Genomic DNA, 113267 nt, shown 5'->3' with positions numbered 1-113267 from the left:
TCGGTGAGGGCGAGGGCGGTGGAGGCGTGCGCGAGCCACGCATCCCACGGCCGCCGACGGGCGGGCTGCAACGGGAGCTGGACCAGCCCGGTGACACCTTCGAGGTGATCGGCGGGTGACGCGCGGGACGGGGCTCGGGCCTCCCCCAAGGGGGCTCAGGCCGCCTTGAAGCCCCGGTGCAGGGCGACGACCCCTCCGGTGAGGTTGCGCCAGGCCACCTTCGACCAGCCCGCCTCGCGCAGCCGTCCGGCCAGCGCGGGCTGGTCGGGCCAGGCACGGATGGACTCGGCGAGATAGACGTAGGCGTCAGGATTGGAGGAGACCGCGCGGGCGACGGGCGGCAGCGCGCGCATCAGGTACTCGGTGTAGACGGTCCGGAACGGCGCCCAGGTGGGGTGCGAGAACTCGCAGATCACCACCCTCCCGCCGGGGCGCGTGACACGGTGCATCTCGCGCAGGGCCGCGTCGGTGTCCTGGACGTTGCGCAGGCCGAAGGAGATCGTCACGGCGTCGAAGGTGTCGTCCTTGAACGGCAGCCTGGTGGCGTCCCCGGCGGTGAAGGGCATCCAGGCGGTACGCCGCTTGCCGACCTGGAGCATCCCGAGGGAGAAGTCGCAGGGCACCACGTAGGCGCCGGCCCGGACGAACGGCTGGGACGAGGTGCCCGTGCCGGCCGCCAGGTCGAGGACCTTCTGCGCGGGCCGCGCGTCGACCGCCCGGGCGACCTCCTTCCGCCAGTGCCGGTCCTGGCCGAGCGACAGCACGTCGTTGGTCAGGTCGTACCGTTCCGCCACGTCGTCGAACATCGAGGCGACTTCGTGCGGCTGCTTGTTCAGGGAGGCGCGGGTCACCTCGCCATTCTTGCAGCCCGCCGTCACGGCAGGAGCCGGGGCTTCTTCTTCGCCGCCACGTCCTCCACCCCGCCGCACAGCAGGACGAACACCGCGATCAGGATCCAGCCGACGCCGAACATGAACCACTGGCTCTCCAGCGGGAGTCACTTCTCGAACGCCGGGACGTTCCACATCCGGTCGATCAGCGGGACCGCCAGGATCAGCGCGTTCTCGGGCCAGAGGCAGATCGTCACCGCGCGGGCGTTGAAGACGGTGACCGTCCGGTCCAGCCGCCGGAAGCGGGTCAGCCACGCGAAGTCGATCCTGAAGTACGCCTTCGCCCACATCAGCAGCAGCACGGACCCGGCCGACCAGAAGTCCTGCGCGAGGGGGTTCCCGTCCAGGTCGTAGCTGCCGAAGTCGGCCTGGTGCGAGAAGGCGTACCAGCCGCCGTAGCCCCGTGCGGCGGGCGCGGCGAGGACCACCAGGGCCGGGTTCGTCCGCCGGAGCACGCCGTCGCGGTGGGCAAAGCCGAGGATCCAGCAGAAGAGGTGCGTCGACAGGTCCCACACGGCGCTGCCGAGCCGGTCGTCCGGCCCGGACCAGACGAAGTTCAGGATCAGGGTCGGGACGAGGGGCAGGACGAGGACCGGGACGGGCGCCTTGCGGAAGATCCACAGCAGGGCCGGCGGGAGGAGGACGAACCAGAGGTAGGTCCGCAGGTACCAGAGGATCTCCCAGGCCTGCTCCCCCCACGCGTTGCCCGGCGGGTCACCGAGCGGCACGACCCGGTAGACGATCTGCCAGCCCGGCATCCAGTCGTGGATCAGCATCGCCGGCACGACGAAGACGTGCGGGCGTGCCGGCCGGGGCGGGGCACCCTACTTTCGTCTGTGGACGAGGCGCCCGGCGCACACCGTCGCGAGACACTCCCCCGCCTCGTCGAACACGGCCAGGTCGGCCCTGGCCGTCTCGGTGAGCCGTGCGGGACGGGCCGCGGGGACCACCAGGACGTCGTTGCGGTCGGCCGCCGCCCGGAGTCCGGGTGAGTCGGCGTACGCCGTCAGGACCACCACCGCGCCCCGCTTCAGCACCGCGTGCACGCGCTCGCGCGGACTGGGCGCCTCCGGAAGGGGACCGTCGTGGATCCGGGCGGGGCCGAGGGACCCCCGCCACCGGCGTACCCGCGCCCGCGGAAACCGCCCGCGCAGTTCCTCGTACGGGCCCACGGCACCGATCCGGTCCTGTACGACCACCACGGCGCCGTTCTCGACCGGCTCGGCGTCCCAGGCCGCGAAGACCAGGTCCGCCGCGTGAATCGTCTCCACGGTCAGGTCAGTTGGAGGTGAGGAGCTTCAACTCCGGGTGCGCGGTCCCGCCCTCGATCGCCGTCGAGGAGATGTGGGACATCACCCGCTCGTCCACCGGGTCGTTCGCCGGGTCGTCGTGCACGACGAGGTGCTCGTACGTCGTCGCACGCTGCGCAGGGACCCGGCCCGCCTTGCGGATCAGGTCGATGATCTCCAGGCGGTTGGAGCGGTGCTTGGCACCGGCCGACGAGACGACGTTCTCCTCCAGCATGATCGAGCCGAGGTCGTCGGCGCCGTAGTGCAGCGAGAGCTGGCCGACCTCCTTGCCGGTGGTCAGCCAGGAGCCCTGGATGTGGGCGACGTTGTCCATGAAGATGCGCGCGATCGCGATCATCCGCAGGTACTCGAAGAGGGTCGCCTGCGTGCGGCCCTTCAGGTGGTTGTTCTCGGGCTGGTAGGTGTACGGGATGAAGGCCCGGAAGCCGCCCGTGCGGTCCTGGACGTCCCGGATCATCCGCAGGTGCTCGATGCGCTCGGCGTTGGTCTCACCGGTGCCCATGAGCATGGTGGAGGTGGACTCCACGCCCAGCCGGTGCGCCGCCTCCATGATCTCCAGCCAGCGCTCGCCGCTCTCCTTGAGGGGCGCGATGGCCTTGCGGGGGCGTGCGGGGAGGAGTTCCGCGCCGGCACCGGCGAAGGAGTCGAGGCCGGCCTCGTGGATGCGGGTGATGGCCTCTTCGACCGGGACGCCGGAGATCCGGGCCATGTGCTCGACCTCGGACGCCCCCAGGCTGTGGATCACCAGCTGCGGGAACGCGTCCTTGATGGCCTTGAAGTTCTGCTCGTAGTACTCGACACCGAAGTCGGGGTGGTGGCCGCCCTGGAACATGATCTGGGTGCCGCCCAGCTCGATCGTCTCCGCGCACCGGCGCAGGATGTCGTCGAGGTCGCGGGTCCAGCCCTTGGCCTTGTCCTTGGGGGCCGCGTAGAAGGCGCAGAACTTGCACGCCGTGACGCACACGTTGGTGTAGTTGATGTTCCGCTCGATGATGTACGTCGCGATGTGCTCGGTACCCGCGTACCTGCGGCGGCGTACGGCGTCGGCGGCGGCGCCCAGCGCGTGCAGCGGCGCGTCGCGGTAGAGGTCGAGCGCCTCTTCCGGGGTGATCCGCCCACCGGCGGCGGCACGGTCGAGGACAGACTGGAGGTCGGCCTTCTCGGTCACCTGGGCGTCCCTTTCGTCAAGGGTTGTGGACAGACTCCGCCAGCCTACGCCAGGCCCCCGGACGGCCCGACCTCAGGCCGTGTAGGCGCCGACCAGCAGCGCCGCGAAGGCGCCCGCGATCAGGAACGGGCCGAACGCGATCGCCGTCCTGCGCCCGGCCCGGCGTACGACGACGAGCGCGCCGCCGTACAGCGCGCCGAACAGGAAGCCGGCGAAGGTGCCGAGCAGCACGGTGGGCCAGCCGTACCAGCCGAGGACGGCGCCCGTCCCGAGCGCGAGCTTCACGTCGCCGAAGCCCATCCCGCCGGGGTTGACGAGGAAGAGGACGAAGTAGGCGGCGCCGAGGGCGAGGGACGCGCAGAGCGCGGTGAGCCAGTGGCCGGCGTGCTCGGGGAGCAGCGCGGCCCCGCCGAGGAGGGCGAGGGCCGCGGCCGCGAGGGGGAGGGTGAGGGGGTCGGGGAGGCGCTGCACCCGGAAGTCGACGGTCGCGAGCAGCACGCCCACCGGCGCGAGCACCAGCCAGACGCCCAGCTCGGGCCGGATACCGGTGGCGAGCGCCAGCGCCGTACAGACCAGCGCGGTGGCGACGGCGAGGGGGGTGGTGCGGGGGCCGTAGGCAGCGCGCGCGGGGATGGGCGCCGTGCGCCGTTCGCCGGACGCGGGCGTGGACCCTTCACCGGACGCGGAGACGGAACCGCCGCCAGGCGCGGTGCCGTTCCCATCGGACGCGGGCACGGACCCGTCGTCCGGCGCGGACCGGACGGGGTGGTCCCCGGTCGGGGGCCCCTCGTCGGAGACCCGGGCGGGCTCGTTCGGCCGTGCCGGGGGGAAGGGGGAGCCCTCGGCTTCCCCGGCCGTCGCGCACGCGGCGCAGTGTGCCCGGCCCAGCCAGCCCGTGAGCGGGTGACCGCCGGGGCAGGTGGTGCGCCAGTCCTCCCCCGCCGGTGCCGAGAAGCGGTACGCGGCGCGGGGCAGCAGGGCGCCGGCCGCCGCGCCCCAGAGGGCGGCGGCGGCCGGCAGGGCGAGGTCCAGGGCGGTCATCCCGTCGCGGCGGCGCCCTCGCGCCAGGTCGGCAGGAGTTCGTCGAGGAGGGCCTCGGTGCGCGGGGGCAGGCCGCGTGCCCCGCTGCGGGTGACCAGGTCGGCGGCGAGGGCGCGCAGGCGGTCCGGGTCGCCGGTGGCGTGGGTGGCGCGCAGCAGCTCGTTCCACAGACGCTCGTCGGCCGGAGCGGTCTTCAGCGCCGCGCCGAGCGCCTCGATCGCCTTCTCCGCACGGTCCTTCTCCAGGTGGAACGCGGACAGGGCGAGGCCGATGTCGGCGACCAGCAGGGGGAGCTGGGCGTCGATGATCTCGTGGGTGAGCCAGCGGTAACGGCCCTCCGCGCGGTCGGCGAGCAGCGGACCGCGGACGAGTACGAGCGCGTCGGTGAGGAGACGGCCGCGGACGGCCCGGCTGTCGGCGCCCTTGCCCTGGGTGGCCTCGTGGTAGAGGGAGCGCAGGACGTCCAGGTCGGAGACGACCGACTTGGCGAGCACGAGGCGGCCGGTGGCGTCGGCGCGCAGTCGCGGGCTGCCGTCCGGGTCGGTGCCCAGCCAGGCACGCAGCCGGTCCAGCAACGCGTCGCGGACGTCCTCCGTCACCCCGCGCGGCCACAGCGCGGACGACAGCACGCGCGGATGCACACCTTCGCGGTGCAGCAGGAGCAGCGCCAGCGCCTCGTGGAGCAGCGCGCTGCGTTCGCCGTCCGGGGTGTCCAGGCCGATGATCTCGTACGGGCCGACCAGCCGCGCGTACACAGCGGGGCGGCCCTGTTCGCTGATGTCGACGAGGAACGGCGGCGCGTTGGTCGGCCCGTCCGGGTCGCGTTCGGGGTCCGCCTCGACGAACAGCTCGACGACCGCGCGCTGCTGCACGGCCGGCAGCAGCTGGGCTTCCAGTTCGAGGCCGAGCAGCGGGGCGAGGAGCTTGCCGTCCGGGGTGATCTCCATCGCCCAGGCGGCGCCGGGCAGGTCGGTGCTCTCGGTGCCGACCAGATAGCCGATGCCCAGCCGGGCGGCGTCGGCGGCGAGTTCGGCGAGTCGCAGCGCGTCCTCGGCGGACGGCTGGGCGGCGAGCAGCACCAGGTTCGGCGCCCAGCGGGTGTGCTGGGCCGGGCCGGTGCGGCCGGTGAGGACCGAGTCGTGCCCGGCGGCGCCGAGCGCGCCGCGGCGCTGCCGGGTCTCGGCCTCCATGGTCTCGAACAGCGCCTCCACGTCCTCGAGATGACGCAGCCGGTTGGGGGCGAGCGGGGTGAGGTCGGCACCGAATCCGACGAGCGTGATGGTCATGCGGTCCGACCAGCCGTTGGTGGCGAGTTCGGCGGCGACGGAGGAGAACACGGCGGCCCGGTCGGCCTCCCGGCCGCTCAGCGAGACCATGCCGGGCACGGCCTCCAGGTTGAGCAGCAGCCGTGAGTCGTCCATGGTGCCGAGACTGACCAGGCCGGGGTACGGCGCCGCGGTGTCGGTGTCCTCGTAGCGGCCGGCGTCCGCGCGGGACAGCGTCCAGAACGTCTGGTCCTGGCCGAGCTGCCAGGGCGCCGGGGGCTTGCCGGCCGGCTGGGCGAGCTGCAGATGCAGATCGCCGTGGCTGAGCCAGGCCGCGTAGACGACGGGCAGGGAACGGGATTCGGCGGTGAGGGCGGCGGCGAGTCCGCGCAGGGACCGGTCGAGCAGCCGTACGCCCTCCGGGTCCGCGCCGACCAGGAGCGCGTCCTGCACGTCCTGGGCGTCGCCGTGCGGGGTCGGCGGCTCCATGCCGCGCCGGCCGCCGACGGCGCCGAGCGCCGACTGCCACAGGGCCTGCCGACGGCGGCGGCCGAGGGCGGCGAGCAGGCCGGCGGCGAGGAACGGGGCGCCGAGCAGCGCCTCCGGCAGTCCGAAGGCGGACCCGTCGGACGACCTGGCCGCGGAGTCTCCGGCGTTCTGCCGGGCGTGCGAGCCGGCGTCGCCGGCCTGGCGCTGCGCGGGCACCGTGATCTGCGCGGTCGCCCCGTCCTCACCCGCGTGCTGCCCGCCCTGCCGCTGATGCTGCTGATGCTGGGCGTGGTCGCCGGTCCTGGCGTAGTCGCCGATCTGCTGCCGGACGTCCGCCGAGACATGCGCGTCAGGGTTCTCGACGAGTTCGCCGCCGTGGGCGTCGCCGGGCATCTCCATGATCCAGCCGGGCCGGATGAGGCTGGCCTCGGAGAGCCGGGAGCCGTCCGGCTGGACGCGGTCCTTGTTGAGCTCGTAGATCTCCTTGTACCGGCGGCCGTCGCCGAGGTGGCGCTGCGCTATCTCCCAGAGGGAGTCGTGGTGGCGGCCCTCGGGCGGCTGGATCCGGTAGTACTTCGTCGCCCCGTGCGCGGTGGTGGAACCGTGTTCGGCCTGGGCCTGCGCCGCCGCGTGGCCGGCCTGCTCGGCGAGGGCGGCGGCGGTGCTCTTCGCCTGCTCCTGCTGCTGGGCGAGGAGGCCGGGGGTGGCCTGGGCGGCGGCGACCGTGCCCTTCTGGTTGCCCTCGATGCTGTGGCCGAGCTGCGACAGGCCCGGGGTGAGGCTGGCGGCGGTGGCGCCGACCAGCAGCAGGGCGGCGACGAGCTGCCGGGCGAGCAGCTGGCTGGGACCGGCGCCGGGCACCCGGCTGGGCATGCCCACACCGGAGACGGCGGCCTTGACCTCCACCAGCACGCACGCCGTGAACTGGGCCCACGCCAGCCACACGACGACCGTCAGGGTGTTCAGGAACGTGTCGACGCCGATCGGCTGCGACAGCCACTCCATCTTCGGCGCGCCGTGCGGCAGCGGCCAGCCGACGGTCACGGCGAGGGCGCCGGGGACTGCGACGACGAGGGCGAGCAGTGCCACGAAGGCGAGGAAGGCCTTGACGAAGTCCCCGAACGTACGCCGTCGCATCCGCACCGGCTGCGGGGTCCGGTTCCGCGGACCCGACGGGTTCCCCGTCGGTCTTCCCGTCGAGCTTGATGTGCTGCGTCGCGCCATGGCGGGTGTCCTGGGGTCGTGTGTGGAAGGAGCGGGCCGAGGGCGCATCGAGCCTACCGAGCCCCCTTTGACGATCCTATTGACTGGAACTGACAGCGTCGAAGGGAAGAACGCCGAACCGGCGCCCTTTTTATGCCCGTTCGGCGACTGGCGCCCAGTTGGCCGGAGTTATCGGCGGCCGCCCCGCACACCACCCCTCCACAGACTCCGCACAGCCCGCACCATCCTGACGGCCGCCTCGGCGCTGCTGCTCGCCGCCTGCGGGGACAGGGCGCCTTCCTGCGGGGTCCGTTGCCTGCGGGCCACCCACGGGACGCCGTACCGGCTGAAGACCTCCGTCACCTGGCGCGGCTCCGACGGTGCCGGCGACGGCCTGCCGGACGGCGTCCTCGCCACCGGCCAGGACGTCACCGTCCAGGAGATCCAGTCCGTCAATCGCTGACGCGCAGCGAGGACAGCAGGAAACGCCGGAGGACGGAGGTCGCGAAGGTGATCGCCGCGACCCCTTCCGCCGCGCGGAGTTCGACGACCGTGCGCGAGGGGCTGTACGGCCGTACGTGCACGTTGCCGACGACGGTGGGTGCCTGGAGCCCCTCCACCAGGAGCGCCCGCGCGAAGCTCCAGGTGACCTCCTCGCCGTCCAGGGAGATCCACGGCGGGAAGACGAAGTGCACGGCCTGCGGGTCCGCCGAGGTGTAGCGGAGGGTCGCGGGCACCGCCACCTCCTGCTCGTCGGCGGTGAGCAGACGGGCGCCGGTGGGCTGTTCGAGCGTGATGGGCACGGGCGTACTCCGTCGGTGAGGGACCCGGTGCGGTGCCGGGGCCGGCGTGGGTCGTCGTGGGGCGTCGTGGGGCGTCGTGGGGCGTCGTGGGGCGTCGTGGGGCGTCGTGGGGCGTCGTGGGGCGTCGTGGGGCGTCGTGGGGCGTCGTAGATATGGAGTGGCTGCCCTGCGTCTGATTACGCCGGAATCGCACGGCAGTTGAGTGACATCCGTCACGTGCCGGTGCGCCGGAGACGACAGCACTCCGCCGCGCACCACGGTTCCCCCGCGGTCACCGCCTGCGCCGCCGTCACGACGACGGGCCGGCCAGGCCGGTCAGCCGACCTCGTTCTCCGCCGTCGCCTGCCCGTGGACCACGATCGCGCCGCCGTAGAACATGCCCGTGAAGACCGGTTCGTACGTCAACTGGACCTCGACCTGGACCTGCTGGGCATCGGCGGCGACGCAGTGCGTGGCCGCGATGTCGGCCGTGGACATGTCCATCTCGCGGGCGAAGGTCCTCACCCGGGCGTCGCAGTCCTGGAAGTTGATGGGCGCGGTGCCCTGGCCCTCGTACAGCTTCTCCCTGTCGATGTCCTGCGCCGCGTAGCGCGCCGCCTGTTCCGCGATGTCCGCGGCGCGTTCGCGTTTGGAGATGGACAGGCCGCCGTCGATGACGAAAGCGGACAGCGACAGGAACACCAGGGCGAAGATGATGACGGCGCCGGCGCCCGAGCCCCGGTCGTCCAGGCGGAGCCGGCGCGCGGTCCACCAGGTGCGCAGCAGCGCGATGCTCACGCTCACGCCGACCTCCGGAACGGGTCCAGCGGCGAGGAGAAGCTCGCGGACAGCGTGGTGGGGATGTCCAGGCCCAGCATGGCCAGGCCCCGGACCTCACAGCTCACCTCGACGGTGAAGATGCTGTCGGGTGCGAAGCCCGCACTGGTCTGGACGACGGAGACCGGGCCGGTGCAGACGTCCGACAGGTCGGCCTCGGCGGCCTTGCGCGCCTCCGACATGGCCGTCGCGTGGTCCTTCTGGATGGATCCGGCACGGGCCGCGTCGCGTGCGGCGCCGTCGACCGCGCCCCGCCCGTCGACGAGCTGCCCGAAGGCGACCAGCACCAGGATGAACAGGATCATGACCGGGGCGAGGATGACGACCTCGACGGTCGACAACCCCCGGTCGTCCAGGGCTCTTTCCCTTGCGGAGGACATCTAGTTCCTGTCCTCCACGAATCGCTCGACCGGCCCCGACGACCGCGCGTGCACCGTCAGGTCCAGGCCCGGGAACACCGTCGGGATGCGGGCCGAGATCTCGACGCCGACCGTGTTCTGTTCCGGCTGGAGCATCTTCACGTCGGGCGACAGGACCAGCTGCGGGCCGAGTTGCCTGATGTAGGAGTCGACCACGTCCTGGGCCTCGCCGCGCCAGGCGCCGGGCTCGGCGTCCGCGGTGGCACGGGCCTTGCGGGCGCCCGCCTGGGCCGCCGCCTGGGCCACGTGGTCGGCGAAGAAGTACAGCGCGAACTGCACCGTCGCGAAGATCATGAAGAAGAGGACGGGAGTGAGGAACACGAACTCGATCGCGGTCATGCCCGAGTCACCCGAGTCACCGCGCGCGGCGGCCGCCCGGCGGCGCAGCCATCCGTTCACGTCCACAAAGACCCCCGTCATCCCCGTTGTGTCCCCGTCGCGCGCCCGGTCAGCAGGTCCCGCTCGCGTTGGCGCCCTTGATGCAGTCGCCGACCTTCTTGGCACCGTCGCTCAGCGCGGCGTTGATGATGGCGGCCACCACGCCGACGATCGCCACGACGACCGCGGAGATGATGACCCACTCGACGGCCGAGGCACCGCGGTCGAGTTCGCCGGAGCGGGCGCGCTGCACCCGGCTCTGGAGGAAGGTGACGAGGAAGTCCATCGCCGGGATGCCGGTGCTGAAGTTCCGCCCGGTCAGGTTCCGTTCCTTCATGGTGAGTTCTCCCCTATTCCTATCGTTCCTGTCGGTACAGCAGTTGGCGAAGGTTCGCGATTCGGCTCACATCAGCTCACACCTGGAACACCCGCATCGCCGCCGGGAAGATCAGGAAAACCAGGAAGCCGGCGCACAGCAGCAGCTGGGCGACGAGCATCGACTGGGACTTCTCGCCCGCGCTGCCCTCGATCTCGGCCAGTTCGCGGTGACGCATGGTCTCCGCGCGGGAGGCGAGGGACTCACGTACCTTGGCGCCGTCGTCCGCGACCAGGGCCAGCGAGGCCGACAGGTCCTTGAGTTCCTCGACGCCCAGCTCCTCGCCGAGCGCGCCGAGCGCCTGCCACTGGCTGACGCCGGTGATCCGGGCGTCGGAGAGGGCGTTGCGGATGCGCTGGTTGGCCCAGCCGTCGGAGATCTCGGCGGCCGCCATCAGCGCCTCGGGCAGGCCGCGGCCGCCGGCCAGGCTCATCGAGACCAGGTCCAGGTAGGCCCCGATGACCCGCCTGAGGTCCCGGCGCTTGTCGGCCGCGTCCCGTCGTACCTCCAGGTCGGGCAGGAAGAAGAACAGGGCCGAGCAGACCAGGGACAGCCAGACCGGGATGACCGGGCTGTGGCCGAAGCCCATCGTGTAGACGACGGCGAACAGGAACGGCCCGAAGATCAGGCCGCCGGCCGCGAGCAGCACCTTGGTCGCCAGGAACTTCTCCCAGCTGCGGTCCAGGACGGCGAGGTCGGCCCGCAGCGAGCGCTGTTCCCAGCCCTGCTGCCGGTAGAACTCGGCGACCCGTGCGCCGACGTCGGCACGCAGTGAACCGAACCGGCCGGTGTCCTGGGTCTGCCGCGCCGACTCGTAGGCCGCGCCGCGTGCCCGCATCGCGTCGATCCGGGCGACCTGTGCGACCGGGCTGCGCTTGGCGGGCATCAGGGCGCGGATCAGGGCGTAGACGCCGAGACCCAGGATCACGCCGACGACGATCGGCATCGTCAGGCTCATCGGCGTACTCCTTCCTCGGTGGGCAGCGGCTGCTGGCCGGGCTGCCCGGGCACGGTGCGGGGCGGGCGTACGAACTGCACGGAGGAGCGGTCGCGGACCAGGAACCGCTCCGGTGTCTCGATGGTGGAGAGCTTGCGCAGCCACCAGAAGCCGAGCGCGAACAGCGCGCAGACCAGGGCGAGCACCAGCTGGCCGACGGCCGTGCCGTACGGCGAGACGAAGTCGCGGTTGAAGACGGCGAGGCCGAGGACGAACGCGACCGACACGGCGACGACGATCTGCACCGAGCGCCGGGTGGACGCCCGCTGGGCCATCACGCGCTGGCGCATGTCGACCTCTTCGCGGGACGACTTGGCGAGCGCGCCGAGCACCTGGCGCAGACCCGGGCCGCGGAGGCGGGCGTTGAGGATGAGCGCCGCCACGATGATGTCGGCCGACGCGTCGTCGATCTCGTCGGCGAGGTGCTGGAGCGCGTCGGGGAGGGGGGTGCGGGCGCGCAGCCGGTCGACGAGGGCGTCCAGGTGCGGGCGGAGGATGGGTGCGGCGGCCCGGGCCGAGGCCGGGATCGCCTGTTCCAGGCCGACCGCGCCGGCGATGGTGTCGCGCAGCGACTCGGTCCAGGAGGCGAGCGCCTCCACCCGCTTCATGGCGGCCCGTTCCTCGCCGGCGCCACCGAACAGCTTGTCCCAGAAGAAGACCAGGACACCTGCGGCGACACCGGCCACCGCCCAGCGGGTCAGCAGCAGTACGGCGAGGCCGACGATGGCCGCGAGGGAACCGCGCTGCCCGGCGAACCGGATCAGTTCGGCGGCCCGTTCGTTGGCCTTCTGCCTCTCGTGGTCGGGCTTGGCGGGCAGGCCGCGGATCGCCAGGATCAGCAGCGCGAGGCCGCCGCCGACCGCGATGCCGCAGCCGAGGGCGTACAGGACGGTGGTGGAGAAGAGCCCGCCCATGGTGCCCAGCGAGTCCAAGGGGTTGAGGTTCATGTCACGTCACCCCCATGCCCCGTGCGGCTGGTAGCCGTAGGCCATCAGGTCCTCCAGGCAGGCTATGGGCGCATGCGGTACGACCCGGCCGTCGGGGGTCTCCGCGAACACCTCGCTGGACAGCACCCGGCCGTCCACGCCGTTGACCTCACGGACCGAGGTGACCATGCGCTGCAGGCGGCCGCCGGTCTGGTAGTTGTTGCGCCGCTGGATGAAGACGACGAAGTTGACCGCGCCCGCGATCAGCATCTGGCTGGCCTCGATGGGCAGTCGCTCGGCGGCCTGGAGCGCGTACGTCGAGATGCGGTTGAAGACTTCGCTGGAGCTGTTGGCGTGGATCGTGGAGAGGGACCCGTCGTTGCCCTGCGACATCGCGTTGAGCATGGTGACGATCTCGTCGCCGAGGACCTCGCCCACGATGACCCGGGAGGGGTTCATACGGAGGGAACGGCGGACCAGTTCGGCCATCGAAATGGTGCCCTGTCCCTCGGAGTTGGGCAGCCGCTCCTCGAAGGCCACGACGTTCGGGTGCAGGTCGTGGAAGGTGTCGAGGCCGAGCTCCAGCGCCCGTTCGACGGTGATGAGCCGCTCGTGCGGCGGGATCTCGTTGGCGAGGGCGCGCAGCAGCGTCGTCTTGCCGGCGTTCGTGGCGCCCGCGATCATGACGTTCTTGCGGGCGCGCACGGCACAGGCCATGAAGTGCGCGACCTCGGGCGTCAGCGTGCCGTTGCCGACCAGGTCGGAGATGAAGACCTTGCCCATGCGGGCACGCCGGATGGACAGCGCGGGCCGCCGGGTGACGTCCATGACGGCGGAGAGCCGGGAGCCGTCGGGGAGGCGGAGGTCGAGCTGCGGGTTGGCGGAGTCGAAGGGCCGCGAGGAGAGACCCGAGTAGGCGCCGAGCACCTGGATGAGCTCGACGAGTTCCTCGTCGGTCTCGGCGACCGGATCCCCCTTCGCCTCCCGCCCGTCGCTGTACCCGACGAACACCTGGTCGCACCCGTTGATGTCGATGTTCTCGACCTCGGGGTCGTCCAGCAGCGGCTGGAGACGGCCGACGCCGAACAGCGCCGCGTGCACCGCGGCGGCGTACTGCTCCTCGGTCTCCGCGTCCAGCGGGGTGCGCCCGGCGTTGATCTCCGTGCGGGCGTACTCCTCCAGGATCTGGGCTATGACCGCGCGGGCGTACTGCCGTTCGTCCTCCGTGGACATCGGTGTGACACCGGCGGTCTGGTCCTGGCGGCGCTGTTCGGCGATACGGTCGCCGGCCTCCTGCCGGAACCGCTTGACCAACTGGTGGTCGACAGCGGTCATCGGCCGGCCCCTGCCTGGGGCGCCTGTGCCGGTACGGCCCAGGCGGCGCCGTACTGCTGGTGCAGGTCGGCGGTGACCTTGCGGGCCGAGCGGATGAGCAGGGACTTGTCGAGGCGCCCGCGCCTGCGGCCGGCCAGCTGGTCGGCGCCCGCGGGGTCGTCGGCGATGGTGCCGACCACCCGGGCGCCGGTCTGGGCGTGCACGAGCATGTCGTTGACCTGGTTGACCAGCTTGCCGGAGCTGGACGGGTCCGCCACCAGCACGACACCGATCAGCGGGGTCGCGAGGGCGGCGGCGCCGCGCGGACCGCCGTGCAGCTTCTGGGCCAGTGCGGCGGCGCGGTCCCGGACCCGGGCGAGGGCCTCGGGCTCGGTGCGTGACACGAGCAGCACGAGCGCGGCGTGCGGGAGGAGTTCGACGGCCGGGGTGTCGCCGCTGATCCGTCCGCAGTCGGCGATGACGTCGGCGGGCGCGTTCGGCGAGTCGGCGAGGGAGGCGAAGGCGTGTCCGAGGGTGGGCCAGAGCCCGGCCAGGCCGGCGGCGTGCTCGGCGATGCCGAGGCCGACGAGGACCTCCAGTCCGCCGCTCAACGGCTGGACGTGGTCCCAGAGTTGGTCGGGTACGAGCCCGCGCCGGGCCGTGGCGGCTATGGAGAGCATGCCGGTGTTGGGATTGAGCGGTCCGCCGTGCGCGGCGGCGCTGCGGTAGACCAGGTCGCCGCCGGCCGGGTCGGCCTCGGCGAGCAGTACCCGGCGCGGCCAGACCGCGGCCAGCGCGACGGCCGCGGTGGTGACGCCGGGGGAACCCTTGTCGGCGGCGATTGCGATGAGCGCCATGGGGTGGGGCCGCCTTCTAGTTGCCGTTGCCGGGTACGTGCACGATGGCGACCGCGCCCGCGGACGCGGCACGCGCGACGGCGGCGGCGTCGTCCTCGTCGACGAGCAGCGTGAGCGAGAGGTTGCCGGTGCTGATGGTGGCGTCGCTGTCGTCGGACTTGGTGTTGACCTTGGCGTTGTCGACGATCGGCGCGCCGGAGGAGGCCGCCGCCGAGTCGTTGCCGCCGGATCCGGAACCGGAACCGGAGCTGTTCGTGGCCACGTTGTAGACGGCGACGACGTCACCGGGCTTGATGTCGGCCGGGTACTGGCCCTCCTTGAGGGCGACACCGACGGAGGCCTTGCCGGCGGGCAGGGAGCTGCCCTTGGTGAACATGTCGCCGATGACGACCGTGCCCTTGTAGATGGTCGACCTGGCCTTGTAGGACTTCAGGGAGTCCAGCTGGGACCACTTGACGTAGTTGATGCCGTCGTCGGCCGCGACCAGGACGGACGTCGCGTTGCCGCTGGTGACGGACTCGCCGGCCTGGATGTCGTCGGTCACCTTGACGACCTCGATCCGGTCGCCGGCCTGCAGCACGAGCGTCGTCGCGCCCAGCGCGCCCAGCAGGATCAGCAGCACCGCGAGCGCGGCCAGCGCCGGCTTGCGCTCACGCGGCGCGGTGGGAAGCCGGTCACCGGCCGAAGGCTGAGCCGGGCCGGCGGAACGACCGGCGCCCGCCCCCGTACGCTCCTGGATCTTCACGCAACCGCTCCCCGTTACACCCAAGACTGTGTCTGCCAGAAACTCTGAAACGCCGTCAACGCTCTCCGCACCGCGAAAGCGGACACTCCACACGAATCACCCCGATTCGGCCGATTACTCCGCCGCGGGGTGAGTGTCAAGCGTTCGCACCGTATCAGCCGCACATAAGCCCCTCAAGGCGCGGCCGGACTCCTTGACCTCACTGAAATCGACGTTGCGATCTGCAACGGGGGTGGCCCCCGGGTCAGTTGAGAACACGGGGACAGGGACGCGCGGCGGACTGTGCGGCGGCGAATCCCGAACGTCCCGCTCGCACACCCGTCTTGCCCGGGGCCCTCACCACGCACCCATCAGGCCTGCACGAATCACTCACGCCGGTTTGACCGACCCATGTCATGAGGGTATCCGTGAGGAGGACCGGCCGCCCGGGTATCCGAAAGAGGACCCGTCGGCCGGGTGACGCATTGCCGGCATGAAGGACGGGGAAGGTGCCAGGCCGTGATCGAGCCGTCGTACCGACATCACTGGAAGCCCCCCGAGGGCGAGGAACTCGTGACGCGCGGCCGGGTGTCCTTCGCCACCGGGGCCGCGGGCCGGGTCGAGGGCCGACGCTGGTTCCGTGACACGGAACGGCGCGACATCCAGGACGAGTTGGCGGGCTGGCCGACCGGGCCGACGTACCGCCCGCGCTCATGGTTCGACCGGGTGGTGTGGGACGGCGTGGTGACGGTGTCCGTCCTCCTGCTCACCATCGTCTTCGGACTCCTCGGAGGCAGCCCGGCCCAGCCCGAGGGCCTCGGCACAAGCGAGGACCCGGAGAACGAGGAGAAGGACTTCCCGGTGGTGTGGGCGGCCCCCGGCACGATCGCCCGCACCCTCCCCTGGCAGCTCGACCCGGCTCGCCGTCCCGACCCGGACATCACGGAACTGGCCCTGACCGACCGGCGGTTGCTGGTGCTGGGCGGGCTGAAGGACCCCGGGGATCCCTGGGAGGAAGTCCTCTGGGAGACGGACCTGAGCACGGTGACCGCGGTCGAGCGGCGGCCCTTCGGTGTCGGCGGGCGGGACTTCAGGATCACCTTCACGGACGGTTCCTGGTGCCGGCTGACGTCCCTGGAGGGCCAGGACCTGATCCACCAGCTGGTGACGACCGTCCATGACGGGGTGCGCTGACATGGGCGGATCCGCCAGGCCCAGGCGCCCGAAGGCCGCTCGCGCCGCCCCGGAACCGGGAGGAAGAGGGGCGACTTCCTCTTCGGCTGCCTGGGCTTTCCGGTGATCGCGGGCGGCACTGTCCTGCCGGCACTGATCGACGCTCTGGGGCGACGGAGTCTCGCGGTGGGCGGCGCTGATGCCCTTCCTGCCCCTGGCCTTCAACACGGTGGACAGCGGCAGGAGCAAGCACCGCACGGACTTGCCGAGTTGGGTGTTCTCCCCTACCCGTGGCTGTGGGCGCTGGGCATCTTCTCGACGCTCGCCGGGGCGGTGGCAGTCGTGTGGGCACTCGTCGTGCTGAGCCGGCGGAGCGACGCGGCTACGGCGTGACCCGGACGGTCCTGGCCAGTTCGTCGGTGAGAGCGCACAGCAGGTCCGTCCGGGCGAGGGCCCGCCAGGACGTGAACAGGACGAGCCCCCACGCCGGGTCGGCGCGGATGCCGTACGCACAGGTCTCCGTGACCGTCCCCAGCCCGTCCCGGCCGACGTCCTGGACGTACGCGTGCCGGACCCGCACCGCCGGACCCGCGGGAAGGGCAACCAGCTCGGCCTCTGGCGGACGGTAGGAGACCGGGGTGGGGGCGGCGAGGTAGCGCCGCAGCAGGTCGACGGTGACGGCCGGGTACGTGTCGTCGGCGACCAGCGCGGACAGCTCGATCCGGGCCAGCTCACCGAGGCGCGGCTCGGGGACGTACGACAACGCCGTGACCGGGCCCCGCCCACGGGAGTCCGCGGCGGCCTCGCGCAGCTCGGCGGCGAGGGCGTCGAGCAGCTTCGGCTCGTCATCATCGTCCGGACCGACGCGGCGCGCGGCCGCCTCCGCGGCCCACGCGCGCAGATCCACGGACGACTGCACGGGCAGCGCGACGGCGCCCTCCGGTGTCCGCATACGAACGGTGGCGGCAGCGAACCCGGGCATCAGGCCATCCATTGCAGAGTGCGGGCGACGGAGTCGAACAACGTGACCAGGGCCTCCACCAGCGGCTCCAGCGGTGGTGCCGTCGGGGTCGAGAAGGAGAGCAACAGCCGCTGGCCGCTGTGCGGGACGGCGAGGTAGACGTCCAGGTGGGCGACGGCGAGCTTGTTGCCGTCGAGGCTGCCGGGGGCGTCGGGGGCGGGCCGGCGGAGGTAGCGGTGGCGTACGGCCGGGCCCGCGGGGAGGTCGACGAGGGTGACGCCGTCGTCACCGACGCGGTCGGCGTCGGCGCGGAGGGCGAGGGAACGGGCGATGTCGCCGAGGTCGCCCGGGTCGGTGCCGGGCGACGGCACCAGGACGGTCACGACCAGACCGGCCGAGACGGCAACCTGGCCGAGGACCTGGTTGACGACGTACATCTCCACGCCACCGTTGGCCCGTGCGGCCTCGGCCTGTGCCCGCATCCGCTCCGCGAGCGCGGCCTCCAGCTGCGGAGTGGCCTGCGTACGCCGCAGCCCCCGCTTGACCAGCTTGTCGATGCGGTGCGTCCAGCGCTCCGGGCTGTCCAGCACGATCCGCTCCCAGCCGTCGGGCACGGCGAGGCGGTAGTCGGAGGGGGGTGGGACGGAGGTGACGTGGGATTCCGTGCCGTCGGTCATACGTCCGTTCCGCTCGCCCTGTGGCCCTGTTCGCCCCGCCCGCTGCGGCGCTCGTTCGACCGGCTCATCACAGCAGCGGTCACCGGGGTGAGGACGAGGACGGCGGCGGCGGCGAGGCACACGTATGCGGCGGCGGTCCCGCCGACGGCGGACTTGCCTCCGAGAACCGGCCGGTAGTGATCCGACGGGTCGATCACTGCGAGGGCCTTGGCGCCGGCCATGGCCTCGTCCGTACACCGCTCGTCGTTCTTGAAGACCCTGCGGACGGCTCCGTCCGGAAGCGTGACACGGCAGTACGTGACGCGAACACCGTGCGACGCCTGCTCGCGCAGAGGCTTCGCGTAGGTGACCGTGGCCTCCTGCCCACGCAGGTGCAGGTACCACTCGTCGGCGGCGTACGAGCCCATCCAGATCAAGGCGGCATAGGCGACCGCGACGAGGCCGCAGGCTACGAGCCCTCCGAAGGACCTGCGGGTCTTGAACCCCGCCCAGGCCACGGCCACGCCGCAGGCGACACCGACGAAGAGCGCGGAGGAATTGAGGACGTACGTGGACAGCAGGCACAGGGCCACGCCGATGACGGCGGCCAGGAGCAGCCACATCCACGTCCAGGCCCCTCTGCTCTCGTCCGTGCGCCGGTCGCCGTCGAAATCCCAGAGGCTGGAAGGGAGGGAGTGTTCCGTGAGGATGTGCCGCACGGCCAGCTCACCGCCCTCCTCGAGGGCGATGTCGCGCAGTCTCGGCAGACCGAGCCCCTTCTCCTCGAGTTCGCGCTGTCTGCTTTTCGGGAGCCGGGCGAACTGTTCGTCGACGGTCTGACCGTCTCCAAGTGCCACTTTCCTCGTTCTCTCCTCACCCCTGCGGGCCTCGCCGTGATCCGATACCGCTGACAGCCTCAGCCGCCGGCGGCCTTCCAGTTCCAGTTGTAGAAGGGAATGCCGCTCGACCCGAGGGGAGCCGTGTGCTTGAGCCCGTCGAACTGGTTGCGTTCGACGGAGGTCGGCTCCCAGCCCGCCGAGGGCGCCAGGTTCACGATGCCCGCGCCCAGCGGCAGCACCTGGCTCGCTGCGTACAGGCCACCGGCCGACCATGCCTTGCCCTTGAAGACCGAGTCGGAGAGACCGCTCCACCTGGGCAGGTCCTTGGTGAGGATCGAGTCCTCGGCGCCACGCTCGGCGACGGCCGTGCGGATGTCGCTGAAGTACGCCTTGAAGTTGACGGACTCCTTGACGATCGACTTCATCCTGGGCAGGACGCTGTCCGGTCCCTTCGCCAGGGCCTCGGCGATCTTGCCAGCCTTGACTCCCGAGTTGGCCTGGGCGATTTCGCCGGCCAGTTTCTCGCCCACGCCCAGTCCCCGCAGGTTCAGGAACTCCCTGAGCGCCGACGATCCTCGCGCGGCGGTGGCCGCCTCTTTGAAGGTCGTCCCGAGAACCCGGCCGGCGCCGAAGGACAGCACGCCGACCACGTCGATGGCGACGTCCAGCCAGGTGCCCTTGCCGTCCAGCGCGGAGACGGTGTCGCAGACAAGCGCGACCACGGAGGCGATCAGGGCCAGTGCCCCGAGCACCTCGCCGAGGATGGGGACCCAGCTCAGTACCAGAGCCAGCAGGCAGAGCACCCCGGCGATCGCTCCCGCCCAGTGGCCGACGGTGGCGACCCGGTCCTTCCAGTTGTCCCACCAGTGGTGCTTGGGGTCTTTCAGACCATCGTGGTCGATGGCGTCCCGTATCGCCTTGGCGGCGTACCCGGCCTGGGTGTCCCGGTAGTCGAGCGCGGCCCGGATCTCCCGCTTCGCGGCGTCCAGATCCCCGTCCGAGGCCTCCTTCTGCCGCTTCAGCTTCTGCTTGTCGGGATGGCTGTCGTCACTCGACGGATGCTGGTCGATCTGCTTCTGGTAGTTACTGCTGTCGGCATCGGCAGCAGCAGCCTTCCGCAGCGCGGCGCGCACCCGGTTCTGGGCGTGGTTGAGAGCAGCGGCCCAGTTCTCCCGCACCTGATCGGCGACGGGCTCGTACGGCACGGAGGATCCGAGAGCCGCACCCGCCGCCGCGTACCGCTGGTGCGACTGACCGAGCAGCTTGACGGTGTCGTCCGTCTTCTTGGTGAACTCCCGCCCCGCGTCGGAGTCCCACCCGTTCCCGTCGACGAGGTTGTTCAGCTTGCCGGCCTGCTCCTCGATGAGCTTGGCGGTGTCGGAGATCCGCTTGCCGAGCCGGGCGACCTCGTACGGATCCCCGGGCGTGAACTCCCTGTCGTCGTAGCGGGCCGTCTGCCAGTCGACACCGGAGAAGTCGTCGCTCACTTCTCCCCCGGCTGCTGCGCCTTGAGCAGCGCGTCGGCGAGATGCTGGTCGATCCCGTCGTAGGCCTTGGCCGCCTCGCCCGCGGTCTTCCCGAGGAACTCCAGCCCGTCACAGAGCTGCTTGCGCTTCTTCTTCCAGTCGTCGGCGAAGTCGTCCAGCGCACCGGCCACCTCGCCGGACCCGATCTCGGAACCGTACGAGTCGACGAGATCCTTCGCGTGTTCGAAGTTGGCCTTCAACTTCGCGACGGAGCGGCTGATCTCCCGCAACTCCGTCGTGGACACCTTGACGTGCTCCGCCACCACTACCCCCGTGAACACCTGCCTGCCCGGCCGCCCCACGAGACGCGGAGGACCACGGTCACTGTGTGTCGAGCGTTTCGGGGGCCACAACCAACGGACCGCAAAGGGAGACCAAAGGAGGGGATGCTGAACCGATCCCGGCTACACCACCTCGACCTCTTGCTTCGGCACACCCGCCTCCGGCCTCACCTGCGGCTGCCTCACGGCTCCGACACAGGAACGCACTGTGCAGGCACGACACCCACTCGCCTACGCGCTCCCTCAGGGCCCCAGAACACAGAGGAAGCCGCACACGAGTGGGCGTCACGCCACGCTCTCTTCCGCCGGACCATGGCAGGCTCGGCCCTCGTGAGCCGCGACGAGTAAGCCCTCGTCGACATCGATCGCCTGGGACGATCGGGCAGGACGACGTCGAGAACAGGAACTCGTCGGAGCAGAGCATCGCAACGGCACCGCCACTTGAAGGCGACCGGGGCCGTCACCTCTTCGAGCACGATCGGGACACATCACACACCACAAGAAGCCGATTTGTACCTAATTGCCTATTTCGCAGGGAAGTTCGCTCTGGCGAAACCGTGAAGCCCGCCGATAGCGTCTGCATCCTCGACGAATTTCATTCTCACGGGGAGTCCACTGTGAAGCGCCGCACTTTGCCCGTTGCCACCGCGCTCGCCGCCGCCGCGGCCCTGCTGCTGACGGCTTGCGGAGGCGGGAACGACAGCTCCAAGGACAACGAAAAGATCGCAGGGGCGGACGCCAACGGCACCAGGACGTCAACATCCCCGACCCCGTCGAACACCGCAGCGAATATTCACCGTCCGACCATGACGTTCCCCTCGGACTTCGAGATGGTGTTCGACATCACCCGGCGGTCCGGCGAGAAGGAGGCCGCAGCTCTCGCTGACGCGGAGAACTTCGTCCGGGCCGTCAACTACGGGATCGTCCGGCAGGACCCGGAGGACGCGGCTTACAAGTTCTATTCCGCGGCTGGCAGCAGCGCTCAGAGTTACGCCAAAAAGCAGATCAAGCAGTACGTCGACGGTGGCTGGACCGTCACCGGGGTTCAGCGCTACTCGCAGGGCAAGGTCGATCTGGCGGCCGACGGCAAGCGAGCCTCTGTCTCCTTCTGTGATGACGACTCGAAGTTCTACGGAAAGGAAGTCGAATCCAAGAAGATCCTCAAGACCAGTCCCAGCGACAAGGACTACTACTACTTCGAGATCGTCATGACGGCGTCCCAGGAAGCCCCGGGCCTGTGGACCGCTGAGGACATCGAGGTACAGACGGAGGCCACGCAGTGCAAGGCATGAAGCGCCACACAGTCGGCGTTACCGGACTGACCGCTGTCCTGCTTCTCGCCACAGCGCACAGCGCCTTCGCCGGCGGCCCCATCGACAAGGGTACGGCCAACACCCACAAAGACACCGGTCTCAAGAACGACACGCTCTACGCGGCGGTCTCTTACGACACTTCGAAGAACGGCTCCGGCTCTTCCGTGGGACACGTCTCGGCCACGGGGGCCTCCTGGACACCTCCGGCCTGCTGGATTGCGCCGAAGTGGACGGCCAAGCAGTTCGCCCAGGAAACGGAGTCCGAGTACAAGAACGTCACGACCGACCCCAATCAGCCTAACTACGCGAAGAACGCGACGTCTCAGTTTCGAGACAAGTACAAGGACGGCGAGTACAAGAACTACAACCTCGACAAGCAGGACGACGGCATGTGGTGGGGAGCAGTCGAGAACCCGAACGCGGCCATCCTCGATCGAACAGCGTGCAATTCCACTCTGCCTTTCTGGGCGGAGAACGGCGAGACTCCGAAGGTCAAGAACGCCATCTCGCCGGAGATCCTGGCTGGACTCGCCTATGAGCAGATCGAAGTCCCGGGCACCGAGGTAACGCTTGCCCCGAGCGGCACCACCAAGGTCAACCTCGCCACTTGGGCATGGTTGGACAAGGCCGACTTCAAACCCGTCTCCGTCACGGCATCCATCACCGCGCCGGGGCTGAACATGCAGGCCACCACCATGGCCAGGCCCACCTCACTGAGGCTCCAGCCCGGAACCGACGCCGCCGAGATCTATCCTGCTTCCGGCGAATGTGCGATCAACGCCGACGGCTCGATCGGTGAGCCGTACGCGAAAGGCAAGTCCGGCGACACACCGCCGTGCGGCGTCAAGTACCTGCGATCGTCGGGTGATGGGACGTACAAGCTCCAGGCCACCGTCACCTGGGAGATCACTTGGACTGGAACCGGGGGTACGGGTGGCAACCTGCCTGACGGGACTTTCGGTAATGACCAGGACATCAAGGTTCAGGAAATCCAAGCCGTGAATCGCTGAACATGCGCGGGCGGAATGCACCACTCGTTCTGCGGCCCACGGGAACACACCCACACCCTCAAAGAACACAAGCACCGCATCGGGAAGGACGAGTGGATGACCGACCAGGTGCCGGAAACGGCCTTCGTCAATCCGGCGACCATCCGCGCTTGGCAGAATGAGCGCCGCCGCTCGCTCGCCAACCTGATCTTTTGGATTTTCTGCCTACTGGGCTTTGTAACTCTCTTCACGAGAGCGGAGGACCACGTGGGCAAGCTTCTCGCGATCGCCCTCTCTGTCCCGGTAGTTCTCGTCATCACGGTGGGGATCGGTCTCGCCTCCGTGCGCTGGGAACACATCGGCAAGATGAGAGCCGTACTGAAGGCGTATCCCTGGCAGTACTGCCCTCCGCTTGGAAAATCACCTGCCGACATCGAGTATTTCCGTCTGCCTGATCCGGATGAACCACACAAGAAAATCCAAGTGGCCTTCCGGCGATATGGCACGGGCAAGTCCTGGCGGCGCTCGGTGAGGGAAGCCAGGTCGGCGGGATTCACGTTTGCGGGGGATCCACGGTACGCCTGCGTGGTCGCACTGCCTGGCCATCGAAGGCTACTGGCCGTGCGCCCTCAGCACGTGCACCTCGATAGCGGCGGTACCAGACCGCGCACAGTGAGCGAGACCGCCTGGCACCGCGCGCAGGAAGCCGGCATCACCGTCCCCCCGTCCCAAGAGGAACAGCGGCGCAAGCTTCTCTACTCACTGTGGAAAGCCTTCAGGAAAAGTCCATCATCTCGTTAACACACCAGCTGGCTCAACTCCCACCTGATACGAGGCATCATGCCGGAATTTCATTTCACCATGATCGACGGGCAGGACGACGTCAAAGACGGGCTTGTCTTCGGTCATATCGACGTCCGTGGGCCGAATGCGCAAGCATCCTCACGGAGCCGCGACAAGGACGGCGGGCTGGGCATTCAAGTGTTCGTGGTGCTGCCCGACCTGCTGGACGGCCTGGGCACTCTCCTCAGGCGCGGCCGGGGAACCTTCAACTTCACGGACCCCATGTTTTCGATCAAGTTCAAGCTCGATAAACGCGGAAATCTGACGATCTCGCACCGTCGGACCATGATCGACGAATCTACACCGGAAGTTGTGGCGGAGGCAGTCTGGTCGGCGGCGGAGGAATTCACAGACAGGTACCTCGACCACATCACAGAAGCGACAGATTTCACAACCATCTCGGACACCGGCGAAATTCAAAACGTCGAGATCCGCCCACGAGTCGTGGCTGCGATGGCGCGCTTCCAGAATACATTGAATAATCTCAAGAGCTGAGGGCCGCCTTGGCCGGCAGGATGCCCGGCTTGTATCCGAGGCCTCCGCCACCGCCACTGACGGTGTCCATGAACACCCCACTGGTATCGAAATCTGCGCCGAACAAAGCTGTGTTGACGGTAGCCCGGGTCAAGCTGGTCACAAAACCCTGCGCCGCACCGACCGTACTCGTACCCAACACGTTCTTGCCGTTCAGCGCCATATTGAGTTTACCGAACTGCCTTCGGTCCATGTTGAACAGACTGCTCCGATAGAGCTTGCCGGGCAGGTTGGACAACCCCTTGCTCACCAGGGTGCCCGTCCCAGCTCCGACGACATTGCCTGTGAGGTTCTGCAGGGCATTCTTCTGCACCTCGCTCCAACCGCCGTTCAGGACATCCTTGAGCGTCATCTTCATCTCGCCCTTGGCGAACGCGAAGCCGACCTGGCGGAAGCCCTTGAGGTCCTCGCCCATGCGCCATACCTTGACCAGGCGGGCGAAGGCGATCTCCGCCTTCCTGACCTTGAGCGCCATCCTGAACCCGGACATGAACTTGCCTGCCTTCGCCAACATGGCGACCTTGCCGACCAGCGGGATGCAGTCCAACGCGGCGAAGAGGAGATCTCCCCAGCCTGCCTTGCCCTGGGAGAACTGGACGATGGTGTCCGCCAGCACGATCAGAGCGGCGGCCAGAACGAACCACACCAGCGGGCCACCGACGAAGAGCAGCAAGATGCCGGCGACGGCCACGAAAACCTTGGCGAAGAATACGAACCCCTTCCACGCCTCCCCAAGCCAGTCCCCGACCTTCTCGTACCACTTCTTGTTGTGGATGCCGGCGTCGGAGGCGCTGTGGATGTCGTGTACGAGTTTCGTCGCGGCCTTGGCCTGATCCTTGCCGGCGTTCTCCGCCTTCGTCCTCAGTTCCGCCAGCTGGGAGTGCAGGTTGTCGACCTGACTCTGCATCGCCTTCTGTTGCTCGTTGGCGTGCCGCGCGTCGCGTGTCGCCTTACGGACCTCCTCCTCGTCAGGTACTGGTGCGCCTCCTGCGGGGTTACTGAGCTTGTCCTGGGCCGACTTGGCACTGTTCGCGGCAGTGGTGGCACCGGCGAGGCGGGACTGCGCCTTGGAAAGGTCGCCGCGCAGGATCCGGGCCTTGGCGAGCGCGTGGTCCGCACTCGTCTGGGCGTGTTGCAGCTTCCCGGCATAGGCCAGCAGAGCGCCCGAGACGAGATCGTACGAGTCGTAGAGTTTCTGCAACTGGCCCGGTAGTTTGCCGATCTGCTCCTTGAACGCGCCCATGGCCTTCCCGGCCGATTCCTTCAGGACGGAGTCCTTCGAAGCGGAGCGCATTCCCGCTAGCACCGTGGCGACGTCTTCGGCGAACGCCTTGTACCGCTGGCCCTGAAGTGTGACCTCATGCGGATCGCCGGGCGTCGGGTCGTCATGCAGATCGAGGTTGTACCAGTCGGTGGGGCGGACCATTGAGCTCAGCTCTCCGTGTCGAGTTCAGCGCGGTGTACGAAGCGAAAGGTGCTGGTGATGAGGTCGAAGAGCTCCAGCATGGGTTCGATCAGGGCCAATTGGGGGGTGCTGGCGCTGATGACGGCGACCTTCGGATCGCCGTCGGGGAACGGGACGAGGGTCTGCATCATCGCCGCGCGGTAACTGCGACTGTCCTCGGGGATCTCGACGTCCTCGATGCCTTCGGCACGCGCGGCCTGGCCAGCATCCGGCAGTTCCACCAGACGAACGCGACGCCACGGGTCTGTCAGGCGGCGGCCGGGCTCGATCGGCGTCAGGACGCGCATGAGCGTGTCGAGGCCGGTGGGTGCGGTCTCACCCGTGGTCTCGTTCATGGCCGTGTTCACGCTGACCGTGAGACTGGCGACCATCGGCTCGCCGTCGACAATCTCGCACATGGACCCGGAGTAGACGACGTCGGCCGTCCGGGCCTCGCGAGCCACCCTTTTCAGGGTCTTGATCAGATCAGCCTGATGTTCGGCCAGTTCCGGCCGCTGTTTGACCCGCTTCGCGACCACCTCGCGGATCGAGCGGTTCACCGTGGCGGGGTGGATGTCGAACTCGTACCAGGTGCTGGGGACCTGGATGTTGATGCCGATGACGTCCCCGGGAGCCGCGCCGGCGAATGGATCCTCAGCGAGGGAAGTGTCACTTTCCACCTGCGACCTTCCTCTCGTGCTTACGGAGGGCGTTCCGGAGATCGACGTCCAGCTCGGTCATCTTGTCGACGATCTCCTGCGCCACCTTCGCCACGTTCTCGAGGCCGGTGTCGATCTCTCTACGGCCGTCCTTCCAACCGTGCATGAACCCTTCCATCGCGTCGAAGGCCGCGCTCGAGCCCAACTCTCCGTTTCCCAGCTTCCGATCGACCTGGCCGGTGTCGTCCATGCGCTCCTTGATGGACCGCAGTTGGCCCGCCAAAGCGTCCAGCCCGGCAAGACTCAGGACGAGATCACCCTTGGACATGTCTGGTTCCCCCAATGCCCCGGCACGTGTAGTCGTGGCGCACGTCGTCGCGTGTGCAACGCGCCCGTAGGAGCGTACTGGCCGCTGTGTCCACGCCGGATGCCGACCAACCCGTTGCAGCACACACGTTACAAGCGGGCGCGGTTTCCGACAGGGCACCCTTGCAGACCCGAAAGGCGTGCCGAGAGAGACGGCGGACTCACTCCACCTAGCAGCTCCGGATCAACCCATTCAAGGACATCACGCCTTCGGGTACAAGCGGGACACAGATCACGCCTCCGCGCCTCCTACGCACGCGGAATTGTCGGTACATGCAAGGGAGTTCACGTTGGCGAAGCCGAGAACTTCACCGATGCGGTGGGGTCTCCTGAGTGGACTCGTGTCTCGCGGAGAGTTCGCTGTGAAGCGCCCTGCCTTGCCTGCTGCTGCCGCACTGGCGGCGACGGCAGCAATGCCGTTATCCGTCTGAGGCTCAGAGCCGGCGACAACGACAGGAGCGCCAACGCCGACACGGACGCGAAGACACCGACAACATCGACATTCGCGTCTGGAGCACCGGCAGAGGACAAGCACGACGGCGTGGACGTGTCCCTGCCCAAGGACACGAATCTGTCCTTCGGCTCGGGCAAGCCGAAGGACAGGAGCGAGACGGCGGCAATGTCGTACGCGGCGAACTTCTCTGTGCCATCAACCGAGTTAGCGGCAAGCGAGGTCGCCGTGTACGCACTCACCACTGGCACACCGTCTCACTCAAATGCGAACCAGACGGTCGGGCGGAGTGCCTGCCCGCCAGCGCCTTCGGAACCACACAAGACGTCACCCTCCAGGAGAGCCAGATGGCCCACCGCTCAGGTCTCCCGAACCGGCCCGGCAGGGCTCACGGCCCCTCAGGTGATCCACCGCAACGACTCCGCGATGGAGTCGCAGAGTCTGCGCATGGGTCCTGCCACTCCGTTGAGCGGCACCGCGAACGCCAGGACCAGATAGCCGACACCGCCGGGCATCCGGACGTACAGGTCCAAAGTCGCCGGGCCGAGGACCCGGACGGTCTCCCCCGCGGGGAGGATGACGGTCGAGACCTCCGCGGCGGAGTCGCGCTGCTCCTGCTTCGCCCGCAGTGACTGCTGGAGATCCCGGGTGGTCAGTCCCCCGGGGCGAGGGATCAAGGAGACGATCAGCGAGGCGGGCAGGACACCGCCGCCCTCCAGCTCCGGCCTCAGGAAGAACTCCAGTGCACCGGTTCTGACCCCGGACTCGGCGGTGTTGCGCAGGGTGGCCCAGACCTCCTGCTTGAGCTCGGCCGGAACGTTCCTGCCCTCGGCCTGGTGATCCACGAACGTCTTCAGCTGGGCACGCCAGCGATCCTGAGTGAGATCGATGCGGAACCAGTCCCGCGGGACCAGGATCCGGTAGTCCTTGGGAGGTGCCGCCGCGTCGGGGTCCAAGGTCATCCGGACATCACCATCGGCTTGCCCGAATCGTTGAACAGGCGGACGCTCTTCACGACACCCGCGAACATGGCCGAGAAGACGTCCCAGGCCCGCGGTGTGGGGGTGCCCATCTCCAGAACCAGCACCGTCCCGTTGCTCAGCGGTATCTGGACCTGGATGAAAGAGGTCACCACCGGCTCGTCGGCTCCGGATGCGGTGAGGCTGCCGGGCAGACTCCCCTTCCGGGTTCCGATGCAGGACACGGCGTGGCCGCACGGCAGCTCGATCTCGCTGACCTGACCCATGCCGAGGTGCCGCATCGTCGAGCCCAGGAACCCGACGGGGTGAGTACCGGCCCTCTCGTCCAGATCGGTCATGCTGACGGTGACCGTCGCCGTGCACCGCTCCCCGTCGACCTCTGTCAGCACGAAGCCGGAGTACTGGATGCCGGCCTCGACGAAGGAGTCGTAGTGCGCGGCGACCATGACCGCCCACTCCAGTTGCACTTCAAAGGTGGCTTCCGGCATCACGGCGCGCGCCAGCTCGACGAGCTGCTCGGCGGCCTCGTCCAGGGTCTCCGCGTCCATCGGGATCTCGAAAAAGCCCTTCGGCATGATCCAGCGGACGTCGATGCCCGGCCCGCCGATCGAGCCCTGAACGTCTTCTTCAACTGCTGCGGCGCTCACGACAGGCCTTCTCCATCGATGGTTTCCGATTCATCCACTTCGGGACGGAATGTGGCCGCGAAGGGATACGGGCCGTAGTGGGGATAGCCGGCGGGAATGTCTGCCCCCTGCCTGCGCGCCAGTTGTGCGAGTTCGCGGTAACCCCGCGCCCTGGAACGGAGATTCTGACGTACGGGATTACCCCAGTGGGCGGAGGCGGTACGTACGAACACGGCGAGCAGTGTCAGTACGACGGCGGCGGCCACGGCCGTGTAGGCGAGCCGCGCGGTGTCCGACTCCCAGTACTGGACCACGCCGCCCCCGTACACCGCGGCACCGAAACCCACCACCGCCAAAGGGGCACCCGTCTTGAAGCCCGCGTTGAACATCGCGGTCTCGTCCTCGTGCCGAAGCCGCAGCATACGGAGAACCGCACCGTCGTCCAGGAAGTCGAAGCGCAGTTCCCTGCCCGACTTCTCGGCGAGAGCCCTGGCGGCAGGGACGGCGGCGATCACCTCACTCGGGACCAGCCGGACAGGATCCGTACCCCTGCGGCCGACGAATTCCCCTTCGTCGAGGCCGGTCGGGTCGCTCACTTGGGTCACCCCTCTTTTTTTCAGGCTCAGTACATCGGCTTCGAAACCGCCACGGCTACGCGGCGAGAGCCGCATGGAACGGCTTCGGCGAAGGCTGCGGCGACGGGCTGGGAGTCGGGGTCGGTTTGGCCGTTTCCGGCTCCTGGTAACCAGTGGTCCCGCCGTTCTCGCCGCTGAACATCCGGTGGAGCGCGCTCGCCAGGCCGTTCCCCTTGATGACCGCGGTGATCTGCTTTCCGCCGATGGGGGCGAACTTCTCGGGCAGACCGGCGACGTTGAGCCTCTGTCCGAGCTTGAGGCCCTGGGCAAGGACCTTGTTGGTCATGCTCACACTGAGGCCGTTGAGGAAGTTGTGCCCGATTCCGTCCAGCCCTCGAAGAGAGGCCTCGCCCCAGGTGCCGGCCTTGCCGAATGCCTTGAGCTTGGCCAGTCCCCTCAGTTTGCCCACGGCCTTGAACCCCTTGAGGGCCCCGAGGCCCGGAAGGACTCCGAGGAAGTCCGTCCCCAGCTTCAGCCAGTTGACCTTCCCACCGCGCACTGTCATGTCGTACGCGTGCCCGGCCAGTGCCGCCGCGCTGGTGAGCACCGCAAGGGTGGCGAAGATGGGTACCAGGAACTGCAACGGCGGAATGAACGCGCAGACGACCGCGAGGACGGACAGGATCGCCGAGATGTTGGAGAACGTGTCCGCCCAGTCGGCGAGCCAGTTCATGAATCCGCCGGGGTCGCGCACCGCGTCGTGGTGGACCACATCCTTGATCCGGCGGGCGGCACGGTCCCCGGCGTCGTCGAAGATGTCTCTGGCGTCCTTGACTTCCTTGCGGGCCTGTCCGATGCGATGCAGCGCCTCGTCGCGCTTCTTCTCCCAGCGTTCGTACTCGGGCCTGTCGGCCTCGGGTATCTGGCTGACGAGGTACTTGTCCGTGAACTTCTTCACTTCGCGGTCGGCGAGATCGTGGTCGGACTCGGCCTCCCGGTAATCCGCCAAGGCCCTGTCGGCCTGCTTCTGGGCCCGGTGCAACTCCCCGGCGAATTCATTTGATTCGCCCTCGGCCACCTTGGTGCCCACCGCCTTGGACGCCTCGTCGTACCGCTCGAACGCCTTCTTGAGCCGGTCTCCGGCACCGTCGGCTATCTCGTTGAAGGCTCGGCCGGCGTCGCTGTCCCAGCCCTCCACCGAGGACAACGCCTTGATGACCCGCGCCTGTTCGTCGATCATGTCGGCCATCTGCCGCAACTTCCGCCCCAGGGCGGCGACTTCGTCCGGGTCCCCCGGGGTGGGATCCTCGTCCCACAGCGGCGGCCAGTCGCTGGATCGCCTGCTCACTTCCTGCCCTTCCCCGTGTTATCGGCAATTGCCTTGGCCAACTCGTGGTCTATCTCTTCGTACTTCTGGGCTGCGGCCCCGGTGTACTCGGCGAGCTTCTTCAGTTCCTTCGACAGCGTCTTACGCGTCTTCTTCCACGTAGTACTGAACTCGTCGAAGGCGTCTTTCAGTCCACCGTGACCCAGTTCGTCCTCGTAATCGTCCGCGGGGTTCCCATGCTGATCAAACTCATTGTGGAGCTTGCCCAGAGTCCGTGAGCACCCCTTGATCATGTCGAGGTCGTACCTGATTCTGTCGGCCATCGAAAAATTCCCCCATCATGGACATGAGACACTGCCGCGAGACTTCCTTCGGCAGACGACTTGGAAGGTGGGACGCTTTTGTCCACGAGCACCGACCGCACCGTACGGGACCGACTCGGCGTCACACCCGACGCGGCAGCCTGGTGCACGATCGGCAAGATTCCCGAGCCACCCGCCGAAGTGCACCGGGCAGCCGGAGCCGGGCCCCTGCGTCCCGCGTCCATGAGGCCGCTCGGCATGCTCGGCGTCACGCTGGGATCGCCCCTGCTGTTCATCGGCAGGCTGCTGAGCCTGCTCGGCGCCGGCGAGGAGGCACTCAAGCGCATGCTGTCGACCACCGGGGACCAGGAGCGCCACCGCGCCGCAAAGCTCGACGAGAAGCGGCGTGACGAGGCCATCGTCGAACTTGGTCTCGACAAGACCTTCGACGGCGACTGGAACGCGGCCGCCGGCCGCTTCCTCCTGCAGTGGTACAGCCGTTCCTCCCACCACCAGCGCCTGGTCGCCCTTGCCGGAGACCGCATCCTGCTGGCCGCCCCACCCAAACGCGTGTCCATCCGCCGGGACGCACTCATGCAGGTCGTCGCGGAGATACCGGCCGGGGACGCCACCCTCGCCGACCCCCTCCCCGCGTTCGAGACCGACCGCCTGCTCCTGCGCTTCAGGGACGGCTCGTGGCTGAGGCTGACGACCGAGGAGTGGGGCAGCGAACTGCACACCTACCTGATGCGTCATCCGCAGCCGGACGAGACCCGGACCGCCGAAGCCTGACAGCCGGGTGCGGCAGAGTACCTGACGTGCTCCGCCGCACCCGGTCGCTCAAGGTCGCCGGACCTTGCTAACCCTTGGCCTGCTTCGCCAGCTGGTCGTCCAGCTGCTCGTACGCTTCCTTGGCCTTCTTCAGGAAGTCCGAGAGCCCGTGCAGGCCCTGGATCGTCTTCGTCGCGCCCTTGGTGAAGTCCTTCATGGAGTCGTCGTACGCTCCCGAGGCCTTCTGGGTGGTGAAGCCCTCCTCCACCAGTGCCGAGACACGCTTCTCGATGTTCTTGATCTTGTCTTCGAGCTCGTGCATGTCCTTGATCAGGTCGCCGGCGACCTTCTCCATCTCGGCATAAGTAAGGTCTGTGTCTTTGCCCTTGCCCATGTCGGCATCCCTCCCGTTGTGTTGTGGCCGCCCCAGGGCTCGCCCCCGTGGCTTGCTCGGACGGATCGGCCGGTCCTGACCCGGCCGTCCCATGAGCAAAGATCCTACGGGTGGGAGGCACGTGGCCGCAGGGGCCTCGTGCGAGGGAATCGTGAACCGGCGCAATCCCGTTGCGCCCGTGAAAGGCCGTCCGGCTAAGGTCACACCGAATGTGCCGGGCCTGCGAGGAGGACGAACGTGCGCCTGAGTCTGACCGTCGTCGACCCGGTCGGCGGTGCCACCGCCGACGTCGTGCTCGACGCCGATCCCGAGTCGACGGTCGGTGACGTGGCCCGGGAACTGGCCCGGCAGGTCGGTCCCGGCTACCCGGACAGCGGCGAGGTCGCGCAGGTCATACCCATCGGGACGCCGAGGGGGACCTCGGTCGTCCAGGCCACCGGTCCTCTCGCCTACGTCGACGGCTACGCCCTCGACCCCGCCGCCACCGTCGTCGGCTCGCCGCTGCGCGACGGTGTCGTGGTCAGCCTGCACGACCCGTCCGGGTGCGTGCTCGGTGAGCCCACCGGGATCGTGGAGTTCCGGGTGGCGGGCGGTCCCGCGGCCGGCGCCGTGCACCGGCTCGGTGTCGGGCGGTACGACATCGGCACCGGCGCCGCCTCCCATCTCCGTGTCGAGGACCCGGAGTTGGCCGCCCGCGCCGCCACCCTCACCATCGCCATCGACGGTACCTGCAAGGTGCGTGCGCACGGCGACGGTGCCCGGCTGGACGGGGAGGAGTTCGACGGCGAGGGCGACTGGCCCCTCGGCTCCCAACTGGTCCTCGGCAACAGCCTGTTGGAGATCACCGGGTACGTCCCGCCCAACGCCGCCCTCAAGTGGTCCGACGACGGCGCCGGGCTCGACTACAACCGGCCCCCGCGGCTGCGCCCCGCCGAGCACCAGACGCACTTCTCGCTCCCGAACCCGCCCGGTGACTACGAGGCCCGCCCGCTGCCATGGCTGATGGCGCTGCTGCCGCTCGTGGGTGCCGTCGTCTCGGTGATGATGTTCGGGCGCTGGTACTACCTGATCATGGCCGTGATGAGCCCGGTCATGCTGTTCGGCAACTACTTCATGGACAAGAAGCACGGGCGCAAGTCCCATGCCAAGCAGCTCAAGGAGTACAAGGAGCACAAGGGACGGATCGAGGACGACGCCCAGGACGCCCTGAAGACCGAGCGGAGCGACCGGCGGGCCGCCGTGCCCGACCCCGCCGCGGTGCTGACGTACGGCACCGGGCCCCGGACGCGGCTGTGGGAACGGCGGCGGACCGACGCCGACCATCTGCTGATCCGCTTCGGCACCGGGCGCGTGCCCTCCGAGGTCGAGCTCGACGACCCCGAGCAGGACGAGCACAAGCGCAAGGTCCGCTGGTACATCGAGGACGCCCCGGTCGCCCTGTCGCTGCGCGACCTCGGGGTCGTCGGCGTCGCCGGGCCGGGTGACGCGGCGCATGCGCTGGGGCGTTGGGCCGTCGCCCAGACCGCCGTCCTGCACAGCCCGATGGACGTGCAGTTCTACGTCCTCACCGACAACGACGCCGGCACCCGCTGGGACTGGGTGCGCTGGCTGCCGCATTCCCGGCCCGGCGGCGGCCAGGACGTGAACGTCCTGATCGGCACCGACTCGGAGACCGTCGCCGCCCGTGTCGGCGAGCTCACCCAGCTCCTCGACGGCCGGCAGAAGGCCCTTCAGCAGGGCGGGCGCAGCAAGACCGACGGCCCCGCCTTCTCCGATCCGGACGTCGTGATCGTGTGGGACGGGTCGCGGCGGCTGCGGTCCATGCCGGGTGTGGTGCGGCTGCTGAAGGAAGGGCCCGGGGTGGCCCTGCGCTCCATCTGTCTCGACGAGGAGGAGCGTTTCCTGCCGGGCGAGTGCCAGGGCGTCGTCGTCGCCGAGCCGGTGGCGGCCGAGGCCGCGCCGGCGACGGCCGTGGCGCAGCAGGCGGCCGGCGGCTTCCCCTCGTTCCAGGCCTGGCATCCGCAGGCGCAGCAGGGCCACCAGGGCGCCGAACAGGCGCCGCAGGACCTGCGGTTGCGGTTGCGGGTCGAGCAGAGCGGGGCGCTGCGCAAGCGTGACGTACGGCCCGACTTCGTCTCCCCCGCCTGGTGCGCCCGGCTCGCCCGCTCGCTCTCCCCGCTGCGGGACATCAGCGGCGAGGCCGAGGACTCGGCGCTGCCCGCCGCCAGCCGGCTGCTCGACGTGCTCCAGCTGGAGCCGCCGAGCCGGGACGCGATAGCCGCGCGCTGGCGGATGGGCGGGCAGTCGACGATGGCGGTCATCGGGGAGTCGTACGACGGCCCGTTCGGCATCGACCTCAGGCGCGACGGACCGCACGGACTGATCGCCGGTACCACCGGTTCCGGCAAGTCCGAGCTGCTCCAGACCATCGTGGCCGCGCTGGCGGTGGCGAACACGCCGGAGAACATGACCTTCGTGCTCGTCGACTACAAGGGTGGTTCGGCGTTCAAGGACTGCGTGAAGCTGCCGCACACGGTGGGCATGGTCACCGACCTCGACGCCCACCTCGTGGAGCGGGCGCTGGAGTCGCTGGGCGCCGAGCTGAAGCGCCGTGAGCACATCCTCGCCGCGGCCGACGCCAAGGACATCGAGGACTACCAGGACCTGGTGCGCCGCAACCCCGCGCACCCGCCCGTCCCCCGGCTCCTCATCGTCATCGACGAGTTCGCGTCCATGGTGCGGGACCTGCCCGACTTCGTCACGGGTCTGGTGAACATCGCCCAGCGAGGGCGGTCCCTCGGGATCCACCTGCTGCTGGCCACGCAGCGGCCCTCCGGTGTGGTGTCCCCGGAGATCCGCGCCAACACCAACCTCCGGATCGCGCTCCGGGTGACCGACGCGGGCGAGTCGACCGACGTCATCGACGCGCCCGACGCCGGGCACATCGCGAAGAGCACCCCGGGACGGGCGTACGTCCGGCTCGGGCACGCCTCGCTGATTCCGTTCCAGTCCGGCCGGGTCGGCGGACGGCGGCCCGGTGCGGCCGACCCGGCGACCCTCGCGCCCTGGGCCGGGGCGCTGTCCTGGCAGGACCTCGGACGGGCGGCGCTGCGCAAGCCAAAGTCCGAGGCCAGGGAGGACGACGAGATCACGGACCTGAAGGTGCTGGTGGACGCCGTGCGCGAGGCCAACACCGCGCTGGCCATCCCGGCCCAGCACTCGCCGTGGCTGCCCGCGCTCGACGACATGCTGCTGCTGGAGGACGTGCCGGCCGTGCAGGCGCAGGGCGCGCTGCCCGCCGCCCCGTACGGTGTCGAGGACCTGCCCGGCGACCAGGCCCGCCGTGCGGTGGCCGTCGATTTCGCGAGCTTCGGGCACCTCATCGTCGCCGGTGCCCCGCGCACCGGACGCTCCCAGGTGCTGCGCACCATCGCGGGGTCGCTGGCCCGCACCAACTCCTGTGCGGACGTCCACCTGTACGGCATCGACTGCGGCAACGGCGCGCTCAACGCGCTGACCCGGCTGCCGCACTGCGGTGCGGTCGTCGGCCGTAACCAGACCGAGCGTGTCGAGCGGCTCATGGCCCGTCTCTCCGGCGAACTGAGCCGCCGTCAGGAGCTGCTGGCGGAGAAGGGGTTCGCGGACATCGGCGAGCAGCGGGGGGCCGTGCCGGAGGCGGAGCGGCTGCCGCACATCGTGCTGCTCCTGGACCGCTGGGAGGGCTGGCTGCCGACCCTCGGCGAGCTGAACCACGGTGATCTCACCGACCAGATCATGGTGATGATGCGCGAGGGCGCGAGCGTCGGCATCCATCTCGTCCTCACCGGTGACCGGCAGATCCTGGCGGGCCGCATCTCGTCGCTGACCGAGGACAAGTACGGTCTGCGGCTCGCCGACCGCGCCGACTTCTCCATGCTGGACATCAACTCCCGCAAGGTGCCGGAGGAGATCCCGCCCGGCCGCGCCTTCCGCAGCGAGACCGCCGCCGAGACCCAGTTCGCGCTGCTGTCCGAGGACACCACCGGGCAGGGACAGGCCGCCGCGATCGTCGCGATCGGCGAGGCGGCGCAGGCCCGGGACGGCCAGGTACCGCGTTCCCGGCGCCCGTTCCGGGTGGACGTGCTGCCCGGCCGGATCTCCTTCGAGGACGCCTGGGCGATGCGGGACCCGGCCGCGGCGGCCTCTCCGCTGTGGGCCCTGGTGGGCGTCGGCGGCGACGAACTGACCGCTTTCGGGCCGGACCTGGCGCAGGGTGTCCCGGCGTTCGTGATCGGTGGTCCCGCCAAGTCGGGCCGGTCCACGGCTTTGTTGGGCTTCGCCCGGTCCTACCTGGCCAACGGCGTCCGGATCGTCGTCGCCGCGCCCCGGATGTCCCCGCTTCGTGAACTCGAGGGCCAGGAAGGTGTGCTGAAGGTCTTCACCGGGCGGGACATCGACGAGGACGAGCTGACCGAGGTCATCGCGTCGGCGTCGCCGGCCGAGCCGGTCGTCGTCCTGGTCGACGACGCCGAGGTGCTGGACGACTGCGACGCCGAGGACGTCTTCAAGCGGATCGTGGAGAGCGGGGCCGAGGAGGGGCTCGCCGTGGTCATCGCCGGTGACGAGGACGAGATCTGCGACGGCTTCTCCGGCTGGCAGGTCGACGCGAAGAAGGCCCGGCGGGGCATCCTGCTCTCCCCGCAGGAGTCCGGCTCCGGCGAGCTGATCGGCATCCGGACGACCCGCAACATGGTCGGCGGACCCGTCACCCCCGGCAAGGGCATGCTGCACCTGGGCAGTGGGGAGCACGTCACGGTGACCACCCCGCAGTAGCCGTACGGCGGTCGGGCGGGGGCTCAGTCCCCCGCCTTCGTCATGACCGCCGTCGGGTTCCCCTCCGCCGAGCTGTCCGAGGTGTAGACCAGCTCGCCGTCCTTGGGGGTCAGGTAGACCGTGGTGGGGTCCGGGTCGCAGCCGTCGTGGTTGCCCTCGACGCCCTTCGATGTGGCGACCAGCTTGTCGGCGGTGACCGACTTCAGGGTGAGGAGGTCGGTACAGACCCCGCCCAGCTGGTCGGTCTGGCGCAGGCGGCCCAGCTCCGCCCCGGTCTTGGCCTGTTGCACGGTGACGCGGAAGGTGCCGACGGGCAGGTTGCCGTCCAGGGCGGTGGCCGGGCCCTCCCAGGTGCCCAGGTAGGCGGCCGGGATCGGCCCGCCGCCCGACGGGGACGGCGGAGAGGACGACGAGGACGACGAGGACGACGATGCAGACGACGACGCGGATCTCGAGGGCGGCGTGGCGGCCGCGCCGTTGTCGCTGTCCCGGCCGCCGCCGTCGCCAAGGTACGGCTTCAGCAGGACCCCCGCCCCGACGGTCACCACGGCCAGCGCCCCGGCCACCGCGAGCGCGACCGTACAGCTCACCCGGCGGCCGCGACCGCCCTCCCCGGCCGGTACGGCGGTCGCGGCGAGGCTCACCGAGACCTTCCCCGGGGGTACGGCGTCACGCGGCTCCGGCACCGCCGCGGACGGCACCGCCGCGGGCGGCACCGCCGGGGGCGGCCCGAACACGCCCGCCGTCACCGGGACACCCGCGGGAACGTCGGCGGCGGCCCCCGTGGCGGCGGGCGCGGCCGTGTCGTCCGCCGAAGGCGCGCTGAACTGCGCCGGCCCAAGGGCCGGTACCGCCGCCTCCGTGACCTCCAGGTTCAGCACCTCCACCGCGCTCCGGCTGACCCGCTCCACCAGCCCTCCCGGCAGCCATCCGCCGGCCATCAGCCGCGCCGCCCCGTCCGGGGCCAGCCGCCTGGCCACCTCGCCGGGGGCCGGGCGCGCGCCCGCCTCCTTCACCAGGCAGGCCTCGGCGACCTCGCGCAGCTCACCGCTGAGCGAGCCGAGTTCGGGCTCCTCGTGGACGACCTTGTAGAGGAGGGCGGCCGACGAGTCGCCGGGGAAGGGCGGTGCGCCGTTGGCCGCGTACGCCAGCACCGCGCCGAAGGAGAAGACGTCCGCGGCGCCCGTGACGCCCTTGCCGAGGATCTGCTCGGGTGACATGTATCCCGGGGAGCCGATGGAGACGCCCGACGACGTCAGCGAGGCGGTGCCGTCCGTGGCCCGCGCGATGCCGAAGTCGATCAGCAGCGGGCCGTCGAGGGTCAGCAGTACGTTGGACGGCTTCACGTCCCGGTGCACCAGGCCCAGTTCGTGCACGGCGGCGAGCGCCTCGGCGAGGCCCGCGCCCAGCGCCCGTACCGTGCGCGCGGGCAGCGGGCCGCCGTCCGTCACGGCGGCCGTGAGTGACGGGCCCGCCGCATAGGCCGTGGCGACCCAGGGCACCGGCGCGTCCGGGTCGGCGTCCAGGACGGGGGCCGTCCAGGCGCCGCCGACCCGCCGGGCCGCGTCCACCTCGCGGCGGAAGCGGGCCCGGAACTCCTCGTCCAGGGCGAAGTGCGGATGCACGATCTTCACCGCGACGCTCCGGCCGCCGGCCGAACGGCCCAGATAGACGCGGCCCATACCGCCGGAGCCGAGCCGGCCGAGCAGCCGGTACGGCCCGACAACCGTAGGTTCGTCACCCGCGAGCGGCTGCATGTCCCCACCCCCCAGTCAGTCCGGGCAGCAGCCTATTGCCTGTCAGGCCTGAAGCAGATCGACCTTCACATCCGCCGCGAATCCGGTCGTCGGTCCGACCCGGCGGGCGAACTCCGCGACGGCGGCCAGCTGCGGCGGGCCGAAGCTGAAGTCGAGGGTGGTGAAGTACTGGGCCAGGGTCGCCTCGTCGAAGGCCTCCCAGCGGGCGGCCTGTTCGGCGACCTTGGCGACCTCCTCCAGGGAGAGGTTGCGGGAGTCCAGGAAGGCGCCGTGGACCTCGCGGGTGAGGTGCGGCTCGCGCTCCAGGTAGTCCCGGCGTGCCGCCCAGACGGCGAAGACGAACGGCAGTCCCGTCCACTCCTTCCACAGCGCGCCGAGGTCGTGCACCTGGAGGCCGTACTGGGGGGCGTCCAGCAGGTTGGCGCGCAGCGCCGCGTCGCCGATCAGCACCGCCGCCTCCGCCTCCTGCATCATCAGGCTGAGATCGGGCGGGCAGGTGTAGTAGTCGGGCTGGACGCCGTAGCGGTCGGCGAGCAGCAGCTGGGCCAGCCGGACCGAGGTGCGCGAGGTCGAGCCGAGGGCTACCCGGCGGCCGTCCAGCTGGTCCAGCGGGACCTGCGAGACGATCACGCAGGACATCACCGGGCCGTCGCAGCCGACGGCGATGTCCGGGAAGGCGACCAGGTCGCCGGCGTTGCGCAGGAACTCGACGAGGGTGATGGGCCCGATGTCGAGGTCGCCGCGCACCAACTGCTCGCTGAGCTTCTCAGGGGTGTCCTTGGTCAGCTCGAAGTCGAGGAGGGTGCCGGTTCTCGCGAGCCCCCAGTAGAGGGGCAGGCAGTTCAGGAACTGGATGTGGCCGACGCGCGGCCGGGTGCGAGAATTGTCCACATCGCGACAGTAGACCCCATGAGGTACGGTGCTGAGACCGCCCCTGACGTCAACCCATTTGCGAGGCCGTTCAAACGTCCGGGTGACGTGATCTTGGCCTCTGTTGCTTTCGGCTGCCCACATGCTAGGCTCGCCGCAAGTTGCAGTTTGGTTTCCCTTGCAGTACAGAGCCTGCGGAGCATGTAACCGCGGGCTCTCGTCGTTTTCAGACGTATGCAGTTGTGCGGCACTTAGTTTGTTTTCACACTTGCAGGTTCTGGAGCAGGGCGACCCTTTTGAGCCCAAGGAGGGCTTATGGCTACCGGAACCGTTAAGTGGTTCAACGCCGAAAAGGGCTTTGGCTTCATTGCCCAGGAGGGCGGCGGCCCGGACGTCTTCGTTCACTACTCCGCGATCAACGCGAGCGGCTTCCGCTCGCTCGAGGAGAACCAGCAGGTGAGCTTCGACGTCACGCAGGGTCCGAAGGGCCCGCAGGCGGAGAACGTCACCCCCGTCTGATCTCACCGATCCAGACACCCCAGAGTCTGATCTCAGACTGAGTGCAGTACCCAAGGAGCCCCGCGCCTTCCGGCGACGGGGCTCCTGCCCTTTTCCCGAGGAAATCCAGGGGAAGGTTTCCCCTGAGAACTCCACGGCGAAGCGGGCGGCGCGGACGGCGGTACCTCACCCGCCGTGGAGCCGTTCCCTCAGCAGCTCCCGCATGGTCAGCGGTTCGCGGCCGAGCAGCTTCGCCAGGGCCGGGTCGGGGGTCGCGAACTCGTTCTCGCGGGCCGCGGTGAAGATGCTCAGGAGCTGACCGGCGGTCTCGGCCGGGAGGCCGCCGGCCACCAGGTGGGCGCGGAAGCCGTCGTCGGACACGGTGGTCCTGGTGAGGGTGCGGCCGGTGAGTTCGGCCGCGACGGCGGTCAGGTCGGCGAAGGTCAGCGCCTCGGGGGCGGTGAGCGGGGGCGTCGGACCCTCGAAGCGGCCCTCGTCGGCGAGGATCACGGCGGCCGCCTCCGCCAGGTCCGCGTGGGCCGTCCAGCAGAACGGGCCGTCGGCGGGCAGCGCGACCTCCCCGGACTCCAGGCCCTGGGCGAGGAAGTGAAGCCCACTGGCCGCGTGGAAGCCGTTGCGGAGGGAGGTCCAGGCGACGCCCGAGGCGGCCAGGGCCTCCTCCGTGGCCGCGTGGTCGCGGCAGGCCTGGAAACGGGAGGTGGGGCTCGCGCCCATCTGGGCGGTGTAGACGATACGGCGGGCGCCTGCCGCGACGGCCGCGTCGACCGCGGTGCGGTGCTGCCGTACGGTCTCCTCACCCATCCGGTCGACGGAGACGATCAGGATCTGGGACGCGCCCTCGAAGGCGTGCGCCAGCCCGGCCGGCTCGGTGAAGCTGCCCTGGCGCACCCGCACTCCCCGGTCCGCGAGGGACCGGGCCTTGTGCGGGTCGCGGACGCTGACGCCCACCCGCTCGGCCGGTACGCGGTCCAGCAGCCGCTCCACGATCTGGCCGCCGAGCTGCCCGGTGGCTCCGGTCACGATGATCACGGTGATCCCCCAAGAGGTGTTATCGATGGAAACGTTTTTAGCGTAGCACCGATATTAACGGTGGAATCAAGTACGCGATATCGTTGATCCCATGGCCTCCGGATCACCTGACAGGACCCCCTCGGACACCCGGCAGCGCGTCATCGACGCCGCGATCGGGCTGCTGGAGCGCGACGGGCGGGACGCCGTCACCACGCGGGCGGTCGCCGTCGCGGCGGGTCTGCAGCCCCCGGCCCTCTACCGGCTCTTCGGCGACAAGGAGGGACTGCTGGACGCGGTGGCCGAGTACGGCTTCGCCACGTTCCTCGCGAGCAAGCGCGTCGTCCCGGACCCCGAGGACCCGATCCAGGACCTGCGCGACGGCTGGGACCTGGCGGTCCAGTTCGGTCTGGAGAACCCGGCGCTCTACTCCCTGATGTACGGCGACGCCACGCGCGGCGACTCGGCCGCCTTCCAGACCGGGCTCGGGATCCTGCGGGGGCGGGTGCGGCGCCTCGCCGTCGGCGGCCGGCTCCGGGTCGGCGAGACCCTGGCGGCCAACGTCATCCACGCCACGGCCCGGGGCGCCGTCCTCACCTGGCTGTCGATGCCGGAGTCCGAGCGCGACCCGGCCCTGCTGACGACCCTCCGCGAGGCCATGGTCACGGCCATCACCGACGAGAAACCGGCCGTCCGCACCGCGGGCCCGGCCGGCGCCGCCCGGGCCCTGCGCGCCGGCCTCACCGACCGGACCCCCCTCAGCCCCGCGGAACGGCACCTCCTGACGGAGTGGCTGGACCGCCTGGCCGACGACGCGTAGGGCCTCTCGGCGGGGCCGGGTCACCCCTCCTTGGCGTAGAGGCCCTCGATCTCCGTCGCGAAGTCCTTCATGACCGCCTCGCGGCGGAGTTTCATGGAGGGCGTCAGGTGTCCGGCCGCCTCGGTGAAGTCGACGGGGAGCATCGTGAAGCGGCGGATGGACTCGGGGCGGGAGACCAGCTTGTTGGCCTCGTCCACGGCCCGTTGCAGGATCGCCTGCAACTCCAGGTCGTCCAGGAGCAGTTCCGGCGGGACGGGGTGCTTGCCGTTCATCTGGCGCCAGTGGGTCAGGCCGTCCCGGTCGAGGGTGATCAGCGCGCTGACGTAGGGCAGTCCGTCGCCGACCAGCATCACCTGGGAGATCAGCGGGTGGGAGCGGAGCCAGTTCTCCAGCGGGGCGGGGGCCACCGACTTGCCGCCGGCCGTGATCAGCATCTCCTTCTTGCGGCCGGTGATGGTGAGGTAGCCCTCGTCGTCGAGTTCGCCGATGTCGCCGGTGGCCAGCCAGCCGTCCCGGGTCGCCGGGACGACCCCGCCGGCCTGCGGGTCCCAGTAGCCGCGCAGCACGTGGTCGCCGGCGAGCAGGATCTCGCCGTCGGAGGCGATCCGGACCTTGGTGCCGGGCATCGGCCAGCCGACCGTGCCCAGCCGGGGTTTGAGCGGCGGGGTGACCGTGGAGGCGGCGGTGGTCTCGGTCAGGCCGTAGCCCTCGTAGATCTCGATGCCGGCGCCGGCGTAGAACGCGGCGAGGCGGCGGCCCAGCGGGGAGCCGCCGCAGATGATGTGGCGGACCCGGCCGCCCATGGCGGTGCGGATACGGCGGTAGACCAGCGGGTCGTAGAAGGCGCGGGCGGTCCTCAGGGCGCGGCCGGGGCCGGTGCCGGTGCCGGTCTGCTCGGCCTCCAGGGCCTCGCCGTAGCGCTGGGCGACCCCGGTGGCCCGGTCGAAGACCGCGACCCGGCCGCCCGCCTCCGCCTTCGCCCGGGCGGAGTTGAAGACCTTCTCCAGCATGTAGGGGATGGTGAGCAGACAGGTCGGCTTGAAGGCGGCCAGGTCCGGGAGCAGGTCCTCGGCCTTGAGGCTCGGGGCGTGGCCGAGCCGGACCCGGGCGCGGATGCAGGCGATCGCCACCATCCGCCCGAAGACGTGGGACATGGGCAGGAAGAGGAGGATGGAGACCTCCTCGTCCCTGCGCGCCTTGAAGATCGGGTAGAGGAGTTCGATCGCGTTGTCGACCTCGGCGAAGAAGTTGCCGTGCGAGAGGGCGCAGCCCTTGGGGCGGCCGGTGGTGCCCGAGGTGTAGATGAGGGTGGCGATGGTGTCGGGGCCCAGCATGCCCCGGCGTACGCCCACTTCGGCGTCCTGGAGGTGGGCGCCCGCCTCCGCGAGCCGGTCCACGTGCCCCTTCTCCATCACCCACAGGTGGCGCAGATCGGGCAGCCGGTCCAGTTCGGGGCCGAGCGCGGCGGCCTGTGCGGAGCTCTCGGTGACCAGGGCGACCGCGCCCGAGTCGTGCAGGATCCAGCGGGTCTGGAAGACCGACGAGGTCGGGTAGACCGGGACGGTCACCAGGCCCGCCGCCCAGGCGCCGAAGTCGAGCAGCGTCCACTCGTACGTCGTCCGGGCCATGATGGCGATCCGGTCGCCCGGCATCAGCCCTTCCGCGATCAGGCCTTTGGCCACCGCCAGCACCTGCGCGGCGAACTCGGCGGCGGTCACCTGCTCCCAACGGCCCTCGCCCGTCGCCGGCTTGCGGCTGAGCACGATCGTGCCGGGGCCGGCCTCCGCGTTCTCGAAAGGCAGGTCGGCGAGAGAGCCGTGCCGCACGGGCGGCGCGAACGGCGGTACGGAGGCCTCCCGCACCACGCCGTCCAGCCGCTGCACGAGGGGCTCGATCAGGATCGGCTGCCCGTCGTAGTCCGTGGCCTGGATCGCGGCGCCCGGGGAGACCCGCGCGGCGTGCTGGAAAGACGAAGTGGACACGGGGCGGCTCCTCGGGCGTGCAGCGGTGAACTGCTTGCTGCATCACGTACGTGCCTCGTGCGGCGAGGCGTTCACCGGCGCCGGGCCCGGGCAGAGGGTTACCGGCGGTTAGGTCTGGAGATCGTACGGGGCCGCTGTGGCGGGGGTGTGGGGTTTCGGGGATGGTCCGGGGCCGGGCCTGTGCAATCCCGGAGGTTACGTGAGGGTCTCTCACGTTTGGCCCCACTTCCGTACCTTGCCCCCTGTGACATAGACTTACCTCCGGTAACCTTACTCCAGAGTCAGCAGTAGGACGATGCGGGGGACGCACATGACGGAGATCGTCCTCGGCGGCCCGCCCGCTCTCGGACCCCTGCTCGCGCGGGGCGCGCTGCGCTCGCCCTTCAAGAGGCCGGCCGCCGGCGCCTCCTTCCCCCGCGCCCGGTTCGTGCTCCCGGCCGTCCGCGCCGACCTCGGCAGGCTCGCCGCCTACGAGCGCGTCTGCGGATTCGCCACCGGTGACGACGGGCTCCCCGTCACCTATCCGCACGTCCTCGGATTCCCGCTGGCCATGCGGCTGATGAGCGAGCGCGAGTTCCCGCTGCCCCTGCTGGGGCTCGTGCACACCTCCGTCGAGATCACCCGGTACGCGGCGATGCCGGCCGACGCGGCGTACGAGCTCTCCGTCCATGTCGCCGGACTGACGCCGCACCGGCGGGGGACCGAGGCGGCCGTCGTCACCGAGGTACGGAACGGGGAGAGCCTCGTGTGGCGCTCGCGCAGCGGCTATCTGGCACGGCACCGGAGCGCGCGGTCGACGGAGGCCGCCCGAAAGGAGCGGGTGCCGCTGCCCACGGCCGCCGAGTGGCGGATCGCCGCCGATGTCGGGCGCCGGTACGGGGCCGCCTCGGGGGACCGCAATCCCATCCACCTCCACCCGCTCACCGCCCGGCTCTTCGGGTTCCCCCGGGCCGTCGCGCACGGCATGTGGACCGCGGCCCGGTGCCTGGCCGCCCACGGGGTGCCCGAACGCGCCCGGGTGACAGCGGAGTTCCGGGCGCCGGTGCTGCTGCCCGGCACGGTGGCGTACGCGGCGGACGGCTCCGGACGGTTCGAGCTGCGGGGCCCGGAGCGGGTGCACGTCGAGGGACGGGTGCTGCCGCTCTAGTCCGCGACCGGCGGCACCCACGGGCGGCCGCCCATCAGGTCGCCGAGGCCGGCCCAGGCAAAGTTCATCAGGGTCGTCGCCGCCTCTCGCGCGGTGACACCGGGAGTGAGGTTCGCCCAGGCGGCGAGGGACTCGGCGGCGCCGACCAGGGCCTCGGCCAGCCCCGCCACCTCACGCTCGGGCAGGTCGGGATCGCGGCGCGCCTCGCGGGCGGCGACCACGATGAGCTGGGTCACGAACGCCACGATCTCGGTGCGCATGGCGGCGACCTCGGAGGCGAACCGCTCGCCGTGCGTTCGCGCCTGCAGATGCAGCACGGACCAGCCGTCGGGGTGTTCGGCGGTGTGCGCGAAGAACGCCTGGAGCCCGTCCCAGAGCTGGCGGTCGGCAGGCAGGCCCGGGCGGACGCCGCTGCGGACCGCCTCGGTGAGCGCCTGCGCCTCACGGCGGATGCACGCCGTGAACAGGTCGTCCTTGGAGTTGAGGTACAGATACACCAACGGCTTGGAGACACCGGCGAGTTCGGCGATCTCGTCCATCGACGCGGCCATGTAGCCGCGCTGCCCGAAGATCCGCACGGCGGCGTCCAGCATCTGCTGCTCCCGGACCGCCCGCGGCATGCGCTTGGTCTTCACGGCACCCATGGGCAAAGCCTACGGGGGCCGGACGCGCGGGAGCCCTCAGGAAGAGGTCTGGGCCCGTCCCCGCTGCTGGGCCGCCTCGTCGACGGCCTCGTCCTCCTGGCTGCGGCTGGCCTCGATGTTGGCCTTCATCCGGTCGACCCGCTGCGAGACCTGGACCGACGCGCGGTCCCGTTCCTTGCGCAGCACGATGAAACTGATCGGCGCCGACAGGACCAGGGAGAGCAGCAGGACCCACAGGAGGTTGGAGTCGCCGAAGCCGCGCGGGAACGCGCCGGCGTAGACCAGGCCCCAGACGACCAGGAGGCAGCCCGCGAAGATCCCGAGGCGCATCAGCGTGTAGCGGAGCATCTCAATCCAGTCTTCCGATGACGAAAAGGGGCACCGTCCAGTGAAGCACGGACCGGAACCGATCTTGCAGTGGGGTCAGCCGAGCGGCAGCAGCATGGTGATGTCGTCGCGGTCCTCGCCCGGGGCCACGCGGATCGCTCCGGGGACGCGGCCGACCTCCCGGTAGCCGCAGGAGCCGTAGAACTTCTCCAGGCCCTGGCCACCGCGGCAGGTGAGGCGTATCGCGGCCATGCCCTCGAAGCCGCGGGCCGCGTCGGCGGCGGCCGCGAGGAGGTCCCGGCCGTAGCCCTGACCCTGGTGCTTGGGATGCACCATCACCGTGTACAGCCACACCCAGTGCTTCATGAGGCGGTGGGTGTTGAAGGAGAAGAAGGCGGTGGCGGCGACGGTGCCGGCCTCGTCGTGGCCGACGAGCAGCCGGTGGCGGCCCTCGGCCATGGCGACGAGGTGCCTGACCAGCTCCGGCCGGATGTCCTCGGGAGTCACCGGCGCGACGAAGCCGACGGCTCCGCCGGCGTTGGACACGTCCGTCCACAGGTCGAGGACGCCGTCCCGGAGGTCGGGGGTGACCGCCGGGTCCAGAGTGAAGGTAAGGGGCATAACCGGATGCTATCCATTACACAGAGCGGGGTGACACGACCATTCACCATGCGGACCGGGGTACGCCGTCGGCCACGGCGCACCCGCGGCCGACACCGGACCCGGCCCTCCCGCTCACACCCGCATCGGCTGCGGGGACTCCCGCCGCGCCGGGTCCGGGCCGTCGTACTCGCGGATGATCTCGTACCGCGTGTTCCGCTCCACCGGCCGGAAGCCGGCGTCGCGGATGAGGTCCAGCAGGTCCTCGCGGGTCAGCTTGTTCGGCGTGCCGTAGTTGTCCGCGTCGTGGGTGATCTTGTACTCGACGACCGAACCGTCCATGTCGTCGGCCCCGTGCTGGAGCGCCAGCTGCGCCGTCTGGACACCGTGCATGACCCAGAAGACCTTGACGTGCGGCACGTTGTCGAAGAGCAGCCGGGAGACCGCGAAGGTCTTCAGCGCCTCGGCTCCGGTCGCCATCTGCGTGCGCGCCTGGAGCCGGTTGCGTACCTTGCCGTCCTTCATGTCCACGAAGTCGTGCTGGTACCGGAGCGGGATGAAGACCTGGAAGCCGTTCGTCTCGTCCTGGAGTTCGCGCAGGCGCAGCACGTGGTCGACCCGGTGGCGCGGTTCCTCGATGTGGCCGTACAGCATGGTGGCCGGGGTCTTGAGCCCCTTCTCGTGCGCCAGCCGGTGGATGCGCGACCAGTCCTCCCAGTGCGTCCGGTGGTCCACGATGTGCTGGCGGACCTCCCAGTCGAAGATCTCCGCGCCGCCGCCGGTCAGGGACTCCAGACCCGCGTCGATCAGCTCGTCGAGGATCTCGGAGGCCGACAGTCCGCTGATCGTCTCGAAGTGGTGGATCTCGGTGGCCGTGAAGGCCTTCAGCGAGACGTTCGGCAGGGCCGCCTTCAGTTCCCTCAGGGACCGCGGGTAGTACCGCCACGGCAGGTTCGGGTGCAGCCCGTTGACGATGTGCAGCTCGGTGAGGTTCTCGCCCTCCATCGCCTTGGCGAGCTTCACCGCCTCCTCGATGCGCATCGTGTACGCGTCCTTCTCGCCCGGCTTGCGCTGGAACGAGCAGTACGCGCAGGACGCGGTGCACACGTTGGTCATGTTGAGGTGGCGGTTGACGTTGAAGTGGACGACGTCACCGTTCTTCCGCGTCCGCACCTCGTGGGCGAGGCCGCCCAGCCAGGCCAGGTCGTCGGACTCGTACAGCGCGACGCCGTCCTCACGGGTCAGCCGCTCACCGGCCCTGACCTTCTCCTCCAGCTCGCGCTTGAGCCCGACGTCCATGCCCACACCTCTCCTAGACAACTTCGCCAACGGTACGCCCCCGCCCTTCGGGCGGGAGGTGCCCCCGTACGGCCCTTCGGGCCTACGCCTCCTCGGGCAGTTCCCCGACCCGGTTCTCCCACTTCGTGGACAACACGATGGTGGTGCGGGTCCGGGAGACGCCCTTGGTCCCGGACAGCCGCCGGATGGTCTTCTCCAGGCCGTCGACGTTGGTCGAACGCACCTTGAGCATGAAGGAGTCGTCGCCGGCGATGAACCAGCAGTCCTCGATCTCCGGCAGGTCCCGCAGCCGCTGTGCCACGTCCTCGTGGTCGGCCGCGTCGGAGAGCGAGATGCCGATCAGGGCGATGACGCCGAGGCCGAGCGAGGCCGCGTTCACGGTGGCGCGGTAGCCGGTGATGACACCGGCCGCCTCCAGCCGGTTGATGCGGTCGGTGACGCTGGGTCCCGACAGTCCGACGAGGCGCCCCAGCTCCGCGTACGAGGCCCGGCCGTTCTCCCTCAGGGCCTGGATGAGCTGCCTGTCCACGGCATCCATGCGATCGAAGCCTTCCGCTGAAAGTTCCCGAAGTAGATGAGAGGTACTGCTACTTGCCCGCGCCGCCGAGGTCGCCCTCCCAGCGGCGGTACAGCCGGTGCCCCACACCGGCCGCGTCCAGCACCCGTCCGGCGACGAAGTCCACCAGGTCCTGGATGTGCGTCGCGCCCGCGTAGAACGCCGGGGAGGTGGGAACGACGACCGCCCCCAGGTCGTCCAGGGTGACGAGGTGACGCAGCGTCTGGCCGTTCAGCGGGGTCTCGCGGACCGCGACGACGAGCGGCCGGCGCTCCTTGAGGTTGACGCTGGCCGCCCGCTGGAGCAGGTCCTTGGAGAGCCCGAGCGCGACCCCCGCGACGGCGGCGGTGGACGCCGGCACGATCAGCATGCCCTTGGTCCGGTACGACCCCGAGGACGGCCCGGCGGCCAGGTCCCCGGCGTTCCAGTACCGCACCCGGGCCAGGTCCGGCTGGAAGGTCCCCGGCTTCCCGTCGGCCCCCCGGGCCAGCCACTCCCCCAGGTCGTCCCGCCAGTGCGCGTCCCGGAAGGAGATTCCGGTCTCGTCCAGCAGGGTGAGCCGCGAGGCCCGGCTGACCACCAGGTCGACGCTCTCGCCCGCATCCAGCAGCGCACGCAGCACCGCGGCCGCATAGGGCGTTCCGGACGCCCCGGACACCCCCACGATCCAAGGCACGCGCTGCGTTTCTCCTGCGTTCACACCTTGAGCGTACCGGCGCGCCGCCCGAGGTTCAGGCCGGGTGGGGTGCCTCGGGGTCGACGCGGAGGCGGGAGGTGTCCACCGTGAGGCTGCCGGACTTCGTCTCCACGGTCAGCTCGCCCCCGCAGGAGAGCGTGTCCCGGCCGAGGTGTCCGTCCGGGCCGGGGTTCCACGGCGTGACGCGGCGCCCCGTGCGAGGACCGAAGACCAGATGGTTCGGGATACCGCGAGCCGCGTACTGCTTGTCCTTGACCTCGTGGTCATTGCGGACGCTGCTCGGCGAGACCACCTCGATCGCCGGCTCCACCAGGTCGGGCGGGCAGGAAGTGAGGTTGCGGCTCTTCCGGGTCCGAGGCGTGTCCACACCCTCACGACGGTCTCGCTGTGGAACGGCCGGAGCGGACTCATCACGATGTCGCCCTCGACCACCTCCGCCCGGTACCCGCGGAACACGTCCTGGTACCGGGCGAGGCCGCACCGTATTCAGACGGTGAGCCCCCGCACCAGGAGATCGAGCAGCGCGCACCCGAAGAGGGCAATGCCGATGAAGCCGTTGACGCTGAAGAAGGCGCGGTTGAGGCGGGAGAGGTCGTGGGGGCGGACGATGGAGTGCTCGTAGGCGAAGGCGCCGGCGACGATCACCAGGCCCAGCCAGAAGAACCCGCCCGCGTCCGTCGCCACGGCGTACCAGACGAACAGGGCCGTGGTGACCAGGTGACAGGCGCGGGCGCCCCAGATCGCGGCCGGGATGCCGAAGCGTGCCGGGACCGACATGACGCCGATCTCGCGGTCCGTCGTCACGTCCTGGCAGGCGTAGATCAGGTCGAAGCCGCCGATCCAGATGCCGACGGCGAGGCCGAGGATCACCGCGTCCCAGGACCACTCGCCGCTGATCGCCAGCCAGCCGCCGATCGGGCCCATGGCCTGGGCCAGACCCAGGATGGCCTGCGGGAAGTTCGTGAACCGCTTGCCGTAGGGGTAGACCACCATCGGGATCACCGCGACGGGGGCGAGGGCCAGGCAGAGCGGGTTGAGCAGGGCCGCCGAGCCGAGGAAGACCGCCACCGCGATCAGCGCGCCGGTCCAGGCGTGCTTCACGCTCATCGCGCCGGTGACCAGCTCGCGGTGGGCCGTGCGCGGGTTCCGGGCGTCGATCTCGCGGTCGATGATCCGGTTCACGGCCATCGCGAAGGTGCGCAGGCCGACCATGCAGACCGTGACCAGGAGCAGCCGCCCCCAGTGGATGTTCCTGTCCCACTCGAACATCGCGGTCAGCGCGGCGATGTACGCGAAGGGCAGGGCGAAGACCGAGTGCTCGATCATCACCAGACGGAGGAAGGCCTTCGTGCGTCCCGGCTGCGGGAGCGCTGCGGAAGCGGAGCTCACAGTCCGTACTCCTTCCAGCGGCGGTCGACCGTCGCCGCCGTATCCGGGTCCGACAGGACCATGTCCGGCCAGCCCCCGTCCCTGGTGTAACCCTCCTCGGGCCACTTCCTCGTCGCGTCGATGCCCGCCTTGCCGCCCCAGAACTGCTGGTAGGAGGCATGGTCGAGATGGTCGACGGGGCCCTCCACGACCGTGAGGTCACGGGCGTAGTCGGTGTTGCCGAGAGCCCGCCAGGCGACCTCGTGCAGGTCGTGGACGTCGCAGTCGGAGTCGACGACCACGATCAGCTTGGTGAGCGACATCATGTGCGCCCCCCAGACCGCGTGCATCACCTTCTGCGCGTGCTTCGGGTACTTCTTGTCGATCGAGACGATCGCACAGTTGTGGAAACCGCCGGACTCGGGGAGGTGGTAGTCCACGATGTCCGGGACGATGATCTTCAGGAGGGGGAGGAAGAAGCGCTCGGTGGCACGGCCGAGGGGTCCGTCCTCCGTCGGGGGGCGGCCCACGACGATCGACTGGAGGAGCGGACGCTTCCGCATCGTCACGCAGTCGATCTTCAGAGCCGGGAACGGCTCCTGCGGGGTGTAGAAGCCGGTGTGGTCGCCGAAGGGGCCCTCGGGCAGCATCTCGCCCGGCTCCAGCCAGCCCTCCAGGACGACCTCGGCGTTGGCCGGCACCTGGAGCGGGACCGTCTTGCAGTCGACCATCTCGATCCGCTTGCCCGCGATGAACCCGGCGAACAGGTACTCGTCGATGTCCCCGGGGAGCGGTGCGGTGGAGGCGTAGGTGACGGCCGGCGGGCAGCCGAAGGCGATCGCGACGGGCAGCCGCTCGCCGCGCCGCGCCGCCACCTGGTAGTGGTTGCGGCTGTCCTTGTGGATCTGCCAGTGCATGCCGATCGTGTTCCGGTCGTGCCGCTGGAGCCGGTACAGGCCCAGGTTGCGGATGCCGGACTCGGGGTCCCTGGTGTGGGTCAGGCCCAGGTTGAAGAAGGAGCCGCCGTCCTGCGGCCAGGTGAACAGCGCCGGCAGCTGGTGCAGGTCGACCTCGTCGCCGTGCAGGACGACCTCCTGGACCGGCGCGTGGTCGGACTTCACCTTCTTCGGCGGGACGTGAGCCATCGCGCCGAGCTTCCCGAAGGCCTCCCGCACGCCGACGAAGCCGTGCGGGAGTTCGGGGCGCAGCAGCCCGCCGATCTTCTCGGAGATCTCACCGTACGACTTCAGGCCGAGGGCCTTGAGCAGGCGCCGGTCGGTGCCGAAGACGTTCATGGCCAGGGGCATGCTGGAGCCGCGCACGTTCTCGAAGAGCAGCGCCGGGCCACCCGCCTTCTGCACCCGGTCGACGATCTCCCCGACCTCCAGATACGGGTCGACCTCGGCCTTGACACGCTTGAGGTCTCCCTCGCGCTCCAGTGCCCGGAGCAGGGAGCGAAGATCGTCGTAAGCCATGCGTCCCAGTATCGGCCACCCGGGGCCCGGGCCCGGTCACCGCCCCCTGCGATACCCCCTGCGATACTCGTCGGCCGTGACAGTCCGCCGCCGGATCAGCCGGTTACCGCTGCTCGCCCTGCTGCTCGTGCTCGCCGCCTGCGCGCCCCGGCAGGACACCGGTGGCGCGCCCGTCTCCGTACTGACCCGCGTCCCGCCCGCCGACCGCCCGGCGGCCCCGGACCTGTCGGGCGGTGGCCTGGACGGCCGGCCGGTACGGCTCGCCGACTACCGGGGCAAGGTCGTCGTCCTGAACGTGTGGGCGTCCTGGTGCGGACCCTGCCGGGCCGAGGCGCCCGAACTGTCCAAGGCGCAGCGCGAGTTGGCGGGCAAGGGGGTTCAGGTGCTCGGGGTGGACACGGACGCCGAGCGGGACGAGGAGCGGTCCTTCGAGCGGGAGCACGGGCTGGTCTACCCGAGTCTGCACGACCCCGGCAGCCGCAAGCTGCTCCGGCTGCCCCGTGGCTACGCGCCGCGGGCGCTGCCGTACACCCTCTTCGTCGACCGGGACGGAAAGATCGCCGCGAAGTACCCGAGCCCGCTCACGGCGGCGGACGTGCGCACCATCACGCGGCCGCTGCTGGCCGAGTAGCCGCGGCTTCACCCGCCGCCGAGGCACTCGGCGTTCGGCGCGAGGGGTGCCACCAGGTGGCTCAGGTCGAGCAGGACCGCGTCCAGGCGGGTCACCGAGGTCGCGACCGAGACCTCCACGGCCGGACTGCGGCCGTAGGTGACCAGGTACTCGCGGTCCCCGGCCCGCTCCCGCCACACCCAGTCCACGCCGTCGACGCTGACGCACGCGTCCGTCGTCGGCCCTGGCGGGGTGACGCCGCAGCGCAGTTCCACCGCCCCCTGGCCCCAGACCGCGAGGCCCTCGAAGGTGACCGGGTCGCGGGCGGCCTCCCCGAGACGGGCGGGGTAGCGGCCGGCGATCCGCGCGCACGCGGGGTCCTTCGCCAGCGGCCCCTGCGCCAGTGCGAACACCGGCGAGTTCAGCTCGTACGCCACCAGCGCGGCGCCGGCCACCAGGCCGGCCGCGGTGACACCGGCCGCCGCCCGCCCCCTGCGAGACCATCCACGCATCCTCGATGTCCCCCTCCGAATCGAGGGCACCCGTCATGCCCACGGCCCCGCCCCCGGCGGCGGCCAACCGCTACCCTGGCCGCCATGCTCAGGTATCTGCCCTTCCTGCTGGTCCTCGCGCTGTGGATCTATGCCTTCGTGGACTGCCTGAACACCCCCGAGGACGAGGTCCGCGCGCTGCCGAAGCTGGCGTGGGTGCTGATCATCCTGCTCTTCGGCGAGGTGCTGGTCGGCCCGGTGGCCTGGCTGGTCGCGGGCAAGGCACGGCAGCCGCGCGAGCGGTGGGTCGCACCGGACGACAACCCGGAGTTCCTGAAGTCCCTGAAGCCGGAGGATCCGCGCACCGACTGACCGGGCGCGTCCCCCTACAGCAGCGCCTTCACCTGCGCCCCGGTCAGCGGTCGCCGGAACACCTGCACCTGCCTGATCGAGCCGGGGAACCAGTCGGCGGGAGCGCCCCCGGCGGTGGCACGGCCGATCACCAGCGGGCCGTCGGCGGCGACCGGGGCACCGTCGTCGACACCGGCCTCCTGGACGCCGTCGACGTACAGGAGGAGCTGGTCGCGCAGCCCCTCGTAGACGCCGACCAGGTGGGTCCAGGCGTCCGGCTCGGGGACGGTGAACGACAGGGCGCGCACGTCGGGCCGGGCAAAGGCCCAGCGGTTCTCCGCGGCCGCGTACTGGAGGTAGAAGCCGCTGACGGCACCGGCGTCCTGGCTGACGGCGGTGGCGAAGCCCGAGGGCACTCTGCTCAGCGCCACCCACGCCGAGACGGTGAACCCGTGGCCCTTGCCGGTCCGCAGCACCGGCCCCCCGGTCACGATCTGGCTGGTGCCGCCGTCGAACAGCGGGGCCCCGTCCTTGCCCCGTCCCCAGCCGACCCCGGTGGCCGTCCCGTCGTACCGGCCGGTGTCGTCGGCGGCGACCGCGCCAGAGGTCTCGTCCAGCGGCCAGGCGTCGGCCGGCGGGGGGACGGAGACGGAACCGGCGGAGCGCTTCGGCGACTTCCCGGGCCCGCCCCTGTCGACGAGGCGCGCGACCGGTACGGCCGCGAGCGCGGCGACGGCCAGGGCTCCCCCGGAGAGGAGCAGGGTACGACGGCTCGTGCCCGGGTTCCGCTGGTACGACACGGGCCGCACCGGGGGCGGCGCCGGGTCGAGCCGGGTGACCGGGCGGGTCGCGACGGGCCGCGGGACCGGGCGCGTGACGTCGTCGGCCCCGGCCACGGGTTCGGCGGCGAGGCCGGTGACCGGCCGGGCGAGCAGCGCGCCGGCGTCGTCCGTGAGCCCGATCCGGGCCAGGATCTCGCGCGGGGTGGGCCGCCCGGCCGGGTCCTTGGCCAGACAGGCGGCGATGAGGGAGGCGAGGTCCGGGTCGGTGACGGCGGTGATGTCGGGTCCGTCGTGCACGACCCGGTAGAGCAGGGACGGAGTGGACCCGTCGCCGAAGGGGTTGCCGCCCGTGGCCGCGAAGGTCAGCACCGCACCGAGCGAGAACACATCGCTCGCGCCGGTCACCTCCGCGCCCTCGACCTGCTCCGGCGACATGAATCCGGGCGAGCCGACCATGAGCCCGGCCCGCGTGATGGTCTCCGACTCCACACTGCGGGCGATACCGAAGTCGATGACCCGAGGCCCGTCGTCGGCGAGCAGCACGTTCGACGGCTTGAGGTCACGGTGGACCAGCTGGGCCGCGTGGATGGAGGTGAGCGCCTCGGCCAGTCCGGCGGCGAGACCGAGCACGGTGGCGGCGGGCAGCGGCCCCCGCTCCATGACCGCGTCCTGGAGGGAGGGCCCGGCGATGTAGCTGGTCACCAGCCAGGGCAGCGGGGCGTCCGGGTCGGCGTCCACGACGGGTGCGGTGAAGGCACCGCTGACCTTGCGGGCGGCCTCCACCTCACGTCGGAACCGGGACCGGAACTCGGGCTGCCCCGCCACCAGTTCGGCATGGACCACTTTCACGGCGACGGCCCGGCCACCCGGGGAGCGGCCGAGGAAGACCCGGCCCATGCCGCCCGCGCCAAGCCGCCCGAGCAGCTGGTACTCCCCGACGGAGCGTGGATCGCCGGGCTCCAGAGCTGCCACGACCCCTCCCGCACCGCTGACTCCCGAAGACCCGGTCAGCATAGGACCGCCGGCCCGCACGGTTGACCGATTCCGGTCCCCGCAGGGCAAGTTGCCCCCGGGTCTGCCCTCGCGGACAGGCCGCTGCACGGACGTGACGGAGACGTCCCGCGCTCGAGGGAGGTCGCGCGGCCCTGACGGGGGTCAGCAGGGCGAGTCGCCGGGCAGGTGCTCCTTCGCCCACTCGCCGAGTTCCTTCAGCGAGGGCTCCAGCGCGGCGCCCGCCGAGGTCAGGCGGTACGAGACCCGCAGCGGCGGGCCCTCGTCGACCTCGCGCACGACGAGTCCGGCCGCACCGAGTTCGGTGAGCCGGTCGGAGAGCATGCGCTCGCTGATGCCGGGGATGGCGCGGCGGAGGTTGGCGAAGTGCGTCGGCTGGCCCATGAGGACGGAGAGGATCGGGCCGTTCCAGCGCTTCCCGAGCACCTGGAAGACGCGCGTGATGCCGCCGTCCACGGCTTTGCACTGCTCCGGGTCGTGCGTCTGGTCCACCGCCATGCAATCAGGGTACAGGCCCGCCACGGGCAGGGGTGAAAAAAAGTAAGCACCTGTGTTATCTATAGCCGAGTACGAATTCTCAGCCCTCGCGCCTCGCGCCGGGCTCGCCATCCCTGTGTCTGGAGACCCCCATGGCCACCCTTCTCCACATCGACTCGTCGCTGTTCCCGGGCGAGGCGTCCGCCTCCCGCACCGTCACGGAGGCCTTCCGTGCGGCATGGCAGGAGCAGCACCCCGACGGCACGGTGATCTACCGCGACCTGGCGGCGGACCCGGTGCCGCACATCACCGCGGCCGGCCACACCGCCGGATTCGCCGACCCCGCCACCCACACCCCCGAGCAGGCGGCCGCCTTCGCCGACCGGGTGCGGCTGATCGAGGAGCTGGAGCAGGCGGACGCGATCCTCATCGGCGCCCCGATGTACAACTTCACGATCCCCTCGACGCTCAAGGCGTGGCTGGACAACGTGATCCTGATGGGCCGCACCGGGGGCGAGGACCCGTCCGCCAAGGGCACCCCGGTCACGGTCGTGGCCAGCCGCGGCGGTTCGTACGCGCCGGGCACCCCGCGGGAGTCGTTCGAGTACGTGCAGAACTACCTGTCCGCGGTCCTCTCCGGCGGCCTCGGCCTCGAAGTCGACTTCATCGTGCCGGAACTGACGATGGCTCCGCATGTGCCGGCCATGACCGAGCTCGTGCCGCTGTACGAGGCCTCCCGTGACCGCTCCCTCCAGGACGCGGCCGACAAGGCCAAGGACCTCGCGGGCCGCTTCGCCGCGTAGCGGCCCCGGCGGAGCGGATTGCGCCGATCGGCCCAGCTCCACATGCGGGTCCGGTGGCGGGCGGTTGTGATGGACGCGTTGTCATCCCGCTACCAGGAGGCCTTCATGCGCATCCGCGCCCTCGCTGTCACCGGCGCCATCGCCGCCACCCTCGCCCTGGGCACCACCGCCGCCTACGCCGACAACGGCGCCGACGCCATCGGTTCCGCGGCCAACAGCCCGGGCCTGCTGTCGGGCAACGTCATCCAGGTTCCGGTCGACATCCCGGTCAACGCGTGCGGCAACAGCATCAACCTGATCGGCCTGCTCAACCCGGCGGCCGCCAACGTCTGCACCAACGGCTGACCCTGCCGGGACGCCGCCGCGGAAGCTTCCGGAGGACCGACCCGCCTCCGGAAGCTTCCGCATGCGTGCAGGTTGTACGCCGGCGAGCCGTCCGCGACCGACAATGCGCCCCTGGGCCGGACCGGGCGCGAACCCGACACTTACCTCGTATGACGACTGCTCCCGCCGGTTCCACCACCAGTGTCACGCCCGAGTACGGCGACCGGGTCATCGCCGTGGAGGCGGCGGGCTCGGAACCGATCCCCGACGCCGAACGCCACGGCAGCCCGCTCCAGCTCCTGTGGACCTGGGCGTCCCCCAACATCGAGTTCGCGACCGTCTACATCGGCGTGATCGCGGTCCTCTTCTTCGGCCTGGACTTCTGGACGGCGACCACCGCGATCCTGCTGGGCACCGCGATCGGGGCGGTCACCCAGGGCGTACTGTCACTGGACGGCCCGCGGTTCGGCGTCCCGCAGATGGTGGTGGGCCGCTTCTCCTTCGGCCATCGCGGCAACATCCTGCCCTCCGCGGCCAACGGCCTGCTGGCGGGCGTCGGCTGGTTCGCGGTGAACAGTGTGAGCGCGGCCTTCGCCCTGAACACACTGACCGGCCTGCGACCGCTCCCCTCCCTGCTGCTCGTCGTGGTCGCGGAGATCCTGATCGGGTTCATCGGCCACAACTTCGTGCACACCTTCGAGAAGTACGCGTTCCCGGCCCTCGCGGTGATCTTCCTGCTGGCCGGGGTGTGGACCTTCAAGGACGCGGATCTCGGCGGTGGCGGCGCGGGCGGCGGTACCGGCGGCTTCCTGCTCGCGTTCAGCGCGGCCTGGGGGTACGCGGCCGGCTGGAACCCGTACGCCACGGACTACTCGCGCTACCTCCCGCGCACGGCGAACAAGGTGAGAACGGTCGTGTACCCGGCGGTCGGCCTGTTCGTGTCGGTCTCGCTCGTCGCCGTCGTCGGCGCCGCCTCGGCCACGATCGCCGCCCCGGAGGGCGCCACGCCCACGGCCGCCTTCACCGGTCATCTCCCCGGCTGGCTCGGCGACCTCGTCCTGCTCGCCATCATGCTCGGCGGGGTCTCGGCGAACGCCCTCAACGTCTACTCCGGGGCGATCTCGATCGCCTCCTTCGGCCTGCGGCTGCCCACCTGGCTGAGCCGTAGTGCGCTGGTCGTGGTGTCGGGTATCGCCGGTACGGCGGCCGCCTGGGCCTCGCTGGACGACGCGGGTACCGCGTACGAGGCGTTCCTGCTGGTCATCGCGTACTGGGTGGCGCCCTGGCTGGGCGTGGTGCTGGTGGAGCGGTGGCTCCAGGGCCGTACCGCGGCCGACGCGGACCTGGCAGCCCGGCTGACCGACCGCTCCTTCACCAACTGGCCCGGGGTCGCTTCCCTGTTGACCGGCGTCGCGGTCTCCGTCCCGCTCTTCTCCAACCAGGAGGACTACGTGGGCTGGGTGCCGGAGCACCACCCCGCCTTCGGCGACATCACCCCGCTGATCGGCTTCGCGGTGAGCTCCCTGCTGTACGCGGCCCTGCGCGGACGGAAGTCCTAGGTCTCGTCCGAGGCGATGTACGCCTGGTACCTCTCGGCGCTCATCAGGGCGTCGAGAGCCTTCCTGTCGGAGACCTCGATCCTGATCACCCACGCGTCGTGCGGCTCGGTGTTGAGCAGCTCGGGTTCCGAGTTGAGCTCCTCGTTCACCTCGATCACCTTGCCGCCGACCGGCAGGTAGACCTCGGTCACCGCCTTCACCGACTCGACGCTGCCGAACGGCTCACCCGCCTCGAACGTCCGGCCCACGTCCGGCACCTCCACGAACACGATGTCACCGAGCTGCTTCTGGGCGTACTCGGTGATCCCGATCCTGGCGGTGCCGCCGTTCATCTGGATCCACTCGTGTTCCTGGGTGTACTTGAAATCCGACGGGTACATGGCGCGGCTCCTTCGAGTTCGGTCGGCGCATTCAGCCTGCCACCCGGGTCGCCCTGAGTAACGGCGCGCATACGTCCGGCCTAGTCGTCCCGCAGCCATCGCCAGATGCGGGTGCGGTGCAGCACGTAGATGGCGGCGACCAGGGCGATGATCTGGAGGCCCACGGCGAGCAGCCAGAACTCGTCCCGGGTCTCCAGCCTGTCCGTCAGGAAGGTGAAGTTCATGCCGAAGAACCCGGTCAGGAACGACAGCGGCAGGAAGATCACCGACACGATGGCCAGCCGGTTGATCACGCCGTTCTGTTCGCCCGCGATCAGGGACGAGTAACTGGCCAGGGCGCGGCGGGCGGCATCCTGGAGGGACTCGATGTCCGTGCGGACCAGCCGGGCCGAACGGACGAACTCCTGAGCCAGACGCTGCCGTTCGGCCGGGAAGTCACTGCTCGTCATCCGGCGGGCCACCACGTCGTCGACCGCCTGGAGGTAGGGCAGCAGCGAGTGGTGCAGCAGCGCGGCCCGGCGGCGCAGCTGGGACAGCAGGTAGATCTGCTCGGGGCGCCGGTCCTCGAACATGTCGTCCTCCAGCTCCTCCACCTGGAGCAGCGCCCGCACCGTGGCCCGGCGGAAGGTCGCCAGCCCCTCCTGAAGCAGCAGGAAAAGGGTGGCCACGGCGTCCCGCGGGCGCTCCCTGCACAGCTGCGCCGTGAAGCCCGACGCCAGGACGTCCTGGCCCCAGTGGGCGGCCAGCACGAAGCGCTCGCCCGCCAGGGCGTGCACATAGGCGATCCGGTCGTCGACGACCACGGGCACGACGAAACCGGCGAGGTCCCCGAGGAATTCGGCCCGTGGCGACTCGTCCGGCCTGCCGAACCAGTCCAGGTCCTCGTCGTCCAGGCCGAACCGGCGGGCGACCTGCTCGTCCGTGGGGTCCGCCTCATCGAGCAGCTGGACCCCGAGGAGCAGGAACGGGTCCTCGACGAGCAGCCGCCGGGCCTCCGCCAGGGACACTCGTGTCCTGCCCCCGTCCGGCACCGACACCCTCGTTACGATCATCGCCCTCACCGCTGATCCCGTCGGCCACCGTCCCAGCGTCCGCGGGGCCCGCGCGCCACGCACGCGCAGTCGCCCGTCTGCCGGGCGGGACCGCCACCATCGGGTGAGGGCCGGCCCGGCTCAGGCCACCGTGCGCAGGCCGCCCAGCGCCGCTCCGGCCCCCCGTACCAGCCGGTGCGCGCAGGCCGCCGTCAGCAGTTCGCCCAGCAGGTCCGGGTCGTCGATCTCCAGGCCGAGGAGGGTCTCGATGCGCTCCAGGCGCTGGTAGAGGGACTGGCGGCCGATGTGGAGCAGGGCCGCGGTGCGGGTCGGGGAGCAGCCGTGGCGCAGGTGCGTCTCCAGGGTGCGGACCAGGTCGCTGGCGTGGGCGGCCTCCCAGGCGAGCAGCGGGCCGAGGGTGTGCCGGACGAGCGCGGTGAGGCGTTCGCGGTTGGCGGCGACACCGCCCCGGGTCAGCTCCCGCTCCAGGGCGAGGGCGCGCGCGGAGGTCACCAACGGCCCCTCGGGTGCGGTGGGTTCGGCGGGCGGCACGGTCAGCGCCAGTTCGAGGGTGGTGCGGGCCGCGCGCAGCGTCTCGCTCCAGTGCAGCCAGCCGCCGCCCGCCTCGACGGCGTGCCCGACGGCGACGGTCAGCCCGGAGCCGGCGACCGTACGGAAGGCCTCCTGAACCGCGCGGACGGGATCGCGGGAACCCTGTCCCGCACCGGCACCGGCACCGGCACCGGCCAGTGCGATCAGCGCGAGGACGTCCCCGGGGAACGCCGCCCGCATCACCCCCGCCCCGCCCGACAGCCGTACCGCCCGGTCCACCACCCCGGTCTCCCGCGTCCCGTGCACCGACACCCCGATCAGCCGCGCACCCGGCCCCGGACGGAACCCGGCGAGCGCCGAGCGGGCCTCCACCTCCGGCTGGTTCAGCGCGGCCCGGTCGGCCAGGTCGGCCAGCAGGGCCACCGTGTGGTCGTCGCCCCAGGGCCGTACCGCCGCCCGCCCGGACAGTCCGCGGGCGACGATCGCCCGGTTGGCGGCCTCCGCGATCCGCACGAAGGGCACCACCCGGTGCAGGGCCAGCAGGGGCAGTCCCCGGGTGCGGGCCTCGTCGGTCACCTCGGGCGGCATGCTCGGCAACGACCGGCCGACCTCCACCGCGAGCCCGGCCGCACCGCGCGCGGCCAGCTCACGGACGTAGCGACGACGGACCTCCTCGCCGACACCGGTCAGCCCGAAGCCGTTGGTGAGCAGCAGCTCGCCGCCGTCGAGGAAGTTGACGCCCTCGTAGACCTCGCTGGTGTGGACCCAGCGGACCGGCAGGTCCAGGGCGTCCGCACCGGCCAGCAGCTCGGGGCCGGCCGCCCGCACCTGGTCGAGGGCCAGGACGTCGCGGAGGGTGAGTGCGGGCACGGGAACCTCCAGGGGACGGGCACGGGCGCTGACATTTCGTCCGGCCGCGGCTTGCCCGGAGGGTACTTTCCGCACGTTGCCCTCGTGTTTCGGCCACAGGAGAGTGAAGACATGGATCAGCTGCAAGCACGGACCTGGCTCGCCACCGCCGTCGCCGAGGCCCGCGCCGGGCTCGCGGAGGGGGGCGTTCCGATCGGCGCCGCGCTCTACGGCGCCGACGGCTCGCTGCTCGGCCGCGGGCACAACCGGCGGGTGCAGGACGGCGACCCGTCCCTGCACGCCGAGACCGCCGCCTTCCGCGCGGCGGGACGGCAGCGGTCGTACCGGGGCACCACCATGGTGACGACCCTGTCCCCGTGCTGGTACTGCTCGGGTCTGGTCCGCCAGTTCGGGATCTCCCGGGTCGTGATCGGCGAGGCGACCACCTTCCACGGCGGCCACGACTGGCTCGCCGAGCACGGCGTGGAGATCGTCCTGCTGGACGACCCGGAGTGCGTCGACGTGATGCGCGCCTTCATCAAGAACCAACCGGCCCTGTGGAACGAGGACATCGGCGATGAGTGACACCACCCGCACCGGCACCGGCACCCGTATCCCCACCGTCGACCTGCGGCCCTGGCTCGACGGCGACGTGGACACCCGGCGCCGGATCGCCCGGACCGTCGACGCCGCCCTGCAGAGCGCCGGCTTCCTGCTCGTCACCGGCCACGGCGTCGGCACCGGGCTGCGCGACGGCGTACGGGAGGCCGCGCGGGCCTTCTTCACGCTGCCCGCGGAGGTGAAGGCGGCCTACACGGCGAAGGTCGGCGGGCGCGGCTGGCTCGGGCCCGGCGCGGAGGCCAACGGCTACTCGGAGGGCACCGAGACCCCGCCCGACCTCAAGGAGTCGCTGACCTTCGCGACCCACGAACCCTTCGAGGACCCGGTGACCAACGCGGAGTGGTACGCGCCCAACGTGTGGCCGGCCGAGGTGCCGGAGCTGCGGGCGGTCTGCGAGGAGTACCTGCAGAGGATGGGCGAACTGGAGAAGACGCTGCTGGAGCTGCTGGGACACGCGCTCGGTCTGGAAGGGGACTTCTTCTCCCGGCACATGGACCACCCGACGTACGGCTTCAACATCAACTGGTATCCGGGGACCGGGGTGGTCGGCGAGCCCGAGCCGGGGCAGTTCCGGATCGGGCCGCACACCGACTTCGGGACGGTGACCGTCCTGGACCGCCAGGCGGGCCGCGGCGGACTCCAGGTGTACACCGATGAGGGCGGCTGGGAGGACGCGCCGTACGACCCGGCCGCCTTCACCGTCAACATCGGTGACCTGATGGCCCGTTGGACCGGCGACCGGTGGCGGTCCGGGCGGCACCGGGTGCTGCCGCCGCCCACGGACGCGCCGGAGGAGGAACTGATGTCCCTCGTCTACTTCGGCGAGTGCACTCCGGGCACGGTCGTCGCGTCGGTCCCGGCACCGGTCGGCCGGGTGGCGTACCCGCCGGTCGACTCACACGTGTACCTGAGGCAGAAGCTGGACTCCATCACGGTCGCCTGACCGCCGTCCCGGCCGCCACCGCCCCTGTCACTCCTGGTGCCGGTTTCGTAACCGGACGGACATCACTCGGTCTGGCCCGAAGCAACCACCCCTTCCTACACTGGCGTCAGGGGGGAGATGTCTTGCACAGACGGTTGCACGGGCGTGGGGCGCTGTTCGACGTGGAGCCGGCCGGGCTCATACCGAGGATCGTCGGGTTACGGCCGTACCAGCACCGTGCCCATCCCCTCGAACACCCCGGCGAGCTGCCGTTCGTGGTGCTGACCGGGACCCGGGGGCTCGGCAAGAGCGCGGTGCTCGGCGAGTTGCGGGACGCCTACCGGGGGCACACACCGGTCGCGCTCGTCGACTGTGCGGAGGCGCAGTTCACGGCGCCGCCCGCGGAGCGGCCCGCCGAGTCCTGGTCGCCGGTCGCGCAGCTCCTGCTGGTCGTCGCCGAGCAGCTCGCCGAACCGGTGACGGGCGCCGGGCGGATCACCTTCCCGCGCCTCATGTCCGGGCTGGTCGCGGTGGCCGCCGGAGGCTGGGGCGACGCCGACTCGGAGCGGATCCGGCGCGAGGTGGAGCGGATCCTGCTGCTGAACGAGAGCGGCTCCTGGATCAGCGGGTTCGCCGGGCGGTGGGCCGGGAAGGTGGCCGCGAAGGTGGTCGCCGCCGCCACCGGCACCGGGCCGCTGGTCTCCGGCGCCATCGAGGCCACCCTGGAGTCGGTCGCCGAGGGGTTCGCCAGCCGCCGGCACCAGAAGGCGTCCGTCTGGTACCGCACGTATCCCAACGCGGGCGGCCACGCGCAGCGCGGGCTGATCCTGCTGTCCGGGCACTTCCGGGCCGGCGGCACCTCCCGGCGGCACGCCGAGCGCTATCTCGTACGGGCCCTGCTCGCCGACCTGACGGAGGCGTACAGCGGGGTGCTGCCCCGGATGCAGCGGCTCGGCCGCCCGCTGGTGCTGATCGACGACGCGGGGACCGGACCGGGCCCCGGTCTGCTGGACGCCGTGCTGCGCGACCGCGCCGACGGGGTCGCCGACCAGGTGGCGTTCGTCGCCGGTCTGCGCGGCGACGGCCGCGAGCTGCTGCGCAACGGCGTACGGCGGGAGCTGGCCGAGGTCGCCCGGCGCACCGAGTGGGTGGCGGACACGGCGGCACCGTCCTCACGGGCGCTGCTGGTGGCGTTACCGCCGCTCTCCCCCGACGACACCCTGCATCTGGTCGCCACCCCGGCCGCACCCCAACTGCCGCGCATGGTGCACCGGTTGACCGGCGGAAACCCGCTGGGCATCGCCGTGCTCGCGGAGGCGGCGGCCCAGCACCCGGACCGCGTCGGCACGCTGGGCGAGCTGCTGACGGCCGAGGTACGGCTGACCGAGGACGGCCCGGCGGCCCCCGTGTACGCGCAGCTCCTGGACCGGCTGGTCCCTGCGGACCGGCTGGACGAACTGACCGTACTGGCGGCCGCGCACGACTACGGTTCGGCGTGCGCCCTCGCCGAGGCGCTGCTCCCGGACGACTTCGGCCCCTCGGGCGTACGGGCGCTGCAGGACCGGCTGGCCCAGGAGGGAATGCCGGTCGGGTACGGGCAGTTCGTCGGTGACCGCTTCGTCCGCACCCTGCTCCTGCTCCGGCTGCATCTGCGGGACACCGACCACGGCGAGTGGCGCACGGTCCACGAGACGCTGATCGCCTACTACGCCGGGGACTGGCCGGCCGGCTTCCGGCTGCACCTGCGGATGGCGCTCGGGGAGACCGGGCAGGCCGTCGCCCACCTCCGCGACACCTTCCTGACCGTGGAGACGCCCGACTGGCTGCGCACCCTGCGTTTCCTCGCCTCGGCGCCCTACTTCCACGCCCACGACGCCGAGGGCCGCGACTTCGCCGGGCACGGCGACCGGCGGGCGGCGGTGGCACTGGGCCGCACCGACGCGAGCCACCTGGTCCCCGAGGGTGCGGACCCCGTACTGCACCTGCGCGTACGGCGGTTGCTGCACGGGCTGTGGTATCTCACCGACCCGCTGGTGGTGCCCGACCCGAAGGTGGGTGACCGGCTGCGCTTCGAGCTGGAGCAGTTGTCCAACCTGCGTCCGGCCGACAACGCCCTGCTGTGGCAGGCCTCCCGGGTCTGGCCCGCGGCGGCCCTGGCGGGGCGTCCGCCGCAGGAGGACGACGACGAGGGCGACGACGAGCGGAGCGGGGTGGCGTGATGGCGCGGCGGGGCGTGGGCACGTGGTTGCGCGAGGGCGTCTGGGAGATCCCGCTGCGCCGCTGTCTCGCCCTGCTGGTCGCGGCGGGGCTGGTCACGGGTCTGGTGATCGGGGTGCGGACGGCGGTCCGCGAGGACCGGTCCTGCGCGCCGGGGGTGGCCCGGCCCGAGGGCAGTGACGAGTGCGTGGGCGTGGCGACGACGGCGTTCGACTTCGGGCATCCGCAGCTCCGCGCCACGGTACGGGCCATCGCCCGGGAGAACGCCCGCCTGAGGCCCGGACGTTATGTGACGGTCGCGGTGATGCTGCCGTACACCGCGACGGCGGCGGCGAGCCTCGCCGACATCCAGCACGAACTCCAGGGTGCCTACCTGGCCCAGTACCAGGCCAACCACGACTCCAACGGCCAGTCCCCGGCGATCCGGCTGGTGCTGGCCAACCCCGGTGCGACCAGCCGGTACTGGAAGGAGATGGTGGACCGGCTGGCCGCCATGACCGACTCCGCGGACCGGCTGCGGGCGGTGGCCGGGGTCGGGCAGAGCACCGACGACAACAAGAAGGCCGTCAAGGAGCTGACCCGGCGGGGGATCCCGGTGGTGGGTTCGTCGATCACCGCCGACGACCTCGCCAACGGGCAGGGCGGCAGGGACCCCTATCCCGGTCTGGCCCGGGTCTCCCCCACCAACACCGACGAGGCCCGTGCCCTCGCCTCCTTCGCCAAGGTCGGCGCGGGCCGCGCGCTGCTGGTGTACGACAAGCCGGGCGACCCCTACACCCGGACGCTCCAGAACTCGTTCGCCGCGCTGATCAAGGGTTCGCCCTACGAGCCCCAGCCGTTCACACCGCCGGCCGACCGCAGCAAGGAGGGGACGACCGCGAACACGTTCCGGCAGATCACCAACCTGGTCTGCGACACCTCGCGGTCGACCGACACGATCCTGTTCGCCGGCCGGCACACGCAGCTGCGGCAGTTCATCAACGCGCTGGGCGCACGGGGCTGCCAGGACCGCACGTTCACGGTGCTGACCGGGGACGAGGGGTCGTACCTCACCGGCGAGAAGCACCTTGACCGGGACGCCCTGCGGCACCGTCTGTCGGTCCGGTACACCGCTCTCGCCCATCCGGACGCCTGGCTCGGGGACAATCCGAGAACCGGGGGTTCGGCCGTGGCGGCGGGGACGCTGACCCGGCTGCTGACGAAGGCCGAGAAGTCACCGGTGGGACCGATCGGGCCGGTGGCCCTGGAGGACGGGCAGCTGATCATCGGGTACGACGCGATGCGGCTCGCGGTGCACGGCATCCGCGAGGCGGTGCCCCAGGGGAGGTCGGTGCCGACGCTCGCCGACGTGGGGTTGCAGTGGCCTCAGGTGAAGGGGTCGCTGCGGGTGGACGGGGCGAGCGGGTGGATCTGCCTGGACGTGCACGGGAATCCGTACGACAAGGCTGTGCCGATCGTGGAGCTGCGGCCGGAGGGCGGCTCGCGGTTCGTGACCCTGGCCTGGCCCGAGGGGAAGCCGCCGGGCGGAGCGTGTCTGCCGCCGTCGTAGGCGGGTGCCCGGGTTCTCACACCGCCAAGAGTTCGGTCAGACGTTCGAAACGACTCGGCCACTGCTGCTCCGTGGCCGTCGCGTCCTCGGACTCGTGGGTGAAGCGCAGGACCGTGCCGGACTCGCCGTCGTGTTCCAGGTGGAAGCGGATCCTGCCGCCGCCCGCCACCGTGTACTCGGCGATCCGGTCGACGTCCCAGGCCGTCACCCTGCCCGTGCCGAGGCCGCCGAGGGTGACCGTGCCGCCCAGCCTCGGTTGCAGCACGTCGACCGGGGTGAGCCAGGCGGCCAGGCCCTCCGGGGTGGACAGGCTCGGCCAGACCTGGCCCATCGGCCTCGGCAGTCGGATCACCAGCTGAAGGACGGCCATGGCACCAGTGTCGCCCTTCGCCGGCTCACACGCCCGCGTAGGAGTGCTTGCCGGTGACGAAGATGTTGACGCCGTAGTAGTTGAACAGCCAGCAGCCGAACGCGAGCATCGCCAGGTAGGCGGCCTTGCGGCCCTTCCAGCCGGCGGTGGCCCGGGCGTGCAGGTAGCAGGCGTAGGCGACCCAGGTGATGAAGGACCAGGTCTCCTTGGGATCCCAGTTCCAGTACCGGCCCCAGGCGCTGCCCGCCCAGATCGCACCGGCGATGATCGTGAAGGTCCACAGCGGGAAGACCGCCGCGTTGACCCGGTAGGCGAACTTGTCCAGCGAGGCCGACGCCGGCAGCCGGTCCAGGACCGAGGTGGCGAAGCGGCCGGGGGTGCCGCCGGTCTCCAGCTTGTTCTCGTAGGAGTCCTTGAAGAGGTACAGGACCGTGGCGACCGCGCCCACGTAGAAGACCGCGCCGCAGAAGATGGCGGTCGAGACGTGGATGTACAGCCAGTACGAGTGCAGGGCCGGGACCAGCGGCTCGCTCGCCGTGTACAGGACGGTGACCGCGAGACCGAGGTCGAGCAGGACCGTGGTGATGAGGAAGAGGCCCATCCAGCGGACGTTCTTCTTCAGGGCCAGCAGCCCGAGGTAGATGGCGACGGCCACCGTGGAGAACGTGATGTTGAACTCGTACATGTTGCCCCACGGCGCCCGCTGCACGGAGGCGGCCCGGGTGATCACACCGGCCAGCTCCACGAGGAAGGCGAGGACCGTGAGGGAGATCGCGATCCGGCCGTAGAGGTCGCCCTGCTCGTCGCCGCCGTGGGCGCCGGGGCCGTCCGGCACGTCACGCGAGCCCGCCGCGGAGCGCACGACGACCTTCGGACGTTCGAGTACGGCGGTGCCGCCGGCCCTCTTGACCGTGACCGCCGGCGCCTTCCTCGCCGCGGTGTCGGTGGTGAGGGCGTTGGCGGTCCGGGCGACGCGGCTGCGGCTGCCCAGCAGCCACTCGAAGATGTAGGCGAAGAAGGCCAGTGTGTAGACGGCCATCGAGGAGTAGATGAGCGTGTTGCTCATGCTCGCGAGATGCTCGTTGGTCGCGGCGAGCGTGGTTGCGGTGGCGGAAGTCATCGCTTCTCAGCCCCTTCGGCAGGTACGGGGGATGCTGCTGAATGGTCGTCTTCGCCGGGATCGGAGGCCCCCGGCGCCTGGTCGTAGAGGATTCCCGCGAGGTCGCCCAGTTCCTCGGGCACCTTCGCCGACTCGCTGCGGCCGAGCCCGGCCATCTCGACCACCGTCACACCGTCCGCGCCCGGCACGGCCCGCACCCAGACGCGGCGGCGCTGGATGAACAGCGAGGCGGCGAGACCGAAGATCGCGGCGAGCGCGCCGCCCAGGGCCCAGCCGCTGCCGGGCTCCTGGACGATCTCGAAGCCCGCCCATTCCTTGACGTCCTTCTCGAACGTCACGGAACCGGCGCCGTTCGGCAGCTGCATGGTCTGCCCGGGCTTCAGGTTGTCGCGGAACTGCGCCCCCTTGGAGTCCTTGAACTCCTTCATGTGGGACTTGTCGAGCTGGTAGACGCTCTGCGGGATACCCGAGTCGACGCCGAGGTCACCGTGGTACGGCGTCAGGTTCAGCACCGGGTTGCCCAGCGCCGGGAAGGTGGACAGGACGGAGGAGCCGCCGCCGTAGGTCGGCAGGAAGAACGCCGAGATACCGAGCTGCTCGCTGATCCCCTGCGGGTTCTTGTAGCCGTCCATCACCTTGACCACGCCCTGCGAGGTGACGTTGGCGTCGAGCGGGAGCAGCGGCACGGCGTCGTGGTAGACGACGTCGCCCTTGGCGTCACGGACCGTGACGACGGGGGCATAGCCGTGGCTGACGAGGTAGACCTTGGCGTCGTCGATGCGCAGCGGCTCGTTCACCTTGATGGTGGTCCGCCTCGGCTTGCCGTAGGCGCCCTCGCTGTAGTCGATGTCCGCGCTGAAGGTGACCGGGGTGCCCTTGCTGGGGCCGCTGGTCTGGTAGCTGGCCTTGAAGTTCTTCAGGTCGAAGCTGAACGGCACCAGGTCGTCGGTACTGAACAGGGAACCGGACTTGAAGTCGTCGTACTGGAGGATCGAGTTGGCGAACCCGTCGCCCTCGACGACCAGCTTGGTGCCGTCCGACTTGTACATCTGCCCGGAGGCGAACGCGATCAGCATCACGATCAGCGCGACATGGAAGACCAGGTTGCCGAACTCGCGGACGTAGCCCTTCTCGGCCGCGACCGCGTCCCCGACGAGGTGCGACCGGAAGCGCCGCTTCTTCAGCAGCGTCAGCGCCGCGTCACGGACCTCTTCGGGAGCGGCCGTGGTCCGCCAGGTGGTGTACGCCGGGAGGCGGTCCAGCCGCTTCGGCGCGCCCGGCGGCCGGCCGCGCAGCTGGCCCACGAACTGCCAGGCGCGCGGGATGATGCAGCCGACGAGGGAGACGAACAGCAGGATGTAGATCGCCGAGAACCACACCGAGCTGTAGACGTGGAACAGGCCGAGCTTGTCGTAGAGCGGCGACAGCGTCCTGTGGGCCTTGCGGAAGTCGTCGACCTTGGAGATGTCGGCGCCGGACTGCGGGATCAGTGAACCGGGGATCGCGCCCAGCGACAGCAGCAGGAGCAGCAGCAGCGCGACCCGCATGGAGGTCAGCTGCCGCCAGAACCAGCGGGCCCAGCCGACGACACCGATGCCGGGGACGATCGGCGGCTCGTCCTGGGAGGGCGCGGTGGACAGCTGCGAGCCGGCCGCGCCGAGTTCCTGATCGTCGGAGACGTGCCTCGAACTCGAACTCATCGATCAGATCCCTACAGTGAAGCCGTCGGACCAGCCCTGCATCTCCTGCACGAGGCCGTCCCAGGCCCCGGTCAGCAGCAGCACACCGGTCACGATCATCATCGTGCCGCCGATGCGCATCACCCAGACATAGTGGCGCTTGACCCAGCCGAAGGCGCCGAGCGCCTTGCGGAACGCGACCGCGGTGAGCACGAAGGGCACGCCGAGGCCGAGGCAGTACGCGACCGTCAGTACGGCGCCGCGGCCGGCGCTGCCCTGCTGGGCGGAGAGGCTCAGCACGGCGGAGAGCGTCGGGCCGATGCACGGGGTCCAGCCGATGCCGAACAGCGCGCCGAGCAGCGGTGCCCCTATCAGACCGGTCACCGGCCGCCGGTGGAAGCGGAACTCGCGCTGCGTGAACCAGGGCATCAGGCCCATGAAGAACACGCCCAGGACGATCATCAGGACTCCGAGCACCTTGCCCAGGGTGCCGGACTGTTCCTGGAGGTCCTGGCCGAAGTAGCCGAACAGGGCTCCGCCCGACACGAACACGGCGGTGAAGCCGAGCACGAAGAGTGCGGCGCCGGCGGCCATCCGGCCCCGCCGGGCTTCGGCGAGGTCCGTCCCGGCGACCCCCGTGACGTACGACAGGTATCCGGGCACGAGGGGCAGCACGCACGGGGAGAAGAAGGAGACGAGTCCGCCGAGCAGCGCGATCGGCAGGGCGAGCAGCAGCGCGCCGTTCAGGACGGTCGTGTTCGGTCCGTCGGTCGCGGCCGCGACCGTGAGGAGTGCGCTCACGTCACTTCTCCGCGACGACCGGCTTGATCATCTTCAGCAGGTTCTCCTCGCTGAGCGCCGCCAGCGAGCGCGCCGCGACGTTGCCCTGCCGGTCGAGGACCAGAGTGGAGGGAATGGCCTGCGGGTTGAGCGTGCCCTTCTTGAACCGGAGCATCAGCTTGCCCGTCGGGTCGTACAGGCTCGGGTAGCCGATGCCGTTCTGCTTCTCGAAGGCGACCGCGGAACCGGTGCTGGTGTCGCGGGTGTTGATGCCGACGAACTGGACGCCCTTGCTCGCGTACTCCTTGGAGACGGAGGCGAAGTAGGGCGCCTCGGCGCGGCACGGGCTGCACCAGGACCCCCACACGTTGAGGACCACGACCTTGCCCTTGTAGTCCGCGACGTCCAGCGTGCTGCCGTCGATGGTCCTGCCCGACAGGTCCGGGGCCGCCGCGCGGTGGCCCTTCGCGACCGTGTCGATGCCGTTCTTGCCGGTGACGAAGTTGGTGTTGCCGCCTCCGCCCGAGGTACCGCCATTGCCGCACGCGGACAGGGTCAGGGCCGCCGAGGCGGCCATGGCGCCGAGCAGGACGGCGCGGCTACGGGTACTCATGTGAAAAGTTTCGCATGCCCGTTCTGGGGATCTTGCGCACCCCCCTCGGTCCGGGGAACGGCCCTTTCAGGCCGCGGCGCCCTTCTTGAGGAGCGTCTTCCAGCCGCCCGCCGGGCGCTGCCCCACGTCCAGCGTGCGCAGCTTCGCGAGGACCTCGGGCTTCTGGACGTCCATCCAGTCCACGAACTGGCGGAAGGAGACCATGCGCACGTCGGCGCCCTTCTCCTTCTCGCGGGCGATGTGCTTGAAGGCCTCCTCTACGGAGTCCATGTAGATGCCGCCGTTCCACTGCTCGAAGTGGTTGCCTATGAAGAACGGCGCCCGGTTTGTCGTGTATGCCCGCTCGAATCCGGCTATGTACGCCTGTGTGGACTGGTGTCGCCAGCCCGGGTAGTTGTAGGCCGGGGCCTTCGTCGAGTTGACCGACTGGTTGGCGAGCATGTTGTAGTCCATGGACAGGACCTCGAAGGAGTGCCCCGGGAACGGTATCTGCTGCAGCGGCAGGTCCCAGATGCCCAGCTTCCTGTCCGGCCAGACCTGGCGGCCGCCCGGCGAGGAGGCGTCGTAGCGCCAGCCGAGCTCGCGGGCGGTGGGCAGCAGGTTGTTCTGGCCGAGCAGGCAGGGCGTGCGGCCGCCGACCAGCTCCTTGTCGTAGTCGAAGGGCAGGGACGGCAGGTCGGTCCAGCCGCTGTTGGTCCGCCACTCCTTCACGAACGCCTTGGCCTGGTCTATCTCGCTGCGCCACTGCTTGGGCGTCCAGTTGCCGACCGTGCCGTAGCCGCCGCAGAAGTGGCCGTTGAAGTGGGTGCCGATCTCGTGCCCTTCGAGCCAGGCGCGGCGGACGTTGGTGAGTGTCGCCTTGATGTGCTCGTCGGTGAGGTAGCCGATGTCGGAGGCGCCACGGGGGTTGTTCGGCGGGTTGTACAGCCGCTTCTTCGACTCGGGGAGCAGGTACAGCCCCGAGAGGAAGAAGGTCATCGACGCGCCGTGTTCCCTGGCCAGGTCCAGGAAGCGCGGGAAGAGGCCGTTGCCGACCTCGCCGGCGCCGTCCCAGGAGAAGATCACGAACTGCGGCGGGGTCTGGCCGGGCTCCAGCGGCTCGGGGGCAGCGGGCTGGTGGGGCTGCTTGCCGGTGTTCGAGGTGGAGCCGTCGCCCAGGGGGCGGGCGGTGGGCTTGGGTTTGGGCTTGGGCGTTGCGGAGGGGGTTCCGCCGGAACCGCCGGCATGGGTCGTCCCGTCTGACGATGTGTGCGTGGACCCGCAGCCGGCGAGGCCCAGTCCGGCCGCGGCGCCCGCGCCGGCGCCGAGAATTCCCCTTCGGGTGAAGGTCCGCATGGTTCCCCGATTCGTCACGTCCGCTGGTGGTCACCCACTCAGAGGCCGGGACGAACCGGGAGGTTCCACATGGAAGCGCATATTTTCAGATTAATTTAATGAAACCGGTTCCGGTGGCGCGGAGTTCACGCCCCGAAGGCCTTGCCCTTCCCCTTCACCGGCTTGGCGCCGGCGCGGAGGTGGGCCGGGACGAGGTCGATGGCCGGCTCGGCGTACCCGACGGAGACGATCCTGTCCCCTTCGTATGTGAAAGTCGTCAGGGAGGCCAGGGTGCACTGCCGCTTGCGCGGGTCGTGCCACAGCCGGCGCTTCTCGACGTAGGACCGCAGGATCCAGATCGGCAGCTGGTGGCTGACCAGCACCGCCTCATGACCCCGTGCCCGGTCCCTGGCCGCGTCCAGCGCGCCCCGCATCCGGACGACCTGGTCGACGTAGGGCTCGCCCCACGACGGCCGGAACGGGTTGACGAGGTACTTCCAGTTGGCGGGGTTCTTCAGCGCTCCGTCGCCGACACCGAAGGTCTTGCCCTGGAAGATGTTCTCCGCCTCGATGAGCCGCTCGTCGGTGGCGAGGTCGAGCCCGTGCGCCTTGGCGATCGGGGTGGCGGTCTCCTGCGCACGCTCCAGCGGCGAGGCGACGACGTACGTCACGTCCCGCGGGGCGAGGTGCTCGGCGACCCGGTCGGCCATCTTCCGGCCGAGCTCGGAGAGGTGGTAACCGGGAAGACGGCCGTACAGCACCCCGTCGGGGTTGTCGACCTCGCCGTGCCGCATCACGTGGACGACGGTGATGTCCCGCTGCTCGCTCATGCTGCCGTGGCCTCCGCTGCCGCTCGGGCCGCCGCCGGAAGGGCGTCGGCGATCTTCTGGATGGCCCGCTCGTCGTGGGCCGTGGAGACGAACCAGGACTCGAAGGACGACGGCGGGAGGTAGACGCCGTCGGAGAGGAGGGAGTGGAAGAAGGCGGTGAACCGGAAGGACTCCTGGCCCCGCGCGTCCTCGTAGTTCCGCACCGGCCTGTTGGTGAAGAAGACGGAGAACATGTTGGAGGCGGTCTGCACCTGGTGCGCCACGCCCTCCTTGTTCAGCGCCTCGGAGACCAGCGCCTGGATCTGCGCGGAGACGGCGTCCACCTTCTCGTACGCCGCCTCGTCGAGCAGCCGCAGCTGGGCCAGCCCGGCGGCGGTGGCGACGGGGTTCCCGGAGAGGGTACCGGCCTGGTAGACGGGCCCGGCCGGGGCGAGGTGCGCCATCACGTCCTCGCGTCCGCCGAAGGCGGCGGCCGGGAAGCCGCCCCCCATCACCTTCCCGAAGGTCATCAGGTCGGGGACCACCCCGTCGATCCCGAACCATCCGGCCCGGCTCGTCCGGAACCCGGTCATGACCTCGTCGGAGATGTACAGGGCGCCGTTCTTGTGGCAGGTGTCCCTGACCCCCTGGTTGAACCCGGGCGCGGGCGGCACGACGCCCATGTTGCCCGGCGAGGCCTCGGTGATCACGCAGGCGATCTCCCCGGGATGCCGGTGGAAGGCCTCCTGCACGGCTTCGAGATCGTTGTACGGCAGCACGATCGTGTCGCCGGCCTGGGCACCGGTGACACCGGGGGTGTCGGGCAGCGCGAAGGTGGCGACCCCGCTGCCGGCCGCCGCGAGCAGCGAGTCGACGTGACCGTGGTAACACCCGGCGAACTTGATCACCTTGGTGCGCCGGGTGAAGCCGCGGGCCAGCCGGATCGCGGACATGGTGGCCTCGGTCCCGCTGCTGACGAGCCGCACCTGCTCCAGGGGCGCGATCCGGGCGACCATCTCCTCGGCCAGGGCGACCTCCCCCTCGCCGGGCGTACCGAAGGAGGTACCGCGCAAGACGGCGTCCTGGACCGCGGCGATGACCTCGGGGTGGGAGTGCCCGAGGATCATCGGTCCCCATGAGCAGACCAGGTCGACGTACTCGCGGCCGTCGGCGTCGGTGAGGTAGGCCCCCTTGCCGGAGACCATGAAGCGGGGGGTGCCGCCGACGGCACGGAAGGCGCGCACCGGGGAGTTCACGCCGCCGGGCGTGACCGCGGAGGCGCGGTCGAAGAGCGCCTGTGAGACGGGCGCGTCGTAGGGATAGGGCGTTTCGCTCTGGGCACTCATGGCGTGCGGCTACTCCGGCTTCTCGGACTCCGGTTGCTGGGGTGACCTCCTCAGGGTAGGCGGAGGAGGAAGCTCTGCTCGCAGCGACGGTGGCCTTCTCGGGGTGACGGGACCGCCGGCGCGACCGGCGGCGGACCGGAGACGGGACCGGTGACGGACCGGCGGTGGGGTACTTCTCCCGCCGGAGCACGGCGGGCCCCCCGCGCGGCCCGGGGCATCTGCGAGACTGTGATCCGATACACCCAGCTCATCCGGTACGTAGCCGGCCGGAGGCTGTAAAGATCCTGCGGACTGATGTTTCGACGCACGTTTCGGCGGGCGGCCGTGGGGGAGGTCACTGACACGATGATCGGGTTGCGCGGCGGGGGCCACGCGTCCTAGAAAAGCAGTCGGGTGGAGATATGCATCGCGGTGGCGGACTGGGCGAGGGGACTGACGACCTGGGTCCTCGACGTGCCCGGCAGGGAAGGCACCGACGCGACGCGGAGGAAGCGGCTGAGGCAGCACGTCAGGAACAGAGCGGCGTACCGGGTGAGTCCGAGCGGCGCGACCGACGTATCGATCAGTGGGACCAGAGGGGCCAGCGGATCGATCGCCGGATCGACCGTCTTCAGACCGGGAGCAGGAATGGTGGTCGGGTGGGGGTGACGTACAAATACTTCGGCGCACCGGACGGCGCGACCGCGGCCCGGGTCCCGATCTCGATGCGCCCCGAGGAACTCGGCGGCGACGAGCTCGGCATGAACGGCATGTTCACGAAGATCAAGCCGGAGACCATGGCCGCGATGGTGCTGACGGGCATCGAAGGCGTACCTCTCAACAAGGTGCCACCCCTGGAGCTGGTCGTCCTGCACCCTGACTACGCGGTGGTCAAGCTCCCCATGACGGTCGTCGACCCGCTGCGCGGCATAGGTGAGGAAGCGGTCGGCGCGGCGGCCTTCATCTGGTCGACGGTCCCGGACCGGGGCGGCCCGAGGGACGCGTTCAACGTGTACCAGCTGCTGCACGAGTGGCAGGACTTCTCGCACCGGCTGCATGAGGCGGGGCATCAGCCGTACTGCCTGGTGTGGCCCTGAGCAGGGTCTCGCGACTTCGGCGGGTTCTCGTGGGCCGCACGGGTTTCACGAGTGGCGGGCGAGGTCTTCGGACCTCGCCCTTTCTGCTCGTTCAGCGGATGCGGGCCACACCCGCGTAGATGCCGCTGCCCTCGGGAGCCGGCGCCGGGGCGGCGGGGAACCACTCCGTCGCCGTCACCAGCCCCGGGGAGACGAGGTCCATGCCGTCGAAGAACCGTTCCACCTCCGGGCGGGTGCGGAAGGCGAGTTGGATGCCGCCCCTGGCGTACTCGGCGACGACCTGTTCGACGAGGTCCGGGTACAGGTCGGACGCGGCGTGCGACAGGATCAGGTGGCTGCCCGGGGGCAGCGTGCCGGCCAGGGCGCGGACTATGCCGTGGGCGTCCTGTTCGTCGCTGATGAAGTGCATCAGCGCGATGAGCGACAGTGCGACCGGGCGGTCGAAGTCCAGGATGTGCCGGGCGTGCCGGACGATCGCCTCCGGGTCCCGCACGTCCGCCTGGATGTAGTCGGTCGCCCCCTCGGGACGGCTGATCAGCAGCGCCTCCGCGTGCCGCAGGACGATCGGGTCGTTGTCGGTGTAGACGACCTTGGCCGAGGGCACCACGTTCTGCACGATCTGGTGGAGATTGGGCTCGGTGGGGATGCCGGTGCCTATGTCCAGGAACTGGTCGATGCCCTGGGTGGCCAGCCAGGCGGCGGCCCGGTGCATGAACTGACGGTTCTGCCGCGCCGCGTCCCTCGCCTCGGGCGGCAGCTTCTCACCGACCGCCTCGTCGACCGGGTAGTTGTCCTTGCCGCCGAGCAGCCAGTCGTAGACCCGCGCAGGGTGCGCCCTGCTGGTGTCGATCGACCCGGACGGCTGAGGATTGGTCGTCATGGCAACTCCATCGCGCCGGTGAGAAAGTACAGAGCGAGTTCGCGGTGATCGTACTCGCCGTCTCATCTGCCATGGCCAGAGGGTGACTTGAGCGCCACAGGAGGGCTCCGATGCGCAAGGTGACCTATTCGATGAGTGTCTCGCTCGACGGCTACGTCGTCGGGCCGGACGGCCGCTTCGACTGGACCGCCCCCGACGAGGAGGTGTTCCGCTTCTGGATCGACGAGATCCGGGACGTCGGCGTCCATCTGATGGGGCGGCGGCTGTACGAGACGATGCTGTACTGGGAGACCGCCGACGAGGATCCCTCGCTCGACGACGCGGACCGCGAGTGGACCGCGCTGTGGAACCCGCTCCCGAAGGTGGTGTTCTCCAGCACGCTGTCGGAGGTCAGGGGCAACGCCCGTCTGGTCTCCGGCCCTCCGGTCCCCGGCCGGCTGGCGGAGGAGATCGCGCGGTTGCGGGCCGAGCCGGGAGCGGGCGACATCGCGATCGGCGGCGCGACACTCGCCGCCGAGGCGGCCGCGGCGGGTCTGATCGACGAGTACCGGGCCATGGTCCTCCCGGTGCTGGTCGGCGGTGGCGTTCCGTTCTTCCCCCGGGACGGACGCCGGGTGGATCTCGACCTCGTCGAGACCCGCACCTTCGGTTCGAAGGTCGTCTGCCTCCGCTACCGCGTGGCGCGCCGGGCGGCTGATTCGCCGCCGGGCCCCGCGAAGTGAACGCCCGCCTCAGATCCAGGTGTCGAGCCACATCCTGGCCTGCCAGCCGGAGTACGGGATGGTCTGGCCGGTGTAGAGCGGGAAGAAGTAGACGAAGTTCCAGACGATGAGCAGGACCAGGACGCCGGCCGCCACCGCGCCCGTGTGGCGGCGCCGCTCCGTCGCGCCCGGCGGGCCCGCCATGGCTCCGATCATCATCGTCACGGCCAGGCACAGGTAGGGCACGAAGACGACCGCGTAGAAGGAGAAGATCGTCCGGTCCTGGTACAGGAACCACGGCAGATAGCCGCCGCCCACCGCGCACAGGACGGCGCCGGCCCGCCAGTCGCGGCGCAGTGCCCAGCGGTAGAGCAGGTAGAGAAGGGCGAAACAGGCGGCCCACCACAGGACCGGGGTACCCAGCGCGAGGACCGTCCGGGTACAGGGGGACACCGTGTGGCAGCCGTCCTCACCGGGCTGCGGCGAGGTGTAGGAGAACAGCACCGGGCGGCCCTGCACCAGCCAACTCCACGGATTCGACTGGTACTTGTGGGGCGTGTGCAGGCCCACGTTGAACTGGTACACCAGGTACTCGTAGTGCCACAGACTGCGCAGCGGGGCCGGGATCCACGCCCAGGTGCCGCCGCGGCCGTCCGCCCAGTGGCGTCCCCAGCCGTCGTCGGAGAGGAACCAGCCGGTCCAGGTCAGCAGATACGTGGCGACGGCGACCGGCGCGAGGGAGAGCAGCGAGGGACCGAGGTCCCTGCGCAGCACCGCCCGGTACGGGTGGCGGGCCCCGGCCACCCGGCGCGCGCCGACGTCCCACAGCAGCGTCAGGACCATGAAGAAGACCAGGAAGTACAGGCCGTTCCACTTGGTCGAGGCCGCCAGGCCGAGGAAGAGTCCGGCCGCGAGCCGCCAGGGCCGCCATCCCGTTCCCGTACGGTCGCCGGTGTCGCCGTCCGGTCGTATCCGGCCGTCGGCGTCGGCCGGCAGTGCCGCCGCGAGCCGGGCCCGCGCCCGGTCCCGGTCGGCCAGCAGGCACCCGAAGGCCGCCAGCGCGAAGACCATCACGACGAGGTCCAGCAACGCGGTACGGCTCATCACCACGTGCAGGCCGTCCACCGCCAGCAGCGTTCCGGCCAGACACCCCAGGAACGTGGACCGGAACAGGCGGCGGCCGATCCGGCACAGCATCAGCACCGACACCGTGCCCAGCAGTGCGGTCATGAAGCGCCAGCCGAACGGGGTGAGGCCGAACAGCCCCTCGCCCAGGGCGATCACCCACTTGCCGGTCGGCGGGTGCGCCACGAAGGAGCCCCCGTCGGAGAGGGGGATCACCTGCGGGTGGGCGAGGATCTGCGGGTCGGCGATCTTGCGGTCCGGCCAGGTGCCCTCGTAGCCGAGGTGGAGCAGCGACCAGGCGTCCTTGGCGTAGTAGGTCTCGTCGAACACGACCTCCCGCGGCCGCCCGAGCCGCCAGAACCGGATCGCCCCCGCCAGCACGGCGACCAGCACCGGCCCCAGCCACTCCATCACCCCCGCGAGGCGGCAGGCCGCCGCGGGCGGAACACCGACGAGCGTCCACGGACGGGGGGACGGCCGGGGGAACGGCGCGACGAGTCGCTCCCGGACATCGGCGGAGGGCAGCCCGCGGACCGGCGGCGGGTTCCGTCGGCCCCGAAGCCGTTCCCTCCCGTCCACCCCTTCTGTCCCGGTGATGCCGATTGTTCCGTCTGTACCGTCTGTTCCATCGAGCAACTGAGCCACGACAGTTGGACGTGTTTTCCCCCGCCTGGGTTGCAGTTCCGGCGAGGCCGTGGCCGGAAACGCCGCGACGCCGCGACCCACCCTTCGCATGAGGCGGACGGGACCGGCCCGGCCCCTCGGCGATGTTCGCTGTTCACGTGCTCCGGCCCCGGTACCGCCGTGCCGCCGGGGCCCGCCCGCCTGCCGATGATTCACGAGTGCCACAACCGGTAAAGCTCCGGGATACGCACAGCCCGCGAACCGAACGCGTGCGCCCGTACGCGGCTTCCTTCGCGGAGCTGTCCGGCCAGGGCTGCATACGGGGGAAGGGACGGGACAGTGGCCAAGGGGGATGGAGTGGACACGGCTGCCGCAGGGCAGGCGCGCGTCCGGTCTTCGGGCGGAGCCGTACGGGGCACCGTCCTTCCGGTGACGGCGGGGGCCGTGCCGACACGCACCGCGCCGGGGCGTCAGGATGGGCTCTCGCCGGCCGCCCCGGGGGGCGAAGCCTCGTGACACCACCTCAGGAGCCCTGGAGGCCACCCAAGATCCTGCTCGACGCGCTGGACGCCATCCCGTGTCTCGAGGAACCCGCGCTGCTGCACGAGTGCGCACGGCAGACGGGCCGGGCACTGCGGCTCACGATCGTGCTGCCCGAGACCAGCCGCCGCCGGGTGATGCTGCTCTTCCTGCTCCGCGAGGTGATGGCACATCCGGACGGCCTCCAAGTACTGGGCAGCGTGGTCTCGCTGCTGGAGGGGGAGACGCGGGACGTCGCCCGGCTGCGCACCGCCATCGCCCTCGCCGAGGTGCCGCTCTTCCCGGCAGGCACCTGGGAACGGCTGATGAGTCTCCTCGGCGGCCTTGAGGTACTCGACATCGCCGGTGCGTTCCGCGAGGCCCTGGGCGACCGGCCCGACGCCCTTCCTGCGCACTGCGAGGAACCCTGGTCGGCGGTGCTGCACGCGGCGACACTCAACGCCCGCCCCGGTCAACCGCTGCCCTGCGTCCTGCTGGTCGAGCATCTCGCGCGATACGCGAAGGGACACCGGCAACAGGAACTGCTCGGGTGGGCGGCGGAGCATCGGGGCACACCCGAGGCGTACTCCGGCAGTGCGACGAGCGCCGGCCCCCTGCCTGCGCCTGCCGGCGGTGGGACCGGGCCGGTGCCGGGCCGGGCGGGCCAGGAGTACGGCCCCTCGGAGATGCCCGTTTCGCCGCTGCCGCCGGCCGGAATCGGCAAGGAGACCGTGTGGGCTCCCTCCACGTGGCTGCTGATCCGGCTCCGCCCGCTGTACTACTCCGAGCACGACGGTATGCGGCAGCTGACCTACTGGTGTCAGAACGGGAGCAGCCCGAACCCGTACCCGGTGAAGGGCGGGGATCTGACAGTCGACGTCGCCGACCTGCCCGAACGGGTCAAGGCACTCGTGCAGGAGGCCGAGACCGGGTGGGCGTACTCCTGCAAGGAAGACCTCGCCCTCGAGTTCGTACTCCCGCGTGACCTGCTGGACCTGCCGGTCGAGACCTGGCCGAAGGAGAGGTTCGGGAACGCGTCGGCCACCTTGGGCAAGGACCACCCCGTGGTGCTGCGCAGTCTCGAACGCGTGGAGGGCAGGGCCACACACGGAAGGTGGGCCAGGCGGTGGGACGCCGTGACACCCGGCTCCCGGGGGCCCGTCCACTGGTTCCCGGGAGAGCACGCCGACCGTCTGCTCTCGGATCCCCACCCGGTCATGGCCGTCCTGAGCGAGCCCCCCGGCGGTCAGGGCGGGGCGGACTCGAGAGTCGACGAGCTGGACGCGTCGCTCCGGGCCGGGGTACCGATCGTGGTCTGGGACCGGCGCGGGGGAACCGACCCGGCTTTTCGAAGAGAACTGCAGGAGCTCGCTGCCGGGAAGGGCATACATCGGTTACCTGACGAAGTCAGGTCGTTGCGCATTGCGGCCGACGGCGGGGATCCTGCTGGAGGCGGCTCGTCCACGCTCGGTCGTCACGCGGCGCTGCTCTGGGACGACCCCTCCCGGCTTCCGGGCGGGCGGCCAGAGGCAGCGGACGCGTCCGCGTAGGGGGAGGGTGGGAAGTGGTGTTTCCAGAGGACAGCGGCTCTCCGCGTCAGGCCGACGGTATCGTGGCGAAGAGCCCCGAGACCGCTGCGGACCCGGACGGCAGCTCGGCACCCGGCGGTGACGGTACGGGCCCTGGCGCCCCGGACCACCGCTGGTGGATCTACCGCGGCACGGGACAGCCCTGGCACGACACCGATCTCGGTGCGCTGCTGCCCCCTCCGCCACCATGGCGCCGCTTCACCGGCGGACCCGTCGTGCCACCGCCTCCGTCCGACGACGAGGAGACAGAGCGCCGGCTCGGGCAGGTCGGCGCTTCGTCCACCGGTTCCGACCAGCTCAGGCGGGAAGCGGAGATGGTGAACGCGGCGCTGGTGCTGCGCCGCCCACTGCTGGTCACGGGACGTCCCGGGACCGGCAAGTCGTCCCTCGCCTACCGGATCAGCAGGGAGCTGCGACTGGGCCGGGTGCTGCGCTGGCACATCACCAGCCGCACCACGCTGCGCGGCGGTCTGTACGAGTACGACGCGATCGGGCGGGTCCAGGACTCGGCGGCCCTGCACACCCTGCACCGGGCGGACGGCTCCGCCGGGGCGGATGCGCGGGCCACGGACGACGAACGCCTGCCGGAAATCGGTGACTACCTCCAACTAGGCCCGCTGGGAACGGCGTTGCTCCCGCACGAGCTTCCCCGGGTGCTCCTCGTCGACGAGTTGGACAAGAGCGACCAGGACCTGGCGAACGATCTGCTGAGCGTCTTCGAGGAAGGACAGTTCCGGATAGCAGAGTTGGCGCGTGCACGGCGGCTGCACCCCAACGTGACCGTGATGACCGACGATCCCGGTCAGAGCGCCGAGATCCTCGACGGCATCGTCAAGTGCCGGGCTTTCCCCGTCGTGGTGATCACGTCCAACGGCGAGCGGGAGTTCCCTCCGGCCTTCCTGCGCCGCTGCCTTCGGCTGCGGATGCCGGATCCCGATCGCCCCCAGCTCGTCGACATGGTCATGGCCCATCTGCAGCGGGCGGGCTCCTCGGCACCGGAAGCCACGGGAGCCGAGGAGCTGATCGACCGGTTCCTGCGCAGCAGCCGGGAGCGTGGGGGGCTTGCGATCGACCAGCTGCTCAACGCCGTCTACGTGGCGACCTCGGGGGGCTTTCCCGGCGACGAGGGCGCTCTGGAGGACCTCGTGGACGCGCTGTGGCACCGGCTCGACGGAGTGGGGCCGGAGTCGAGGGCCGGATGACGTCCACACCGCCCGCCTCCCCGTCCGGGCCGCCGGACGGCATGGACGGTCCGGCCCTGGCCCCGCCGCTGCCCGACTGGTCGGAGCTGGCGGACGCGCTGTACCTCGCGGCGTACCAGGACAGCGCCCTGCCGGCGTTCGACAGGCCGGCCGCCGGGCAGCGTGGCGAACGGCCCCTGCAGCCCGGGCGGTCCTCCCACGGGCAGTCCGGGTCCGAGGGCCAGGACGACAGCCGGACCCCCTCCGCGGCGGGATCCGGGGAGCGCCGGTCGGACGCGGTTCCGGCGGCCGACGGCGTCCCGTCGGGGAGGCCGGCCCGGCTGCGGCTGCTGGGGGCCCTCGGCTCCGAGGCGGAGACCGGCCAGGAGCAGAGCGGGTGGCCGGCTGCCCCGCGGCTGGACGACACCTTCGCGCTCGGCAGGTCACTCCGTCCCCTGCGGCTGACCCGCGACTCACCCCACGAGGTCGAGCTGGACGAGGAGGCGACGGCCGAGCGCGCGGCGATGGCCGGAGTGTGGACGCCGGTGTGCCGTTCGCTACCGGAGCGCCGGCTGGATCTGTTTCTCCTGGTGGACACGAGCCCTTCGATGAGGCTGTGGTCGCCCACGACCCGGCAGATCGCCGAGTTGTTGGAGCAGACCGCCGCGTTCCGTACCGTGCGCACCCTCCGCTGGAACCTGGACGAGGACGCTCCGGCAGATGTCCCGGCGGCCGTGGTCCACTCCAGCGGACACCGGCTGGTGCTGGCCGTCACCGACGGCGGCCACAACGCCTGGCGCACGGGACACGCCGCATCACTGTTGCACCGGCTGGGCATTTTCTCCCCAGTCGCCGTGCTGAGCCTGCTGCCCCAGCAGTTGTGGGACCTGACCCTGCCCACGGTCACCCGAAGCCGATTACGCGCACGCTCAGCCGCCGTACCCAACCACGCCTACGAGGCTGACCGAAGGCGGCCGGAACCACTCGAACCCCCGCAGGCCGGTCCCGGGCCGGATTCGGTGGACGCGATTGCGGTGCCCGTCGTCGAACTGCGGCCGACCGCGCTGGGCCGCTGGGCCCGGCTGGTCGCCGCGGCCGACGGCGGGGAGCGGACGGAACTCGCTGTGCTGTGGGCGGCGCCGGACCGGGATCCAGGCTCCGCGCCCGCCGTCCCGTCGGCAGGGGAACTGGCCGATCTGGTCGCCGAGCCACCGGAGGCGGACGGCGAGCAGGGTCGCGGCCGCTGGGCCGCCGCCGTCGTACGCCGCTTCCGGGCGACGGCTTCCCCGGCGGCCTACGCTCTGGCCCAACGGCTCGCGGCGGCCCCCCTCAACCTGCCCGTCATGCGACTGCTTCAACAAGCCATGCCAGAGGCAGAGTTCTGGAATCTCTCGGAGATCATGCTGCTGGGCCTGGTGCACCGCGTCGATGCCACGGCCGATGTCGAGGACGCCCACCGCGTCTCCTTCGACTTCGCCGAGGGCGTGCGGGAGGAACTCCTCGCGCTGGGCTCCCGGGCGGAGACGATCCGTGTGCTGCGCCAGATCCAGCGTCATCTCGGGCCAGGGCTCGAGGCGTTGTGGGGGGAGGGGGGCGGTGCGCTCGTGGCGTTGGAGAACGATGCCGCGGAACCGCCGGTCACGGAGCAGACGCGGCCGTTCGTCGCTCACCTGTACACAGCGCTGTGCGCGGTGTCGGGGCCCTATCTGGCCCGCGCGAACCACCTGGGCCGCCTGCTGCAGCGCGGTGGGCCGGCACCGGCCGGGCACTCCTCCGACGGGGAGCCGACGACGCCGGGGAATACAGGGACAACAGCTTCCATACACACTCAGATGCGGTCAACTTTGAACAGGCTGCCCCAGGACGCGCTACATTCCGGGCAGCTCGAACCCAGGACGACTGAAGTGACCAACCCCCGGGTGCTCAGGGGCACTTCTCCGACGGCGCCGTCATCCGCCGTCACTCCGCCCGCTCGCCCCGCCCCGCGACAAGGAGGCGTCTCCGTGCCATCAGGTTCGACCCTGGCCTCGAGTCCCCGTATCTGGGGGAACGTACCCCAACGCAACAGGAACTTCACCGGCCGGGAGGCCCTGCTCGAAAGGCTGCGGGAACGGCTGCGCGGCGGAGTCGCCGCGGTCCTGCCGGAAGCCCTGCACGGCATGGGAGGCGTCGGCAAGTCCCAGATCGCCATCGAGTACGTCTACCGGCACAGCCGCGAATACCGGCTCGTCTGGTGGATCCCTTCGGAGCAGGAGACCCAGATCGTCCAGTCGCTGGTCGAGCTGGGCGAGCAGATGGGCCTGCAGGCGGGCTCCGAGATGAGCGCGGTACCGGCTGTCCTGGAAGCACTGCGCCGCGGAGAGCCCTACAGCGACTGGCTGCTCGTGTTCGACAACGCCGAAGATCCCAGAACCGTACGCAAGTACTTTCCGAGTGACGGACCGGGCAGCATCGTCGTGACCTCTCGCAACTCCCGCTGGTCCACCGACTTCAGCTCCCTGGAGGTCGATGTCTTCACCCGCGAGGAGAGCGTGGCCCTGCTGCGGCGCCGCAGCCAGAACCTGCCCGACGACGCCGTGGACCATCTGGCCGCCGCGCTCGGTGACCTGCCGCTGGCGGTGGAGCAGGCGGCGGTCTGGCTGGCCGAGACCGGCATGCCGGTGCAGCAGTACCTGGAGGTGTACGAGCGCAACTTCACGGAGCTGATGCAGTCGGACCCTCCGAGCGACTACAACAGGTCGGTGGCGGCGGCGTGGAACGTGTCGCTGGAGCGGCTGCGCGAGAGCCGGCCTGACGCCCTGCAGCTGCTCCAGGTGTGCGCCTTCTTCGCTCCCGAGCCCATCGACTGGGACCTCTTCTCGGCGGTGCGCGGTGTCTCGGTACCGCCGGAGCTGCAGTCCACTCTGGACGATCCGGTCAGGCTGGGCCGGGCGGTGCGTGAGATAGGGCGTTACGCCCTCGCCCGCATCGACCACCGCCAGAACACGGTCCTGATGCACCGGCTGGTCCAGCGGGTGCTGATCGAACAGATGAACCCCGAGGAGAAGGAAGCGATGCGGCACGCGGCGCATCAGCTGCTCGCCCATGCCGATCCGCGGAATCCGCAGCGATCCGTCTACTGGCCGCGGTACTCGTCGCTGCTCAGCCATCTGCGAGCCTCCGACGCGGTGCGGTGCAAGGACGGGTGGACGCGGCGTCTCGTCCTGAACGAGGTGCGGTTCCTGCGGGCACGCGGCGACCACGAGGGATCTCTCGCACTGGGCGAGCAGGCCGCGGCCATCTGGCGTGCCGACCTGAGCGAGGACCACGAGGAGATCCTGGATGTCGACCAGCAGATCGCCGAGACGCTGCGTGAGCAGGAGACCGATCTGCCCCGAGCCTTCGCACTCCAGTCCGACCTGGTGGAACGGTTCCGCAGAGTCCTGGGCGAGGGACACGAGAACACGCTGCGGGCCCAGAGCTACCTGGCCATCCACCACCGGACCCGCGGGAACTTCGAGGAGGCCCGGGAGATGGACAAGCGGGTCTTCGAGACCAGCGCGCGGGAATTCGGCAGGGACGACCCGGCGACCCTCCTGGCCGCGCACAACTACGCCGTGAGTCTTCGGCTGGCGGGCAACGCCGAGGACGCCCTGGAACTCGACTACGACACCTGGCAGCGCCGGATCGAGGTGCTGGGCGAGGATCACATCAACACGCTCGGCACGCGGGAGGCCTACCTCCTCGACCTGCAGGAGGTAGGCCGTAACGAGGAGGCCAACGAAGGGTACGAGACACTGGCCGCCGAAGTCACGGCAAGTCTCGGCGAACAGCACCGGTTCGTGGCGCTGGTGCACCGCAACTGGTGTGTCGCACTGCGCAAGATGGGCGACTACGAGGCTGCTTACACCTTGTCGAGCAGATACCTGGAACTGACCGCCGAGAGCCTGGGCACCGCCAGCCGCCAGTACCTGCTGATCGCGGTCAGCCACGCCAACGACCTGCGGCAGGTCGGCAGGCTCCAGGAAGCCCGCATCCTCAACCAACGGGTGCTGGAGATGCATCGCGCCAAGTACGGCCGCGAGCATCCGCACAGCCATGCCATCGCCATGAACCTGGCGGTGACGCTGCGGCTGCTGGGAGAGTCCGAATCCGCGCTCGCCCTGGACCGCGAGGCCGTCGAGGGCCTGACCCGCGGACACGAGCAGGGACATCCTCGCGCCCTGCTGGCCCGGGTGAATCTGGCCAGCGACTACTTCTCCCTGGGCCGCGTCGAGGAGGCCCATGCTCTCGACGCGGCCGTGGCGGAGGAATCGACGCGACTGCCCGAGAACCACTCGGCGGACCTGGCCGTCCGGCTCAATCTGAGCTACGACCTGAAGGCCCTGCACCGGGACCAGGAGAGCGAGCACCTGTACTTCGAGACCTTGCTGAGGTACCGGGACCGCTTCGGAACACAGCACCCCGTGACCCGCGACGCCGAGCAGGGCCGACGGGCCAACGCGGACTTCGACCTGCTCGCGCTCTAGGTGTCGACGCCGCCGAGCCATCCGGCGAGTGCGAGGGGAGCGGGCGGGACGCCGCCGGCGGTCACGACCGCCCTGCGGACGCCGTCCACGACCTCGGGGCGGTCGAGCAGCAGGACGGCGCCCGCTCCCCGCGCATGCTCGGGGAGGGCCAGTGCGGCGCCGAGCCACGGCTCGGGGTCCTCGGGGTCCTCGGCGGCCCACTGCGCGTAGCCGAGCGCCGCCTGTTCGGCGTCCCCCGCGACGGCCGCGTACCCGGCTCGCAGCGCCGGATCACCGTCCGGTCCCTGACGGAGGCGGCGCCGGGCGAACGCCGCGGGTGCCGCCATACGGAACCGGGCCAGCGGCCCGAACGTGTCCAGGCGGATCAGATCGGGCCGGGGCCGCAGCTTCGACTCGGGCAGGGCGGGGGCGGCGGCCCCCGCCAGCCACGCGGCGGCGAGCCGATCCGCGGCGTGACCGGGGATCTCCAGGTGCCGGGCCCGCCAGACGGCACGCCGCAGGGCACAGTAATGACCGGCCAGGGCCCGGGGCCCGGCCTCGATCTCCTCCGCCTGCCAGGTCCCGACCATGCCGGCGATCTCGGTGACGAACATCCGGCCCGGCTCGGTCAGCTCGTCGGCGAGGAGCGAGGCCACCGCATCCCGCAACTGCTCCCGGAGCACCGCGAACTCGAAGTCCGCACGGTCCGCCTCCGCTCCGGTCGTGTGTCTCCGGTGGGTCCGCCAGAACCGGCCGACGCCCGCGAACGCGAACACTCCGTGGAGCAGCCCCAGTACGGGCCGTGGGTCACTGCGCCAGGGCGCGTGGTGCAGTCGCCGCTCCTTCGGCTCCCCCGAGGCATCGGACACCTGGACCATGGGCACCAGCGCGAGCAGCCCATTGAGCTGCTGGTGGCTCGCCTCATGAACGAGGACCGCCGCGGTCTGGGTCGCATCGTGGGGCATGGAGAGGGTGACGGCGCCGAAAGCGTCGAGCGAGGACGCGCTGGCGACCAAGCCGCCCTCCGCCGTCCGGAACGACCGCGGCACGAATGCCCGTACGAGCGCGCGCAAGGTGGCGGCGTCCGCCGGGGCCTCTCGGTCCAACAGCGCGTAAGCGTCGGCGAGGCGGACTTCCCACGTGCTCAGCCGCCCGTCGCCGGACCGGCCGGGGGACCTCGGGTACCGCTCGAAGTCCCGGTAGGGGCTGACCGTGTCCAGCCACGGGCCCGGCTCAGTGCCGGAGGAGAGGCCGGGTACCGCCTTCAGCGGGCGCCATCCCGGTGCGGCCCGCGTCAGTTGACGGGGCAGCCGGACCTGCCCGAGGTCCCCCTGTACGACCGCATGCTCCCGGTCCACCCGGATCTCCGCCTCGCTCCAGGCACGACGGGACACCGGGCCCACGACGCCGGATCCGGGCAGCCAGACCGCACCCCGCTGGGCGGGCACCCGCACCACACAGGGCACCCCCGCCCGCAGCGCGGCGGCCGCGGCCAGAGCCTGGAACTGACCGAGGTCCGCCCACAGCGGGGCGGTGGACACCGTTCCGGCAGGTGAGTCGCCGAGGCGTCTGAGCAGGCGCAGAGCCCACGCCATCACGGTGGGGTCGGCGAGCACGGTCTCCACCGCGTCCGGGTCGCGGCCCTGCACCTCGGACAGCAATCGCCAGGCATCCTGTCCCGACGGGACACCGCCGGGGCGCCGAGCACGTCGGGCGGCGCTGTCGACGTGATCGAGGAGAGCACGCAGCACTAACAGAAGACGGCTTCGCTGAGCGGAGCGCAGCAGCCTGAGGTCGGCCTCGCCCGCGTCGCCCACCGCCATGGCCAACAGCGCCTTTGAGGACACCCGGTGGACGCCCCAGGTCCGAGCCGCCTCGGTCGCGGCCGGAGCCGTCATGGCCGACGCCGATCCGTGCGCCGACCGCGCACGAATCTCATCTCCTCGCTCTGGCTGTCACCGGCAAGGGTCCCGAAGGCCTGGGTCGCCTTGACATCCATCTGGCTCAACGCGCTGCGCAGCGCGGGATCGTCACTGGACTGAAGCTCCGTCAATGAGGCCCCGGACAGATCGAGCAGGTCGGAACAGAAGTCCTTCGCAGGCTCTCCCATACCGTGGGTCCTCCCCCTGACGATGGTGGCTCGGCAGCGCGAGGCGCGCTCCCTGAAGCTGCGGTGCGCCCCCAGTGTAAGGGCGTCTTGGATCACCCAGCGTTGCCTCACGCACACGAAGGAACATGAACACTTTCAGGGCAATCTGTGATGCGTTCTATGCATTTTCCGCCAAAGAGCGCCAGCTCTCCACTGGACGGAGGAGGCGCCGACCGCGCCCTGCCGGTCACCGTTCCCCGTGCTGGCGCCGGATCCTCGCCGCCACCTCGTTGTTCTCCGTCTCCCACCAGGGGCGGACCTGTTCGGCAGGGAGGGCGGAAGGGGTGGTGGGGTCCGCCGGCGCGGCGGGGGCGGCGGGGACCGCGGCGGCCTGCTGGCGGTCCAGGTGGCGGTCCAGGGCCGCCGTCTGCACCCGTTCCGCACGCGCCCACTGGAACAGGATCATCAGCAGGAACGGCAGCGCGACCAGTTCGGCGATGCTCAGCATCGCGCCGCCGCCGAGCTGCTGGTCCTGCCGGACGTCCGGGGACCAGGACGGATGGTGGTGCAGATACCAGGCGCCGGCGATCAGCGTGCCGTGCGTCATGACGACGACCCCCGGGATCGCGTCGATCACCCCGTCCAGGAAGACCAGGCCCGCCCGCACCGGATGGGTGCACCAGGCGGGGAGGGTCTCCTCCCGGGTCAGCACCGGTACGACGAACAGACAGCCCGCCGCGAGCAGGTGCAGGTACATCAGCTCGTGGAGCCAGCCCACCCGCAGCGCCGTACCGAAGTACGGGGTGAAGTAGACGGTGAGCTCGGTGGTGAGTACCAGCGCCGTGCTGACCAGGGGGAAGGTCAGCAGGCGCAGCACCCGGCCGGTCATCGTGCGGCGCAGCCGGGCCGCCGCGGGCTCCGGGAGCGCCCGCACCGCGAGACGGAGCGGGTCGCCCAGCGCCAGGCCCAGCGGCGCGACGAGGTCCAGCAGGATGTTCTGCACGGCGGCCGGCCAGAACAGCACGTGGTCGTAGACGGCGAGGGCCGACATCGTCGCCACCACCAGCGCGCCCAGGCCCAGGGCGGTGAAGGCGGCGGTACGGACCGGTGACCAGGGCTCGCCCTTGGCGCGTACCCGCAGCACGCCCCAGCCGTACAGCCCGCCCAGCACCATGACCAGCAGCAGTGCCGGTACGTCCGGCTGCCATGACGTCAGCAGCCGGCCCACGGTCAGCTCGGCCATCCCGCTCACCCTCCTTGGGTCCTCGCGTCGGGGACGAAACGGGTCAGGTCAGATCAGACCCACTGCGCGACGCTATACCCGACCCGCCCGGCGCACGCACCGGGGCTCCGTGCAGAATCGGCGCGATCACCTGCCGGTGATCGGTACGGTTCGCAGGGGCGGGGACTCATGTTCGGAAAACGGTTCGTGGTGAGCGGGGTCATAGCGATCCTGATCGGCACGCTCGGCGCGTGTTCGGGTGGCGGCGAGGGCGGAGACGACGACGGCATCGCCTGGGAACAGAGCGACACCACCTCCGGCGGCGACGGCTCCGGCTCCGGCTCCGCCTCCGGCCAGGACAGCGCCCCTACCGCCCAGGACAGCACCGTGCATGGGCTGAAGGACACCGTCCGGCACGTCACCGTGAAGACCGCCAGGGCCACCCGGCCCCGCAGGATCAGCAAGTGCTCCACCGCCACCCGCCGGGTCCGGCACACCTCCGGCACCGGAACCGGGAGCAGGCGCACGACCCGTACCTGGTACACCAGCGAGCGGTACCGGTCCTGCACCGAGGTCCGCAGCGGCACCGAGACCTACCGCAGGACCGTGCGTACCGAGAAGTGGTGCGTGGGGCTGGACGACGTGAACGGTGACAGGGCGCGGGACGACGTCTGGTTCCAGGTCGGCACCACGGACTACGGCGCCGCCCGGACCGCGGACGAGCACGCCCGGCTGGAGTTCACCCCCACCGCCGAGGGCTGCTGACCCGTCCCCCGCCCCCCACGTCACAGTTCTGTGCCGGGCCGAGGTGACCCTTGTTCACTTTCGTCCGCCCCTGCCTAAGGTGACCACCGCGGTTACGGATCTTGACCGGGTCCGGACTCCGCGAGCATCTGACTGACGCACAGGGGGGCGTTTTCGTCATGGGGGAACGATCTGTCATGCCTCGGCGCGGGCCGGCACGGTCCGTCGCCGCGGTCCTGGCCGCCGTCGGGGTCGTCGCCGGGGTGCTGCTCGGCAGGCCGGGGCTGGATTCGGTGCCGGGGTGCGGGACGTCAGGGGACCTCTATCCGTCGCAGACGGCCAAGGACTGGGTGTCGTACGCCGATCATGTCGTCGTCGCCGGCCCGGTCCGGGAACAGGAGACCAACCGGCAGAACTACCGCAAGGGACCGATCGCGTACGCGATGGACCGTCGGGTGAGTTTCCGGACCGACAGCCGGCTGTGGTCGCGCAGCTCGCCCCGGCACGCCGTCGGGCGGGACTTCGACATGGTCGCGCCGGGCTGGGAGGTCCACCGGGCCGGCGGCACCCGGGTGGCGCAGACGGCCACCGACGCGCCCCGGCTCGAGGTCGGCCACACCTATCTGCTCGCGCTGCGCTGGCGCGAGGGCGGCTGGGTGGTCCTCGGCGAGGGCGGGGCCGTCCCCTTCGACGACCACACCGGAGACCAGGGCGAGTGGTGCGGAAGGGTGCTGAGCAAGGAGGACGTCGCGGAGGGCGAGCGGTTCTCCCGGCACGACGACCACAGCGTGGAGAAGGCGGTGCTCGGCCGGAACGAGGACGCCGTCAGGCGCGCCCTGGCCCACGCCGGACGCGACTGAACCGGTCGCGGACCTCTCCCCCCGGGCCCGCGGAAGGACCGTCCGCCCGTCGTGCGGCTCGACTCGCGCCCCCGGCCGGCGCCCGGCCCCCGTGCCGGACGCCGCCCCGACTCGCCGGCCAGGACTGCACCTTCACTCCCCCGTCACCCGGCCGCAGCCTCGACGCCCGCCCGCCGGACGCGGGTGCCCGGCCCACCAGGCCCGCGGAGCCGCTCGCAGGCCCCTTCGCACCCACCCGCCCAGGTCTTCACGTCCGCACACCGCCCCACCGGTCTCGTCCCGCCCGGCCCTCCGGTACACAGACGCCCACATCTCCCCCACTCAAATGGCATGAACCGTTCACTCGTTCTCCATATTCGACGTGCTGGTGCGCAAGGAACCGGCCATTGACTCTGTCCGCGCGGCACCCCAACTCGGGGCCGTGCGGGGAGATTCATTTCGTATAGGGGGGACACAGTGGTGTCCACACTCGAGGGTTCCGCCGGGGCGGAATCCGAAAGACCCGTGCCCAGGCGGCTGTCCGCCGCCCGAGGGCTCGGGGACCGGGCGTTCCGGTACCAGTTGACGGCCACGGGCGGCATCGTCCTCGCCATCATGGCCGCCGTAGGGCTGTTCCTGCTGCTCCGGGCCGGGCAGGCGCTGCGGGCCAGAGGCGTCTGGGCCTTCCTCACGACCGCCGAATGGCAGCCGGACGTGCACAGGTTCGGCATCGCGGCCGTGCTCACCGGCACGCTGCTCATCGCCGCCGTCGCCGTCACCATCAGCGTGCCGCTGGCCATCGGCACCGCCCTGTTCATCTCGGACGTGGCGCCCCGGCCCCTGCGCCGCACGCTCGTCACGATGGTGGACCTGATGGCCGCCGTGCCGTCCGTGGTCTACGGCCTGTGGGGGCTGTTCTTCCTCCAGGAGCATGTGATCGGGCTGTCCCGCTGGCTGTCGGACTGGCTCGGGTGGATCCCGTTCCTGCACGTCGACGGCGTCCGGCCGGGCGAGCCCCTGGCCTCCCAGAGCGTCTACACCGCCTCCACCTTCGTCGCCGGGATCGTCGTCGCCCTGATGGTCGCGCCGATCCAGTGCTCGGTGATGCGCGAGGTGTTCGCCCAGGCACCGGCCGGTGAACGCGAGGGCGCCTACGCGCTCGGCGCCACCCGCTGGGGCATGATCCGCGCGGTCGTACTGCCGTACGGCATGGGCGGGATCATCGGCGGCACCATGCTGGGCCTGGGCCGGGCGCTCGGCGAGACCATCGCGGTCTACCTGATCATCTCCCCGGTCTTCGCGATCCAGCCGCACATCCTGCAGACCGGCGCGAACTCGGTCTCCTCCCTCATCGCCCTGCACTACGGCGATGCCTCCACCTTCGGCATGTCGGCGCTGATGGCCGCGGGCCTGGCGCTGTTCCTGCTCACCCTGGCGGTCAACTTCACCGCCTCCTCGATCGTGGCGCGGTCACGGTCCGGCGCGCAGAGCGAGGCGTGACGATGACCGTCGTAGACCTTGAGAAGAACGTTCCGCGGGACGCCCCCCGTAACGGCACCGCGGTCCGCACCCAGGTCGCCGCCGCGGACGACTCCGCCGCCGGGCTCCCCGACGTCCCGCGCCGGATCGGCGGGCTCACCCGCTCCGGGGTGCTGTCGCTGCTCGGCGCCGCCGCCTCCGGGCTGTGCACCGCCGTCCTGCTCTTCGGCGAACTCGCGCCGTTCTCCGGGGCCCTGGGGTTCTTCGTCACCGCATACCTTTCGTTCCTCGGTGTCTACGCGGTGTTGACAGGCCTTGAGGAGGACGGCCAGGCGGTACGGGACCGGGTGATGACCGTCGTCCTGTGGACCGCGGGCGGGCTGATGTTCTGCGCGCTCGCCATGGTCGTCGGCTTCACCGCGTGGCGTGGCCGGGAGGCCCTGCCGCACGGCAACTTCTTCACCCAGGACATGCAGGCGGCAGGCCCCCTCGACCCGCTGACCCACGGCGGCATCGCGCACGCCATGCTCGGCACCGTCATCATGATCACCATCGCGCTGGCGATCACGGTCCCGCTGGGCCTGGCCTGCGCGGTGTACCTCAACCAGATCCGCGGCCGTTTCTCGCGGTTCGTCCGGACGATCGTCGAGGCGATGACCGCGCTGCCGTCGATCGTGGCGGGCCTGATGGTGTACGCGGTCTGGATCCTCGGCCTCGGCATGCAGAAGTCTGGTCTGGCGGCGGGCTTCGCGATCAGCGTGATGATGCTGCCGATCGTGATCCGCGCGGCGGACGTGGTGCTGCGCCTGGTGCCGGGCACGCTGACGGAGGCGTCCGAGGCGCTCGGCGCCCCGCGCTGGCGGACGGTCTGGCACGTGGTCCTGCCCACGGCCCGCTCCGGCCTCGCCACCGCCGTCATCCTCGGCACGGCCCGCGGCATCGGCGAGACCTCCCCGGTCCTGCTGACGGCGGGGTACACGGCGGCGCTCAACGCCGACCCGACGAGCGGCCCGATGGTCTCCCTCCCGCTCGCCGTCTTCAACTTCGTCAAGTCCCCCGAGCCCACGATGATCGCCCGCGGTTTCGGTTCGGCGGCTGTCCTGATGGCACTGGTCCTGGTCCTCTTCGCGATCGCCCGCGTGATCGGTGGCCGCGGCCCCGGCCACCAGAACAGGCGCCAGGCGAAGAGGGCGGCGAGGGCGTCCCGCCGGGACGCCCGGAGATTCACCGAACTCCACACGCCGGGGCTGGAGTTGTTCGAGACCGACAGCCCCGACGACTCGGGCGGGAGCAGCGCGCCAAGGGGCGCGGGGAACGGCTCGACGAACCCCACCCCACCCGCACCCGACAACGAGACCGAACACGGCCCCACGGACGGAGACCGTCACTGATGTCCAGCCCTGTCATCAACATCCTGAGACGGCTGGGCATCCTCGCCGCGCTTCTCAGCATCCTGAGCCCCCTCACCGTCATCGGCATCGCCCAGAACGCGTCCGCCGACAGCTACACCCCCATCGCGGGCGCCGGCTCCACCTGGGCCGAGAACGCCGTCGACGAATGGCGCCGTGCCGTCAACCAGTACGGCATGCGGATCAGCTACGCCGGCACCGGTTCGTCGGACGGCCGCCGCCAGTTCCTCTCCGGCACCGTCGACTTCGCCGTCTCCGACATCCCGTTCCAGACGAACCCCACCGACGGCAGCGCGGCCGAACGCCCCGCGAGCGGCTCCTACGCCTACATGCCGATCGTGGCGGGCGGCACCGTCTTCATGTACCACCTCACCGTCAACGGCAAGCGGGTCACCAACCTCCGCCTCTCCGGCGACGTGGTCACCAAGATCTTCACCGGGGCGATCAAGACCTGGGACGACCCGGTGATCAAGGCCGACAACCCCGGGCTCCAGCTGCCGCACCGCACCATCGTCCCGGTGGTCCGCTCGGACGGCTCCGGCTCCACGGCCCAGTTCACGATGTGGATGGCGAACCAGCACAAGTCACTGTGGAACGCCTACTGCGCGAAGGTCGGCCGCTCGGGCTCCTGCGGCCAGACCTCGTACTACCCCACCGTCTCCGGCATGATCGCCCAGTCCGGTGACCTCGGTGTCGCCGGTTACGTCGCCCAGAACTACGGCGAGGGCGCGATCGGGTACGTCAACTACTCGTACGCCATCAACGCCCGGTATCCCGTGGCGAAGGTGCTGAACCACGCGGGCTACTACACCGAACCGACTCCGTCGAACGTGGCGGTCTCCCTGCTCAAGGCGAAGATCAACACCGACAGGAGCTCCGCGGACTACCTCACCCAGCAGCTCGACGGCGTCTACAACGACACCGACAAGCGCAACTACCCGCTGTCCAGCTACTCGTACATGATCCTGCCGCTGAAGGTGCAGGGCACCTTCACCAAGGAGAAGGGCAAGACGCTGGGCGCCTTCTCCTACTACTTCATGTGCCAGGGACAGCAGCAGGCCCCGAAGCTCGGCTACTCGCCACTGCCGATCAACCTCGTCCAGGCCGGCTTCGACCAGATCCGCCGGATCCCGGGCGTGGAGACGCAGAACATCAACATCAAGAACTGCAACAACCCGACCTTCACCGCCAACGGCCAGAACCGGCTCGCCCAGACCGCGCCCTACCCCGCGGCCTGTGACAAGAAGGGTGCCGCGCCCTGCACCACGGGCACCGGCGGCACCAAGGCGAACTCGGGCAGCAGCAGTGGCGGCACCTCCGGCGGCAGCGGCGGCTCCACGTCCGGCGGCGCGACCGGCACGGGCGGCGACGGCGGCGGTACCGGCGGAAGCAGCGCCACGCCCTCCGTCGACCCCGACACCGGCCAGACCGTCTCCCCGGACGGCACCGGTTCGGGCGGCTCCGGCTCCGGCGGTGGTACGGCCGCCGCCGGCACGGTCGCCCTGGCCCAGCCCGTCGCCGTGGCCACCGCGCACGGCTGGACCGCCACCCAGACGCTGATGCTGCTGGCCGCGGTCCTGGTCCTCGGTCTGCTCCTGCTGCCGTCACTGGTCTCCCGCCTGGTCGGCGGCAAGGGCAACGGCCGCTCGGACGAGGGGGGTTCGCGATGAGACGGCGGATCAGGAACGCCCTCGTCCGGTTGCTGGCCGGCGCCACCGTCGGTGCCCTCGCCGGTCTCGCCGTGGCCCAGGCGGCCCCGTCCGCCACCGCGGCGGGCGGCGCCGGATCCGCCGTGACGGTGTCCGGACGCGGCGAGTTCGAGGACATGAAGTTCACGGTCAGCCAGACCACGCACCTCACCAGCCAGGCCATCTCGGTGAGCTGGTCCGGCGGCGCGCCGACCACCTTCGCCGGCTCGCAGTTCAACACCGGTTTCGTGCAGATCATGCAGTGCTGGGGCGACGACGACGGGACGGTCCCGTCCAACCCCGGCCCGTCACGCACCCAGTGCCAGTTCGGCGCCTCCCCCACCACCAACCGCGGTGGCTGGCCGGGCAACGGGCAGGACGACACCCGGCAGATCTTCTACAGCGCCGACCCGGCCAACTACGGCCAGGACGACCGGTACGGCGCCGCCAACCCCAACGCCCCCGGCGAGGTCCCCTTCAAGTCGGTGGACGGCACCACGATCACCAGGAACACCCAGAACAACCCGCTCTTCAACTACAACACCACCAACGAGGTCGACTTCGCCCGTACCAGCGCCGACGGCACCGGCCAGGAGTACTTCGAGGTCCAGACCGCCAACGAGGCGCCGCACCTGGGCTGCGGCGTCCCCGTCACCACCGACGGTGTCACCCGGCCCCGCTCCTGCTGGCTGGTGATCGTCCCGCAGGGCAGCCTCGACCTGGACGGCAAGCCGTACGCGGACCAGAGCCACGTCAACGCGGGCTCCCCGGTCTCCTCGACCAACTGGAAGAACCGCGTCGCCGTCAGGCTGGACTTCAACAGCGTGGGCACCAACTGCGCCCTCGGCTCCGACGAGCGCCCGACCACGGGCAGCGAGCTGGCAGCCGACGCGATGACCAGCTGGCAGGCCAAGCTGTGCACGGAGGGCAAGGTCTACAGCTACACCGAGTACGGCGAGCCCAACACCCGGGCCCGGCTCATCTCGGACGGCTCCAGCGGTCTCGCCTTCACCACCCGCAGACTCGGCGCCGACCCGGGCACCAGCGCGCCATCGGGTACGACGGCCTACGCCCCGGTCGCACTGAGCGGGGCCGTCATCGGGTTCACGATCGAACGCAGACCCAGGTCCACGGCGCCGGAGAGCGTGCAGAAACTCGCCGGCACCAAGGTCGAGTCGATCAAGCTCAACCCCCGTCTGCTGGCCAAGCTGCTGACCGAGTCCTACCGCAACTCCACCTGGGGTTCGGTGCTCGACAGCGGAGTGGCCAAGGGGTACGGCTGGGCGGAGAACAACCCGGCGGGACTCGCCTCCGACCCCGAGTTCATCTCCCTGAACCCCGAGTTCGCCGACCTCTCGGTCGCCGAGACGCCGGCCACCGACACCGACCTGATGACCTCCCTGGGCCACACCGACACCGCCCGCGCGCTCTGGCAGTGGATCGTCGCCGACAAGGCCGCCCGGCAGTTCCTCTCCGGTGTCCCCGACGACGACGGGATGCGGGTCAACCCGTACTACAGCACCAACGCGGACCTGAACCCGTCCGGCGCCGCCTTCGACCCGTCGAACACCGACGAGTACCCGAAGAACGACCCCTGGTGCACGGTCCCGCCCGGCTCCGGCGCCCCCGACGACGACAAGCAGTGCATGACCGACTTCCACCCCTACGTGGACGACATGCACGCCGGCGCCCTGCACACCCGGCGCGCGGACACCCTCTGGAAGTCCAGCTGGGACCCGCTGGCCACCCCGCCGGCGTACAGGAGCGTCGGTCCGCAGACGGTCGGCTCACGCTTCGTGATCACGGTGACGGACGTGGCCTCCGCCGCCCGCTACGGTCTGCAGACCGCCGAACTGGAGAACAGCGCGGGCAGGTTCGTCGCCCCGACCGCGGCGAGCCTGACCGCGGCCGCCGCGACCGCCTCAGGCACCGGCGTCGCCGAGATCACCCCGGCGAACGCCACGGCGAAGGGCGCCTATCCGCTGGCCCAGCTGGTCTACGCGGCGGTCCGTCCCGGCAAGGTGACCAAGGCCGCCCGCGAGGACTACGCCGCCCTGCTGCGGTACGCGGCGGCCACCGGACAGACCTCGGGCTCCGACCCGGGCAAGCTGCCCGTCGGCTACGCCCCGCTCTCCCGGAAACTGCGGGCCCAGGCCGTCAAGGCGGCGGACGCGCTGATCCGCTACACCGGCCCGAGTCCCGCCGACGACGGCTCGGCCGACGGCGGCGGCACGGACACCTCCGGTGACGGCGCGTCCGGCTCCGCCGGGGACACCGCAGGCGCGGGCGCGGTCGGCGGCACCGGCACCGGGGACCCCGCCGGCGGTGCTTCGCCGAGCCCGTCGGCGTCGTTCGACGGCGGCAGGTCGCTGGAGACCACCGCGGCCGGCAACACCCCGGCCGACCCGGCCAACCCGCTGCGGTACGCCGTTCCGGCGGGGGCCGCGCTGGGGGCGGCCGCCGGTGTCGGAGCGCCCTTCGCGGGCGGCAGCCGGCTGCGGCTGCCACTGCGCCTGCCGCTGCCCGGCGGACGGGCCGTGACCGTCGTACCCGGACTACCGGAGCTGTCGCGGCGACTGCGCCGCCTGCTCCCGTAGCCCCCGAGCGCCCCGCGCGCTCCCCACAGACGACCGCCCGCCCCGAAAGGCAGTCGGGGCGGACGGTCTGCACCACCCTGCCAGATCCCTCAGCAACACCCCAGCTAGCTCTCGTCAGGAGACTCTCGATGCGCAATCTGCGCTCCTCGGCGGCGCTCGTCGCCGCGGCCGTGGTGGCCGGCGGCCTGGCCCTCGCCACCCCGGCGATCGCCGACCCCGCCCCCGCGGGCACCTTCCGCCAGCTGGTCGGCGTGGGCTCGGACACCACCCAGGACGTGGTCAACGCCCTGGCCGGCGACACCGTCAACGGCACCAGCTACTCCGCCACCGCCGTGAAGTCGGCGAACGGCGCGGGCGTCGCCTCGTACGACGCGATCGAGCCCGGCACCGGCTCCACCACGTCCACCATCGTCACCCGCCCCGGCGGCGCGCCGTTCGCCCGCCCGAACGGCTCCGGCAACGGCCAGAAGGCGCTGTCCGCGTCGCTGACCGGCGACAAGTTCCCGGCCAGCACCGGTACCGTCATCAAGGGCCAGGTCGACTTCGCCCGCTCCTCCGGCGGTCCGTCCGCCACCGGATCCGCTCTCACCTACGTTCCGATGGCCCGCGACGCCGTCGGTGTCGCGGTCAGGGGCTCGGGCCTGGACTCGCTGACCAAGCAGCAGCTGTTCGAGATCTACTCCGGCTCGCTCAAGGAGCTGAACGGCCAGACCCTGCACCCGAAGATCCCGCAGGACGGCTCGGGCACCCGCAAGTTCTTCCTCGCGGCGATCGGCATGTCCACCACGCCGCTCGGCGCGAACGTCCAGGTCGTCCAGGAGAACCAGGCCAACGCGGCCCTCACCGAGGACGGCGCGCTCGTCCCGTTCTCCGTGGGCTCCTGGATCGCCCAGAACAACGGCGTCTCCCCCGACTACAGCAAGGCCGCCGCCGCGGCCGGCGGCCACCTGGCCTCCATCACGCTGCCGGGCGACGACGGTGCCACCAGCCCGGTCACCACGGTGAACGGCAAGCTGGCCCCGGTCCAGGCCTACTACGAGAACTCGACGTTCGGCCGTGACGTCTACAACGTCGTCCCGAGCCGCGCGATCGACCCGACCAGCGTCTTCTTCGACAAGGACCTGTACGACATCTTCGTCACCAGCGGCAGCCACACCGCCCAGCTGGCGTCGGAGAGCGCGGAGAAGGTCATCTCGGCCTTCGGCTTCGTCAACGAGCCGTACAACGGCTCCGTCAACCTGCAGGCCAAGCACGCCCTGCAGGGTGGCCTGGAGGGCCTTTCCTCCAGCAACACGGTGCCGGCCGCGCCCGTCCTGAAGGCCACCGTGGGCGACGCCAGCCTGAAGCTGTCCTGGACCGCCCCGGCCGCCACCCCGCTGGCGCTGAGCGACTACCGGGTGACGCTGACGGACGCGGACGGCGGGGTCGTCGCCACCAAGGACGTCCCGGCCACCACCAAGACGTACTCCTTCACCGGCCTGGCCAGCGGCACCTACACCGCCACGGTCACCGGCTACAACATCATCGGTGCCGGCTCGGACGCCACGTGGAAGGGCGCCGTCAAGTACGCCAGCACCACCAAGGCCACCACCGCCACCACCGCCTACGGCAAGACCCCGAAGGTCGCCGTCACGGTCACCGGCTCGCACGGCGTCAAGCCGACCGGCAAGGTCACCGTCAAGGACGGCACCACGGTCGTCGGCACCGGCACCCTGGACTCGTCCGGCAAGGTCTCCATCGGCCTGTCGAACCACCTCAAGGTCGCCACGCACTCGCTGTCGGTGTCCTACCCGGGCACCTCCAAGCTCAACGCGTCCTCCTCGCTCGTCTCCCTGAAGATCACCAAGGCGTCGGCGGCGGTCTCCGCCTCGCACCCCACCTCGGTGAGCCACACCGCCAAGGGCAAGGTCACCGTCAAGGTCACCGCGACCGGCACCACCCCGGGCGGCACCGTCCGCATCTACCAGGGCACCAAGGTCATCGCGACCGGCACCCTGAGCGGCGGCCACGTCACCGTCACCCTGCCGAAGCTGTCCAAGGGCAAGCACACCCTGCACGCGTTCTACGTCGGTTCCTCGACCGTGAACCCGAAGACCGGCGCCAACTTCAGCATCACCTCCAAGTAACCCTCTGACGGGCCCGCCGGGAGCCTCAGCGCTCCCGGCGGCCCCGCACGCGTCTTCTGAAGGAGGCGGGCCCCGTGACCGTCGCCGTACCGACACCCAAAGCTCTGGCCGCGGCCGTGCCGCGCACGCCCGTCCGCAGCGTCACCTTCGTCCGTCACCTCTCGCGCGGCGGACTGCTCAGCCTCGCCGCCCTGCTGCTCGGCATCACCGTGCAGCTGCTGGTGGTCAGCGGGGCCCAGCAACACGCCGCACAGCACGCCGACTTCGACCAGTTGAGGGAGCAACTCGCCCTCGGCACCGCCCCGGTGGCCCAGACCGGGCAGGACGGCAAGCTGCTGGCACCGGGCACCCCGCTCGCCCTCGTGAAGATTCCGAAGCTGGGAATGAGCCAGGTCGTCCTGGAGGGCACCGACTCCTCCGTGCTGACCGACGGCCCCGGGCACCGCCGGGACACCCCGATGCCCGGCCAGGCCGGCACCAGCGTGCTGATGGGCCGGGCGGGGGCGTACGGCGGCCCGTTCGGCAGGCTCTCCGAGCTGACCAGCGGTGACACCTTCACCGTGATCACCGGCCAGGGCAAGGCGAACTTCCAGGTCATCGACGTACGACGGGCCGGGGACCCGGCGCCGACCGCGCTCGCCGCCGGGAAGGGCCGCCTGGTGCTGATCACGGCGACGGGCCCGAAGTTCGCCCCCTCGGGCATCCTGCGCGTCGACGCCGATCTGGTCTCCGAGGCGTTCCAGACCCCCTCGGCCGTGATCCGCGCCGGCACCCTGCCGTCCTCCGAGGAACCCCTCGCCCGCCCCTCCGGGGTGCCCTGGCCGCTGGTGATGTGGCTGCAGGCGCTGCTGCTCACCGCCGTGGCCGCCGTCTGGACCTGGCACCGCTGGGGCCGCCACCAGACATGGATCGTCTTCGCCCCGGTCGTCGCGGTACTCGGCCTCCAGGTCGCGACGCGGACCACCGAACTGCTGCCGAATCTGCTGTGAACCAGGTGAATGAGATGACCGAGACCGCGACGACCGAGTTCGCCGTGACCGACACCGCCGTGACCGACACCGCCGTACTGCCCGCCGTCCCGCTGGTGGACGGCCCCGCTCCCGCCACCCTCGAAGCCCGTGCCGTCTCCGCCTGGTTCGGCTCCCACCAGGTACTCAGCCAGGTGTCGCTGACCATGCCCGCGGGCGAGGTCAGCGCGCTCATCGGCCCGTCCGGCTGCGGCAAGTCGACGTTTCTGCGCACCCTCAACCGGATGCACGAGATGATCCCCTCGGCGCAGTTCGGCGGCGAGGTGCTCTTCGAGGGCGAGGACATCTACGACCCGTCCTGGCGTCTGACCGACGCGCGCCGCAGGATCGGGATGGTCTTCCAGAAGCCGAACCCGTTCCCGGCGATGTCGATCTACGACAACGTGGTGGCGGGCCTGAAGCTGACCGGCACGAAGGTGAACCGCCGGGACAAGGACCAGCTGGTCGAGGAGTCCCTGACCCGCGCGGGCCTGTGGAAGGAGGTCCGCGACCGGCTCCGTCAGCCCGGTGGCGCCCTCTCCGGCGGCCAGCAGCAGCGCCTGTGCATCGCGCGTGCGCTGGCGGTCCGCCCGCGGGTGCTGCTGATGGACGAGCCGTGCTCGGCCCTGGACCCCACCTCCACCCGCCGTGTGGAGGAGACCATCCAGGACCTGGCCGGCCAGGTCACGATCGTGATCGTCACGCACAACATGCAGCAGGCGGCCCGGGTCTCCCAGCAGTGCGCGTTCTTCCTCGCCGAGCAGGGCACCCCGGGCGGCATCGTCGAACACGGCGCCACGGACGCCGTGTTCAGCTCCCCGCAGGACCAGCGCACGGCCGACTACGTGGCGGGCCGGTTCGGCTGAGCCGGCTCAGCAGTACGGCGGCTGGCTGGTGAGCGAGGCGGCCACCCGCATCCAGACGCCGAACTGCCGGTAGAGCGCCGGGAGCCGGCCACGGGCCTGGACGGTACGGCTGTCCGTGGCCGTGACTCCCGGGATGCCGAGCAGCACGGCGGGCACCGAGGCGGACTGCCAGCGCACGGAGAGGGCCGACTCCCCTTCGGGCGCGGCGGGCCGCTTCGGCGCGGGCGACAGGGCCTCGGCGACGGTCTCCTCGATCGCCCGGCGGGCCTCCTCGGCCGGGCGCAGCTCGGCGGCGAACCGGTCCCGGGCGTACTTCACGGGGACGGTGGCGACCGATTCGTCCCATGCCGTCATCTCGGCGCACGCCGTGTCGTCACCCGTGAGTGCCACGACGGGCACGCCGAGCGCCCCGGCGGTGGCATGCGCGAGCCCGATCTCTCCGACCGGCCTCCCGTCCAGCCAGATGTCCTCGATCTCGTGCCCCATGAAGCTGTGGCTGAGGACGCCGAGGGCGCCGGCCCGGGCGTGGTAGCCGACGAGCACCGCCGCGTCGTCCTGTGCGGTGAGCCCCTCCAGCATGGTCATCTTCTTCGGCTTGCCGCGGACCAGCCGCGCGGCGGGGTGCAGGGCCTCGGGGAGCAGGTTGCGCATGGGGCCGTGGGCGTCGTTGACGAGCACCTCGGTCGCCCCGGCGGTGACCGCCCCGCGTACGGCGGCGTTCACGTCCTGCGCCATCATCGAACGGCCGCGCTCGTAGTCCCGGCCGTCGGGCTGCACATCGTCCCGGTCGACGAGCCCGGTGATGCCTTCCATGTCCACGCTGATGTAGATACGCACGTCCTGAGGCTATCCGGACCCTACGTATTGTAGGTTCCCCATCGGTCACGGCGGCTCGTCAGCTCATCGGGGGTACTCATGCAGGGCACGGACGCAACGGAGACGCGGCGCAGCCTCGCCCCCACGGTGGCGATGCTGGTGGCGAGCCTGCTGATCGCGGCGGTGGGTGTGTACGAGCTGTCCGGCTTCGGCCTGCACAGCCTCGACCGGCGCCCGCACCTGTTCAGCGACGGGCTGGCCACCGGCGGGGTGATCGTCGCGGCGGTGGCGGCCGGGGCGGCGATCGGGAACCTCGCGTGGGTGCTGGCGGCCCGGCGGCGGGCCGAGCGGGAGTGCCCGTAAGAGGACCCTCCGCACATTCACACCGTATTCCGCACCGCTTCCGCACCAGGACCGGTCGCTTCACCGCCTCCCGCCGTTACCCTACGGACTGTAGGGTCAGCCCCCTCCGTCATCGTCCCCGTCCCCCAAGGTGACCGGTCCCCATGCCCGCACAGCAGTCGACCCTGGCCCCCGCGCGCGCGTCCGCCGACCGCCGCGGTCCCGCCGCCACCCCCGGCGGCGCCCTCCGCAGGCGGGCCGCCGACGCCACCGTCTGGTACCTGCGGCTGATCGCCGTACTGAACATAGCGGCGGTCATGTCCCTGCCGTTCCGGCACGAGGTCGACGAGCACAACAACGGGCGCCTCACCCTGCACCTGCACCGGCAGCACGCCCACCACTCCGGCCAGTTCTTCACGCCGTACCTGGCCACGGCGGGCCTGGTCTCGGCGGCCCTCGCCATCTTCTTCGTGCTGGTGATGCGCCGCCGCAAGCGCGCCGCCTGGGTGGTCAACGTCGTCCTGTCCACCCCCCTGTTCGTCCTCTACGTCCTCGCCCTCACCCAGCACGAGTACCGCGCTCACGCCTTCAACTGGGTCTCCGCCGCGCTCACCGGTCTCTTCGTGGCCGCGCTGCTGATCGGCCGCCGGGAGTTCGACGCGGTCGGCGACCCCTCGAACCCGAGGCTGGCGCTGGCGGTCGGCGTCGGCGGCGTCGCCGTCACCGGCGTCCTGGGCACGCTCCTGGTCCATGTCACGAACAGGTTCCACGGCGCCACCCTCTCCGACGAGATCGCCTACACGCTCCTGCGCGGCATCAGCGTCGGCCCGCTCGCCGACCAGGTCACCGCGGTGCACGCCTCCCGCTGGACCGACATCGTCATCAACGTCCTCCTCGCCGCCGCCTTCTGCCTGGTCCTGTACGCCGGCTTCCGCTCCCCGCGCGGCCGCCGCCTGCTCAGCGCGGAGGACGAGACGAGGCTGCGGGGTCTGCTGGACCGGCACGGCGCCCGCGACTCCCTCGGCTACTTCGCCCTGCGCCGCGACAAGATGGCGATCTTCTCGCCCACCGGCAAGGCGGCGGTCACCTACCGCGTCGTCGGCGGCGTCAGCCTGGCCTCGGGCGACCCGATCGGCGACCCGGAGGCGTGGCCCGGCGCGATCGACGCGTGGCTGACGGAGGCCCGGCAGCACGCGTGGACGCCCGCCGTCATGGGTGCGAGCGAGGAGGCGGGCACCATCTACGCCCGGCACGGCCTGGACGCCCTGGAACTGGGCGACGAGGCGATCGTCGACATCGCCGACTTCACCCTCGAAGGGCGCGCGATGCGGGTGGTCCGCCAGGCCCACAACCGGGTCCGCCGGGCCGGCTACACGGTCCGCGTCCGCCGCCACGAGGACATCCCGCCCGCCGAGATGTCCCTCCTGACGGAACGGGCGGACCGCTGGCGCGACGGCACCACGGAACGCGGCTTCTCGATGGCGCTCGGCCGCCTCGGCGACCCGGCGGACGGGCGCTGCGTGATGCTGGAGTGCCGGGACGCCGACGACGTGCCCCGCGCCCTGCTCAACTTCGTCCCCTGGGGCGAACACGGCCTCTCCCTGGACCTGATGCGCCGCGACCGCGACGCGGAGAACGGCCTGATGGAGTTCATGATCGTGGAACTCCTCCTCAAGGCACCCGAGCTGAAGGTGGACCGGGTCTCCCTGAACTTCGCGATGTTCCGCTCGGTCTTCGAACGCGGCTCCCGCCTCGGCGCGGGCCCGGTCCTGCGCCTCTGGCACGCCACCCTCACCTTCTTCTCCCGCTGGTGGCAGATCGAGTCCCTGTACCGCGCGAACGCCAAGTACCGCCCGATATGGGAACCCCGCTACCTCCTCTTCGCCCGCAGCAGCGACATCCCGAGGATCGGCCTGGCCAGCGCCCGCGCGGAGGGCTTCCTCACGGTTCCCTGGGGGGCGTGACCGGTTCAGGCGCGCTGCGCCCCGCCCCCCGCCAGCCCTCCGCCCACCGTGAAGCCGATCACCGCGCCGCCGCCCGCCCGGCGGAACGCGAAGGGGGCGCCGCCGTGGGCCATCGCCACCTCGCGGACGATGGACAGGCCGAGGCCGGAGCCGGGCAGGGAGCGGGCGTCGGCGGCACGGTAGAAACGGTCGAAGATCCGGATCAGGTCGCCCTCGGCGATTCCGGGACCGCGGTCGAGGACCTCGACGCGGACCGTGCCCGGCCGGGCGGGCCCGGTGACGCTGATCTCGATGGGCGCCTTGCCGTCCCGGTCGAACTTGGCCGCGTTCTCGACGAGATTGGAGACGGCCCGCTGGAGCATGCCGGGGCGGCCGTCGGTGGTCGTGTCGCCGACGGCGCGCAGCAGGATCTCGCGGCCGGTACGGCGGCGGGCCAGCCCGGCGACGTCCTCCGCGACGTCGGCCAGGTCCACGCGCTGCGGCGGTTCCATGTCCGACTGCCCGGCCGCGAGGTCGACCAGTTCGTTGACCAGGTCGGTCAGCTCGCGCGCCTCCTGGCCGAGGTCGGCGACGAGTTCGTCGCGGGTGGCGGGCGGCAGTTCGTCGATGCGGCGGAGCAGGGAGATGTTGGTCCGGAGGGAGGTGAGGGGGGTGCGGAGTTCGTGGCCCGCGTCCTGGACCAGACGCCGCTGGTCCTCCTCGGACTGCGCGAGGCGGCCCAGCATCCGGTCGAAGGCCCTGCCCAGCCGGCCCACCTCGTCGAGCCCGGTCACCGGGACCTGGATGCCGAGCTGCCGGGTGCGGGCGACGTCCTCCGCCGCGGAGGTGAGGATCACCAGCCGGCGGGTGATCCGGCGGGCCAGCCACCAGCCGAACAGCCCCGCGGCCACGACCACCGCCGCCATCAGCGCCAACGTCCGCTGCTGGAGCGCCCGCAGCAGGTCCTCCGTGTCGCTGAACTCCTGCGCCACCTGGACCGCGCCCCGGCCGTCGCCGAGCGCCACCGTGGCGATCCGGAACAGGTCGTCGCCGACCCGGACGTCCTTGTGCTGGGCCGTCGTCCCGGCCGCCACGGCCATGGCGGCCGCCCGGTCCGCGTCGGTGACGGGCAGCGCCGGGCTGCCGCGGTCGACGACCTCGCCCCGCGCGCCGAGCACCTGGACGTCGGTGCGGACCGGCCGGACCAGGTCGTGTCCCGGGCGGGAGGAGGAGAAGAAGTCCTCCGGGACCATCCGGTCCTGCTTGACCTCGTCCTGGACGTCGGAGACGACCTGGGTGAACACCGACTGCTCGTCGACGCGGACCAGCCGGGCGGCGGCGTTGTACGACAGGATGCCGACGACGATGGTGACGGCGGCGGTGACGGCCGCGAAGGAGACGACGAAGGTGGTGCGCAGGGAGACGAGTCCGGGCCGGCGTCCGACCAGCACCCGCCGGAGCCGCCGGAGACGGCCCACTCAGTCCTCCCGCAGCACGTAACCCACGCCCCGGACGGTGTGGATCAGCTGCGGGGCGCCGGGCTCGTCGAGCTTGCGGCGCAGGTAGCCGACGTAGACGGCGAGGTTCTTGGAGCCGGGCCCGAAGTCGTAGCCCCAGATCCGGTCGTAGATGGTGGAGTGGTCCAGGACGATCCCGGCGTTGCGGGCGAGCAGTTCCAGCAGCTCGAACTCGGTGCGGGTCAGCTCCAGCTCGCGCCGGCCGCGCCAGGCCCGGCGGGCCTGGAGGTCCATCCGCAGGCCGGCCGCGTCGATCTGCCGGTCGGAGATCTGCGGTTCCCGGCCGGGGTCGGAGGCTACGGCGCCCGGGCCGCCGCCGGTGGTCACCGGGGAGGTGCGCCGCAGCAGGGCACGCAGCCGCGCGAAGACCTCCTCCACGTCGAAGGGCTTGACGACGTAGTCGTCGGCGCCGGCGTCCAGTCCCGCGATCCGGTCGGCGGTCTCGACCAGCGCGGTCAGCATCAGGATGGGGGTGCGGTCGCCCTCGGCGCGCAGGACCCGGCAGACCTGGAGGCCGTCGATGCCCGGCATCATCACGTCGAGGACGAGGACGTCGGGCCGGTCGCGGTGGGCGTGCGCCAGGGCTTCCACACCGTCCGCGACCGCCGTCACCTCATAACCCTCCAGGGTGAGCGCCCGCTCCAGGGCGTGGCGGATGGCGCGGTCGTCTTCGGCGAGCAGCACAGTCTGGGACACAGACCCAGTCTGCCAAGGCCTCCGGCACCAGGCCGGGGTGAGCGGGTCTACGATCACCCTTTTTACCGGGCTCTCACCGTCACAGAGGCAACCGGGCGCGTCCCGTTCCGGGTGCGGGCGGGGGCTGGTCGCACGGTTCCCCGCGCCCCCGAAGGGGCGCTTCCGCAGCCGTGGCGCGCACGGCCGCGGGCAGTCGTGCGAATCCCTCTCAGCCCGCCGCCAGCCGCGCCAGCTGTTCCTCGAACGGCACCACCACCGGCGCGTCCTCCCGCTTCGCGCTGCTCAGCCCCGTCATCAGTGCCGCCAGCTCCCCCGCCGCCCGCTCGATCCGGGCCTCCAGGCCCTCCGCGCCCCAGTCCTCCGACGCCGCGTAGACGCCGGTCGGTACGACCACCGCCCGCAGGTACGCGAACATCGGCCGCAGCGCGTGTTCCAGGACCAGCGAGTGCCGGGCCGTGCCCCCGGTCGCCGCGATCAGCACCGGTTTGCCCACCAGCGCTTCCTTGTCCAGCACGTCGAAGAACGACTTGAACAGGCCGCTGTACGAGGCCGTGAACACCGGCGTGACCGCGATCACGCCGTCCGCCTCCGCCACCGCCTCCAGTGCGGCCGCGAGCCTGCGCCCGGGGAAGCCGTTGGTGAAGTTGTGCGCGATCTCGACCGCGAGGTCGCGCAGCTCCACGACCTCGACCTCGGCACCGGCGGCCTGCCGGCCCACCGCGGCGGCCAGCCGGTCGGCCAGCAGCCGGGTGGACGACGGCACGCTCAGCCCCGCCGAGACGACGACCAGCTTCATGCTCCGGCCTCCTTCTTCTCCGGTTCCGAACCCTGCGAAGCGGCCGCGGCGAGCAGCGAGGCGTGCGTGGGCGCCTCCGGAACGTTCGCCGGACGGCCGTTGGCGAACTCCTTGCGCAGCACCGGTACGACCTCCTCGCCCAGCATGTCGATCTGCTCCAGGACCGTCTTCAGCGGCAGTCCCGCATGGTCGACCAGGAACAGCTGGCGCTGGTAGTCACCGGCGTACTCCCGGAAGGCCAGCGTCTTCTCGATGACCTGCTCGGGCGTGCCGACGGTCAGCGGGGTCTGGTCGGTGAAGTCCTCCAGGGAGGGCCCGTGGCCGTAGACCGGCGCGTTGTCGAAGTACGGCCGGAACTCGCGCACCGCGTCCTGCGAGTTGTGCCGCATGAACACCTGGCCGCCGAGGCCGACGATGGCCTGCTCGGGGGTGCCGTGCCCGTAGTGCGCGTACCTGGTCCGGTACAGCTCCACCATCTGCTTGGTGTGGTCGGCGGGCCAGAAGATGTTGTTGTGGAAGAAGCCGTCACCGTAGTAGGCGGCCTGCTCGGCTATCTCCGGCGAGCGGATCGAGCCGTGCCAGACGAACGGGGCGATCCCGTCCAGCGGCCTCGGGGTGGAGGTGAAGCCCTGCAGCGGCGTGCGGAACTTGCCTTCCCAGTTCACCACGTCCTCGCGCCACAGCCGGTGCAGCAGGGCGTAGTTCTCGATGGCGAGGTTGATGCCCTGCCGGATGTCCTGCCCGAACCACGGGTAGACCGGGCCGGTGTTGCCGCGGCCCATCATCAGGTCCACCCGGCCGTCGGCCAGGTGCTGGAGCATCGCGAAGTCCTCGGCGATCTTCACCGGGTCGTTGGTGGTGATCAGGGTGGTGGAGGTGGAGAGGATCAGCTTCTCGGTGCGCGCGGCGACGTAGCCGAGCATGGTGGTCGGCGACGACGGCACGAACGGCGGGTTGTGGTGCTCGCCGGTCGCGAAGACGTCCAGGCCGACCTCCTCGGCCTTCAGCGCGATCGCGACCATCGCCTTGATGCGCTCCCGCTCGCTCGGCGTCCGGCCCGTCGTGGGGTCCGGCGTGACGTCACCGACCGTGAAGATCCCGAACTGCATGCTCGCTCACCCTCCAGGTTGTTTACGGTTCAACTATACCTGCAGAACGAGACCCCACCCACCGGTATTCCCCCACCGGTACCGCCGGCGGCTCACGCGGCCGGCGGCACCGAGACGGCTCAGCGCGCCGCCCGGAAGGCCCGGCCCGCCGCCGTGGCCGTCGTACCGTCCGTGAACAGCCCGCTGCTCGGCTTCGACGGGTCCGCGCCGAGCCCGAACCACGCGTACCGCTGGACGTACGGCAACGCGTCCAGCGCCTTGGCGGACGCCGTGACGAAGTCCGCCTGCTGCTGCGCGGACGGGAACCGCGTCCCCTGCGAGAAGTCGATCAGCGCGTACTCGGTGAGCCAGATCGGCTTGTGGTACCGCTCGTACACCGAGGCCAGATACGACGTCAGCTGCTGCACGGCCTGCGGGGTGCGGAAGTCGCCGCCGTACCAGTGCAGGGTGATGAAGTCGACCCGGTACCCCTTCGCCCGCGCCCCGGTCATGAACCGGTCCAGCCAGCCGCCGGCCGTGTCCCCGCCGTACGCCACCGCCGGGCTGCCCAGCACCTTGCCCGCCGCCATCAGCCGCGGCCACAGCTCCAGCGCCTGGTCGACCGGCATGTTCGACTGCTGCGCCATGTCGGGCTCGTTGAAGCCCAGGAGGTACGGCCCCGCCGCCCGGGCCTGGGCCAGCGACGCGTCGGTGACGGAGGCGGCGCCCCAGATCATCGGCACGAAGGAGGCCGAACCCGGGGTGGTCACGCCCTGGTGCTGGGTGTTCCAGGTGTAGTACCAGCTCGCCCCGCTCGCGGCCAGCGCCTGGCTCACCCCGTCGAACGACCACACGCCGACGCCCTTGCGGGCGCTGGAGGCGACCCGCACCGCAGGTGCGGTGCGCGGCGACGGCGTGGGCCGGACCGACCGGCTCGGGGACGCGCTCGGCTCGGCGGAGGAGCGGGAAGGCGACGGCGAGGGCGCGTGCGTGGGGCTCGGGGACCCGGCCGCCACCGCCGCCGGTGACGGAGCCGTCCTGGCCACCGGGGCCGACGGGCCCGCCGCCAGCCGGGCCGCGACCAGCGCGGCCACCGCGACGAACACGATGGCCGCCGAGCCGCCGACGACGACGTGCCCGCGCATCCCCCGCCCGGCCCGCCGGGCACGCCGGCCCGGATGCCCGTGCCGCCCGCGGGGAGTCCCGGGACTGCCGGGAGTACGGGGAGTACGGGGAGTACCGGCGGTACTGGCGGTACTGGTGCCACCGGGAGTCCCCGAAGACGCGGTGACGTGGGCGAGCACCCGCGCCGGATCGAGACCGGCCGGCACCGCCACCAGCGGCAGACCGCTCAGCAGCCGGTCCATCGGCAGCAGCCCCCGCTCCAGACCCTCGCACTGCCCGCACCCCCGTATGTGGCGGCCGAACCGCTTGCGCCACAGCGGACTCGGCAGGCCGTCCCACGGCGCGGCGATCTCGTCCAGCCGGGCACAGCGCGGATCGGCGCCCAGCCCGCGCACCACACACCGCGAGACCTCCATCTGCTTCTTCATGCGCTGCACCCGGACGGCGGCGTGCCGGTCGGACAGCCCCAGCGCACCGGCGAGGTCGGCGCGCTCCAGCTCACCGGTCTCCTCAAGCCACCACAGGGACAGCAGCTCCTGGTCGTCCGGGTCGAGCCAGCGCGTCGCCTCGGCGGTCTCCCGGCGCTGCTCGGTCAGGCCCAGCCGCAGGATGGTCAGGCCGGCGAAGTCGAGCGCGGGATCGGTGATCGCCTCCGCGTCGTCCAGCCGGGCCCTGCGGTCCCGATCTGCGGCCCGCAGGGCCTCCCGGTTCCGTACCTGCCGGATCGTGATCGCGACCAGCCAGGACCGCAACGCCGACGGATCCCGCAGCTTCGGCAGCCCGCGCACCATGCGCAACAGCGTCTCCTGTACGACGTCGTCGACGTCGGCGTGACCGTTCAGGGCCCGGCCGACGATGTTGTAGACCAGCGGCAGGCAGTGCGCCACCAGCTGCTCCAGGGCCCGCCCGTCACCCGCGCACGCGGCCGTCACCAGGCCGGGGGCGGGCCCTCTCCGGTGGTTCTCGATCATGTGGGTTCCTCCGCGCAGGGATCCGGCTCTTGGAACGGAGACCCCCCGGGGCACACGAGGACAACAGAAAAACGGGCGGGCCGACGTCGAAACCTGTTCGGTGCGCAATTTATGTTGCGCGGCCGCCGCGCACGAGGTCTCCGAGACGCAGGCACACATCCGGCACAACCCGAGGAAAGGCCCGGGGATGGCACGAGGACAGCGCGGCCGACGCCGACGGCACGGACGACACGGCACGAGAGGGCCGCGACGCGGCTGGTGGTACGCCTCGGCGTCCGCCGCCCTCGCGACGGCCGCCACCGTACTGATCACCTACGGCGCGTGGACACCGTCACCCGCGACCGGCACCGCGCACGCACCGGACCGCCGGGCGGTCACCGCCACCGCCCGCTCCGAACCGCCGGCCGCCCCGCGCACGCCCGCCCCCGGCCACGGCGCGTCCCCGACCGCGTCCCTCACCCACCTGGCCGGGCCGCCGGCCACGACCACCCCGAAGCCGGCCGCCGCGCCCGTACGGCGGACCCCGGCGTCGGCCCCGGCCGGCCGCCGTCTGATCACGGTCGTCAACCGGACCGCCCACCCGGTCTGGGCGGTCGTCACCAACACCTCGGTCTACCCGGCGGGCCGCAGGCTCGCCCCCGGCCGGAGCCTCTCGCTGACCGTGGCCGGCGACTGGGGCGGCCGCGTCTGGGGCCGTACCGGATGCACCGGCACCGCGGCCGGCCCCTGCGCATCCGGCGACTGCACCAGCGTCTGCACCGGCCCCAATCCGCCCACCACCCTGGGCGAGTTCACCTTCGACGCGTACGCGGGCATGGACTTCTACGACGTCAGCATGGTCGACGGCGCCAACCTGCCGATGTACATCAACATCTCCCACACCACGACCACCGACCCGGTCAGCGACACCGGCTGCTACCGGGGCACCTGCACCACGGAGATCGACTGTCCCAAGGCGATGCAGGCCCTCGCCGGCGGCCGGGAGATCGGCTGCAAGCCGCCGTGCGCGGCGTTCGGCGGCGACACGTACTGCTGCCGCGGCGCCTGGGCGGGCCGCGACCACTGCGTCCCCGCCACCTGGCCCGTCGACTACACCCAGGTCTTCAAACGGGCCGCGCCGTACGCCTACTCGTACGCCTTCGACGACGCGGCGACCATGCCCTGCAAGGGAGCCTGCTACTACCGGGTGACCTTCGGAACGACCTAGGTGTATTGCCCTGTGAGGTTGGGGACGCGGCTGGCGGGTGGTTGGCCCTTGAGCGCGGTGTGTCCGCGGTGGTGATTGTAGGTGTGCAGCC

106 protein-coding genes and 1 pseudogene (1 of these 107 running past the window's edge) are annotated in these 113267 nt (G+C 70.9%); 39 read left to right on the top strand and 68 right to left on the bottom strand.

Features of this window, described 5'->3' with window-relative positions; translation table 11 throughout:
* Positions 1-119, top strand: partial view of a PASTA domain-containing protein gene (locus ACFXI4_RS14900; protein WP_362716332.1) — the final stretch only. It extends 190 nt beyond the left edge of the window; the window shows 119 of its 309 coding nt (coding positions 191-309); the start codon falls outside the window, past its left edge; its stop codon occupies positions 117-119.
* Between the two features lie 36 nt (positions 120-155).
* Here ACFXI4_RS14900 and ACFXI4_RS14895 read toward each other — a convergent pair whose 3' ends face one another.
* From ACFXI4_RS14895 to ACFXI4_RS14870, 6 genes and pseudogenes are all read right to left on the bottom strand, one after another.
* Positions 156-851, bottom strand: a complete 696-nt coding sequence (locus ACFXI4_RS14895) for a demethylmenaquinone methyltransferase (RefSeq protein ID WP_362716335.1) — start codon at positions 849-851, stop codon at positions 156-158.
* Positions 852-874: 23 nt separating this feature from the next.
* Positions 875-1684 (bottom strand): annotated as a pseudogene (locus ACFXI4_RS14890) (acyltransferase family protein); the annotation flags it as partial.
* 30 nt (positions 1685-1714) lie between these two features.
* A complete protein-coding gene (locus ACFXI4_RS14885; RefSeq protein WP_362716338.1) occupies positions 1715-2161 on the bottom strand; it encodes a hypothetical protein in 447 nt (148 codons plus the stop codon).
* 7 nt (positions 2162-2168) lie between these two features.
* The gene (gene mqnC / locus ACFXI4_RS14880; RefSeq protein ID WP_362716340.1) at positions 2169-3368 is read right to left on the bottom strand and encodes a cyclic dehypoxanthinyl futalosine synthase; all 1200 of its coding nucleotides are present in this window, start codon (positions 3366-3368) and stop codon (positions 2169-2171) included.
* A 72-nt stretch (positions 3369-3440) separates the two neighbouring features.
* Positions 3441-4409 (bottom strand): prepilin peptidase, encoded by a 969-nt coding sequence (locus tag ACFXI4_RS14875; RefSeq protein ID WP_384990509.1) that lies wholly within the window; start codon positions 4407-4409, stop codon positions 3441-3443.
* Complete coding sequence (locus ACFXI4_RS14870) at positions 4406-7387, bottom strand: BTAD domain-containing putative transcriptional regulator (RefSeq protein WP_384990506.1); 2982 nt, start codon at positions 7385-7387, stop codon at positions 4406-4408. The genes ACFXI4_RS14875 and ACFXI4_RS14870 overlap by 4 nt, the downstream gene beginning before the upstream one ends.
* 79 nt (positions 7388-7466) lie before the next feature.
* On the opposite strand from ACFXI4_RS14870, the gene ACFXI4_RS14865 reads away from it, so the two are divergent.
* The gene (locus tag ACFXI4_RS14865; protein WP_384990503.1) at positions 7467-7829 is read left to right on the top strand and encodes a hypothetical protein; all 363 of its coding nucleotides are present in this window, start codon (positions 7467-7469) and stop codon (positions 7827-7829) included.
* Here the strand turns inward: ACFXI4_RS14865 and ACFXI4_RS14860 are convergent.
* The 10 genes from ACFXI4_RS14860 to ACFXI4_RS14815 all read right to left on the bottom strand — a co-directional run bounded on the left by ACFXI4_RS14860 (position 7819) and on the right by ACFXI4_RS14815 (position 14997).
* A complete protein-coding gene (locus tag ACFXI4_RS14860; protein ID WP_384990500.1) occupies positions 7819-8169 on the bottom strand; it encodes an SsgA family sporulation/cell division regulator in 351 nt (116 codons plus the stop codon). The two genes, ACFXI4_RS14865 and ACFXI4_RS14860, sit on opposite strands and share 11 nt — an antisense overlap.
* A 315-nt stretch (positions 8170-8484) precedes the next feature.
* Positions 8485-8946 (bottom strand): pilus assembly protein TadG-related protein, encoded by a 462-nt coding sequence (locus ACFXI4_RS14855; protein ID WP_362722108.1) that lies wholly within the window; start codon positions 8944-8946, stop codon positions 8485-8487.
* Positions 8947-8948: 2 nt separating this feature from the next.
* Positions 8949-9365 (bottom strand): TadE/TadG family type IV pilus assembly protein, encoded by a 417-nt coding sequence (locus ACFXI4_RS14850; RefSeq protein WP_362722091.1) that lies wholly within the window; start codon positions 9363-9365, stop codon positions 8949-8951.
* Positions 9366-9824: a TadE family protein gene (locus ACFXI4_RS14845; RefSeq protein WP_384990498.1), complete on the bottom strand. Its 459-nt coding sequence runs from the start codon at positions 9822-9824 to the stop codon at positions 9366-9368.
* Between the two features lie 28 nt (positions 9825-9852).
* Complete coding sequence (locus tag ACFXI4_RS14840) at positions 9853-10104, bottom strand: hypothetical protein (protein ID WP_362564663.1); 252 nt, start codon at positions 10102-10104, stop codon at positions 9853-9855.
* Between the two features lie 91 nt (positions 10105-10195).
* Positions 10196-11116 (bottom strand): type II secretion system F family protein, encoded by a 921-nt coding sequence (locus ACFXI4_RS14835; RefSeq protein WP_384990496.1) that lies wholly within the window; start codon positions 11114-11116, stop codon positions 10196-10198.
* Positions 11113-12069: a type II secretion system F family protein gene (locus ACFXI4_RS14830; protein WP_362722102.1), complete on the bottom strand. Its 957-nt coding sequence runs from the start codon at positions 12067-12069 to the stop codon at positions 11113-11115. Before ACFXI4_RS14830 ends, ACFXI4_RS14835 begins: the two co-directional genes overlap by 4 nt.
* Positions 12070-12108: 39 nt before the next feature.
* The gene (locus ACFXI4_RS14825; protein ID WP_362722085.1) at positions 12109-13416 is read right to left on the bottom strand and encodes an ATPase, T2SS/T4P/T4SS family; all 1308 of its coding nucleotides are present in this window, start codon (positions 13414-13416) and stop codon (positions 12109-12111) included.
* Positions 13413-14252 (bottom strand): hypothetical protein, encoded by an 840-nt coding sequence (locus tag ACFXI4_RS14820; protein ID WP_384990494.1) that lies wholly within the window; start codon positions 14250-14252, stop codon positions 13413-13415. The genes ACFXI4_RS14825 and ACFXI4_RS14820 overlap by 4 nt, the downstream gene beginning before the upstream one ends.
* A 16-nt stretch (positions 14253-14268) precedes the next feature.
* Positions 14269-14997: a hypothetical protein gene (locus ACFXI4_RS14815; protein WP_384990491.1), complete on the bottom strand. Its 729-nt coding sequence runs from the start codon at positions 14995-14997 to the stop codon at positions 14269-14271.
* A gap of 498 nt (positions 14998-15495) precedes the next feature.
* On the opposite strand from ACFXI4_RS14815, the gene ACFXI4_RS14810 reads away from it, so the two are divergent.
* On the top strand, positions 15496-16170 hold the full coding sequence (locus tag ACFXI4_RS14810) for a hypothetical protein (RefSeq protein ID WP_384990489.1): 675 nt from the start codon (positions 15496-15498) through the stop codon (positions 16168-16170).
* Between the two features lie 249 nt (positions 16171-16419).
* Entirely contained in the window at positions 16420-16542 is a 123-nt protein-coding gene (locus tag ACFXI4_RS14805; protein WP_384990486.1) for a hypothetical protein, read from the top strand.
* Here the strand turns inward: ACFXI4_RS14805 and ACFXI4_RS14800 are convergent.
* From ACFXI4_RS14800 to ACFXI4_RS14780, 5 genes are read right to left on the bottom strand one after another with little or no spacing between them, the layout of a single operon-like run.
* A complete protein-coding gene (locus ACFXI4_RS14800) occupies positions 16532-17131 on the bottom strand; it encodes a hypothetical protein (protein WP_384990483.1) in 600 nt (199 codons plus the stop codon). The genes ACFXI4_RS14805 and ACFXI4_RS14800 overlap by 11 nt on opposite strands.
* Positions 17131-17787 (bottom strand): hypothetical protein, encoded by a 657-nt coding sequence (locus tag ACFXI4_RS14795; protein WP_384990480.1) that lies wholly within the window; start codon positions 17785-17787, stop codon positions 17131-17133. The genes ACFXI4_RS14800 and ACFXI4_RS14795 overlap by 1 nt, the downstream gene beginning before the upstream one ends.
* Positions 17784-18623, bottom strand: a complete 840-nt coding sequence (locus ACFXI4_RS14790) for a hypothetical protein (RefSeq protein ID WP_384990478.1) — start codon at positions 18621-18623, stop codon at positions 17784-17786. The genes ACFXI4_RS14795 and ACFXI4_RS14790 overlap by 4 nt, the downstream gene beginning before the upstream one ends.
* Positions 18624-18682: 59 nt before the next feature.
* Positions 18683-20092: a hypothetical protein gene (locus ACFXI4_RS14785; RefSeq protein ID WP_384990475.1), complete on the bottom strand. Its 1410-nt coding sequence runs from the start codon at positions 20090-20092 to the stop codon at positions 18683-18685.
* Positions 20089-20394, bottom strand: coding sequence for a hypothetical protein (locus tag ACFXI4_RS14780; protein WP_384990473.1), 306 nt, complete (start codon positions 20392-20394; stop codon positions 20089-20091). Before ACFXI4_RS14780 ends, ACFXI4_RS14785 begins: the two co-directional genes overlap by 4 nt.
* 575 nt (positions 20395-20969) lie before the next feature.
* Here ACFXI4_RS14780 and ACFXI4_RS14775 point away from each other — a divergent pair.
* The 4 genes from ACFXI4_RS14775 to ACFXI4_RS14760 all read left to right on the top strand — a co-directional run bounded on the left by ACFXI4_RS14775 (position 20970) and on the right by ACFXI4_RS14760 (position 24052).
* Positions 20970-21704, top strand: a complete 735-nt coding sequence (locus ACFXI4_RS14775; protein WP_384990470.1) for a hypothetical protein — start codon at positions 20970-20972, stop codon at positions 21702-21704.
* Positions 21701-22735, top strand: coding sequence for a hypothetical protein (locus ACFXI4_RS14770; protein WP_384990467.1), 1035 nt, complete (start codon positions 21701-21703; stop codon positions 22733-22735). Before ACFXI4_RS14775 ends, ACFXI4_RS14770 begins: the two co-directional genes overlap by 4 nt.
* Before the next feature lie 96 nt (positions 22736-22831).
* Positions 22832-23515, top strand: a complete 684-nt coding sequence (locus ACFXI4_RS14765) for a hypothetical protein (protein WP_384990464.1) — start codon at positions 22832-22834, stop codon at positions 23513-23515.
* Positions 23516-23575: 60 nt separating this feature from the next.
* Complete coding sequence (locus ACFXI4_RS14760; protein ID WP_384990462.1) at positions 23576-24052, top strand: hypothetical protein; 477 nt, start codon at positions 23576-23578, stop codon at positions 24050-24052.
* Here ACFXI4_RS14760 and ACFXI4_RS14755 read toward each other — a convergent pair.
* The 8 genes from ACFXI4_RS14755 to ACFXI4_RS14720 form a co-directional block, all read right to left on the bottom strand.
* Complete coding sequence (locus ACFXI4_RS14755; RefSeq protein WP_384990459.1) at positions 24042-25517, bottom strand: hypothetical protein; 1476 nt, start codon at positions 25515-25517, stop codon at positions 24042-24044. The two genes, ACFXI4_RS14760 and ACFXI4_RS14755, sit on opposite strands and share 11 nt — an antisense overlap.
* Positions 25518-25522: 5 nt before the next feature.
* Positions 25523-26095: a hypothetical protein gene (locus ACFXI4_RS14750; RefSeq protein ID WP_384990456.1), complete on the bottom strand. Its 573-nt coding sequence runs from the start codon at positions 26093-26095 to the stop codon at positions 25523-25525.
* Between the two features lie 109 nt (positions 26096-26204).
* Positions 26205-26522, bottom strand: a complete 318-nt coding sequence (locus ACFXI4_RS14745) for a hypothetical protein (RefSeq protein WP_384990453.1) — start codon at positions 26520-26522, stop codon at positions 26205-26207.
* A gap of 887 nt (positions 26523-27409) precedes the next feature.
* Positions 27410-27973 (bottom strand): hypothetical protein, encoded by a 564-nt coding sequence (locus ACFXI4_RS14740; protein ID WP_384990451.1) that lies wholly within the window; start codon positions 27971-27973, stop codon positions 27410-27412.
* Positions 27970-28638, bottom strand: coding sequence for a hypothetical protein (locus ACFXI4_RS14735; RefSeq protein WP_384990448.1), 669 nt, complete (start codon positions 28636-28638; stop codon positions 27970-27972). Before ACFXI4_RS14735 ends, ACFXI4_RS14740 begins: the two co-directional genes overlap by 4 nt.
* On the bottom strand, positions 28635-29288 hold the full coding sequence (locus ACFXI4_RS14730) for a hypothetical protein (protein WP_384990445.1): 654 nt from the start codon (positions 29286-29288) through the stop codon (positions 28635-28637). Before ACFXI4_RS14730 ends, ACFXI4_RS14735 begins: the two co-directional genes overlap by 4 nt.
* Positions 29269-30540, bottom strand: a complete 1272-nt coding sequence (locus ACFXI4_RS14725; protein ID WP_384990443.1) for a putative T7SS-secreted protein — start codon at positions 30538-30540, stop codon at positions 29269-29271. Before ACFXI4_RS14725 ends, ACFXI4_RS14730 begins: the two co-directional genes overlap by 20 nt.
* The gene (locus ACFXI4_RS14720; RefSeq protein ID WP_362716258.1) at positions 30537-30842 is read right to left on the bottom strand and encodes a hypothetical protein; all 306 of its coding nucleotides are present in this window, start codon (positions 30840-30842) and stop codon (positions 30537-30539) included. The genes ACFXI4_RS14725 and ACFXI4_RS14720 overlap by 4 nt, the downstream gene beginning before the upstream one ends.
* 78 nt (positions 30843-30920) lie before the next feature.
* Here ACFXI4_RS14720 and ACFXI4_RS14715 point away from each other — a divergent pair, with 78 nt between their 5' ends.
* A complete protein-coding gene (locus ACFXI4_RS14715) occupies positions 30921-31613 on the top strand; it encodes a hypothetical protein (protein WP_384990440.1) in 693 nt (230 codons plus the stop codon).
* 67 nt (positions 31614-31680) lie between these two features.
* Here the strand turns inward: ACFXI4_RS14715 and ACFXI4_RS14710 are convergent, their stop codons facing one another.
* Positions 31681-31986 carry a WXG100 family type VII secretion target gene (locus tag ACFXI4_RS14710; RefSeq protein WP_351317920.1) on the bottom strand — a complete coding sequence of 102 codons (306 nt, stop codon included), beginning with the start codon at positions 31984-31986 and terminating at the stop codon, positions 31681-31683.
* Between the two features lie 237 nt (positions 31987-32223).
* On the opposite strand from ACFXI4_RS14710, the gene ACFXI4_RS14705 reads away from it, so the two are divergent.
* Positions 32224-36798, top strand: coding sequence for an FtsK/SpoIIIE domain-containing protein (locus ACFXI4_RS14705; protein WP_384990437.1), 4575 nt, complete (start codon positions 32224-32226; stop codon positions 36796-36798).
* Between the two features lie 23 nt (positions 36799-36821).
* Here ACFXI4_RS14705 and ACFXI4_RS14700 read toward each other — a convergent pair whose 3' ends face one another.
* Both ACFXI4_RS14700 and ACFXI4_RS14695 read right to left on the bottom strand, forming a co-directional pair.
* Positions 36822-38555, bottom strand: a complete 1734-nt coding sequence (locus ACFXI4_RS14700; RefSeq protein ID WP_384990435.1) for a serine/threonine-protein kinase — start codon at positions 38553-38555, stop codon at positions 36822-36824.
* A gap of 42 nt (positions 38556-38597) precedes the next feature.
* Positions 38598-39446: a menaquinone biosynthesis protein gene (locus ACFXI4_RS14695; RefSeq protein ID WP_362728980.1), complete on the bottom strand. Its 849-nt coding sequence runs from the start codon at positions 39444-39446 to the stop codon at positions 38598-38600.
* A 294-nt stretch (positions 39447-39740) separates the two neighbouring features.
* Between ACFXI4_RS14695 and ACFXI4_RS14690 the strand changes: the two genes are divergently transcribed.
* Complete coding sequence (locus tag ACFXI4_RS14690; RefSeq protein WP_003992177.1) at positions 39741-39944, top strand: cold-shock protein; 204 nt, start codon at positions 39741-39743, stop codon at positions 39942-39944.
* A gap of 165 nt (positions 39945-40109) precedes the next feature.
* Here ACFXI4_RS14690 and ACFXI4_RS14685 read toward each other — a convergent pair whose 3' ends face one another.
* Complete coding sequence (locus tag ACFXI4_RS14685) at positions 40110-40973, bottom strand: NAD(P)H-binding protein (RefSeq protein ID WP_362728978.1); 864 nt, start codon at positions 40971-40973, stop codon at positions 40110-40112.
* A 91-nt stretch (positions 40974-41064) separates the two neighbouring features.
* Between ACFXI4_RS14685 and ACFXI4_RS14680 the strand changes: the two genes are divergently transcribed.
* Positions 41065-41772, top strand: coding sequence for a TetR/AcrR family transcriptional regulator (locus ACFXI4_RS14680; protein ID WP_384990431.1), 708 nt, complete (start codon positions 41065-41067; stop codon positions 41770-41772).
* 20 nt (positions 41773-41792) lie between these two features.
* Here ACFXI4_RS14680 and ACFXI4_RS14675 read toward each other — a convergent pair whose 3' ends face one another.
* Positions 41793-43703, bottom strand: a complete 1911-nt coding sequence (locus ACFXI4_RS14675; RefSeq protein WP_384990707.1) for an AMP-dependent synthetase/ligase — start codon at positions 43701-43703, stop codon at positions 41793-41795.
* Positions 43704-44064: 361 nt separating this feature from the next.
* Here ACFXI4_RS14675 and ACFXI4_RS14670 point away from each other — a divergent pair, with 361 nt between their 5' ends.
* Positions 44065-44901, top strand: a complete 837-nt coding sequence (locus tag ACFXI4_RS14670; RefSeq protein WP_384990428.1) for a MaoC/PaaZ C-terminal domain-containing protein — start codon at positions 44065-44067, stop codon at positions 44899-44901.
* Here the strand turns inward: ACFXI4_RS14670 and ACFXI4_RS14665 are convergent.
* The 9 genes from ACFXI4_RS14665 to ACFXI4_RS14625 all read right to left on the bottom strand — a co-directional run bounded on the left by ACFXI4_RS14665 (position 44898) and on the right by ACFXI4_RS14625 (position 51867).
* Positions 44898-45545: a TetR/AcrR family transcriptional regulator gene (locus tag ACFXI4_RS14665; RefSeq protein ID WP_384990425.1), complete on the bottom strand. Its 648-nt coding sequence runs from the start codon at positions 45543-45545 to the stop codon at positions 44898-44900. The two genes, ACFXI4_RS14670 and ACFXI4_RS14665, sit on opposite strands and share 4 nt — an antisense overlap.
* Positions 45546-45581: 36 nt before the next feature.
* Complete coding sequence (locus tag ACFXI4_RS14660) at positions 45582-45893, bottom strand: DUF4229 domain-containing protein (protein WP_384990422.1); 312 nt, start codon at positions 45891-45893, stop codon at positions 45582-45584.
* 75 nt (positions 45894-45968) lie between these two features.
* A complete protein-coding gene (locus tag ACFXI4_RS14655) occupies positions 45969-46493 on the bottom strand; it encodes a GNAT family N-acetyltransferase (RefSeq protein ID WP_362721190.1) in 525 nt (174 codons plus the stop codon).
* A gap of 114 nt (positions 46494-46607) precedes the next feature.
* Complete coding sequence (mqnE, locus tag ACFXI4_RS14650) at positions 46608-47771, bottom strand: aminofutalosine synthase MqnE (RefSeq protein WP_384990418.1); 1164 nt, start codon at positions 47769-47771, stop codon at positions 46608-46610.
* 82 nt (positions 47772-47853) lie between these two features.
* Complete coding sequence (locus tag ACFXI4_RS14645) at positions 47854-48309, bottom strand: Lrp/AsnC family transcriptional regulator (RefSeq protein WP_362721184.1); 456 nt, start codon at positions 48307-48309, stop codon at positions 47854-47856.
* Between the two features lie 49 nt (positions 48310-48358).
* Positions 48359-49003 (bottom strand): UbiX family flavin prenyltransferase, encoded by a 645-nt coding sequence (locus ACFXI4_RS14640; protein WP_384990416.1) that lies wholly within the window; start codon positions 49001-49003, stop codon positions 48359-48361.
* A gap of 55 nt (positions 49004-49058) precedes the next feature.
* Positions 49059-49391: a hypothetical protein gene (locus tag ACFXI4_RS14635; RefSeq protein ID WP_384990413.1), complete on the bottom strand. Its 333-nt coding sequence runs from the start codon at positions 49389-49391 to the stop codon at positions 49059-49061.
* A gap of 119 nt (positions 49392-49510) precedes the next feature.
* Positions 49511-50413, bottom strand: a complete 903-nt coding sequence (gene mqnP, locus ACFXI4_RS14630) for a menaquinone biosynthesis prenyltransferase MqnP (RefSeq protein ID WP_384990411.1) — start codon at positions 50411-50413, stop codon at positions 49511-49513.
* Positions 50410-51867 carry a menaquinone biosynthesis decarboxylase gene (locus tag ACFXI4_RS14625; protein ID WP_362721172.1) on the bottom strand — a complete coding sequence of 486 codons (1458 nt, stop codon included), beginning with the start codon at positions 51865-51867 and terminating at the stop codon, positions 50410-50412. The genes mqnP and ACFXI4_RS14625 overlap by 4 nt, the downstream gene beginning before the upstream one ends.
* 76 nt (positions 51868-51943) lie before the next feature.
* On the opposite strand from ACFXI4_RS14625, the gene ACFXI4_RS14620 reads away from it, so the two are divergent.
* Positions 51944-52498: a TlpA family protein disulfide reductase gene (locus ACFXI4_RS14620; protein WP_384990409.1), complete on the top strand. Its 555-nt coding sequence runs from the start codon at positions 51944-51946 to the stop codon at positions 52496-52498.
* An 8-nt stretch (positions 52499-52506) separates the two neighbouring features.
* On the opposite strand, the gene ACFXI4_RS14615 is transcribed toward ACFXI4_RS14620, so the two are convergent.
* Positions 52507-52989 (bottom strand): DUF3515 family protein, encoded by a 483-nt coding sequence (locus ACFXI4_RS14615; protein WP_384990407.1) that lies wholly within the window; start codon positions 52987-52989, stop codon positions 52507-52509.
* Between the two features lie 84 nt (positions 52990-53073).
* Between ACFXI4_RS14615 and ACFXI4_RS14610 the strand changes: the two genes are divergently transcribed.
* Positions 53074-53340, top strand: coding sequence for a PLD nuclease N-terminal domain-containing protein (locus ACFXI4_RS14610; RefSeq protein ID WP_362721164.1), 267 nt, complete (start codon positions 53074-53076; stop codon positions 53338-53340).
* Positions 53341-53354: 14 nt separating this feature from the next.
* Here the strand turns inward: ACFXI4_RS14610 and ACFXI4_RS14605 are convergent, their stop codons facing one another.
* Together ACFXI4_RS14605 and ACFXI4_RS14600 are read right to left on the bottom strand one after the other, a co-directional pair.
* Complete coding sequence (locus ACFXI4_RS14605; protein WP_384990405.1) at positions 53355-55073, bottom strand: protein kinase; 1719 nt, start codon at positions 55071-55073, stop codon at positions 53355-53357.
* 183 nt (positions 55074-55256) lie between these two features.
* Positions 55257-55610: a winged helix-turn-helix transcriptional regulator gene (locus tag ACFXI4_RS14600; protein WP_384990402.1), complete on the bottom strand. Its 354-nt coding sequence runs from the start codon at positions 55608-55610 to the stop codon at positions 55257-55259.
* 131 nt (positions 55611-55741) lie between these two features.
* Here ACFXI4_RS14600 and ACFXI4_RS14595 point away from each other — a divergent pair, with 131 nt between their 5' ends.
* The 3 genes from ACFXI4_RS14595 to ACFXI4_RS14585 all read left to right on the top strand — a co-directional run bounded on the left by ACFXI4_RS14595 (position 55742) and on the right by ACFXI4_RS14585 (position 58275).
* Positions 55742-56392, top strand: a complete 651-nt coding sequence (locus tag ACFXI4_RS14595) for an FMN-dependent NADH-azoreductase (RefSeq protein ID WP_384990400.1) — start codon at positions 55742-55744, stop codon at positions 56390-56392.
* Between the two features lie 69 nt (positions 56393-56461).
* Positions 56462-56737: a chaplin gene (locus tag ACFXI4_RS14590; protein ID WP_384990398.1), complete on the top strand. Its 276-nt coding sequence runs from the start codon at positions 56462-56464 to the stop codon at positions 56735-56737.
* A gap of 149 nt (positions 56738-56886) precedes the next feature.
* Positions 56887-58275: a purine-cytosine permease family protein gene (locus ACFXI4_RS14585; protein WP_384990395.1), complete on the top strand. Its 1389-nt coding sequence runs from the start codon at positions 56887-56889 to the stop codon at positions 58273-58275.
* On the opposite strand, the gene gcvH is transcribed toward ACFXI4_RS14585, so the two are convergent.
* From gcvH to ACFXI4_RS14570, 3 genes are all read right to left on the bottom strand, one after another.
* Entirely contained in the window at positions 58272-58655 is a 384-nt protein-coding gene (gene gcvH, locus ACFXI4_RS14580) for a glycine cleavage system protein GcvH (RefSeq protein ID WP_362727708.1), read from the bottom strand. The genes ACFXI4_RS14585 and gcvH overlap by 4 nt on opposite strands.
* Before the next feature lie 80 nt (positions 58656-58735).
* Positions 58736-59707 (bottom strand): CorA family divalent cation transporter, encoded by a 972-nt coding sequence (locus ACFXI4_RS14575; RefSeq protein ID WP_384990392.1) that lies wholly within the window; start codon positions 59705-59707, stop codon positions 58736-58738.
* A 120-nt stretch (positions 59708-59827) separates the two neighbouring features.
* The gene (locus tag ACFXI4_RS14570) at positions 59828-61108 is read right to left on the bottom strand and encodes a PucR family transcriptional regulator (RefSeq protein WP_384990390.1); all 1281 of its coding nucleotides are present in this window, start codon (positions 61106-61108) and stop codon (positions 59828-59830) included.
* A 111-nt stretch (positions 61109-61219) separates the two neighbouring features.
* Here ACFXI4_RS14570 and ACFXI4_RS14565 point away from each other — a divergent pair, with 111 nt between their 5' ends.
* The 4 genes from ACFXI4_RS14565 to ACFXI4_RS14550 all read left to right on the top strand — a co-directional run bounded on the left by ACFXI4_RS14565 (position 61220) and on the right by ACFXI4_RS14550 (position 66396).
* Entirely contained in the window at positions 61220-61672 is a 453-nt protein-coding gene (locus ACFXI4_RS14565; RefSeq protein WP_384990388.1) for a nucleoside deaminase, read from the top strand.
* Complete coding sequence (locus tag ACFXI4_RS14560) at positions 61665-62651, top strand: isopenicillin N synthase family dioxygenase (protein WP_384990386.1); 987 nt, start codon at positions 61665-61667, stop codon at positions 62649-62651. The genes ACFXI4_RS14565 and ACFXI4_RS14560 overlap by 8 nt, the downstream gene beginning before the upstream one ends.
* 122 nt (positions 62652-62773) lie before the next feature.
* Positions 62774-64849 carry a hypothetical protein gene (locus ACFXI4_RS14555; protein WP_384990385.1) on the top strand — a complete coding sequence of 692 codons (2076 nt, stop codon included), beginning with the start codon at positions 62774-62776 and terminating at the stop codon, positions 64847-64849.
* Positions 64849-66396, top strand: a complete 1548-nt coding sequence (locus ACFXI4_RS14550) for a hypothetical protein (RefSeq protein WP_384990383.1) — start codon at positions 64849-64851, stop codon at positions 66394-66396. Before ACFXI4_RS14555 ends, ACFXI4_RS14550 begins: the two co-directional genes overlap by 1 nt.
* Positions 66397-66412: 16 nt before the next feature.
* Here ACFXI4_RS14550 and ACFXI4_RS14545 read toward each other — a convergent pair whose 3' ends face one another.
* From ACFXI4_RS14545 to hemL, 8 genes are all read right to left on the bottom strand, one after another.
* Positions 66413-66766, bottom strand: coding sequence for an SRPBCC domain-containing protein (locus tag ACFXI4_RS14545; protein ID WP_384990381.1), 354 nt, complete (start codon positions 66764-66766; stop codon positions 66413-66415).
* Between the two features lie 25 nt (positions 66767-66791).
* Complete coding sequence (gene ccsB, locus ACFXI4_RS14540) at positions 66792-67886, bottom strand: c-type cytochrome biogenesis protein CcsB (protein ID WP_384990379.1); 1095 nt, start codon at positions 67884-67886, stop codon at positions 66792-66794.
* Positions 67883-69586, bottom strand: a complete 1704-nt coding sequence (locus ACFXI4_RS14535) for a cytochrome c biogenesis protein ResB (RefSeq protein ID WP_384990377.1) — start codon at positions 69584-69586, stop codon at positions 67883-67885. The genes ccsB and ACFXI4_RS14535 overlap by 4 nt, the downstream gene beginning before the upstream one ends.
* Positions 69587-69589: 3 nt before the next feature.
* Positions 69590-70366: a cytochrome c biogenesis protein CcdA gene (locus ACFXI4_RS14530; protein ID WP_362713387.1), complete on the bottom strand. Its 777-nt coding sequence runs from the start codon at positions 70364-70366 to the stop codon at positions 69590-69592.
* A 1-nt stretch (position 70367) separates the two neighbouring features.
* Positions 70368-70958, bottom strand: a complete 591-nt coding sequence (locus ACFXI4_RS14525; RefSeq protein WP_362713385.1) for a TlpA disulfide reductase family protein — start codon at positions 70956-70958, stop codon at positions 70368-70370.
* A 66-nt stretch (positions 70959-71024) separates the two neighbouring features.
* Positions 71025-72293 carry a hypothetical protein gene (locus tag ACFXI4_RS14520; protein ID WP_384990376.1) on the bottom strand — a complete coding sequence of 423 codons (1269 nt, stop codon included), beginning with the start codon at positions 72291-72293 and terminating at the stop codon, positions 71025-71027.
* 125 nt (positions 72294-72418) lie between these two features.
* Complete coding sequence (locus tag ACFXI4_RS14515) at positions 72419-73102, bottom strand: histidine phosphatase family protein (RefSeq protein ID WP_384990374.1); 684 nt, start codon at positions 73100-73102, stop codon at positions 72419-72421.
* Positions 73099-74427: a glutamate-1-semialdehyde 2,1-aminomutase gene (gene hemL, locus ACFXI4_RS14510; protein WP_384990372.1), complete on the bottom strand. Its 1329-nt coding sequence runs from the start codon at positions 74425-74427 to the stop codon at positions 73099-73101. Before hemL ends, ACFXI4_RS14515 begins: the two co-directional genes overlap by 4 nt.
* A gap of 401 nt (positions 74428-74828) precedes the next feature.
* On the opposite strand from hemL, the gene ACFXI4_RS14505 reads away from it, so the two are divergent.
* Positions 74829-75503, top strand: coding sequence for a hypothetical protein (locus ACFXI4_RS14505; RefSeq protein ID WP_362713377.1), 675 nt, complete (start codon positions 74829-74831; stop codon positions 75501-75503).
* A gap of 91 nt (positions 75504-75594) precedes the next feature.
* On the opposite strand, the gene ACFXI4_RS14500 is transcribed toward ACFXI4_RS14505, so the two are convergent.
* Complete coding sequence (locus tag ACFXI4_RS14500) at positions 75595-76383, bottom strand: SAM-dependent methyltransferase (RefSeq protein WP_384990370.1); 789 nt, start codon at positions 76381-76383, stop codon at positions 75595-75597.
* A 110-nt stretch (positions 76384-76493) separates the two neighbouring features.
* Between ACFXI4_RS14500 and ACFXI4_RS14495 the strand changes: the two genes are divergently transcribed.
* Positions 76494-77105, top strand: coding sequence for a dihydrofolate reductase family protein (locus ACFXI4_RS14495; protein ID WP_384990368.1), 612 nt, complete (start codon positions 76494-76496; stop codon positions 77103-77105).
* A gap of 9 nt (positions 77106-77114) precedes the next feature.
* On the opposite strand, the gene ACFXI4_RS14490 is transcribed toward ACFXI4_RS14495, so the two are convergent.
* Complete coding sequence (locus ACFXI4_RS14490) at positions 77115-78620, bottom strand: dolichyl-phosphate-mannose--protein mannosyltransferase (RefSeq protein ID WP_384990367.1); 1506 nt, start codon at positions 78618-78620, stop codon at positions 77115-77117.
* A gap of 725 nt (positions 78621-79345) precedes the next feature.
* Between ACFXI4_RS14490 and ACFXI4_RS14485 the strand changes: the two genes are divergently transcribed.
* From ACFXI4_RS14485 to fxsT, 3 genes are read left to right on the top strand one after another with little or no spacing between them, the layout of a single operon-like run.
* Positions 79346-80902 carry a hypothetical protein gene (locus ACFXI4_RS14485; protein WP_384990365.1) on the top strand — a complete coding sequence of 519 codons (1557 nt, stop codon included), beginning with the start codon at positions 79346-79348 and terminating at the stop codon, positions 80900-80902.
* A gap of 14 nt (positions 80903-80916) precedes the next feature.
* Entirely contained in the window at positions 80917-82143 is a 1227-nt protein-coding gene (locus ACFXI4_RS14480; protein ID WP_384990363.1) for an AAA family ATPase, read from the top strand.
* Positions 82140-86630: an FxSxx-COOH system tetratricopeptide repeat protein gene (gene fxsT / locus ACFXI4_RS14475; RefSeq protein WP_384990362.1), complete on the top strand. Its 4491-nt coding sequence runs from the start codon at positions 82140-82142 to the stop codon at positions 86628-86630. The genes ACFXI4_RS14480 and fxsT overlap by 4 nt, the downstream gene beginning before the upstream one ends.
* On the opposite strand, the gene ACFXI4_RS14470 is transcribed toward fxsT, so the two are convergent.
* The 3 genes from ACFXI4_RS14470 to ACFXI4_RS14460 form a co-directional block, all read right to left on the bottom strand.
* Complete coding sequence (locus tag ACFXI4_RS14470) at positions 86627-88507, bottom strand: aKG-HExxH-type peptide beta-hydroxylase (RefSeq protein ID WP_384990361.1); 1881 nt, start codon at positions 88505-88507, stop codon at positions 86627-86629. The two genes, fxsT and ACFXI4_RS14470, sit on opposite strands and share 4 nt — an antisense overlap.
* A complete protein-coding gene (locus tag ACFXI4_RS14465) occupies positions 88504-88719 on the bottom strand; it encodes a hypothetical protein (RefSeq protein ID WP_384990360.1) in 216 nt (71 codons plus the stop codon). The genes ACFXI4_RS14470 and ACFXI4_RS14465 overlap by 4 nt, the downstream gene beginning before the upstream one ends.
* A 226-nt stretch (positions 88720-88945) precedes the next feature.
* Positions 88946-89941: a cytochrome c oxidase assembly protein gene (locus ACFXI4_RS14460; RefSeq protein ID WP_384990358.1), complete on the bottom strand. Its 996-nt coding sequence runs from the start codon at positions 89939-89941 to the stop codon at positions 88946-88948.
* Positions 89942-90109: 168 nt separating this feature from the next.
* Between ACFXI4_RS14460 and ACFXI4_RS14455 the strand changes: the two genes are divergently transcribed.
* The 9 genes from ACFXI4_RS14455 to pstB all read left to right on the top strand — a co-directional run bounded on the left by ACFXI4_RS14455 (position 90110) and on the right by pstB (position 102675).
* Entirely contained in the window at positions 90110-90685 is a 576-nt protein-coding gene (locus ACFXI4_RS14455) for a hypothetical protein (RefSeq protein WP_384990357.1), read from the top strand.
* A gap of 176 nt (positions 90686-90861) precedes the next feature.
* The gene (locus tag ACFXI4_RS14450; protein WP_384990356.1) at positions 90862-91524 is read left to right on the top strand and encodes a hypothetical protein; all 663 of its coding nucleotides are present in this window, start codon (positions 90862-90864) and stop codon (positions 91522-91524) included.
* Positions 91525-92028: 504 nt separating this feature from the next.
* Positions 92029-93003: a phosphate ABC transporter permease subunit PstC gene (pstC, locus tag ACFXI4_RS14445; protein WP_384990354.1), complete on the top strand. Its 975-nt coding sequence runs from the start codon at positions 92029-92031 to the stop codon at positions 93001-93003.
* 2 nt (positions 93004-93005) lie between these two features.
* Positions 93006-94373, top strand: coding sequence for a phosphate ABC transporter permease PstA (pstA, locus tag ACFXI4_RS14440; RefSeq protein WP_384990352.1), 1368 nt, complete (start codon positions 93006-93008; stop codon positions 94371-94373).
* Complete coding sequence (gene pstS, locus ACFXI4_RS14435) at positions 94373-96061, top strand: phosphate ABC transporter substrate-binding protein PstS (RefSeq protein WP_384990351.1); 1689 nt, start codon at positions 94373-94375, stop codon at positions 96059-96061. Before pstA ends, pstS begins: the two co-directional genes overlap by 1 nt.
* Positions 96058-98676 (top strand): hypothetical protein, encoded by a 2619-nt coding sequence (locus tag ACFXI4_RS14430; protein ID WP_384990350.1) that lies wholly within the window; start codon positions 96058-96060, stop codon positions 98674-98676. Before pstS ends, ACFXI4_RS14430 begins: the two co-directional genes overlap by 4 nt.
* 128 nt (positions 98677-98804) lie before the next feature.
* The gene (locus ACFXI4_RS14425; RefSeq protein WP_384990349.1) at positions 98805-100802 is read left to right on the top strand and encodes an Ig-like domain repeat protein; all 1998 of its coding nucleotides are present in this window, start codon (positions 98805-98807) and stop codon (positions 100800-100802) included.
* A gap of 74 nt (positions 100803-100876) precedes the next feature.
* A complete protein-coding gene (locus ACFXI4_RS14420) occupies positions 100877-101791 on the top strand; it encodes a sortase (protein WP_384990347.1) in 915 nt (304 codons plus the stop codon).
* Between the two features lie 14 nt (positions 101792-101805).
* Positions 101806-102675 carry a phosphate ABC transporter ATP-binding protein PstB gene (gene pstB / locus ACFXI4_RS14415; protein WP_384990346.1) on the top strand — a complete coding sequence of 290 codons (870 nt, stop codon included), beginning with the start codon at positions 101806-101808 and terminating at the stop codon, positions 102673-102675.
* 6 nt (positions 102676-102681) lie between these two features.
* Here the strand turns inward: pstB and ACFXI4_RS14410 are convergent, their stop codons facing one another.
* Complete coding sequence (locus ACFXI4_RS14410; protein ID WP_384990344.1) at positions 102682-103512, bottom strand: M55 family metallopeptidase; 831 nt, start codon at positions 103510-103512, stop codon at positions 102682-102684.
* Positions 103513-103590: 78 nt separating this feature from the next.
* Here ACFXI4_RS14410 and ACFXI4_RS14405 point away from each other — a divergent pair, with 78 nt between their 5' ends.
* Together ACFXI4_RS14405 and ACFXI4_RS14400 are read left to right on the top strand one after the other, a co-directional pair.
* Positions 103591-103854, top strand: coding sequence for a hypothetical protein (locus ACFXI4_RS14405; RefSeq protein WP_362723472.1), 264 nt, complete (start codon positions 103591-103593; stop codon positions 103852-103854).
* A gap of 143 nt (positions 103855-103997) precedes the next feature.
* Entirely contained in the window at positions 103998-105797 is a 1800-nt protein-coding gene (locus ACFXI4_RS14400; protein WP_384990342.1) for a phosphatidylglycerol lysyltransferase domain-containing protein, read from the top strand.
* A gap of 5 nt (positions 105798-105802) precedes the next feature.
* Here ACFXI4_RS14400 and ACFXI4_RS14395 read toward each other — a convergent pair whose 3' ends face one another.
* The 5 genes from ACFXI4_RS14395 to ACFXI4_RS14375 form a co-directional block, all read right to left on the bottom strand.
* Positions 105803-107254: an ATP-binding protein gene (locus ACFXI4_RS14395; RefSeq protein ID WP_384990340.1), complete on the bottom strand. Its 1452-nt coding sequence runs from the start codon at positions 107252-107254 to the stop codon at positions 105803-105805.
* The gene (locus tag ACFXI4_RS14390) at positions 107255-107977 is read right to left on the bottom strand and encodes a response regulator transcription factor (protein ID WP_362728547.1); all 723 of its coding nucleotides are present in this window, start codon (positions 107975-107977) and stop codon (positions 107255-107257) included.
* Positions 107978-108197: 220 nt separating this feature from the next.
* Positions 108198-108785, bottom strand: coding sequence for an FMN reductase (locus ACFXI4_RS14385; protein ID WP_384990339.1), 588 nt, complete (start codon positions 108783-108785; stop codon positions 108198-108200).
* Entirely contained in the window at positions 108782-109894 is a 1113-nt protein-coding gene (locus tag ACFXI4_RS14380; protein WP_384990338.1) for an LLM class flavin-dependent oxidoreductase, read from the bottom strand. Before ACFXI4_RS14380 ends, ACFXI4_RS14385 begins: the two co-directional genes overlap by 4 nt.
* A 119-nt stretch (positions 109895-110013) precedes the next feature.
* The gene (locus ACFXI4_RS14375) at positions 110014-111969 is read right to left on the bottom strand and encodes a sigma-70 family RNA polymerase sigma factor (protein ID WP_384990337.1); all 1956 of its coding nucleotides are present in this window, start codon (positions 111967-111969) and stop codon (positions 110014-110016) included.
* Positions 111970-112156: 187 nt separating this feature from the next.
* Here ACFXI4_RS14375 and ACFXI4_RS14370 point away from each other — a divergent pair, with 187 nt between their 5' ends.
* Positions 112157-113176 (top strand): thaumatin family protein, encoded by a 1020-nt coding sequence (locus ACFXI4_RS14370; protein WP_384990335.1) that lies wholly within the window; start codon positions 112157-112159, stop codon positions 113174-113176.
* Positions 113177-113267 lie beyond the last annotated feature (91 nt).

Source organism: Streptomyces sp. NPDC059224 (assembly GCF_042754285.1).
Lineage (GTDB): Bacteria > Actinomycetota > Actinomycetes > Streptomycetales > Streptomycetaceae > Streptomyces.
Note: the sequence above shows the minus strand (reverse complement) of the source record. Positions and strands in the feature narration are given on the sequence as shown.

Excerpts from the sequence above, each read along its gene's own strand:
- ACFXI4_RS14875 (WP_384990509.1), bottom strand. The coding sequence starts at position 4,409 with ATGACCGCCCTGGACCTCGCCCTGCCGGCCGCCGCCGCCCTCTGGGGC.
- ACFXI4_RS14870 (WP_384990506.1), bottom strand. The coding sequence starts at position 7,387 with ATGGCGCGACGCAGCACATCAAGCTCGACGGGAAGACCGACGGGGAAC.
- ACFXI4_RS14850 (WP_362722091.1), bottom strand. The coding sequence starts at position 9,365 with ATGTCCTCCGCAAGGGAAAGAGCCCTGGACGACCGGGGGTTGTCGACC.
- ACFXI4_RS14845 (WP_384990498.1), bottom strand. The coding sequence starts at position 9,824 with ATGACGGGGGTCTTTGTGGACGTGAACGGATGGCTGCGCCGCCGGGCG.
- ACFXI4_RS14835 (WP_384990496.1), bottom strand. The coding sequence starts at position 11,116 with ATGAGCCTGACGATGCCGATCGTCGTCGGCGTGATCCTGGGTCTCGGC.
- ACFXI4_RS14830 (WP_362722102.1), bottom strand. The coding sequence starts at position 12,069 with ATGGGCGGGCTCTTCTCCACCACCGTCCTGTACGCCCTCGGCTGCGGC.
- ACFXI4_RS14825 (WP_362722085.1), bottom strand. The coding sequence starts at position 13,416 with ATGACCGCTGTCGACCACCAGTTGGTCAAGCGGTTCCGGCAGGAGGCC.
- ACFXI4_RS14820 (WP_384990494.1), bottom strand. The coding sequence starts at position 14,252 with ATGGCGCTCATCGCAATCGCCGCCGACAAGGGTTCCCCCGGCGTCACC.
- ACFXI4_RS14800 (WP_384990483.1), bottom strand. The coding sequence starts at position 17,131 with ATGCCCGGGTTCGCTGCCGCCACCGTTCGTATGCGGACACCGGAGGGC.
- ACFXI4_RS14795 (WP_384990480.1), bottom strand. The coding sequence starts at position 17,787 with ATGACCGACGGCACGGAATCCCACGTCACCTCCGTCCCACCCCCCTCC.
- ACFXI4_RS14770 (WP_384990467.1), top strand. The coding sequence starts at position 21,701 with ATGAAGCGCCACACAGTCGGCGTTACCGGACTGACCGCTGTCCTGCTT.
- ACFXI4_RS14765 (WP_384990464.1), top strand. The coding sequence starts at position 22,832 with ATGACCGACCAGGTGCCGGAAACGGCCTTCGTCAATCCGGCGACCATC.
- ACFXI4_RS14760 (WP_384990462.1), top strand. The coding sequence starts at position 23,576 with ATGATCGACGGGCAGGACGACGTCAAAGACGGGCTTGTCTTCGGTCAT.
- ACFXI4_RS14755 (WP_384990459.1), bottom strand. The coding sequence starts at position 25,517 with ATGGTCCGCCCCACCGACTGGTACAACCTCGATCTGCATGACGACCCG.
- ACFXI4_RS14745 (WP_384990453.1), bottom strand. The coding sequence starts at position 26,522 with ATGTCCAAGGGTGATCTCGTCCTGAGTCTTGCCGGGCTGGACGCTTTG.
- ACFXI4_RS14740 (WP_384990451.1), bottom strand. The coding sequence starts at position 27,973 with ATGACCTTGGACCCCGACGCGGCGGCACCTCCCAAGGACTACCGGATC.
- ACFXI4_RS14730 (WP_384990445.1), bottom strand. The coding sequence starts at position 29,288 with ATGCGGCTCTCGCCGCGTAGCCGTGGCGGTTTCGAAGCCGATGTACTG.
- ACFXI4_RS14720 (WP_362716258.1), bottom strand. The coding sequence starts at position 30,842 with ATGGCCGACAGAATCAGGTACGACCTCGACATGATCAAGGGGTGCTCA.
- ACFXI4_RS14710 (WP_351317920.1), bottom strand. The coding sequence starts at position 31,986 with ATGGGCAAGGGCAAAGACACAGACCTTACTTATGCCGAGATGGAGAAG.
- ACFXI4_RS14700 (WP_384990435.1), bottom strand. The coding sequence starts at position 38,555 with ATGCAGCCGCTCGCGGGTGACGAACCTACGGTTGTCGGGCCGTACCGG.
- ACFXI4_RS14690 (WP_003992177.1), top strand. The coding sequence starts at position 39,741 with ATGGCTACCGGAACCGTTAAGTGGTTCAACGCCGAAAAGGGCTTTGGC.
- ACFXI4_RS14680 (WP_384990431.1), top strand. The coding sequence starts at position 41,065 with ATGGCCTCCGGATCACCTGACAGGACCCCCTCGGACACCCGGCAGCGC.
- ACFXI4_RS14670 (WP_384990428.1), top strand. The coding sequence starts at position 44,065 with ATGACGGAGATCGTCCTCGGCGGCCCGCCCGCTCTCGGACCCCTGCTC.
- ACFXI4_RS14665 (WP_384990425.1), bottom strand. The coding sequence starts at position 45,545 with ATGGGTGCCGTGAAGACCAAGCGCATGCCGCGGGCGGTCCGGGAGCAG.
- ACFXI4_RS14660 (WP_384990422.1), bottom strand. The coding sequence starts at position 45,893 with ATGCTCCGCTACACGCTGATGCGCCTCGGGATCTTCGCGGGCTGCCTC.
- ACFXI4_RS14655 (WP_362721190.1), bottom strand. The coding sequence starts at position 46,493 with ATGCCCCTTACCTTCACTCTGGACCCGGCGGTCACCCCCGACCTCCGG.
- mqnE (WP_384990418.1), bottom strand. The coding sequence starts at position 47,771 with ATGGACGTCGGGCTCAAGCGCGAGCTGGAGGAGAAGGTCAGGGCCGGT.
- ACFXI4_RS14645 (WP_362721184.1), bottom strand. The coding sequence starts at position 48,309 with ATGGATGCCGTGGACAGGCAGCTCATCCAGGCCCTGAGGGAGAACGGC.
- ACFXI4_RS14625 (WP_362721172.1), bottom strand. The coding sequence starts at position 51,867 with ATGGCTTACGACGATCTTCGCTCCCTGCTCCGGGCACTGGAGCGCGAG.
- ACFXI4_RS14615 (WP_384990407.1), bottom strand. The coding sequence starts at position 52,989 with ATGCGTGGATGGTCTCGCAGGGGGCGGGCGGCGGCCGGTGTCACCGCG.
- ACFXI4_RS14610 (WP_362721164.1), top strand. The coding sequence starts at position 53,074 with ATGCTCAGGTATCTGCCCTTCCTGCTGGTCCTCGCGCTGTGGATCTAT.
- ACFXI4_RS14600 (WP_384990402.1), bottom strand. The coding sequence starts at position 55,610 with ATGGCGGTGGACCAGACGCACGACCCGGAGCAGTGCAAAGCCGTGGAC.
- ACFXI4_RS14595 (WP_384990400.1), top strand. The coding sequence starts at position 55,742 with ATGGCCACCCTTCTCCACATCGACTCGTCGCTGTTCCCGGGCGAGGCG.
- ACFXI4_RS14590 (WP_384990398.1), top strand. The coding sequence starts at position 56,462 with ATGGACGCGTTGTCATCCCGCTACCAGGAGGCCTTCATGCGCATCCGC.
- ACFXI4_RS14585 (WP_384990395.1), top strand. The coding sequence starts at position 56,887 with ATGACGACTGCTCCCGCCGGTTCCACCACCAGTGTCACGCCCGAGTAC.
- gcvH (WP_362727708.1), bottom strand. The coding sequence starts at position 58,655 with ATGTACCCGTCGGATTTCAAGTACACCCAGGAACACGAGTGGATCCAG.
- ACFXI4_RS14575 (WP_384990392.1), bottom strand. The coding sequence starts at position 59,707 with ATGATCGTAACGAGGGTGTCGGTGCCGGACGGGGGCAGGACACGAGTG.
- ACFXI4_RS14565 (WP_384990388.1), top strand. The coding sequence starts at position 61,220 with ATGGATCAGCTGCAAGCACGGACCTGGCTCGCCACCGCCGTCGCCGAG.
- ACFXI4_RS14560 (WP_384990386.1), top strand. The coding sequence starts at position 61,665 with ATGAGTGACACCACCCGCACCGGCACCGGCACCCGTATCCCCACCGTC.
- ACFXI4_RS14550 (WP_384990383.1), top strand. The coding sequence starts at position 64,849 with ATGGCGCGGCGGGGCGTGGGCACGTGGTTGCGCGAGGGCGTCTGGGAG.
- ACFXI4_RS14545 (WP_384990381.1), bottom strand. The coding sequence starts at position 66,766 with ATGGCCGTCCTTCAGCTGGTGATCCGACTGCCGAGGCCGATGGGCCAG.
- ccsB (WP_384990379.1), bottom strand. The coding sequence starts at position 67,886 with ATGACTTCCGCCACCGCAACCACGCTCGCCGCGACCAACGAGCATCTC.
- ACFXI4_RS14535 (WP_384990377.1), bottom strand. The coding sequence starts at position 69,586 with ATGAGTTCGAGTTCGAGGCACGTCTCCGACGATCAGGAACTCGGCGCG.
- ACFXI4_RS14525 (WP_362713385.1), bottom strand. The coding sequence starts at position 70,958 with ATGAGTACCCGTAGCCGCGCCGTCCTGCTCGGCGCCATGGCCGCCTCG.
- ACFXI4_RS14520 (WP_384990376.1), bottom strand. The coding sequence starts at position 72,293 with ATGCGGACCTTCACCCGAAGGGGAATTCTCGGCGCCGGCGCGGGCGCC.
- ACFXI4_RS14515 (WP_384990374.1), bottom strand. The coding sequence starts at position 73,102 with ATGAGCGAGCAGCGGGACATCACCGTCGTCCACGTGATGCGGCACGGC.
- hemL (WP_384990372.1), bottom strand. The coding sequence starts at position 74,427 with ATGAGTGCCCAGAGCGAAACGCCCTATCCCTACGACGCGCCCGTCTCA.
- ACFXI4_RS14505 (WP_362713377.1), top strand. The coding sequence starts at position 74,829 with ATGCATCGCGGTGGCGGACTGGGCGAGGGGACTGACGACCTGGGTCCT.
- ACFXI4_RS14500 (WP_384990370.1), bottom strand. The coding sequence starts at position 76,383 with ATGACGACCAATCCTCAGCCGTCCGGGTCGATCGACACCAGCAGGGCG.
- ACFXI4_RS14495 (WP_384990368.1), top strand. The coding sequence starts at position 76,494 with ATGCGCAAGGTGACCTATTCGATGAGTGTCTCGCTCGACGGCTACGTC.
- ACFXI4_RS14490 (WP_384990367.1), bottom strand. The coding sequence starts at position 78,620 with ATGGAGTGGCTGGGGCCGGTGCTGGTCGCCGTGCTGGCGGGGGCGATC.
- fxsT (WP_384990362.1), top strand. The coding sequence starts at position 82,140 with ATGACGTCCACACCGCCCGCCTCCCCGTCCGGGCCGCCGGACGGCATG.
- ACFXI4_RS14470 (WP_384990361.1), bottom strand. The coding sequence starts at position 88,507 with ATGACGGCTCCGGCCGCGACCGAGGCGGCTCGGACCTGGGGCGTCCAC.
- ACFXI4_RS14465 (WP_384990360.1), bottom strand. The coding sequence starts at position 88,719 with ATGGGAGAGCCTGCGAAGGACTTCTGTTCCGACCTGCTCGATCTGTCC.
- ACFXI4_RS14460 (WP_384990358.1), bottom strand. The coding sequence starts at position 89,941 with ATGGCCGAGCTGACCGTGGGCCGGCTGCTGACGTCATGGCAGCCGGAC.
- ACFXI4_RS14455 (WP_384990357.1), top strand. The coding sequence starts at position 90,110 with ATGTTCGGAAAACGGTTCGTGGTGAGCGGGGTCATAGCGATCCTGATC.
- ACFXI4_RS14450 (WP_384990356.1), top strand. The coding sequence starts at position 90,862 with ATGCCTCGGCGCGGGCCGGCACGGTCCGTCGCCGCGGTCCTGGCCGCC.
- pstA (WP_384990352.1), top strand. The coding sequence starts at position 93,006 with ATGACCGTCGTAGACCTTGAGAAGAACGTTCCGCGGGACGCCCCCCGT.
- pstS (WP_384990351.1), top strand. The coding sequence starts at position 94,373 with ATGTCCAGCCCTGTCATCAACATCCTGAGACGGCTGGGCATCCTCGCC.
- ACFXI4_RS14430 (WP_384990350.1), top strand. The coding sequence starts at position 96,058 with ATGAGACGGCGGATCAGGAACGCCCTCGTCCGGTTGCTGGCCGGCGCC.
- ACFXI4_RS14425 (WP_384990349.1), top strand. The coding sequence starts at position 98,805 with ATGCGCAATCTGCGCTCCTCGGCGGCGCTCGTCGCCGCGGCCGTGGTG.
- pstB (WP_384990346.1), top strand. The coding sequence starts at position 101,806 with ATGACCGAGACCGCGACGACCGAGTTCGCCGTGACCGACACCGCCGTG.
- ACFXI4_RS14405 (WP_362723472.1), top strand. The coding sequence starts at position 103,591 with ATGCAGGGCACGGACGCAACGGAGACGCGGCGCAGCCTCGCCCCCACG.
- ACFXI4_RS14400 (WP_384990342.1), top strand. The coding sequence starts at position 103,998 with ATGCCCGCACAGCAGTCGACCCTGGCCCCCGCGCGCGCGTCCGCCGAC.
- ACFXI4_RS14385 (WP_384990339.1), bottom strand. The coding sequence starts at position 108,785 with ATGAAGCTGGTCGTCGTCTCGGCGGGGCTGAGCGTGCCGTCGTCCACC.
- ACFXI4_RS14380 (WP_384990338.1), bottom strand. The coding sequence starts at position 109,894 with ATGCAGTTCGGGATCTTCACGGTCGGTGACGTCACGCCGGACCCCACG.
- ACFXI4_RS14375 (WP_384990337.1), bottom strand. The coding sequence starts at position 111,969 with ATGATCGAGAACCACCGGAGAGGGCCCGCCCCCGGCCTGGTGACGGCC.
- ACFXI4_RS14370 (WP_384990335.1), top strand. The coding sequence starts at position 112,157 with ATGGCACGAGGACAGCGCGGCCGACGCCGACGGCACGGACGACACGGC.